Annotated in this window: 110 protein-coding genes, 1 tRNA gene and 8 pseudogenes (2 of these 119 cut by a window edge); 44 read left to right on the plus strand and 75 right to left on the minus strand. The window is 62.7% G+C overall.

Annotation, left to right across the window (positions count from 1 at the left end; genetic code table 11):
- Positions 1–424, minus strand: the 5' portion of a protein-coding gene (locus P3T23_RS17415; RefSeq protein WP_429317400.1) for a lipocalin-like domain-containing protein. Its footprint begins 23 nt before the window's first position; 424 of the gene's 447 nt are visible here — the first part of the coding sequence; it begins with the start codon at positions 422–424; its stop codon lies off the left edge, out of view.
- Between the two features lie 259 nt (positions 425–683).
- Here P3T23_RS17415 and P3T23_RS17420 point away from each other — a divergent pair, with 259 nt between their 5' ends.
- The 3 genes from P3T23_RS17420 to P3T23_RS17430 all read left to right on the plus strand — a co-directional run bounded on the left by P3T23_RS17420 (position 684) and on the right by P3T23_RS17430 (position 3,591).
- Positions 684–1,409: a PadR family transcriptional regulator gene (locus P3T23_RS17420; RefSeq protein WP_429317401.1), complete on the plus strand. Its 726-nt coding sequence runs from the start codon at positions 684–686 to the stop codon at positions 1,407–1,409.
- Between the two features lie 33 nt (positions 1,410–1,442).
- The gene (locus P3T23_RS17425) at positions 1,443–2,273 is read left to right on the plus strand and encodes a siderophore-interacting protein (protein ID WP_429317505.1); all 831 of its coding nucleotides are present in this window, start codon (positions 1,443–1,445) and stop codon (positions 2,271–2,273) included.
- A gap of 61 nt (positions 2,274–2,334) precedes the next feature.
- Positions 2,335–3,591 (plus strand): MFS transporter, encoded by a 1,257-nt coding sequence (locus tag P3T23_RS17430; protein WP_429317402.1) that lies wholly within the window; start codon positions 2,335–2,337, stop codon positions 3,589–3,591.
- A gap of 49 nt (positions 3,592–3,640) precedes the next feature.
- Here the strand turns inward: P3T23_RS17430 and P3T23_RS17435 are convergent, their stop codons facing one another.
- From P3T23_RS17435 to P3T23_RS17460, 6 genes are all read right to left on the minus strand, one after another.
- A complete protein-coding gene (locus P3T23_RS17435; protein WP_429317506.1) occupies positions 3,641–4,816 on the minus strand; it encodes an enoyl-CoA hydratase/isomerase family protein in 1,176 nt (391 codons plus the stop codon).
- 8 nt (positions 4,817–4,824) lie between these two features.
- Positions 4,825–5,628, minus strand: a complete 804-nt coding sequence (locus tag P3T23_RS17440) for an enoyl-CoA hydratase (RefSeq protein WP_429317403.1) — start codon at positions 5,626–5,628, stop codon at positions 4,825–4,827.
- The gene (gene mmsB / locus P3T23_RS17445; protein ID WP_429317404.1) at positions 5,628–6,521 is read right to left on the minus strand and encodes a 3-hydroxyisobutyrate dehydrogenase; all 894 of its coding nucleotides are present in this window, start codon (positions 6,519–6,521) and stop codon (positions 5,628–5,630) included. Before mmsB ends, P3T23_RS17440 begins: the two co-directional genes overlap by 1 nt.
- Positions 6,522–6,555: 34 nt before the next feature.
- Complete coding sequence (locus P3T23_RS17450; RefSeq protein ID WP_429317405.1) at positions 6,556–8,082, minus strand: CoA-acylating methylmalonate-semialdehyde dehydrogenase; 1,527 nt, start codon at positions 8,080–8,082, stop codon at positions 6,556–6,558.
- Positions 8,083–8,199: 117 nt separating this feature from the next.
- The gene (locus P3T23_RS17455; RefSeq protein ID WP_429317406.1) at positions 8,200–9,891 is read right to left on the minus strand and encodes an AMP-binding protein; all 1,692 of its coding nucleotides are present in this window, start codon (positions 9,889–9,891) and stop codon (positions 8,200–8,202) included.
- A 52-nt stretch (positions 9,892–9,943) separates the two neighbouring features.
- Positions 9,944–11,077 carry an acyl-CoA dehydrogenase family protein gene (locus P3T23_RS17460; protein ID WP_429317407.1) on the minus strand — a complete coding sequence of 378 codons (1,134 nt, stop codon included), beginning with the start codon at positions 11,075–11,077 and terminating at the stop codon, positions 9,944–9,946.
- A gap of 249 nt (positions 11,078–11,326) precedes the next feature.
- Here P3T23_RS17460 and P3T23_RS17465 point away from each other — a divergent pair, with 249 nt between their 5' ends.
- From P3T23_RS17465 to P3T23_RS17495, 7 genes and pseudogenes are all read left to right on the plus strand, one after another.
- Positions 11,327–12,364, plus strand: coding sequence for an AraC family transcriptional regulator (locus P3T23_RS17465; protein ID WP_429317507.1), 1,038 nt, complete (start codon positions 11,327–11,329; stop codon positions 12,362–12,364).
- 66 nt (positions 12,365–12,430) lie between these two features.
- Positions 12,431–13,957 carry an NfeD family protein gene (locus tag P3T23_RS17470; RefSeq protein ID WP_429317408.1) on the plus strand — a complete coding sequence of 509 codons (1,527 nt, stop codon included), beginning with the start codon at positions 12,431–12,433 and terminating at the stop codon, positions 13,955–13,957.
- Between the two features lie 29 nt (positions 13,958–13,986).
- On the plus strand, positions 13,987–14,760 hold the full coding sequence (locus P3T23_RS17475) for a slipin family protein (protein ID WP_429317409.1): 774 nt from the start codon (positions 13,987–13,989) through the stop codon (positions 14,758–14,760).
- Positions 14,761–14,924: 164 nt separating this feature from the next.
- A complete protein-coding gene (locus P3T23_RS17480) occupies positions 14,925–15,194 on the plus strand; it encodes a DUF4148 domain-containing protein (protein WP_429317410.1) in 270 nt (89 codons plus the stop codon).
- Between the two features lie 244 nt (positions 15,195–15,438).
- On the plus strand, positions 15,439–15,951 hold the full coding sequence (locus tag P3T23_RS17485; RefSeq protein WP_429317411.1) for a YaiI/YqxD family protein: 513 nt from the start codon (positions 15,439–15,441) through the stop codon (positions 15,949–15,951).
- Positions 15,952–16,129: 178 nt separating this feature from the next.
- Positions 16,130–17,431, plus strand: coding sequence for an NCS2 family permease (locus P3T23_RS17490; protein ID WP_429317412.1), 1,302 nt, complete (start codon positions 16,130–16,132; stop codon positions 17,429–17,431).
- A 3-nt stretch (positions 17,432–17,434) separates the two neighbouring features.
- Positions 17,435–17,524, plus strand: a pseudogene (locus P3T23_RS17495) (cytochrome b); the annotation flags it as partial.
- 153 nt (positions 17,525–17,677) lie between these two features.
- On the opposite strand, the gene P3T23_RS17500 reads toward P3T23_RS17495, so the two are convergent.
- Complete coding sequence (locus P3T23_RS17500; RefSeq protein ID WP_133666679.1) at positions 17,678–17,968, minus strand: DUF1488 domain-containing protein; 291 nt, start codon at positions 17,966–17,968, stop codon at positions 17,678–17,680.
- Here P3T23_RS17500 and P3T23_RS17505 point away from each other — a divergent pair.
- The gene (locus P3T23_RS17505; protein WP_429317413.1) at positions 17,967–18,224 is read left to right on the plus strand and encodes a hypothetical protein; all 258 of its coding nucleotides are present in this window, start codon (positions 17,967–17,969) and stop codon (positions 18,222–18,224) included. The two genes, P3T23_RS17500 and P3T23_RS17505, sit on opposite strands and share 2 nt — an antisense overlap.
- Here the strand turns inward: P3T23_RS17505 and P3T23_RS17510 are convergent.
- Positions 18,221–18,412, minus strand: coding sequence for a DUF2964 family protein (locus P3T23_RS17510; protein ID WP_429317414.1), 192 nt, complete (start codon positions 18,410–18,412; stop codon positions 18,221–18,223). The genes P3T23_RS17505 and P3T23_RS17510 overlap by 4 nt on opposite strands.
- Before the next feature lie 294 nt (positions 18,413–18,706).
- Here P3T23_RS17510 and P3T23_RS17515 point away from each other — a divergent pair, with 294 nt between their 5' ends.
- Together P3T23_RS17515 and P3T23_RS17520 are read left to right on the plus strand one after the other, a co-directional pair.
- Complete coding sequence (locus P3T23_RS17515) at positions 18,707–20,659, plus strand: sigma-54-dependent Fis family transcriptional regulator (RefSeq protein WP_429317415.1); 1,953 nt, start codon at positions 18,707–18,709, stop codon at positions 20,657–20,659.
- 100 nt (positions 20,660–20,759) lie between these two features.
- Entirely contained in the window at positions 20,760–21,077 is a 318-nt protein-coding gene (locus tag P3T23_RS17520) for a 2Fe-2S iron-sulfur cluster-binding protein (protein ID WP_429317416.1), read from the plus strand.
- Positions 21,078–21,097: 20 nt separating this feature from the next.
- On the opposite strand, the gene P3T23_RS17525 is transcribed toward P3T23_RS17520, so the two are convergent.
- The 4 genes from P3T23_RS17525 to P3T23_RS17540 all read right to left on the minus strand — a co-directional run bounded on the left by P3T23_RS17525 (position 21,098) and on the right by P3T23_RS17540 (position 23,323).
- On the minus strand, positions 21,098–21,292 hold the full coding sequence (locus P3T23_RS17525; RefSeq protein WP_429317417.1) for a YqaE/Pmp3 family membrane protein: 195 nt from the start codon (positions 21,290–21,292) through the stop codon (positions 21,098–21,100).
- Positions 21,293–21,340: 48 nt separating this feature from the next.
- Positions 21,341–21,532, minus strand: coding sequence for a DUF1653 domain-containing protein (locus P3T23_RS17530; RefSeq protein WP_429317418.1), 192 nt, complete (start codon positions 21,530–21,532; stop codon positions 21,341–21,343).
- Between the two features lie 67 nt (positions 21,533–21,599).
- Positions 21,600–22,244, minus strand: coding sequence for a helix-turn-helix transcriptional regulator (locus tag P3T23_RS17535; RefSeq protein ID WP_429317419.1), 645 nt, complete (start codon positions 22,242–22,244; stop codon positions 21,600–21,602).
- 107 nt (positions 22,245–22,351) lie between these two features.
- Complete coding sequence (locus P3T23_RS17540; RefSeq protein ID WP_429317420.1) at positions 22,352–23,323, minus strand: ornithine cyclodeaminase family protein; 972 nt, start codon at positions 23,321–23,323, stop codon at positions 22,352–22,354.
- A 222-nt stretch (positions 23,324–23,545) separates the two neighbouring features.
- On the opposite strand from P3T23_RS17540, the gene P3T23_RS17545 reads away from it, so the two are divergent.
- From P3T23_RS17545 to infA, 5 genes are all read left to right on the plus strand, one after another.
- A complete protein-coding gene (locus P3T23_RS17545) occupies positions 23,546–24,328 on the plus strand; it encodes an ABC transporter substrate-binding protein (protein ID WP_429317421.1) in 783 nt (260 codons plus the stop codon).
- Positions 24,329–24,440: 112 nt separating this feature from the next.
- Entirely contained in the window at positions 24,441–25,682 is a 1,242-nt protein-coding gene (locus P3T23_RS17550) for an NAD(P)/FAD-dependent oxidoreductase (RefSeq protein WP_429317422.1), read from the plus strand.
- Between the two features lie 135 nt (positions 25,683–25,817).
- Positions 25,818–26,036, plus strand: coding sequence for a hypothetical protein (locus P3T23_RS17555; protein ID WP_429317423.1), 219 nt, complete (start codon positions 25,818–25,820; stop codon positions 26,034–26,036).
- A gap of 528 nt (positions 26,037–26,564) precedes the next feature.
- Positions 26,565–26,846: a hypothetical protein gene (locus P3T23_RS17560; RefSeq protein ID WP_429317424.1), complete on the plus strand. Its 282-nt coding sequence runs from the start codon at positions 26,565–26,567 to the stop codon at positions 26,844–26,846.
- Positions 26,847–26,976: 130 nt separating this feature from the next.
- Positions 26,977–27,252 carry a translation initiation factor IF-1 gene (gene infA, locus P3T23_RS17565; protein WP_133666667.1) on the plus strand — a complete coding sequence of 92 codons (276 nt, stop codon included), beginning with the start codon at positions 26,977–26,979 and terminating at the stop codon, positions 27,250–27,252.
- Positions 27,253–27,584: 332 nt separating this feature from the next.
- Here the strand turns inward: infA and P3T23_RS17570 are convergent, their stop codons facing one another.
- On the minus strand, positions 27,585–28,319 hold the full coding sequence (locus P3T23_RS17570; RefSeq protein WP_429317425.1) for a GntR family transcriptional regulator: 735 nt from the start codon (positions 28,317–28,319) through the stop codon (positions 27,585–27,587).
- A gap of 340 nt (positions 28,320–28,659) precedes the next feature.
- Between P3T23_RS17570 and P3T23_RS17575 the strand changes: the two genes are divergently transcribed.
- From P3T23_RS17575 to P3T23_RS17605, 7 genes are all read left to right on the plus strand, one after another.
- A complete protein-coding gene (locus P3T23_RS17575; protein ID WP_429317508.1) occupies positions 28,660–29,865 on the plus strand; it encodes a cyanate transporter in 1,206 nt (401 codons plus the stop codon).
- Positions 29,866–30,212: 347 nt separating this feature from the next.
- Complete coding sequence (locus P3T23_RS17580; protein WP_429317426.1) at positions 30,213–30,473, plus strand: hypothetical protein; 261 nt, start codon at positions 30,213–30,215, stop codon at positions 30,471–30,473.
- Positions 30,474–30,490: 17 nt separating this feature from the next.
- Positions 30,491–32,923 (plus strand): nitrite reductase large subunit NirB, encoded by a 2,433-nt coding sequence (gene nirB / locus P3T23_RS17585; protein ID WP_429317427.1) that lies wholly within the window; start codon positions 30,491–30,493, stop codon positions 32,921–32,923.
- Between the two features lie 16 nt (positions 32,924–32,939).
- Positions 32,940–33,263 carry a nitrite reductase small subunit NirD gene (nirD, locus tag P3T23_RS17590; RefSeq protein WP_429317509.1) on the plus strand — a complete coding sequence of 108 codons (324 nt, stop codon included), beginning with the start codon at positions 32,940–32,942 and terminating at the stop codon, positions 33,261–33,263.
- Between the two features lie 19 nt (positions 33,264–33,282).
- Positions 33,283–35,964, plus strand: a complete 2,682-nt coding sequence (locus tag P3T23_RS17595; RefSeq protein WP_429317428.1) for a molybdopterin-dependent oxidoreductase — start codon at positions 33,283–33,285, stop codon at positions 35,962–35,964.
- A 30-nt stretch (positions 35,965–35,994) separates the two neighbouring features.
- Positions 35,995–36,570 carry an ANTAR domain-containing response regulator gene (locus tag P3T23_RS17600; RefSeq protein ID WP_429317429.1) on the plus strand — a complete coding sequence of 192 codons (576 nt, stop codon included), beginning with the start codon at positions 35,995–35,997 and terminating at the stop codon, positions 36,568–36,570.
- Between the two features lie 10 nt (positions 36,571–36,580).
- Positions 36,581–37,729, plus strand: a complete 1,149-nt coding sequence (locus tag P3T23_RS17605) for a CmpA/NrtA family ABC transporter substrate-binding protein (RefSeq protein ID WP_429317430.1) — start codon at positions 36,581–36,583, stop codon at positions 37,727–37,729.
- A 58-nt stretch (positions 37,730–37,787) separates the two neighbouring features.
- Here the strand turns inward: P3T23_RS17605 and P3T23_RS17610 are convergent, their stop codons facing one another.
- The 13 genes and pseudogenes from P3T23_RS17610 to rhaM form a co-directional block, all read right to left on the minus strand.
- Complete coding sequence (locus tag P3T23_RS17610) at positions 37,788–39,374, minus strand: phospholipase D family protein (protein ID WP_429317431.1); 1,587 nt, start codon at positions 39,372–39,374, stop codon at positions 37,788–37,790.
- A gap of 237 nt (positions 39,375–39,611) precedes the next feature.
- Positions 39,612–40,553 (minus strand): choline ABC transporter substrate-binding protein, encoded by a 942-nt coding sequence (locus tag P3T23_RS17615; RefSeq protein ID WP_429317432.1) that lies wholly within the window; start codon positions 40,551–40,553, stop codon positions 39,612–39,614.
- A gap of 20 nt (positions 40,554–40,573) precedes the next feature.
- A complete protein-coding gene (locus P3T23_RS17620; protein ID WP_429317433.1) occupies positions 40,574–41,608 on the minus strand; it encodes a GlxA family transcriptional regulator in 1,035 nt (344 codons plus the stop codon).
- 84 nt (positions 41,609–41,692) lie between these two features.
- Positions 41,693–42,595, minus strand: coding sequence for a choline ABC transporter permease subunit (gene choW, locus P3T23_RS17625; protein WP_133666656.1), 903 nt, complete (start codon positions 42,593–42,595; stop codon positions 41,693–41,695).
- Positions 42,588–43,973 (minus strand): annotated as a pseudogene (locus P3T23_RS17630) (quaternary amine ABC transporter ATP-binding protein); the annotation flags it as partial. The pseudogene P3T23_RS17630 and the gene choW, both read right to left, overlap by 8 nt.
- Positions 43,974–44,204: 231 nt before the next feature.
- Complete coding sequence (locus P3T23_RS17635) at positions 44,205–44,813, minus strand: hypothetical protein (protein WP_429317434.1); 609 nt, start codon at positions 44,811–44,813, stop codon at positions 44,205–44,207.
- 242 nt (positions 44,814–45,055) lie between these two features.
- The gene (locus P3T23_RS17640; protein ID WP_429317510.1) at positions 45,056–45,451 is read right to left on the minus strand and encodes an FKBP-type peptidyl-prolyl cis-trans isomerase; all 396 of its coding nucleotides are present in this window, start codon (positions 45,449–45,451) and stop codon (positions 45,056–45,058) included.
- Positions 45,452–45,661: 210 nt separating this feature from the next.
- On the minus strand, positions 45,662–46,669 hold the full coding sequence (rhaS, locus tag P3T23_RS17645; RefSeq protein ID WP_429317435.1) for a rhamnose ABC transporter substrate-binding protein: 1,008 nt from the start codon (positions 46,667–46,669) through the stop codon (positions 45,662–45,664).
- Positions 46,670–46,754: 85 nt separating this feature from the next.
- On the minus strand, positions 46,755–47,765 hold the full coding sequence (locus P3T23_RS17650) for an ABC transporter permease (protein ID WP_429317436.1): 1,011 nt from the start codon (positions 47,763–47,765) through the stop codon (positions 46,755–46,757).
- On the minus strand, positions 47,758–48,822 hold the full coding sequence (locus tag P3T23_RS17655) for an ABC transporter permease (protein ID WP_429317437.1): 1,065 nt from the start codon (positions 48,820–48,822) through the stop codon (positions 47,758–47,760). Before P3T23_RS17655 ends, P3T23_RS17650 begins: the two co-directional genes overlap by 8 nt.
- Complete coding sequence (locus tag P3T23_RS17660) at positions 48,819–50,348, minus strand: sugar ABC transporter ATP-binding protein (protein ID WP_429317438.1); 1,530 nt, start codon at positions 50,346–50,348, stop codon at positions 48,819–48,821. Before P3T23_RS17660 ends, P3T23_RS17655 begins: the two co-directional genes overlap by 4 nt.
- Positions 50,349–50,406: 58 nt before the next feature.
- Entirely contained in the window at positions 50,407–51,300 is an 894-nt protein-coding gene (locus P3T23_RS17665) for an amidohydrolase family protein (protein WP_429317439.1), read from the minus strand.
- Between the two features lie 36 nt (positions 51,301–51,336).
- The gene (rhaM, locus tag P3T23_RS17670) at positions 51,337–51,651 is read right to left on the minus strand and encodes an L-rhamnose mutarotase (protein WP_429317440.1); all 315 of its coding nucleotides are present in this window, start codon (positions 51,649–51,651) and stop codon (positions 51,337–51,339) included.
- Positions 51,652–51,782: 131 nt separating this feature from the next.
- On the opposite strand from rhaM, the gene P3T23_RS17675 reads away from it, so the two are divergent.
- Positions 51,783–52,778 carry a LysR family transcriptional regulator gene (locus tag P3T23_RS17675; RefSeq protein ID WP_429317441.1) on the plus strand — a complete coding sequence of 332 codons (996 nt, stop codon included), beginning with the start codon at positions 51,783–51,785 and terminating at the stop codon, positions 52,776–52,778.
- On the opposite strand, the gene P3T23_RS17680 is transcribed toward P3T23_RS17675, so the two are convergent.
- From P3T23_RS17680 to P3T23_RS17725, 10 genes are all read right to left on the minus strand, one after another.
- The gene (locus tag P3T23_RS17680) at positions 52,772–53,554 is read right to left on the minus strand and encodes an SDR family NAD(P)-dependent oxidoreductase (RefSeq protein WP_429317442.1); all 783 of its coding nucleotides are present in this window, start codon (positions 53,552–53,554) and stop codon (positions 52,772–52,774) included. The genes P3T23_RS17675 and P3T23_RS17680 overlap by 7 nt on opposite strands.
- Before the next feature lie 53 nt (positions 53,555–53,607).
- Positions 53,608–54,786: an L-rhamnonate dehydratase gene (gene rhmD, locus P3T23_RS17685; protein WP_429317443.1), complete on the minus strand. Its 1,179-nt coding sequence runs from the start codon at positions 54,784–54,786 to the stop codon at positions 53,608–53,610.
- A 56-nt stretch (positions 54,787–54,842) separates the two neighbouring features.
- Positions 54,843–56,171, minus strand: coding sequence for an MFS transporter (locus P3T23_RS17690; RefSeq protein ID WP_429317444.1), 1,329 nt, complete (start codon positions 56,169–56,171; stop codon positions 54,843–54,845).
- A gap of 105 nt (positions 56,172–56,276) precedes the next feature.
- Positions 56,277–57,029: an SDR family NAD(P)-dependent oxidoreductase gene (locus P3T23_RS17695; RefSeq protein ID WP_429317445.1), complete on the minus strand. Its 753-nt coding sequence runs from the start codon at positions 57,027–57,029 to the stop codon at positions 56,277–56,279.
- Positions 57,030–57,229: 200 nt separating this feature from the next.
- Entirely contained in the window at positions 57,230–57,454 is a 225-nt protein-coding gene (locus P3T23_RS17700; protein ID WP_429317446.1) for a hypothetical protein, read from the minus strand.
- Between the two features lie 308 nt (positions 57,455–57,762).
- Positions 57,763–58,602: a tetratricopeptide repeat protein gene (locus tag P3T23_RS17705; protein WP_429317447.1), complete on the minus strand. Its 840-nt coding sequence runs from the start codon at positions 58,600–58,602 to the stop codon at positions 57,763–57,765.
- Positions 58,599–59,513 carry a Ku protein gene (locus tag P3T23_RS17710; protein ID WP_429317448.1) on the minus strand — a complete coding sequence of 305 codons (915 nt, stop codon included), beginning with the start codon at positions 59,511–59,513 and terminating at the stop codon, positions 58,599–58,601. The genes P3T23_RS17705 and P3T23_RS17710 overlap by 4 nt, the downstream gene beginning before the upstream one ends.
- A 109-nt stretch (positions 59,514–59,622) precedes the next feature.
- The gene (locus P3T23_RS17715) at positions 59,623–59,835 is read right to left on the minus strand and encodes a hypothetical protein (protein ID WP_429317449.1); all 213 of its coding nucleotides are present in this window, start codon (positions 59,833–59,835) and stop codon (positions 59,623–59,625) included.
- Positions 59,832–60,437, minus strand: coding sequence for a hypothetical protein (locus P3T23_RS17720; RefSeq protein ID WP_429317450.1), 606 nt, complete (start codon positions 60,435–60,437; stop codon positions 59,832–59,834). Before P3T23_RS17720 ends, P3T23_RS17715 begins: the two co-directional genes overlap by 4 nt.
- 307 nt (positions 60,438–60,744) lie before the next feature.
- Entirely contained in the window at positions 60,745–61,062 is a 318-nt protein-coding gene (locus P3T23_RS17725; RefSeq protein WP_429317451.1) for a hypothetical protein, read from the minus strand.
- Positions 61,063–61,290: 228 nt separating this feature from the next.
- Here P3T23_RS17725 and P3T23_RS17730 point away from each other — a divergent pair, with 228 nt between their 5' ends.
- The 7 genes and pseudogenes from P3T23_RS17730 (at position 61,291) to P3T23_RS17760 (ending at position 66,792) form a co-directional block, all read left to right on the plus strand.
- Complete coding sequence (locus P3T23_RS17730) at positions 61,291–61,752, plus strand: hypothetical protein (protein ID WP_429317452.1); 462 nt, start codon at positions 61,291–61,293, stop codon at positions 61,750–61,752.
- A gap of 237 nt (positions 61,753–61,989) precedes the next feature.
- Positions 61,990–62,646, plus strand: a complete 657-nt coding sequence (locus P3T23_RS17735) for an NADPH-dependent FMN reductase (protein WP_429317453.1) — start codon at positions 61,990–61,992, stop codon at positions 62,644–62,646.
- Between the two features lie 394 nt (positions 62,647–63,040).
- On the plus strand, positions 63,041–63,256 hold the full coding sequence (locus P3T23_RS17740; protein ID WP_133667037.1) for a transcriptional regulator: 216 nt from the start codon (positions 63,041–63,043) through the stop codon (positions 63,254–63,256).
- Positions 63,257–63,364: 108 nt separating this feature from the next.
- Positions 63,365–63,616 (plus strand): annotated as a pseudogene (locus P3T23_RS17745) (ferritin-like domain-containing protein); the annotation flags it as partial.
- Between the two features lie 82 nt (positions 63,617–63,698).
- Entirely contained in the window at positions 63,699–65,153 is a 1,455-nt protein-coding gene (iaaH, locus tag P3T23_RS17750; RefSeq protein ID WP_429317454.1) for an indoleacetamide hydrolase, read from the plus strand.
- A 138-nt stretch (positions 65,154–65,291) separates the two neighbouring features.
- Complete coding sequence (locus P3T23_RS17755; protein ID WP_429317455.1) at positions 65,292–66,023, plus strand: FadR/GntR family transcriptional regulator; 732 nt, start codon at positions 65,292–65,294, stop codon at positions 66,021–66,023.
- The gene (locus tag P3T23_RS17760) at positions 66,004–66,792 is read left to right on the plus strand and encodes a CDP-diacylglycerol diphosphatase (protein ID WP_429317456.1); all 789 of its coding nucleotides are present in this window, start codon (positions 66,004–66,006) and stop codon (positions 66,790–66,792) included. The genes P3T23_RS17755 and P3T23_RS17760 overlap by 20 nt, the downstream gene beginning before the upstream one ends.
- 7 nt (positions 66,793–66,799) lie before the next feature.
- On the opposite strand, the gene P3T23_RS17765 is transcribed toward P3T23_RS17760, so the two are convergent.
- On the minus strand, positions 66,800–67,036 hold the full coding sequence (locus P3T23_RS17765) for a MarR family winged helix-turn-helix transcriptional regulator (RefSeq protein WP_429317457.1): 237 nt from the start codon (positions 67,034–67,036) through the stop codon (positions 66,800–66,802).
- A gap of 146 nt (positions 67,037–67,182) precedes the next feature.
- Between P3T23_RS17765 and P3T23_RS17770 the strand changes: the two genes are divergently transcribed.
- Genes P3T23_RS17770 through P3T23_RS17780 form a run of 3 tightly spaced genes read left to right on the plus strand, consistent with a single transcriptional unit; the run spans position 67,183 to position 68,915 of the window.
- A complete protein-coding gene (locus tag P3T23_RS17770; protein ID WP_429317511.1) occupies positions 67,183–68,271 on the plus strand; it encodes a fatty acid desaturase in 1,089 nt (362 codons plus the stop codon).
- A gap of 19 nt (positions 68,272–68,290) precedes the next feature.
- A complete protein-coding gene (locus P3T23_RS17775) occupies positions 68,291–68,572 on the plus strand; it encodes an Arm DNA-binding domain-containing protein (RefSeq protein WP_429317512.1) in 282 nt (93 codons plus the stop codon).
- Entirely contained in the window at positions 68,457–68,915 is a 459-nt protein-coding gene (locus P3T23_RS17780; RefSeq protein ID WP_429317458.1) for a tyrosine-type recombinase/integrase, read from the plus strand. Before P3T23_RS17775 ends, P3T23_RS17780 begins: the two co-directional genes overlap by 116 nt.
- A 307-nt stretch (positions 68,916–69,222) precedes the next feature.
- Here the strand turns inward: P3T23_RS17780 and ltrA are convergent, their stop codons facing one another.
- The 7 genes and pseudogenes from ltrA to P3T23_RS17815 all read right to left on the minus strand — a co-directional run bounded on the left by ltrA (position 69,223) and on the right by P3T23_RS17815 (position 73,621).
- Positions 69,223–70,470 (minus strand): group II intron reverse transcriptase/maturase, encoded by a 1,248-nt coding sequence (gene ltrA, locus P3T23_RS17785; RefSeq protein WP_429317459.1) that lies wholly within the window; start codon positions 70,468–70,470, stop codon positions 69,223–69,225.
- 185 nt (positions 70,471–70,655) lie between these two features.
- A complete protein-coding gene (locus P3T23_RS17790) occupies positions 70,656–71,441 on the minus strand; it encodes a reverse transcriptase domain-containing protein (protein ID WP_429317513.1) in 786 nt (261 codons plus the stop codon).
- A pseudogene (locus tag P3T23_RS17795) lies at positions 71,350–71,556 on the minus strand (IS3 family transposase); the annotation flags it as partial. The gene P3T23_RS17790 and the pseudogene P3T23_RS17795, both read right to left, overlap by 92 nt.
- 163 nt (positions 71,557–71,719) lie before the next feature.
- A tRNA-Arg gene (locus tag P3T23_RS17800) sits at positions 71,720–71,792 on the minus strand.
- Positions 71,793–71,837: 45 nt separating this feature from the next.
- A pseudogene (locus P3T23_RS17805) lies at positions 71,838–72,399 on the minus strand (Hsp20/alpha crystallin family protein).
- Between the two features lie 322 nt (positions 72,400–72,721).
- Positions 72,722–73,129 carry an Hsp20/alpha crystallin family protein gene (locus tag P3T23_RS17810; RefSeq protein ID WP_429317460.1) on the minus strand — a complete coding sequence of 136 codons (408 nt, stop codon included), beginning with the start codon at positions 73,127–73,129 and terminating at the stop codon, positions 72,722–72,724.
- A 24-nt stretch (positions 73,130–73,153) separates the two neighbouring features.
- Positions 73,154–73,621, minus strand: a complete 468-nt coding sequence (locus tag P3T23_RS17815) for an Hsp20/alpha crystallin family protein (RefSeq protein WP_429317461.1) — start codon at positions 73,619–73,621, stop codon at positions 73,154–73,156.
- 243 nt (positions 73,622–73,864) lie between these two features.
- Here P3T23_RS17815 and P3T23_RS17820 point away from each other — a divergent pair, with 243 nt between their 5' ends.
- Together P3T23_RS17820 and P3T23_RS17825 are read left to right on the plus strand one after the other, a co-directional pair.
- Entirely contained in the window at positions 73,865–74,248 is a 384-nt protein-coding gene (locus tag P3T23_RS17820) for a hypothetical protein (protein WP_429317462.1), read from the plus strand.
- A gap of 94 nt (positions 74,249–74,342) precedes the next feature.
- Positions 74,343–74,741 (plus strand): hypothetical protein, encoded by a 399-nt coding sequence (locus P3T23_RS17825; RefSeq protein WP_429317463.1) that lies wholly within the window; start codon positions 74,343–74,345, stop codon positions 74,739–74,741.
- A gap of 843 nt (positions 74,742–75,584) precedes the next feature.
- On the opposite strand, the pseudogene P3T23_RS17830 reads toward P3T23_RS17825, so the two are convergent.
- The 3 genes and pseudogenes from P3T23_RS17830 to P3T23_RS17840 all read right to left on the minus strand — a co-directional run.
- Positions 75,585–76,190: pseudogene (locus P3T23_RS17830) on the minus strand (TetR/AcrR family transcriptional regulator); the annotation flags it as partial.
- A gap of 151 nt (positions 76,191–76,341) precedes the next feature.
- Positions 76,342–76,779: a hypothetical protein gene (locus P3T23_RS17835; RefSeq protein WP_429317464.1), complete on the minus strand. Its 438-nt coding sequence runs from the start codon at positions 76,777–76,779 to the stop codon at positions 76,342–76,344.
- A gap of 62 nt (positions 76,780–76,841) precedes the next feature.
- Positions 76,842–77,015, minus strand: coding sequence for a hypothetical protein (locus P3T23_RS17840; protein WP_429317465.1), 174 nt, complete (start codon positions 77,013–77,015; stop codon positions 76,842–76,844).
- A gap of 779 nt (positions 77,016–77,794) precedes the next feature.
- On the opposite strand from P3T23_RS17840, the pseudogene P3T23_RS17845 reads away from it, so the two are divergent.
- Positions 77,795–78,289 (plus strand): annotated as a pseudogene (locus P3T23_RS17845) (DDE-type integrase/transposase/recombinase); the annotation flags it as partial.
- A gap of 84 nt (positions 78,290–78,373) precedes the next feature.
- On the opposite strand, the gene P3T23_RS17850 reads toward P3T23_RS17845, so the two are convergent.
- The 7 genes from P3T23_RS17850 to P3T23_RS17880 all read right to left on the minus strand — a co-directional run bounded on the left by P3T23_RS17850 (position 78,374) and on the right by P3T23_RS17880 (position 88,358).
- Positions 78,374–79,417 (minus strand): alcohol dehydrogenase catalytic domain-containing protein, encoded by a 1,044-nt coding sequence (locus P3T23_RS17850; protein ID WP_429317466.1) that lies wholly within the window; start codon positions 79,415–79,417, stop codon positions 78,374–78,376.
- A gap of 2 nt (positions 79,418–79,419) precedes the next feature.
- Positions 79,420–80,283 (minus strand): 4Fe-4S dicluster domain-containing protein, encoded by an 864-nt coding sequence (locus P3T23_RS17855; RefSeq protein WP_429317467.1) that lies wholly within the window; start codon positions 80,281–80,283, stop codon positions 79,420–79,422.
- Positions 80,284–80,293: 10 nt separating this feature from the next.
- Complete coding sequence (locus P3T23_RS17860; protein ID WP_429317468.1) at positions 80,294–83,272, minus strand: molybdopterin-dependent oxidoreductase; 2,979 nt, start codon at positions 83,270–83,272, stop codon at positions 80,294–80,296.
- Between the two features lie 127 nt (positions 83,273–83,399).
- Complete coding sequence (locus tag P3T23_RS17865) at positions 83,400–84,140, minus strand: OmpW/AlkL family protein (protein WP_429317469.1); 741 nt, start codon at positions 84,138–84,140, stop codon at positions 83,400–83,402.
- A 201-nt stretch (positions 84,141–84,341) separates the two neighbouring features.
- A complete protein-coding gene (locus tag P3T23_RS17870; protein WP_429317470.1) occupies positions 84,342–86,300 on the minus strand; it encodes an acyl-CoA synthetase in 1,959 nt (652 codons plus the stop codon).
- Entirely contained in the window at positions 86,297–87,253 is a 957-nt protein-coding gene (locus P3T23_RS17875; protein WP_429317471.1) for a fumarylacetoacetate hydrolase family protein, read from the minus strand. Before P3T23_RS17875 ends, P3T23_RS17870 begins: the two co-directional genes overlap by 4 nt.
- A 34-nt stretch (positions 87,254–87,287) precedes the next feature.
- Entirely contained in the window at positions 87,288–88,358 is a 1,071-nt protein-coding gene (locus tag P3T23_RS17880; protein WP_429317514.1) for a VOC family protein, read from the minus strand.
- A gap of 350 nt (positions 88,359–88,708) precedes the next feature.
- Here P3T23_RS17880 and P3T23_RS17885 point away from each other — a divergent pair, with 350 nt between their 5' ends.
- Positions 88,709–89,479 carry a TetR/AcrR family transcriptional regulator gene (locus P3T23_RS17885; protein ID WP_429317472.1) on the plus strand — a complete coding sequence of 257 codons (771 nt, stop codon included), beginning with the start codon at positions 88,709–88,711 and terminating at the stop codon, positions 89,477–89,479.
- A 20-nt stretch (positions 89,480–89,499) separates the two neighbouring features.
- On the opposite strand, the gene P3T23_RS17890 is transcribed toward P3T23_RS17885, so the two are convergent.
- Genes P3T23_RS17890 through P3T23_RS17915 form a run of 6 tightly spaced genes read right to left on the minus strand, consistent with a single transcriptional unit; the run spans position 89,500 to position 99,014 of the window.
- The gene (locus tag P3T23_RS17890; protein WP_429317473.1) at positions 89,500–90,204 is read right to left on the minus strand and encodes a PqiC family protein; all 705 of its coding nucleotides are present in this window, start codon (positions 90,202–90,204) and stop codon (positions 89,500–89,502) included.
- Positions 90,201–91,796, minus strand: coding sequence for an intermembrane transport protein PqiB (locus P3T23_RS17895; RefSeq protein ID WP_429317474.1), 1,596 nt, complete (start codon positions 91,794–91,796; stop codon positions 90,201–90,203). Before P3T23_RS17895 ends, P3T23_RS17890 begins: the two co-directional genes overlap by 4 nt.
- Positions 91,797–91,820: 24 nt before the next feature.
- Positions 91,821–93,200 carry a paraquat-inducible protein A gene (locus P3T23_RS17900; RefSeq protein ID WP_429317475.1) on the minus strand — a complete coding sequence of 460 codons (1,380 nt, stop codon included), beginning with the start codon at positions 93,198–93,200 and terminating at the stop codon, positions 91,821–91,823.
- Between the two features lie 11 nt (positions 93,201–93,211).
- Positions 93,212–94,675, minus strand: coding sequence for an efflux transporter outer membrane subunit (locus tag P3T23_RS17905; RefSeq protein WP_429317476.1), 1,464 nt, complete (start codon positions 94,673–94,675; stop codon positions 93,212–93,214).
- A gap of 2 nt (positions 94,676–94,677) precedes the next feature.
- On the minus strand, positions 94,678–97,848 hold the full coding sequence (locus tag P3T23_RS17910) for an efflux RND transporter permease subunit (protein ID WP_429317477.1): 3,171 nt from the start codon (positions 97,846–97,848) through the stop codon (positions 94,678–94,680).
- Positions 97,845–99,014 carry an efflux RND transporter periplasmic adaptor subunit gene (locus P3T23_RS17915; protein WP_429317478.1) on the minus strand — a complete coding sequence of 390 codons (1,170 nt, stop codon included), beginning with the start codon at positions 99,012–99,014 and terminating at the stop codon, positions 97,845–97,847. Before P3T23_RS17915 ends, P3T23_RS17910 begins: the two co-directional genes overlap by 4 nt.
- Positions 99,015–99,340: 326 nt before the next feature.
- Between P3T23_RS17915 and P3T23_RS17920 the strand changes: the two genes are divergently transcribed.
- On the plus strand, positions 99,341–100,114 hold the full coding sequence (locus tag P3T23_RS17920; protein ID WP_429317479.1) for a TetR/AcrR family transcriptional regulator: 774 nt from the start codon (positions 99,341–99,343) through the stop codon (positions 100,112–100,114).
- A gap of 10 nt (positions 100,115–100,124) precedes the next feature.
- On the opposite strand, the gene P3T23_RS17925 is transcribed toward P3T23_RS17920, so the two are convergent.
- Entirely contained in the window at positions 100,125–101,180 is a 1,056-nt protein-coding gene (locus P3T23_RS17925) for an AI-2E family transporter (protein WP_429317480.1), read from the minus strand.
- A gap of 306 nt (positions 101,181–101,486) precedes the next feature.
- On the opposite strand from P3T23_RS17925, the gene P3T23_RS17930 reads away from it, so the two are divergent.
- Complete coding sequence (locus P3T23_RS17930; protein ID WP_429317481.1) at positions 101,487–101,669, plus strand: hypothetical protein; 183 nt, start codon at positions 101,487–101,489, stop codon at positions 101,667–101,669.
- Between the two features lie 29 nt (positions 101,670–101,698).
- Entirely contained in the window at positions 101,699–102,601 is a 903-nt protein-coding gene (locus P3T23_RS17935; protein ID WP_429317482.1) for a LysR family transcriptional regulator, read from the plus strand.
- Between the two features lie 6 nt (positions 102,602–102,607).
- Here P3T23_RS17935 and P3T23_RS17940 read toward each other — a convergent pair.
- A pseudogene (locus P3T23_RS17940) lies at positions 102,608–102,793 on the minus strand (ATP-binding protein); the annotation flags it as partial.
- A gap of 241 nt (positions 102,794–103,034) precedes the next feature.
- Between P3T23_RS17940 and P3T23_RS17945 the strand changes: the two are divergent.
- Positions 103,035–103,160: a hypothetical protein gene (locus P3T23_RS17945; RefSeq protein ID WP_429317483.1), complete on the plus strand. Its 126-nt coding sequence runs from the start codon at positions 103,035–103,037 to the stop codon at positions 103,158–103,160.
- 390 nt (positions 103,161–103,550) lie between these two features.
- Here the strand turns inward: P3T23_RS17945 and P3T23_RS17950 are convergent, their stop codons facing one another.
- The 12 genes from P3T23_RS17950 to gspG form a co-directional block, all read right to left on the minus strand.
- Positions 103,551–104,399 (minus strand): hypothetical protein, encoded by an 849-nt coding sequence (locus P3T23_RS17950; RefSeq protein WP_429317484.1) that lies wholly within the window; start codon positions 104,397–104,399, stop codon positions 103,551–103,553.
- Between the two features lie 323 nt (positions 104,400–104,722).
- A complete protein-coding gene (locus P3T23_RS17955; protein ID WP_429317515.1) occupies positions 104,723–105,259 on the minus strand; it encodes a type II secretion system protein in 537 nt (178 codons plus the stop codon).
- A 95-nt stretch (positions 105,260–105,354) separates the two neighbouring features.
- A complete protein-coding gene (locus tag P3T23_RS17960; protein ID WP_429317485.1) occupies positions 105,355–105,744 on the minus strand; it encodes a type II secretion system protein in 390 nt (129 codons plus the stop codon).
- A 9-nt stretch (positions 105,745–105,753) separates the two neighbouring features.
- Positions 105,754–106,299: a type II secretion system protein gene (locus tag P3T23_RS17965; protein WP_429317486.1), complete on the minus strand. Its 546-nt coding sequence runs from the start codon at positions 106,297–106,299 to the stop codon at positions 105,754–105,756.
- A 3-nt stretch (positions 106,300–106,302) separates the two neighbouring features.
- Positions 106,303–108,573 carry a secretin N-terminal domain-containing protein gene (locus P3T23_RS17970; protein ID WP_429317487.1) on the minus strand — a complete coding sequence of 757 codons (2,271 nt, stop codon included), beginning with the start codon at positions 108,571–108,573 and terminating at the stop codon, positions 106,303–106,305.
- Positions 108,574–109,146: a hypothetical protein gene (locus P3T23_RS17975; RefSeq protein WP_429317488.1), complete on the minus strand. Its 573-nt coding sequence runs from the start codon at positions 109,144–109,146 to the stop codon at positions 108,574–108,576.
- Complete coding sequence (locus P3T23_RS17980; protein WP_429317489.1) at positions 109,143–109,709, minus strand: hypothetical protein; 567 nt, start codon at positions 109,707–109,709, stop codon at positions 109,143–109,145. The genes P3T23_RS17975 and P3T23_RS17980 overlap by 4 nt, the downstream gene beginning before the upstream one ends.
- Entirely contained in the window at positions 109,706–110,236 is a 531-nt protein-coding gene (locus tag P3T23_RS17985; protein ID WP_429317490.1) for a hypothetical protein, read from the minus strand. The genes P3T23_RS17980 and P3T23_RS17985 overlap by 4 nt, the downstream gene beginning before the upstream one ends.
- Entirely contained in the window at positions 110,233–111,114 is an 882-nt protein-coding gene (locus P3T23_RS17990; protein WP_429317491.1) for a hypothetical protein, read from the minus strand. The genes P3T23_RS17985 and P3T23_RS17990 overlap by 4 nt, the downstream gene beginning before the upstream one ends.
- On the minus strand, positions 111,095–112,699 hold the full coding sequence (locus tag P3T23_RS17995; RefSeq protein ID WP_429317516.1) for a GspE/PulE family protein: 1,605 nt from the start codon (positions 112,697–112,699) through the stop codon (positions 111,095–111,097). The genes P3T23_RS17990 and P3T23_RS17995 overlap by 20 nt, the downstream gene beginning before the upstream one ends.
- A gap of 126 nt (positions 112,700–112,825) precedes the next feature.
- Complete coding sequence (locus tag P3T23_RS18000; protein ID WP_429317492.1) at positions 112,826–114,028, minus strand: type II secretion system F family protein; 1,203 nt, start codon at positions 114,026–114,028, stop codon at positions 112,826–112,828.
- 63 nt (positions 114,029–114,091) lie between these two features.
- Positions 114,092–114,480, minus strand: partial view of a type II secretion system major pseudopilin GspG gene (gspG, locus tag P3T23_RS18005; RefSeq protein ID WP_429317517.1) — the 3' portion only. Its footprint extends 82 nt past the window's final position; the window shows 389 of its 471 coding nt (coding positions 83–471); its start codon lies beyond the right edge, outside the window — the gene reads right to left on this strand; it ends in the stop codon at positions 114,092–114,094.

Below are 114,480 nucleotides of genomic sequence, written 5' to 3' on the forward strand. Positions count from 1 at the left end.
CGTATGTGCAGAGCTTCCCGTCCATAGGGTCGACGGTCTCCGGCGTGGTATAGATGAGTCGGTCGCCTCGAAACGCCAGGAAACGCACCTGCCGCGTGCCGGTCCAAAGCTCATTCCAACTACCGTCGAGAATGTGGATAACGCGATCGGATTCGACTACATACGTTCCGACGTAGGCGAACATCGAATCGAAGAGCGCAATCTTTTCGTCATGGCTGGGTGGGTTTGAAGCGGGCCGCAGTCGCCCGCTCCTTAGCACGAAGACCATCACGCGTCCGTCCGCAGAGTAGTTGATGTAGCCGAACGGATTGGGACCGAGCGCATCGGTGACATCGCCAGTGTCGGCTGCCCGGCGCGTCCAGGTCTCCATGCGCCAGGTCCCGAGGATTCGCGCGCGCAATGAAGCGTCTAGCGATTCAGACATGGCCGTCGTTCCTCCGGGTCCACTGAATGAATAACAACCATAAAGTATGGCTGACCGGGAAGCGAGATTCTTAACTTGATTGAACGCCGCGCCTGACGGCCGCGGCGGCAACCCTTCTCCAATCGGTCCAATATCGCGCTCCCCGCCGCCGCGCGCGCCTGCGAGGTCAGCGCGCGCCTGCTCCTCGTGATTTTCCGGTTGACATGCTATCTTAAGATATATATCTTAAGACATGTTTTAAGACAATCGGAGCCTCACCATGCGTCATCACAATCATCATCAGCACGCTCATTCGCACTGGCACAATCACCGGGCCTTCGCCGAGCGCTTCTCGCTGCATTCCCTCTGGCACGCCATCGGGCGTCATCACCATCGTCGCGGGGGCGGCGCTTCCGGTGGAGGGCCCTTTGGTGGCGGCCCGTTCGGCGGCGGTCCGGGAGGGTTTGGCGGCGAAGGCGACGGGTTTCCGCGCGGCCGCAAATTCACCTCCGACGACCTCCAACTCATGCTGCTCGCCCTGCTCGCCGAGCAGCCGAGCCACGGCTACGAGTTGATCCGGGCGCTCGACGCGCGTTCCAACGGCTTTTACTCGCCCAGCCCCGGCATGGTGTATCCCGCGCTGACGTACCTCGAGGAAGTCGGCCAGGTCACCGTCGAAGTCGAGGGCAACCGCAAGCGGTACGCCTTGTCTGAAGCCGGCCGCGAACATCTCACCGCCAACCGCGAGCGCGTCGACCTGATCTTCGCGAAGCTCACCCATATTGCCCGCAAGATGGATTCGGTGCGCCGCGCCTTTGCCGGCGAAGAGCCGGCCGACGTGAGCGAAGGCGGCTGGGTGCCCGAACTGATCGACGCCCGCCGCGCGCTGAAAAGAGCGCTGCTTCTGCGCACCGATGCGCCCGCCGACGAACAGCGCCGCATCGCCGCGATCCTCGCCCGCGCGACCGCCGAGATCGAAGGCAAGACCAGCACCGCAAGCGTCTGAGCCTCGCGCCGCTACTCTGGAGAAGAACACATGATGCCCAACAGCAACAACAACGCCGGACTGACGGTCACCCGTGTCCGGCATCCGCTGAAATTCCGCCTGGTGCAGGTGTCGCGCGTCGAATCGCTGACGCCGCATCTGGCGCGCATCACCTTCACTGGCGATGATCTGCGCGACTTCACGTCCGCTTCGTTCGACGATCACATGAAGGTCTTTTTCCCCGAACCGGGCGCGGACAAGCCAATCCTGCCCGTCGCCGGCCCAGACGGCCCGGTGTTCGCCGCGGGCCAGCGCCCGGTCGCACGCGATTACACGCCGCGCCGCTTCGATCGCGAGGCGGGCGAACTGGTCATCGACTTCGTCCTGCACGATGTCGGACCGGCATCGACATGGGCTACGCAGGCAAAAGTCGGACAGTATCTCGGGATTGGCGGGCCACGCGGCTCGTTCGTGATTCCGGACGGTTTCGACTGGCATCTGCTGATCGGCGACGAAACCGCGCTGCCAGCCATCAGCCGGCGTCTCGAAGAACTGCCGGCCGGCACGCGGGTCGCGGCGGTCATGGAAGTGCGCGACCCGTCTGCGCGAATCGAGTTCGACACGCAGGCAGATCTGTACGCGGTGTGGTGCTACCGGAACGAAGAGCACGGCACGGCAAACGCCGGAGACGAACTCCTGAAGGCGGTGCGCGAGACCTTCCTGCCCGAAGGCGAAGGTTACGTCTGGGCAGCAGGTGAATCGGCGACGATCCGCGCGGTCCGTCAACACCTGACCACCGAACGCGGCATCGACAAATCACGCATCCGCGCTGCCAGCTACTGGAAACGGGGCGCCGCTGCCGTGCACGAATCGATCGACGATTGACGCCCGCAGCCGCCCCATCACACGACGGCTACGGCCGTCCACTCCTTTCAGGAAACCGCCGATGTACGCCCTGAATCCCTCTCGCGAGCGCCGCCTGTTATGGCTGCTCGCGCTGACGCAGTTCACCATCATCATGGACTTCATGGTGATGATGCCGCTCGGTCCGCAGATCATGCATGCGTTCACGATCACGCCGGCCGCGTTTGCGACTGCCGTATCGGCGTATTCGTGGTGCTCGGGGCTGTCGGGCTTGCTGGCCGCCACCTATATCGACCGTTTCGACCGGCGTCGTCTGCTGCTTGCTGTGTACGCGCTGTTTGCGCTGTCGAATCTGGCTTGCGCGCTCGCGACGAGCTTTCCGCTGCTGCTCGCGGCCCGTGCGTTCGCGGGTTTGACGGGCGGCGTGCTCGGCTCGGTGATTATGGCGATTGTCAGCGACGTGATCCCGCCCGCCCGGCGCGGCGCCGCGACCGGCACGGTCATGACAGCGTTTTCGCTTGCCGCGATCGCCGGCGTGCCGGCTGGCGTTATGCTCGGCGCGCATTTCGGCTGGGCCGCGCCGTTCGTGCTGCTGGTCGCGCTGTCCGTGCTGATCTGGCTCGGCTGCATGGGGATTGTGCCGCCGGTGGCCGGGCACCTGACCCGGCAGCAGCCGCCACTCCGGGAAGTGCTGCCCGAACTCGGCAGGCTGCTCACCTATCCGCGGCATATGAATGCGTTTGCGCTGACGTTCGTGCTGATGACATCGCACATGCTGGTGATTCCGTTCATCTCGCCGATGCTCGTCGCCAATCACGGCATCGCGCCGCAGCAGCTTTCGTGGCTATATATGGCGGGCGGCGCCGCGACGTTTTTTACGTCACGGGCAATCGGGCGGCTCTCGGACCGCTACGGCCGGCGCCGGCTGTTCCGTATTTTCGGCCTGCTGTCGGCCCTGCCGATGCTATTCGTCACGCATCTGCCGATGCTGCCGTTCCTCGCCATCGCGCTGTTTTTCCCGTTCTTCATGGTGGCGATGTCCGGCCGCATGGTGCCGATGCAGGCGTTGCTGACGACCGTGCCGGCCCCGGCTCAGCGCGGCGCGTTTCTCAGCGCCAACAGCGCCGTGCAGGCGCTCGGGACGGGTTGCGGCGCGTGGCTCGGCGGACTGACGCTGTCGATGACGCCTGCCGGGCACATCGCGGGCTATGGCGTGAACGGCTGGATTGCAGTCGTACTGATGCTGTTCGGGCTCCTCTGGATCAGCCGGGTCAGCAGCGCGGAGGAAGCGCGGAGCGCGCCGCCCCTGACGGTCAGCGAGCCGCTGACTGAAGCCTGAGAACCAGCAGGCTCGCCGACGCACGAGCGCGCTGCCGCAGACTGCCTCGTCACGCGGCGGCCCGCTCCTCGCCGAGCGCGGCGAGCGGATGCGCGTCGCACCGCCATGGCGACGACAGGAAATGCCGCACCCGCTCCGGCCGCACTTCGGCGAGCGTCGCCGGCGCCCAGCGTGGCTTGCGATCCTTGTCGACGAGATGCGCGCGCACGCCCTCGCAAAAGTCGCCCTCCTCGATCACACGCGTGACGATACCAAGCTCCATCCGGAAGCATTCGGCAAGCGTCATTTGTCGTCCGCGCAGCAGCGCTTCGCGGGTGACGTGGAGCATCGTCGGCGAATGCGTCGTGAGCGCGTCATAGGTCGATTGCAGCCATTGACGCACTTCGCGCGGCGGCTCGCGGTCGAGATCGTGATACAGCGACGCCACGATCCGGTCGACACCGGAGCGTCGATCGAAGTGCCGCAGGATCAATTGCGTGAACGGCCCGAGCGCCGCATGCGGAATGATGTTGCAAGGCGGCTCGAACACGGCGCGTAAGGCGGGCAACAGCGCGCCGTCAGTCGGCATGCGTTGCAGCCGCTCTTCGAACGTGCCGAGCCATTCCGCCGGCACGCAGAGATCCGCCAGCTGACAGCGCAATGCGTCAGCACCCGACAGCGTGACGCCCGTCAGCCCGACATACAGTTCGACCTCGACCGGCATCGCGCTGAGAAAGCGCGTCGCGCCGACGTCGGGCAGAAAGCCGATGCGCGTCTCCGGCATCGCGATTTTTGTACGCTCGGTGACGATGCGCAGTTGCGCACCCTGTCCGAGCCCCATGCCGCCGCCCATCGAAATGCCGTCGAGCAGCGCAACGACCGGCTTGGGAAACGTGTGCAGCAAGTAGTCGAGCCGGTACTCGTCGATAAAAAACTGCTGCCAGCCGTGCTCGCCCTCTTTTTGGCCGAGCTGGGCCAGACGATGCAGTGCGCGCACGTCGCCGCCAGCACAGAAGCCTTTTTCGCCCGCCCCGCGCAGCACCACAGCGACGATATCGTCATCCGTGCGGCAACGTTCGATCAGCACTGACAGCTCACGCACCATCTCATGCGACAGCGCATTCAGCGCCGATGGCCGGTTCAGCGTCATGATTGCGACGCGGTTGACGACACGATAGAGAACTACCGGTTCGGCCTCGACAGGCTGCACGGTTTCCGGGGCGCGCATTTTTTGCGCGGCGTTCATCGCTGCATTCATCGCTGCCCCTCCTGCTGAATCTGCAAACCCGGCTGCCAGCGCGGCGCCCGCTTTTCGAGGAACGCATTGACGCCCTCCCGCTGGTCGGCACCGTCGAACAGATTGACGAAGCATTCGCGCTCAACCGCAAGCGCCGCCGAACGCGACACGCCATTGCGCGCCTGATGGATCAGCGACTTGCTGAAGGTCACGGCCTGCGGACTCAGCGTCGTGACGCGCGTGGCCATTGCCAGCGCGGCTTCGCGTGCCGCGCCCGTCTCGACCACTTCTTCGACGAGACCGATGCGCAACGCCGTCTGCGCATCGACGCGCTCGCCGGTGAGGATCATCCGCTTCGCCCAGCCCTCGCCGACAAGCCAGGGCAAGGTCTGCGTGCCGCAGCCGCAGGGCAGCAATCCGACTGCGGTTTCCGGCAACGCGAGAAGCGCATGTTGCTCTGCGATGCGGATATCGCACGCCAGCGCGCATTCGAGCCCGCCGCCCATCGCGTAACCGTTGATCGCCGCAATCACGACAAAGCGCGCATTCTGCAGCGCTTCGAACGCGGCGCCGAAGCGGGCGGCCGCCACCCGGGCGACTTCGCGGTTGCCATCGGCGAACGTCTTAAGGTCCGCACCGGCGCTGAAGAATTTCGGACCGTCGCCGGTGATCACGAGCGCGCGCACGCGCGGCTCGCCGTTGAGACGCTCGACCGTCTTCTGCAACTTGAGCAACCCGTCCGGCGTGAACGCATTCGCGGGCGGACGTTTGAGCGTCAGCAGCGCGACCGCGCCATCGTGTTGATAGTCGAGATCGAACATCACGCGTCTCCGTCCGGACGGTATAGCTTGATCACCGCCGAAAAATCCAGCTTGCCCGCGCCCTTGACGCTCATCGTTTGGTACAGCTGCTGGGCGAGTGCGCCGAGAAACACCGGCTGACGCGCGGCTTTCGCCGCATCGGTGGCAAGGCCGAGGTCTTTGAGCATCAGGTCCGTGCCGAAGCCGCCGGTATAGCCGCGCGACGAAGGCGCGGTTTCGATGACACCCGGAAACGGGTTGTACGTATCCGAACTCCAGCAACGTCCGGTCGATGTGTTGATGATTCCTCCGAGCACTTTCGGATCGATGCCGAGCGCCTCGCCCAGCGACATCGCTTCCGCCACGCCCGCCATCGTGATGCCCAGCACGAGGTTGTTGCAGATCTTCGCAACCTGTCCCGTGCCGGTGTCGCCGCAACGGACAATGTTCTTCCCCATCGCCGACAGCACCGGCCTGACCTGCTCGAATGCAGCAACACTGCCGCCGACCATGAACGTCAACGTGCCCGCCGCCGCGCCGCCCGTGCCGCCCGAAACAGGTGCATCGACAAACGGGTTGCCATGCTTTGTTGCCAGCTCCGCGCACGCCTTGACGGTCGCCGGGTCGATCGTGCTCGAATCGATGATCGTCACGCCTTTCGGAATGCCGGCCAGCACGCCGTCTTCGGCGGTGAGCACGCTCTTCACGTGGGCCGCGGCCGGCAGCATCGTGATCACGCATTCGACGTCCGTCACCGCTGCTTTCGCCGAACCCGATGCTCTCGCGCCCGCATCGACCAGCGTCTGCACCGCCTGCGCGTTCAGGTCGAACACGTTGACCGTGTGGCCCGCCTTCAGCAGGTTGAGCGCCATCGGTGCGCCCATGTTGCCGAGTCCGATGAAACCGATTTTCATGATGTCGTCTCCATACATCCGCGGGTGGGAGAGGTTAGCGCAGGCTGATCGTCGTGTTGACGCCGTCGTTCACGGTCGCATCATCGAACCAGCGCGCCGTGACGGTCTTGGTCTGCGTGTAGAACTGCACGACCTGCTTGCCATACGGGCCGAGATCGCCGAGCTTCGATCCGCGCGAACCCGTGAAGCTGAAGAACGGCACCGGCACCGGAATCGGAATGTTGATGCCGACCTGGCCCACGTCGATATCGCTCTGGAACTTGCGCGCCGCCGCGCCGCTTTGCGTGAACAGTCCAACGCCGTTGCCAAACGGATTCGCGTTGACGAGTTCGATCGCGTCGTCGAGCGTCGGTACGGTCAGGACCAGCAGCACCGGGCCGAAGATCTCGGTGCGATAGATTTCCATGTAGGTCGTGACGTCGGTGAAGATCGTCGGGCCGATGAAGTTGCCGTCTTCGTAGCCGCGCACCTTGACGTCGCGGCCGTCGAGCGCGAGCGTCGCGCCTTCCTTCACGCCCGCTCCGATCAGCCCGAGAATGCGCTCTTTCGCGGCACGCGACACAACCGGGCCGATGTCCGTTCCGGGCTCGTTGCCGGCGTTGACCTTCAGCGTCTTCGCCTTCTCGACGAGATCCGGCAGCCATTGCTGCGACGCGCCCACCAGCACGACCACCGAGGTCGCCATGCAGCGCTGTCCCGCCGCGCCAAAACCGGCTCCGGCGAGCGCGTTGAGTGTCTGCTCGCGGTTCGCATCGGGCAACACGACGGCGTGATTTTTCGCGCCCATCATCGACTGCACGCGTTTGCCGTGCTCGCTGCCGAGCCTGTAGACATGCGTGCCGACCGCCGTCGAACCGACAAATGAAATCGCCTTCACAAGCTCATGCGTACACAGTGCATCGACGACTTCCTTGCCGCCATGGACCACGTTCAACACACCCGGCGGCACACCTGCTTCGATCGCCAGCTCGACGAGCTGCATCGTCGACAGAGGATCCTGCTCGGATGGCTTCAGCACGAAGGTGTTGCCGCAGACGATGGCCATCGGGAACATCCACAGCGGAATCATCGCGGGGAAATTGAACGGCGTAATACCTGCGCAGACGCCGATCGGCTGCCGCAGCGTGTACGTATCGACACTGCCCGCCACGTTTTCCGCGAATTCGCCCTGCTGCAGGGTGCCGATCGAGCATGCATGCTCGACCACTTCGAGGCCACGGAAGATATCGCCTTCGGCATCGGGCAGCGTTTTTCCCTGCTCGGCGGAGAGCGTCTTCGCGATGCGCGGCATATGCTCGCGAATCAGCGCCTGGTACTTCAGCATGATCCGCATGCGCGCGCCGATCGGCGTGGTCTTCCACGTTACGAACGCGGCATGCGCGGAACGGATGGCGGCATCAACCTCGTCGACGGTCGCGAACGGTACGCGCGCCAGCACCTCCTGGGTCGCGGGATTGACGATGTCGCGCCATTCGGTGGTTTTCGATTCGACGAACTCGCCGCCAATCAGCAGTTTGACCGTTGACACCTTGTCGGCGATGGTCGAAGGAATTGCGCTCATGCTGGGTCTCCTTTGGCATGGCCGCGGCGCGGCCGGACAGCAATGCAGATGATGGGCGGCAGCACGCCGCCCGTGGGGTCAATGCTTGATTCAGAACATGGGTCCAGCGCGGCATGCTCAGCGCAGATCCGGAAAGTCCTCTTCCCAGTACTCGTCCGGCAGACGCGCAGGTTCGGCCTCGCGCTCCAGTTCGCGCCGACGCAGTTCGACGCGGCGGATCTTGCCGGAGATCGTCTTGGGCAGTTCGCTGAACTGCAGCCTGCGAATGCGCTTGTACGGGGCGAGCTTTTCGCGCGAGAAGCTGAAGACAGCGCGCGCCAGGTCCGGTCCTGCTTCAAAGCCGTGGCGCACGGTGACGAACGCTTTCGGCACCGCCAGACGCAATGCGTCCGCGCTGGGCACGACAGCCGCCTCGGCAATCGCTTCGTGTTCGATGAGCACGCTTTCGAGTTCGAACGGGCTCAGCCGGTAGTCGGACGACTTGAACACGTCGTCGGCGCGGCCGACGTAGACGTAGTAGCCGTCGTCACGCCGCATCGCAACGTCCGACGTGTGATAGAAACCGTTGCGCATGGCCTCTGCGGTGGCCTTCTCGTTGTTCGCGTAGCCGGTCATCAGGCCGAGCGGACGCTGCGCGAGCGGCAGCGCAATTTCGCCTTCGCTGACGGGTTGATCGTCGGCATCGACGAGTTCGATCCGGTAGCCCGGCAGCGGCCGGCCCATCGACCCCGGCACGACAATCTGGCCCGGTGAGTTGCCGATCTGGCAGGTGGTTTCGGTCTGCCCGAAGCCATCGCGGATCGTCACGCCCCACGCATGACGTACGCGTTCGATGATCTCTGGATTGAGCGGCTCGCCCGCGCCGACGATCTCGCGCAGTTTCACCGCATACGACGCCAGCGGTTCCTGCACGAGCATGCGCCAGACGGTGGGCGGCGCGCATAGCGTCGTGACATTGAAGCGCACGAGCACGTCGAGCGTTTCCTTCGGCACGAAGCGCGGGAAGTTGAAGATGAAGACGCACGCCTGTGCATTCCACGGTGCGAAGAAGCAGCTCCACGCATGCTTCGCCCAGCCGGGCGAGCTGATGTTCCAGTGGACGTCTCCCGGCTGCAGGCCGATCCAGTACATCGTCGACAGATGGCCCACCGGATAGCTTTGATGGGTATGCTCGACGAGCTTCGGCTTCGATGTCGTGCCCGACGTGAAATACAGCAGCATGGGATCGGTTGCTCGCGTGGGGCCGTCGGGCGTGAACGACGACGACGCGTCGTAAGCCCGGGACAGGTCCGTCCAGCCTTCGCGTGGCGTGCCGACCGAGATGCGCTTCACACCCGCATCGATCGCATCGAACTTCGCCAGTTCACCACTGTCGACCACCACGAACTGCGCGCCGCCGATCTCCACCCGGTCACGCACGTCGTCGGGAGAAAGCTGCGTCGTGGCAGGCAGCACGATCGCGCCCAGCTTCATCGCCGCGAGCATCACGTCCCACATTTCGACGCGATTCGGCAGCATCAGCAGCAGCCGGTCTCCGCGTCCGACGCCGATGCCGCGCAGGAAGTTGGCCATGCGCGCCGAGCGCTCCGACATCTGCGCGTACGAATACTGCGTGCCCCGGCCGGAAAGGTCATCGACGATCCACAGCGCCGGCTTGTCGTTATCGCGGGCGATCGCATCGAAGTAGTCGAGCGCCCAGTTGAACTCGCCGAGCACCGGCCATGCGAACTCGCGATAGGCGCGGTCGTAGTCCGTTCGATGGCGCAACAACAGATCGCGCGCATCGAGAAAGCCCTTCGCTGCAGTCATCGTCGTCTCCTGATCGGCGCGGATGCGCTCTATGTGGCGGATTATTCTGCGCTCAAACGTGCCGCGCAATCACCATTCGTTGTACTTCGCTGGTTCCTTCGTAAATCTGCGTAATGCGGGCATCGCGATAGTGACGCTCGACGGCGTAGTCCTGCAGGTAGCCGTAGCCGCCGTGGATCTGGATCGCCTTCGAGCAGACTTCTTCCGCCAGTTCGGATGCGTACAGCTTCGCCTGCGAAGCCTCAGACAGGCAGGGTTTGCCCTCACTGCGCAGACGTGCGGCGTGGTGAACCAGGAGACGCGCGGCGTTCAGCCGGGTCGCCATGTCGGCGAGCATGTTGGCGATGGTTTGATGCTCCTTCAGCGACTTGCCGAACTGGATGCGCTCGTTCGCATAGGCCCGCGCCGCATCGAATGCCGCCCGTGCAATACCGACCGCCTGCGCCGCAATGCCAATGCGCCCGCCTTCGAGGTTCGACAGCGCGATGCGAAGGCCCTCGCCCGGCTCGCCGAGCAGGTTTGCTTCGGGCACCGCGCATTCGTCGAGCGAGATCGGGCACGTATCCGACGCGCGGATGCCCAGCTTGTGCTCCGGCCTGCCGACGTTGAACCCGGGCGTATCGGTCGGCACGATGAAGGCGGACAGGCCTCGCTTGCCGCGATCCGGGTCGGTGACGGCAAACACGATGGCGACGCTCGCGCGCGCCCCGTTCGTCACGAACTGCTTGCTGCCGTTGATGACCCACTGCCCATCGCACAGGACGGCGCGTGTGCGCAGGTTGCTCGCCTCCGAACCGGCCTGCGGCTCGGTCAGGCAGAACGCGCCAATGCGGCGCCCCGTCGCGAGATCGTGCAGATAGCGGTCTTTCTGGGCGTCAGTGCCAAAGTTCAGGATCGGGCCGCAGCCGACCGAGTTGTGCACGCTCATCAAGGTGGCGCTCGAGGCACAGCCCGCGGCGATTTCCTCAAGTGCGAGCGCATAGGACACATAGTCGGTGTACGAGCCGCCCCAGTCCGGCGGCACCATCATGCCGAGAAAGCCCAGATCGCCCATCTGCTTCACGACCTCATCCGGCAGCCGACCGTCGCGGTCCCACTCGCCGGCATGGGGAGCGAGGCAATCGACGGCGAACTCGCGCGCTGCATCGCGAATCATCCGTTGTTCGTCGGTGTAGAAGTCGTTCATCGCGTCCGCCTTGCCTGTTGCGTCTTCATGGGATGCCGGAGGACGGCCGATGGCGCGCCGCGTGTGGCCTCGTCTACACTATGTCGCCTTCCGTCACGCCGTAAGCGCGCTGGGAGGGCTCGATAGTTGAGATCCATCCGGTTGGGAAAAGTGTAGGCAGTCCGGCATGCGGGTTCGATGCTCAGCCCGATCAATCTGGGTGAGCGCATTTGCCATACCGGCTGGCCACGCGTCGGCTTCAGCAAACACATGAAAAGCGAAAAAGGCACCATCTCCGTCAGCCTCGTCGAAGAAACGCTGGCGCTCGCGCGGGCGCAAGGAATCGACGTGCGGCCGCTCCTCGAAGCGGCCGGCATTGCGCCGCAGATGCTCGCGTCGCCGAAAAGCCGGGTGACGTCGATGCAATACGGCGCGCTATGGGCGAACATCGCCCGCGCGCTCGACGATGAGTTCTTTGGCCAGGACTCGCACCCGATGCGCAGCGGCAGTTTCATCGCGATGACACAGGCTGCGCTCACGGCACGCACAGGCGCGCATGCGCTTCTCCGCGTGGTCGGCTTCATGCGGCTCGTGCTGGACGATCTCGGTATGCGGGTGGTGCCGGACAAGACCCACGTACGGCTCGAATTCACGCATCGCGAAGGCACAGCCACACCGACCATGTTCGCCTACGCGACGTATTTCATCCTGATCTACGGGTTGATGTGCTGGCTCGTCGGGCGCCGCATTCCGTTGCTCAAGGTGCGGTTTCGCTGTGCAGAGCCACCTGCTGCGCACGAATACCGGCTGATGTTCTGCGACGACATGGCGTTCGAGCAGGACGCGTCGTATGTCGACCTGTCGCCGGCCTTTCTGGATCTGCCGGTGATACAGACGACGAAGTCAGTCAGGCCGTTTCTGCGCGATGCGCCGGGCAGCTTTGTCGTGAAGTACCGCAATCCGGGTTCGTTCGCGGCGCGGGTGCGCAAGCTGCTGCGCGCGCTGCCGATCACTGCGTGGCCCGGCGCCGACGACATGGCGCTACGCCTGCACGTCGCCGAAGCGACGATGCGGCGCCGGCTGAAGCAGGAAGGCTACACGTATCAGTCGATCAAGGACGACCTGCGACGCGACATCGCGATCGGCGAACTGCAGGACACCGAGCGCACGGTCGCCGACATCGCGGCCGCGGTCGGCTTCGCGGAACCGAGCGCGTTTCACCGCGCGTTCCGCAAATGGACGGGCATGCGTCCGTCCGATTACCGGATGGCCGAGGCCGATCTCACGCAACGCGCGGAAGCGGACTAAGCTATAAATATCAGGCCAGTCCTTCAAAGGCTGGCGCCAACCGACAAGGTGCGCCAGTCGTCCGCGATGAGAACGTACCGGTTTCTCCCGTTCCGGCAGTCTGGTCCGCGCAGGCTACCCACCTGCGGCGGCGTTGCGGCCCGGTTCTTCCGGCTCCTGCGCGGCGCCCGCGCGCTCGGACTTCTGCTTGCGCTCACCAGCGCCCCCTTCCTGTTGCAATCGTCGCTCCATGCGGCGGCCGCTCGAGCGGTTGTAGTGGTTATCCCGGTGAACGGCGCCATCGACCCGGCGAGTGCCGACTTCATCGTCCGCGGGCTGACGCGCGCGGCACAAAGCCAGGCGCAACTCGCGGTCATCGAACTCGACACACCCGGCGGGCTAGATACGTCGATGCGGCAGATCATCAAGGCGATCCTGTCGTCGCCGGTGCCGGTTGCGTCGTTCATCGCGCCGGGTGGCGCGCGGGCAGCAAGCGCCGGCACCTATATCGTTTATGCCAGCCACATTGCCGCAATGGCGCCCGGCACCAACCTTGGCGCCGCGACACCCATTCAGGTCGGCATGGGCGGCGCTGCACCGCAACAACCGGAATCGCCGCTGTCGCCACCTTCGCCCCCTGGCGGCAAGCCTGGCGAGGCAGGCAAGGCGGCATCGGGCGCCGACGCGGCGTCTGCATCGCCTGCACTCGATGCGCAGTCAACCGAAATCCGCAAGCAGGTTCATGACGCCGCCGCTTACATCCGCGGACTCGCGCAACTGCACGGCCGCAATCAGGACTGGGCGGAAAAGGCGGTCCGTGAAGCCGTCAGCCTGTCCGCCTCTGAAGCGCTCAACCAGCACGTGGTCGACCTGATCGCGCGCGACGTCCCTGACCTTTTGCGCCAGGTGGACGGCCGCACGATCAACACCGCCACCGGAGACCAGCGGCTCGCGACGGCCGGCGCTTCCATCGTCACACTCGAACCGGACTGGCGCACCCATTTCCTCGCCGTCATCACCGACCCGAACGTCGCCCTGATCCTGATGATGATCGGCATGTACGGACTCTTCTTCGAGTTCGCCAATCCGGGCTTTGTGTTGCCGGGCGTGGCGGGTGCGATCAGCCTGCTCGTTGGGCTCTTCGCGCTGCAACTGCTGCCGATCAACTTCGTCGGTCTCGGACTGGTGTTTCTCGGCATCGCGTTTCTGATCGCCGAGGCCTTCCTGCCGACCTTCGGCACGCTCGGCTTCGGCGGCATCGTGGCGTTTGCGATAGGCGGGCTGATGCTGATCGATACCGATGTGCCCGGCTATGGCATCCCGTTTCCGCTCATCGCCGCGCTCACCCTGTTCAGCGCGCTCTTTATCTTCACGGTCTCGGGCGTCGCGCTGCGCGCGCGCCGGCGGCCGGTCGTGACCGGTTCGGAAGCCATGATCGGCAGCATCGGTGTCGTGCTCGACGACGGGCTGCTGCAGGACGGCGACGCGGGAATCGGTTGGGCCCGTGTGCGAGGAGAGCGCTGGCGCGTGACGAGCGCCGGGCCGCTCGCCGCGGGCCGCGAGGTACGCGTCACCGGACGGCGCGGCCTCATGCTGACCGTCGTTCCCGTCTGAGCAAACCAATCACAGCAGGGAGAACCCTCATGATCGGATTCACCTTCGGCTTCAGCAGCATCCTGCTTCTGCTCGTCATCTTCCTCATCGCTTCGTCGGTGCGCATCTTCCGCGAATACGAACGCGGCGTCGTCTTCATGCTGGGGCGTTTCTGGAAGGTCAAGGGGCCCGGCCTTGTGCTGATCATCCCGATCGTGCAGCAGGTCGTGCGGATGGATCTGCGCACCGTCGTCTTCGACGTGCCGCCGCAGGACGTCATTACGCGCGATAACGTGTCCGTGAAGGTGAACGCCGTGATCTATTTTCGCGTCGTCGATCCGGAACGCGCGGTGATTCAGGTCGCACGTTACTTCGAGGCGACCAGCCAGCTGTCGCAGACCACACTTCGCTCCGTGCTCGGCAAGCACGAACTCGACGACCTGCTCGCCGAACGCGAGAAACTCAACGCGGACATCCAGAAAGTGCTCGACGCGCAGACCGATGCATGGGGAATCAAGGTGTCGAATGTCGAGATCAAGCATGTCGACATCAATGAAACGATGATCAGGGCGATCGCGCGGCAGGCGGAAGCCGAGCGCGAACGGCGCGCGAAGGTGATTCACGCGGAAGGCGAACTGCAGGCATCGGCACACCTGCTCCAGGCCGCGCAGATGCTCGCCCGGCAGCCACAGGCCATGCAGTTGCGCTATCTGCAGACGCTCACCACCATCGCGGCCGACAAGAATTCGACGATCGTTTTCCCGCTGCCGATCGACCTGCTCAGCGCCGTGCTCGACCGGATCGGGAAGCCGTCGAACGCATGACGTCCTGTATGTCCTCCTGTTGGACGGCGACCGCAGACGACGGCGATGAACCCGCTCATCTGTATCTGGCGGCGCAACTCAGAATTGTTACTTTCAACCTTACTTATTGCCTGATCGAGACCTAGAATGTAGGTGTTACCACCGATAGATTTTCCCCTGCCGCCATGAACCTCCTATCACGCCTCGCTGCGGGCGCACTGCTCGGTGCGCTGCTTGCGCCGTCAGTCTTTGCCCAGCCAACGCAGTCCTACGATCCTTCCGCGCCGAAAACACGCGCTGAAGTCCGCGCCGATCTCGCCGCGTGGCGTGCGGCAGGCTACGATCCGACCGACTGGATCAACTATCCGTGCAACGCGCAACGTGCAGGGCGTATCGTTGCTGCGCAGCGGGCGCAGTCGATGGGTGTCGGCGCAGGTTCGGGCACGACCCAGTAGTCGTTCGATTTCACAGTATTGGTTTCGCCGCATGGTGCGCAACGGGTAAGCTTGTGCGGCGCGATCAGCATGAAGCCGACGCCCCCACGTTTTACGCGCCGCTGTATACGATCGAGCCGCGCCAGGCTCATGCGTCATTCGCGCTGCACTCATCGCAGCACGCGCGAGCGCCGCTCCTTCTGCCGGGCCGCGCTATCCTCCAGCGGGTTATCATCACGCCCCTTCGACACCTGAAGCCGACTCGATGCAAATCTGGGTAGACGCGGACGCCTGTCCCGTCGTGATCAAGGACATGCTGTTTCGCGCCGCACGTCGAGTCGGTATCGCGGTCACGCTGGTGGCGAACCAGTTCCTGCGGGTGCCGCCGTCGCCGTTGATCCGCGCGATCCAGGTGCCGGCCGGCTTCGACGCCGCCGACGACCTGATCGCCGAACGCGTCGCGGCAGGCGACCTCGTGATTACCGCCGATATCCCGCTTGCCGCCGCCGTGCTCGCGAAAAACGCCCACGCGCTCGATCCGCGCGGCAACTGGTACACCCGCGACACCATCGAAGAGCGCCTGCGCATGCGCTCGATGCTCGACCAGTTGCGCAGCAGCGGCGTCGATACCGGCGGCCCGCCGGCTTTCAGCGCACGCGACAGCCGAACCTTTGCCGCCGAACTCGACCGCTGGCTGGCCCGCCACGTCAAACGCCCCGCTGCGCAGCAGGGCAACGCGCCTGCCGTCCCCGGCCCGCACCACCCGCACGACGGCTGATGCACGTCAACCGCGTGTTGCAGTGGCTCCACGCGGCGCACGCCGATGCGGCACCTGACGGACATTCGTGTTTACAATCCGCCCGTAGCCCTGCGGCAAGGGCCGACTGCATTGCACCGGCCCCGTTCCGGCCGACCCTCACAAGAAGACAACTCAGCAATAACGAGAGGCGCGACTCATGGACTCCATCAAACGCTACTTCGGCTTCGACGAAGCGGGCACCAATCTGCGTACGGAGGTGCTCGCCGGCGTGACGACCTTTCTCACGATGGCCTACATCATCTTCGTGAATCCAGCGATTCTCGGCGATGCGGGGATGCCTAAAGATGCCGTATTCGTCGCGACCTGCCTCGTCGCCGCGCTCGGCACGCTGATCATGGGGCTGTACGCAAACTACCCGATCGCCTGCGCGCCAGGCATGGGCCTGAACGCCTATTTCGCGTACACCGTTGTCAAGGGGATGGGATTCACGTGGCAGGCGGCGCTCGGCGCGGTCTTCATCTCGGGCTGCCTGTTCATGATCGTCACGCTGTTTCGCGTACGCGAAGTAATCGTCAACGGCATCCCGCATTCGATCCGCATCGCGATCACGGCCGGCATCGGGCTTTTCCTCGCGATCATTTCGCTCAAGGCCGCCGGCGTCGTGGTCGGCAATCCGGCGACGCTCGTCACCATCGGCAATCTGCACGACCCGCACGCGATCCTCGCGATCATCGGCTTCTTCGCAATCGTCACGCTCGATTTTCTGCGCGTGCGCGGCGCGATCCTGATCGGCATCGTCGGCGTGACGATCCTCAGCTTCTTCTTTGGGGGCAACCAGTTCAACGGCGTGGTGTCGGCGCCCCCGTCGATCGTGCCCACGCTGTTTCAACTCGATATCCGCGCTGCGCTGTCGACCGGCGTGCTCAATGTCGTGCTCGTGTTCTTCCTCGTCGAACTGTTCGATGCGACCGGCACGCTGATGGGGGTCGCCAATCGCGCCGGCCTGCTGGTCGAGGGCAAGATGCATCGTCTGAACAAGGCGCTGCTCGCGGATAGCACCGCGATTCTGGCGGGTTCGATGCTGGGAACGTCGTCGACGACGGCCTATATCGAAAGCGCATCGGGCGTGCAGGCTGGCGGTCGTACAGGCGTGACGGCGATCACCGTCGCCGTGCTGTTTCTGGCATCGCTGTTCTTCGCGCCGCTCGCCGGGGTCGTGCCGGGTTACGCGACGGCGCCCGCGCTGCTGTACGTGTCGTGCCTGATGCTGCGCGAGATGGCGGATCTGCCGTGGGACGACGCCACCGAGGTCGTGCCGGCCGCGCTCACCGCGCTTTTGATGCCGTTCACGTATTCGATCGCGAACGGTGTGGCGTTCGGGTTCATTTCATACGCCGGGCTCAAGCTGCTGACCGGGCACGCGCGAAAGGTGAAGCTGGTGGTCTGGATCATCGCCGCCGTGTTCCTGTTCCGCTACTTTTATCTCGGCGCCGAGTAAGTCTTGTTCTACTTCGTAATCGGGCTGCACGCCCTCCGCGCGCTCACGCATCACTTTGTGTTCAGGGATCGCACGCTGCGGCGCATGCTTTGAGCGGCAGGGTCCGGGTCAAACCGGGCGTGCCGACGGGACGACGCCTGCAAAGATGCAACCGTCAGGATGGGAAAATCGCGGGTGCGCGTTTCGCGCGGAGGTCTACGCGCCGCCCGGTGCACGCGGCGGCGGTCTCATGATGCCCGGCTCGAGTCAGTTGCGCCAGTTCGCCTCGTAGAAGCGGACATAACCGCTGCGCAGCACCAGACACTGCGCGCGCGTTTCCGACAGCAACCGGCGTGTCGCGGCTTCGATTCGTTCGCGATGCGTATCGAAAGCGCCGATCATGTCTTCCTGACGTGGCGACGCCGCGCCAAAATGGTCTTCGAGTGCTTCTGCGGTGATCATGCATTCCACCCTTTCACCATCGACCATCGCCGGGAACGCCAGGGTCAGTTCTCGCCCCGAATACTCAGGGGTTTCGTTCAGGAAAATGATCTGCATGGGAATCGCCTTCAGGGTGATGAATGGTCCAGAGGGTCGCGCAGGCCTGCTTTTAACGCCTCCTCGATTCTCTGCATGCGCGGGCGACAGCCGCACGATTTGCAACAATCCGCGCTCGACGGCTGATTTCATCACTTTAGACGACTTCCGGCAGGCCGCAAGTTTTCCCTTCGAAGTACACCGTCGTGGTGCACAACGAAGCGGCAATCCTGCGCGCCGGCACATCAATCCCGCTGCCGGCGACGGGCGCGGCTAGGAGCTCTTCTTGCGCAACGGGTTGAGCATCACGACCATTGCGGCGATACCGAGACCAATCGCCACGACGCCCGACCACATCACCTGGTCATCGTCGTACAACAAGCCGTGGATCGACACCGCTATGCCGGCCAGCGCGACAAACGTCGCGATCGCGGCCAGTACTATCCTTGCTTCAAGTCGCACCATGACGTTCTCCCGAACGGGCGCTGATCGAGGCTGGCACCGCCTGCATGGGCCGCGGCGCGAGCGCGTCCCTGCCATGTTCCTCGTTTTGACTCTCTGATCCTCTTTAATCATTGCACCTGCGCGCCGGAATGCAAGTGAGATTGGAGCGCCGCGCATCGTGCTGTTCGCGGCGGCGGTGCATCTTGTATGATGGACACTCACCGTGCGTTCCTGTTGCAGTGCGCAACAAAAGCCATGGATGCCGGGCGAGGCACCGCACCTCGCCTGCGTAGGGAGACAAACCGGAGACATGCAGTGACCCATCGTTCCGCCACGCCCCCCGTGGCGGGCCGGCCCGACGTGATTGCGCAGGCTCATGCGCGCTCGCTCCGGGTTGGCCTGCGCAAATCTGAGACGCCCGATTTCCATCCGTTGCGCCGTCCGGTGCTGCGCGAACTCGTCGAGCGCAATCACTCGCTGTACACGCATGCGCTGCCGGTCATGGAGACGCTGCACGCGCAGATCGTCGATACGCAAAGCATGGTGCTGCTCACCGACAACCACGGCGTGATCCTGCACAGCCTCGGCGACAGCGATTTCGTCGAAAAGGCGAATCGCGTCGCGCTGTGCCCCGGCGTGTCGTGGGCGGAAGCGGATCGCGGCACGAACGCGATCGGGACGGCACTCGTCGACGGGCAACCGACCGTCGTGCACGCCGACGAGCATTTTCTGCACGCGAATCACATCCTCACCTGCTCGTGCGCCCCCATCGTCGATCCGTTTGGCCGCACGATCGGCGCGCTCGACGTCAGCGGCGACACGCGCGGCTTTCACAAGCACACGCTGGCGCTGGTGCGGATGTCCGCGCAGATGATCGAAAACCATCTGTTCGCCAACCAGTTCGCGGACGTGATCCGCATCCACTTTCATGCGCGCGCCGAATTCATCGGCACGCTGTTCGAAGGGCTCGCCGCATTCGCACCGGACGGCACGTTTCTGTCCGCGAACCGCAGTGCGCTGTTCCAGTTCGGGCAGCCGCTCGCGACGCTGCAGCGGCAGACGTTCCCCGAGCTTTTCGGCATGCCGCTCGCCGCGCTGTTGCAGCACACGGCCCGCAAACCCGGCGAATGCGTCACGCTGACCCTGCCGAGCGGCGTGCGCGTCATCGCTCGCAGCGACTATGCGGCGGCGGCCGTCCGGCAGGTGTTCCGCCCGGCCTCAGCCGACACGGAGGGCGAGATCGGCCTGCGGCCGGCGAGAGCGCGTGGTGCGCCGCACCCCGCAGCCAGCGTTACGTTCGAGACGCTCGATACCGGCGATGCGCAGATGGCCGCGGTGCTCCGGCGGGTCGAAAAGGTGCGCGGCCGCGACATTCCCATTCTGGTGCTCGGCCGCACAGGTACCGGCAAGGAGTGGCTCGCGCGCGCGATCCATCACGAATCACCGCGCCGCGATGCGCCGTTCGTCGCGGTGAACTGTGCATCGCTGCCGGATACGCTGATCGAAGCCGAACTGTTCGGCTACGAAGACGGCGCATTCACGGGGGCGAAAAAGCGCGGCAGCGTCGGCAAAATCGTCCAGGCCGACGGCGGCACCCTGTTTCTCGATGAAATCGGCGACATGCCGCTTGCGCAGCAGGTGCGCCTGATGCGCGTGCTGCAGGAACGCACCGTCGTGCCGCTCGGCGGCACGCGCGCGATTCCCGTCGATCTGCGCGTCGTCTGCGCGACCCACCGCAACCTGCGAGCGATGATCGAAGCGGGCACGTTCAGGGAAGACCTGTACTACCGGATCAACGGGCTGGTCGTGACCTTGCCCGCGCTCGTCGAGCGGTCGGATCTGTGCGTACTGGTCACGCGGATTCTCGAATTGCAGCGCGACAGCGACGCCGTGCCGTTGCGCGTCTCCGCTGCCGTCCTTGAACGGTTTACCCGTTGCCGCTGGCCGGGGAACCTGCGGCAACTCGCGAACGTGCTGCGCACGGCGGGCATCATGGCCGAAGGCGAAGACGAGATCGGCGTCGAGCATCTGCCGGAGGATTTCCTGCAGGATTGCGACGCTGCGCCTTGTGTCGATCCCGTTCGGGTCGACGCTGCGCAACCCCGGAACGCGCCGCCTGCCGCACCGTCCCGCATGCAGGACGTGCAGACGACGCTGATCGAACAGACGCTGACGCGTCACGGCGGCAACGTCTCCGCGACCGCGCGCGAACTGGGGCTTGCGCGCAATACCATCTACCGCTATCTGCGCCAGCGCCCCGCACATTGACGCACGTGGCGCGCGGCGGTTGGGCCAGGTATGCTACGTGTGCTGCTTGCGAAGCCGCGACTGAAAGCGGCCACGCGCCTCACCACGTACTTCCGGAAAGATGTCCGAAAACTCCTCTCCCGTCCCCGCCTGCCGGGTTTTTGCCGTCCGCGTCGAACCGTCGGGACGCACCTTCGAAGCGCCCGAGTCGCTCACCATTCTGGAAGCCGCCAGCTTTGAGGGTTTGCGTTTGCCGAGGTCGTGCCGCAATGGCACGTGCCGGACCTGCATGTGCCACATGAGCGCAGGCCGAGTGCGGTATACGATCGAATGGCCGGGTTTGAGCAAGGAGGAAAAGGCTGAGGGCTTTATCCTGCCCTGCGTCGCGATCGCGGAGTCGGATCTCGTCATTGATGTGCCGGACGCGACGGAAATCTGAGCGGCGCCGGCACCCTTGAATCAGGGCCGTGGCCCCAGTGCGCGCTCGATCTTGCGGTCGGTGTTGTACTGGCTGAGCGCATAGACGGACCAGATCGCAGCCGGAATCCAGCCGATGATCGTCAGTTGCAGGATCAGGCAGATGATCCCGGCAAGCGGACGCCCAATCGTGAAGAACTGAAACCACGGCACGATGAGGGCAAGCAATAGACGCATTCCTGTTTCTCCTTCGATACGGCGCGCCGGGACGCCTGGCGCGCGGGATCAATCGATCGGTTTGAAGCGCGGCACCAGTGTGCCGTCGCGCTCGACCAGCTCGAAGAACACCGAAGCTGGACGTGTCCAGATCGTACCATTGGCCGCCCGGTAGACGATCATGGTGACCGTCGGGTCCGACTCGAGCGTCGCCTCGCAGACCAGCTCGTAAATGCCGCCCTTGTAGTGCTGAAAACGCACGGGTTTTCCCTCTTCGATTGAACCGGTTAGCGGAAAAATGCCAGGAGAGTGTTGCGGCCGCGCCGCTTCAGATCCCGCTCTCTTTCATCTGCTTCAAATGCTTGTATACCGTCGCGCGCCCCATACCGAGCACTGCCGCGACGTAATTCGCCGTGCTCTTGCCACGGAATGCGCCTTCGGCATACAACGCCTCCACCAGTTCACGACGATGATCGCGGGTCAGCGAATTGAGGCCGATCTGCCGCTCGCGCAGCCAGGCATGCAGAAACGTGTTGATGCGGTCCTGCCAGTCGTCGCGGAACAGTTCGTCCGGCTGCGCGACGATGCCCGCGCCCTTGATGAAAAGATCGAGCGTCGAGCGCACGTCCTCGAACACCGCGATATTGAAGTTGATGCACATCATGCCGGCCGGTTCGCCGCGATCGTCGAACAGCACGTTGCTCACGCAGCGCATGCGCCGGCCATCCCAGTTCAGCTTCTCGTACGGGCCGATCACGCGCTCGCGCGCGGCGTGATCGATTTCCTCCAGCGCCGAGTCGTCGCCGACTTCGCGCTTCGACAGATTGTTCGCCAGATACAGCACGGTCTGGTCATGCAGATCGTGAATCACGACCTCGGCGTACGGAAAAAAGAGCGTCGCGATACCGTCCGCGATCGGCGCGTAGCGGTTCAGCAGCAGATCCTTGACGGGGGAAGTCTTTTTCTTGCGCATGGTTATCGCAACCTTCTTTAAGTGCTGTGGGCGGGTTCGGCGCGCACTACGCCAATCAAACGGCGTTCACAGGCGCGCTGGAATCCTGGACACCCCCGTCATTTCTGTCAAGCGCGCTCTCCGTGGGTCAGATGCCGCAGCAACTCGTACGCAATCGCCACGTCCTCCAGCCCGAGCCCGATCGAGCGGAAAAATGCATGCTTGCGGTACGACGGCTTCTCACACGTGCCGCACACCAGTTCCGGCAGATCGCCCACGACGCTCGCAGCCGTCCATCCGTGCCGTTCGGCGGCGAGCTTCATCTCGCCGGCGCTGCCAGGCGTGGTGCGGCGGTAGTCGCAATAGACGTCAATGTCCGGCAGCCAGGCCGGCGGAATTTCATGCGCGTTCGCGACGTTCGTGCTGATCGACGTGATCAGCGCCGGCTTCGTCAACATGCCATCGGACAGCACCGGCGTACCCGAGGACGTACACAGCATCACCACGTCGGCATCGCGCACGCATGCCTCGATGCTCTCGCTGATGGTCGCGCGCGGCTCGATTGCTGCAATCGCCGCGCGTTTCGCCGCGTCGTGGGGCAAATCCGGCGAAAACACGCTGATCGATTCCCACGCACGCAGCCGCGCGACGTGCCGCAGGTGCGCCTGCCCCACCGCGCCGGCCCCGATGATCGCCAGTCGCCGCGCGTCGGCGCGCGCGAGATGATCGACGGCAAGCGCGGTGGCGCCTGCGGTGCGCTCCGTCGTGAGCAGCCCCGCGTCGCACCAGATCAACGGCTGCCCGGTTTCCATCGACATCAGCGCCGTCCACGCAGTCACGATCGGGCTCCCGCCGGTGACGATGTACGGCGACAGCTTGGCGCCGAACACCTTCGCCTCGGCGATGGCGCCGAGATAGGTGATGAAATCGCCGGCATCGGCGGGAAAGAGCGTCAGCGTCTGCGGCGGCTGCACTGCGTTGCCGCTCCCCAGTTCGCGAAACATCTGCGTCAGCGCGCGACGCACATCCAGTGAGGGCAACGCGCTCTGCACAGCCTGTTCATCGACGATCAATGGAACGGTTTTTTCGTTGCTGCTCATGGCGGACTTCTCCAGATCGATACCGCTTGCGGAATATTGGTGAATGGACGTTATAGAGACTTTAAGTCTATTTTAGACTTATAACAACACTTATCAGGTGCATCCCTTATAGTCTATAATAGACTTTTAGTCTATATTTGATCCATGCGATGAAGCCGCCTCCCGCCACAGACGCCCAGCTCCGTCCGATTTCGCCTTTCCCAACCCATGCCAGGAACCGTCATGAACCTGAAGCCTTCCCTTTGCATCGCCCTCGCGTTCGCGAGCATCGCCGGCGTCGCCCACGCCGAATCCAGCGGCACGCTGCGTTTCGGCGTTGAAGCCGCCTATCCCCCGTTCGAAAGCAAGAGCCCATCGGGTCAACTGCAAGGCTTCGACATCGATGTCGGCAATGCCGTCTGCAAGAAGATGAATGTGAAGTGTGTCTGGGTCGAAAACGCGTTCGACGGCCTGATCCCGGCGTTGCAGGCACGCAAGTTCGACGTCATCAACTCGGCGATGAACATCACCGACAAGCGCAAGCAGAGCATCGATTTCACGCCGGCGGTCTATGTCGTGCCGATCGTGATGGTCGCGAAGCGCGATTCGAAACTGCTGCCGGACGTGAAGAACCTGCAGGGCAAGCGTGTGGGTGTGCTGCAAGGGTCGTCGCAGGAGGACTTTCTGAAGGCGCACTGGGCGAACGCAGGTGTTTCGGTGGTCTCGTATCAGGATCAGGACCAGGTTTATTCCGACCTCATCGCCGGCCGGCTCGACGCTGCGGTGCAGGAAGCGCAGACGGTGCAGGACGGCTTCCTTGGCAAGCCTGAAGCGCGTGACTACGCGATCCTCGGCGAGCCGCTGCACGATCCGGCGACGCTCGGCGAAGGCACCGGTCTCGGTCTGCGCAAGGGCGATCAGGCATTGAAGACGAAGGTCGACGCCGCGCTCGATTCGCTGAAGAAGGACGGCACGCTGAGCTCGCTGTCGCAGAAGTATTTCAAGCGCGACATCATTGCGAAGTAGCCCGACCCTGATTTAGAGTCGACAGCTTCGAGGCGCGTGCATGCGCCTCGAAGCATATTTTTTCTGGCGGCGCACCTGAGTCGCCCGACGGCTGAAACGGATAAGCGAGTCTATGGATTTCGACGTGATCGTACTGGGGGCCGGCATCGTCGGCGTATCGTCGGCGCTGCATCTGCAGGACCGCGGGCGGCGCGTCGCGCTCGTCGACCGGCGCGGCCCCGGGGAGGAAACCAGTTTCGGCAATGCCGGGTTGATCGAGCGCTCGTCGGTCGTGCCGTATGGCTTTCCGCGCCGTCTCGGTACGCTGCTGCGCTATGCGCGCAACCAGTCGACCGATCTCTACTGGGACTACAAGGCCATCCCGTCGTATGCATCGTGGCTCGCGCGCTTCTGGTGGCATTCGTCGCCGCAACGGCTCGCCGCCGCCGCGCGGGACATGCTGCCGCTGATCCGGCAAAGCGTGACTGAACACGACGCGCTGATCGCGCGCGCCGGCCTCGGCGCTCTCGTCCACGACGGCGGCTGGATCGAGGCGTTTCGTACCCAGACCGAATTCGACACCGAAGCCGCTGCCGCTGAAGTCTCCGCGCGCGAGAACGGCCTGCGGATGACGTCCCTCGATAGCGCTACGCTACGTGCGCGCGAACCTGGCATCGCCGAAGGCTTTTGCGGCGCGCTGCATTGGCAGGACCCGAAGAGCGTCGCGACCCCGGGCGAACTGACGAAAGGTTACGCGCGCCTCTTCGAGGCGGGCGGCGGCACGCTCTTCACCGGCGATGCGACTACCGTGCGCGCTGAAGGCGACGCCTGGACCGTGCAGACCTCGGCGGGCCGGATCAGCGCGAAGGAGGTTGTCGTCGCGCTCGGGCCGTGGTCGGACACGGTCTTCGCGCCCCTCGGCTACCGCATCCCGCTGCGCGCGAAACGCGGCTATCACATGCACTACCAGCCAGAGCGCCAGATTCTGTCGGTACCGGTCGTCGATACCGAGAAGGGTTATGTGATCGCGCCGATGCAAGGGCGTCTACGGCTCACTACCGGCGTCGAAATCGCGAAGCGCGGCGCGCCGCCGACGGGCATCCAGCTCGAGCGGGCGGAACGTTTCGCGAAACCGGTCTTCGGCCTGGGGGCGCGCATCGACCCGGCGCCATGGCTCGGCATGCGGCCGTGTACGCCGGACATGCGGCCGGTAATCGGCCCCGCGACGCGGCATCGCGGCCTGTGGTTCGCCTTCGGCCACAACCATCACGGCCTCACGCTTGGCCCCGTCACGGGACGCCTGCTGGCGGAAATGATGACGGGCGCCACGCCCTTCACCGATGTGCGTCCGTACCGCCCGGAACGGTTCGAGTAACGTCGCTGTCACCGGGATCCCCGGCCTAAAAGCAACCGCGCGCTGACGTGCTCGCCGGCGCGCGGGAATTTTGTCCGGTTGGCGCATCACTATTGGCGTGCGATAAGAAGCCAATCCAGTTTCCGGAGCGACACGATGGCCACGCTTGAAGCGTTTCGTGCCGTGCTCGACGACGAAGGCACGCCCGAAATCATCCGCAACCGTATCATCGATTCGCTGCAGTACGCGCTGCGCAATCACGGACAGGTTTTCACCGCGAAGGAAGTCGAATGGCTCGCGGCTTGGGACGACGCCCGGATTCCGCTTGCCGCGTCGCGTGAACTGAAAAAACGGCAGCCCGCCAGAGCCAGCTGAAGCTCGATTCGCGACGCAGTCGCCCTGGCCGGGCAGCGGGCCTGCCCCGCTCCGGCCCCGCCGCCCTGGGGCGCCCAGTAGAACGCGTTCGCCGCCATTTGGCGGCGCAGGAAACTTTTTGCTATCCAATGGGGCCTATTTAGTGCATCATATTGGTATAGCTGTATTCCGGATTTGCAGTACCGGAGCTTTCAATCGGCATCTCCGCAGTACCCCCGACAGTTCGACCGCCGCCCGTCGGCGATCCCGTCACTCTGGCAATGCGCACCGCGCATTCGCTGTCGCGAGTTGTGCAGCTTTTCATGCGCCCAGTGCCCACGCGGCATCGGCGTGTTTCTTCTCCATCGAATCCGCGAATCGCCGCGGCTAAGCGCAAGCAAGTGCAACTGAGCGCAAGCTTCGTTGAATCGGGCTGGCGCCATTCTTTTTCCGTGGCAGCGCGCCGTTGTCTGGCTGCGCCGCCGGGTCGGCCGTTCCCGCGCGTCCATGCGCAGGGTGCGGCGGCCAGTATTACAGGACATGTGTTTTATGACTCAAGCTGTCAGGACCTACAAAGGCTTTGAAATTCATCCGCTCGTCTATCCGCGCCGTCCCGCAGACGGCCAGACGAGCCGCAACCCCGACGCCGGCTATGAAGCGTCGGTGCGTATCTGCCGCGTCGGCGCGAATCCGTCGGCCGACGGCCGCGTCTTCCGGCTGCCGCATCTGTGGCCGTTCGAAGGCACGGGCAAGGCGCGTATTGCGTGCATGGCGCACGCCGAACAGCTGATCGACGGCCGTGTGGACGGCCAGTCGGTAGCCGACCTTTAAGCGGCATCGTTTCGATCCGCACGACGGGCGCACGCCACCTCGACGCGCCGCCCGCCAACGTATAACCGGCATTACACGCTTCGTCGGCATTCGAGCGAAGCGACCCCCTCTCATTGACCAGGAGCTATGCATGGCGAAAGAAGAACTGCTTGAACTGGACGGTATCGTCGACGAAGTACTTCCGGATAGCCGTTACCGCGTGACGCTCGACAATGGCGTCGTGGTAGGCGCATACGCGTCCGGCCGCATGCGCAAGAATCACATCCGTATCCTCGCGGGCGACCGCGTGACGCTCGAACTGTCGGTCTATGACCTGACGAAGGGCCGTATCAATTTCCGCCACAAGGACGAGCGCAGTGGTGGTGGCGGCGGCGCAGCCCGCAGCTCGCAATTCCGTCGGCGCTAAAGCCGACTGGCGGCGGTTTGTCCCGGCGCATGCCGGCGCTTTAATCCTGGATTCAATCCGGTTGCCGCCGCAACCCTTGGTACTTGCAACACCGTTGTCCAGCCCGTTTGACGCGCTTTGGCGAGTCCGCTCAAGCGCGATTCAGCGCGTCCTGGCGGGCTTGAGGAGCGCGAGCGCCGCATGCCAGCGGTACCGCATCGCCGCCCGGCATCTCGCTCGCTTTGATCGCGGCCTGGGGCATCGTGCGGCGAAAGGGCTCGAACTGGAGCGCATCTCGCACTGAGCGCGCAGCGCTCTAAACGACACGCGGCATGGATCCCATGCCGCGTTTTTCATTGGCTGAAGACGGCGCTGAGATCGTCGCGGGAATGCAGCCGGACCTGCTGCACGACACGTTCCTCCAGTTCGGCAAGGTGCGCACGCATGACGCCGAGCGCCGCTTCGAGGTTGCCGCCATCGAGCGCTTCGATGATCTGCGCGTGTTCATCCCCGGCACAGGTCGAGCCCTTCGAAGGGTCGTAGAGCGCCTTGTACAGTTCAGTCTTCGCGACGAGCTGCGACACGAGACCGAGCAGCTCCGTGCCGCCCGCGAGTTCGGTGAGCAGTACGTGAAACTGCCCCGCAAGACGCACCGCATCATCGACACGTCCATCGCGCTGCGCTTTCTCTTCACTGCGCACATGCGCGTTCAGACGGCGCTTTTGCTGCGCCGACAGCTCGCCGCACAGCGATGCGACGATCCCCGCCTCGACGATCTGCCGCGCGCGATACACCTGCCGGATATCCTCTTCGGAAGGCGACGGTACAAATGCGCCGCGGTTCGCTTCCAGCACGAGCTTCCCTTCGAACCCCAGCCTGACGAGCACCTTGCGCAACGCCCCGCGCGTGCAACCGAACGCAGCCGCCAGATCGCGCTCCACGAGCTGCGCGCCGGGCCGCAATCTGCCCTGCAACAACGCCGAGGTGATCGACGCGTAAATGCGCGCTTCGACAGAAGTGGACACGTCAGCGGCATCGCCTGATGGCGGCGCGGCGGTGGTTGAAGACGAGCGGGTGCGTGAGGCCATGGATGCAAATCGGGTAAGCCGGCGTGGCGATGTCAGGCGGCATTGTAGCTGCGCACTCCGGTAGCTCCACTCTGGGCACCGCACACATGCACTGACACGAATATCCGGCATTTGTCGTCTGGTTAACCATTCTAATAAAAAATGGTTGACCATGATTGAACTGGTTCGAATAGCCCTCCCGCTACGGGGCCGAATCCGTTCTCCCGTTTCCGTCATATGAATTCCGTGTCGAGGTGCCCGTAAGTCACCGCCCTCCGCGCCAAAACGAAGGTCCTCCGTGAGTCAGTCCACTTCCGCAACCCGCCAGGGCAGCAACGCTCCCGATACCGCTTCCGATGCGATGACATGGCGCGATGGCGTGTGGCTATGTGCGATCGTCATCATCGGCATCAACCTTCGCCCCCTGCTGACGTCCCTCAGCCCGCTGATGACGACGATCCGCGCCTCGACCGGTCTCAGCTTCTACGGCGCCTCGCTGTTGACCAGCCTGCCTGTGGTTGCGATGGGCCTCGGCGCATTCGGCGCGAACGCCCTTACCCGATCGGTTGGGCAGGCGCGCGGTGTCGCGCTTGGTCTGATCGCGATTGCTCTGGCATGTGGCGCACGTTGGTCCACAAACAGCGGCGCGGCATTGCTTTTGACGGCCGCGCTTGCCGGTATCGGTGTCGCGTCGATTCAGGCTCTGCTGCCGGGCGTCATCAAGCAGCGCTTCCGCACGCGCGTGCCGCTCGCGATGGGTGTGTTTTCCGCGTCGATCATGGGCGGTGGCGGACTCGGCGCGAGCGTGAGTCCGTGGATCGCAGACGCGTTGGAGTCATGGCACGCGGCGCTTGCGGTTTGGGCGATACCGGCGCTGATTGCCCTTATCTACTGGTTCCGCCTGAACCGTCGAACACCGCACGCGGCCTCTCACAACGATGAAGTAGCCAGACAGCCCGTATCCACCGTCAATCTCTGGCGCAAGCGGCGCGCGTGGGCGCTCGGCTTGCACTTCGGGCTGGTGAATGGCGGCTATACGAGCCTGGTCGCATGGCTGCCCGCGTACTACCAGCAGCACGGCGCCGACGTCGCGAGCAGCGGGTCGCAGCTCGGCGCGATGACGGTCTTTCAGGCAGCATCCGCCCTGCTGCTGCCGCTCGCCGCCGCGCCGTTTCGCGATCGACGGCCATGGCTGGTTGCAGGCCTGTCGGCGCAACTGGCGGGCATCATCGGCCTCATCGTCTGGCCTCAGGCGATGCCGTTGCTGTGGGTCGCCCTGACGGGCGCGGGGCTGGGCGGCACGTTTTCGGTGACGCTCGTCACCACCCTCGACCACTCCGACGACCATCACGACGCCGCCCGACTGATCGCGTTCGTTCAGGGCGTCGGCTTCGTTGTGGCCGCCGCGGCGCCGATGATCGCAGGATTCGTGCGCGATCTCACGGGCACCTTCACGGCAGCATGGATCATGCTCGCATGCAGCATCTCGGCGATGATCCTGCTCACTTTTGCCTTTTCGCCGCGCAGCTATGCAGGCGCATTGAGCGCGCGTGCGGCGCGCGATTGAGAACGCCTTTCGCCCTTCTTCACTTGCCCCGCCCTTGATCCAGTGGCGCTAAAGCAGTGCAGCCCGGCTCGCCCGCGCACTGCTGCGGTGCAATATCCGACCTCAGCCATTTCGGCAGAACCTAATCCCATCAGGCCTCAGCGCCGATGACGCAGCATGGCATACCTGTTGCTAAATAGGTTTCGCTCCCTGCAATGATGCAGGGGCGCAAGGCTCGGGTGCCCCACGTAACACCAGACCCGGGCCGGGCAGCGAAACGGCAACCTGCCGTTCATCAGGTCGGGCAATGACGTTCGACGTTTGTCGCAACCGGTACGATCCGGGTGCGATCCAACGACGGAACCATCATGGACCGCAGCTTCTGGCGCCACGCCCATCTCAGCACGCTGTTTGCCGCATTCCCGAATTTCGATCTGAGCCGCATGGTCCGATATCTCTCCGGCGTGCAGCAGATCCAGATCGTCCCCACCTTCCCGCTTACCACACGGCAATGCTCGTCGACGGCCGTCACGTCCACCCGCGCCGCGCTCTGCCCGCCTGTCATGAACGACGTGATGCGCCTCGCGCTCAACGCCCGGCCGGTTATGACCGTATGCGCGTGCGCATGAAACAGGAGACCTTCGTCATGAACAAACCTCGTCTGGTCGTCATTGGCAACGGCATGGCCGGAATCCGCACGATCGAAGAACTGCTGGCGATCGCGCCCGGCCACTATGACATCACCGTGTTCGGTGCAGAGCCTCATCCGAATTACAACCGCATCCTGCTGTCACCGGTGCTCGCCGGCGAGCAGGCATTCGGCGACATCATCCTCAATACCGTCGAGTGGTATCAGCAAAACGACATCACGTTGCATCTGGGCAAGACGATCGACCGGATCGATCGCGTGCGACGCGTGGTCGTAGCCGACGACGGCAGCGAAGCGCCGTATGACCGTCTGCTGATCGCAACGGGATCGACGCCCTTCATCCTGCCAGTGCCCGGCCGCGATCTGAAAGGCGTGATCACCTATCGCGACATCCGCGACACGCAGGCGATGATCGATACCGCCACGCTCAAGCGTCACGCCGTCGTGATCGGCGGCGGGCTGCTGGGCCTCGAAGCGGCCAACGGCCTGAAACTGCGCGGCATGGATGTTACCGTCGTTCATCTCGCCGATACGCTGCTCGAACGTCAACTCGACTCGACCGCCGGCAAACTGCTGCAACGCTCGCTCGAAGAACGCGGCCTGAGCTTCCTGCTCAACAAGGCGACCTCGGAGATCATCGGCAACGACGTGGGCGAAGTCAGCGCGGTCCGCTTCAAGGACGGCGACAGCATTCCCACCGATCTCGTCGTGATGGCGGCCGGCATCCGCCCGAATACCGCGCTCGCCGAAGCAGCGGGCCTGTACTGCAACCGGGGCATCGTCGTCAGCGACTCGCTGCAGACCTATGACCCGCGCGTCTATGCCGTGGGCGAATGCGTGAGCCATCGTGGCATCGCGTACGGCCTCGTCGCGCCGCTCTTCGAGCAGGCCAAGGTTTGCGCAAACCATCTGGCGCTGCTCGGCATCGGCAGCTACAAGGGCTCAGTGCTGTCGACCAAACTGAAGGTGACGGGCATCGACCTCTTCTCCGCCGGCGACTTCATGGGCAGCGACGGCACCGAGGAAATCGTGCTCTCCGATCCGTCCGGCGGCGTCTACAAGAAGCTCGTGATCAAGGACGATCAGCTCGTCGGCGCATGCCTTTACGGCGACACCGCTGATGGCGCGTGGTACTTCAAGCTGCTGCGCGAAGGCCGCAAGCTCGGCGAACTGCGCGACCACATCATGTTCGGCGAATCGCATGTGGGCGATTCGGGCGTGCAGGGCCAATGCCGCGCCGCGGCGATGGCCGATAGCGACGAAGTGTGCGGCTGCAATGGCGTCTGCAAGGGCACCATCGTCAAGGCGATCACCGAAAAAGGACTCTTCACGCTCGACGAAGTCCGCAAACACACCAAGGCCTCAAGCTCGTGCGGCTCGTGCACGGGCCTCGTCGAACAGATCCTGATGAGCACCGTCGGCTCCGACTTCCAGGAACCGCCGAAGACGAAAGCAATCTGCCACTGCACCGATCACAGCCATGGCGATATCCGCAAGGTGATTCGCGAGCAGCATCTGGTGTCGCATCGCGAGGTATACGACTTCCTCGAATGGCGCACACCGAACGGTTGCGCGACCTGCCGCCCGGCGATCAACTACTACCTGCTGTCGACGTGGCCGCGTGAAGCCGTCGACGATCCGCAAAGCCGCTTCGTCAACGAGCGTGTGCATGCGAACATCCAGAAAGACAACACGTTCTCGGTGATTCCGCAGATGAAGGGAGGCGTGACCACCGCCGCCGAACTGCGCCGCATCGCCGATGTCGCGGACAAATACAACGTGCCGATGGTCAAGGTGACGGGTGGTCAACGTATCGACCTGCTTGGTGTGAAGAAGGAAGACCTGCCCAATGTGTGGAAAGACCTCGGCATGAAGTCGGGCCACGCGTACGGCAAGTCGATCCGCACCGTCAAGACCTGCGTGGGCAGCGAATTCTGCCGCTTCGGTACGCAGAACAGCACGCAGATGGGCATCGATCTCGAAACGATGCTGGCGAACATGTGGTCGCCGCACAAGGTGAAGCTCGCCGTCTCCGGTTGCCCGCGCAACTGCGCGGAAGCAGGGATCAAGGACGTTGGCGTGATCGCGGTCGATAGCGGCTGGGAACTCTATGTCGGCGGCAACGGCGGCATCAAGACCGAAGTCGCGCAGTTTCTCGTCAAGGTCAAGACCGCGGACGAGGTCAAGGAATACACCGGCGCCTTCCTGCAACTCTATCGCGAGGAAGCGTGGTACCTCGACCGCACGGTGCACTACATCGAGCGTGTCGGTCTCGACTACATCAGGAAGAAGGTCGTCGACGACGACGCGAATCGCCGTGCCCTGTTCGAGCGCCTGCTGTATTCGCTCGACGGCTTGCCGGACCCGTGGGAAGCACGCATCGCCGGCAAGCAGAAGCACGAATACATTCCGCTCAAGGTCGTGGCCTGAGGACGACATCATGGACATGAAAGTGACTCAACAATGGACCCGTATCTGCGAAGTTGCGGATATTCCTCAACTGGGCAGCCGCGTGCTGGAACGCGCGGAAGGCAACGTGGCGATATTCCGCACCGCGCAGGACAAGGTGTTCGCACTGCTCGACCACTGCCCGCACAAGGGCGGCGCGCTGTCCTTGGGCATCGTGCACGGCGAGAGCGTCACGTGCCCCCTGCATGCATGGAACATCGATCTCGCAAGCGGTGAAGCCCGTGCTCCCGATGAGGGTTGCGCGCGCCACTTTCCGGTGCGGGTCGACGATGACGGCTCGATTTTCCTGAGCCTCGCCTGAACACACGCACGGAGACACGATGAAGACCGTCACCCGTTCCACCTGCTGCTATTGCGGCGTCGGCTGCGGCGTGCTCATCGAGGCGGAGAATGGCCGCATCACCGGTGTGCAGGGCGACCCGGACCATCCGGCGAACTTCGGCAAGCTCTGCACGAAAGGGCTGTCGCTCGCGCTGACGGCGCAAAGCGACACAGGCCGCGCGCTGGCTCCGGAAATGCGTCTGCGTCGTGACGAGCCGCGCGAGCAGGTGTCATGGCCGGCGGCGCTCGATACGGTCGCTGCGCGTTTTGCAGAAGTCGTCGAACAGCACGGCCCGGATGCGGTGGCGTTTTACGTATCGGGCCAGTTGCTCACCGAAGACTATTACGTCTTCAACAAGCTCGCGAAAGGCCTGATCGGCACCAACAACATCGATACGAACTCGCGGCTTTGCATGTCGAGTGCGGTCACCGCGTACAAGATGGCGCTCGGCGCGGACGGACCGCCCACCTGCTACGAGGACCTCGAACAGGCGAAAACCGTGCTGTTCGCCGGCAGCAACATGGCATGGGCGCATCCCGTGCTGTTTCGCCGACTGGAGGAAGCGAAGGCGGCGGATCCGTCGATCCGCTGGATCGTCGTCGACCCGCGCCGCACCGATACCGCGGCGATGGCGGACCTGCACCTGCCGATCCAGCCCGGCACCGATGTCGCGCTCTTCAACGGGATGCTGCATCACCTGATCTGGGAAGGCCTCGTCGATCGCGATTTCATCGGTCGTCATACCGCTGGTTTCGACGAGCTAAAGGCGCTCGTGCGCGACTTCACGCCACGCATGGTCGCAGGCTTGTGCGGCATCACCGAGCGAGAAATCATGGAGGCAGCCGAATGGTTCGGCGCGAGCGATGCCGCGCTGTCGCTGTACTGCATGGGTCTGAACCAGTCGAGTCACGGCACTGACAAGAACCTCGCGCTGATCAACCTGCATCTTGCGACCGCGCAGATCGGCCGCCCCGGCGCCGGGCCGTTCTCGCTGACGGGGCAACCGAACGCGATGGGTGGCCGCGAAGTGGGCGGCATGGCAACCATGCTTGCGGCGCACCGCGACATCGGCAATCCCGCCCACCGCGAAGAAGTTGCGCGCCTGTGGGGCGTCTCGCAACTTTCCGACCGGCCAGGCCTGCCGGCTGTCGACATGTTCGAAGCGGTCCATAGCGGCAAGATCAAGGCAATCTGGATCGCCTGCACGAACCCGGTTCACTCGATGCCCGATATCGCACGCGTGCGCGAAGCGCTCGAGAACGCCGAATTCGTCGTCGTACAGGACGCTTTCATGCAGACGGATACGGTGCCGTTCGCCGACGTGGTTCTCCCCGCCGCGACGTGGGGCGAGAAATCCGGCACGGTCACCAACTCCGAACGCCGTATTTCCCGCGTGCGCGCGGCTGTCGCTGCGCCGGGCGAAGCGAAGCCCGACTGGTGGATCGTCAACGAAGTCGCCCGGCGCATCGAACAGCGCAATCAGGCTGCTTCGACGCTCTTCGCGTTCGACAAACCCGAAGACGTTTTCAACGAACATCGCAAACTCACCGAAGGCCGTGACCTGGATATCGGCGGCCTCAGCTACGACACGCTCGAAGCAGCCGGTCCGCAACAATGGCCGTTTCCCGCGCAAGGCGCACGGGGTCAGGCACGTCGCTATACGGACGGTGTGTTCGCAACCGCCGACGGCCGCGCGCGCTTTCATGCGACCCGCTATCTGCCGGTCGCCGAGGCCACGAATCCGCGCTATCCCTTCCGTCTTTTGACGGGCCGCCTGCGCGATCAATGGCACGGCATGAGCCGCACGGGCCGCATCGGCAAACTGTTCTCTCACGCCCCCGAACCGGCGCTCAGCATGCAACGCGGCGACGCCGCGCGACGCGGCTTCAGCGAAGGCGATCTGGTGCGGATCGCGAGCCGCCGCGGCGAACTCGTGCTGCCGGTGCAACTGTCCGACGATGTCCAGTCGGGGACCCTCTTTGCGCCAATGCACTGGAACGCCCAGTTTCTCGCGAGCGGCGGCATCAACGAAACCACCATCGCCGCAGTCGATCCGCTGTCGTCGCAACCCGAACTGAAGCACGCCGCCGTGCGCATCGAACCGGCGGAACTGCCCTGGCGGCTCGTCGCCGCCCGCCGCGGCGACGTGCTCGCCCTGCATGCAGCCGTCCAGCCGCTGCTGAAAGACTGCGGCTACGCGTCGCTCAGCATCGAAGACGACGACCTGCTCGTGCTGCGCGCCGCACACACAGCGGCGCCCGAACACTGGCTCGCCCGTCTTTACGAAGCGATGGCACTGCGTACCGGCGAAGACACGCTCGAATACCGCGACGCGCGGCGCGGTCTTGACAAGCGGGTCGTCTGGCGCGACAACGTCATCGATGGCTTCGTATTTGCAGGCGACGCGGCGAACGCCGACGCACTGCTGGCAAAATTGCGCGAGGCCGCGCCGTGGCAAGGTCCGCGCTTCGCGGTATTCTCGACCCGGCAGCAGGCCGGCGCGGTGCGCGACCGCGTGGTCTGCAACTGCACGCAGATCACGGAGTCGCGCATTCAGGAGGCGATTGCCCACGGCGCCACGGTGCCCGAACTGAAAGCGCAGCTGGGTTGCGGCACCGTCTGCGGCTCATGCGTGCCCGAACTCAAACGAATGTGCGCCGCGCCAGCGCTTGCAACCTGAACCGAAACCGCCGATGACAACTGACAGAAGATGCTGCGCGTATTGCTCGTAACCGACACCGACAAGCCGATTGGCGATCTGCGCGATGCGCTCGCGCGGCTCGGCTACGACATGCTGGCTGGCACGGCGACGCCGGATGCGCTGCATCGCGTGGTCGCGAGCGAACGGCCGGACGTCATCATCATCGATACGGAGTCGCCATCGCGCGACACGCTCGAACAGCTTGCCGTGATGAATGCGACCGCGCCGCGCCCGGTGCTGATGTTCAGTCCCGATGCGAGCCACCAGCTGATCCGCGACGCGGTGAGCGCGGGCGTCACGGCGTATCTCGTCGAGGGCCTCGCGACGGAACGCCTCGCGCCGATTCTCGAAGTCGCGCTGGCCCGCTTCGCCCAGGAATCGCAGTTGCGCGAACGTCTCGCGCAGGCCGAGAACGAACTGGCCGAAAGAAAACTGATCGACCGCGCCAAACGCCTGCTGATGGACCGGCAGAAAATGACCGAGAATGCCGCGTATGCGACGCTGCGCAAACGCGCGATGAACCAGGGGGTGAAGCTGGCCGAAATCGCGCGCCAGATCGTCGCTTCCGCGGACGCGCCCAAATGAAGCCCTCCTCATGAACGAACCCGCCAATCACGCCCGACCGGAACCCGCGGAACGGCTCGAGAAAACGCATCTGCGGCTTGGTTTTGTCGCGCTCTCCGACGCCGCCCCGCTCGTGGCCGCCAAGCTGTTCGAATTCGGTCACGCGCACGGACTGACTCTGGAGTTGTGCCGCCAGCCTTCGTGGGCTGCCGTGCGCGACAAGCTGCTGTCCGGCGACCTCGACGCGGCGCATGCACTGTATGGTCTGGTCTACGGCGTGCAACTGGGACTGGGCGGTCCGCAAACGGATATGGCCGCGCTGATGGTGCTCAATCGCAATGGCCAGGCGATCACCGTATCGAATCGCCTCGCTGACGCGCTGGCCGAACACCAGAGCCTGCGCGAGGCGCTCGCAACCCTTGGGCGCAAACCGGTGTTCGCGCAGACCTTCCCGACCGGCACGCATGCGATGTGGCTGTATTACTGGCTGGCCGCGCAAGGCGTTCATCCGTTGCACGATATCGAGAGTGTGGTCATTCCGCCGCCGCAGATGGTCGATGCGCTCGCGTCGGAACGACTCGACGGGCTGTGCGTGGGCGAACCGTGGAATGCTGTTGCAGAAGCGCACGGCGTGGGCAAGACCGTGGCCTATACCAGCGAAGTCTGGCCGGATCATCCCGAGAAAATACTCGCGTGCCGGCGCGATTTTGTCAGCCGTCATCCGAACACGGCGCGCGCCCTCGTGCAGACGATGCTCGAAGCGTGCCGCTGGCTGGACGACTGCGAACACCGCGTCGAAATTGCGCGCTGGCTCGCGCAACCGGAATTCCTCGGCGTGCAGAAGGAGCTGATCGCGGCGCGGCTCTCCAGTGAAGCAGTCAACGCCGTGCGGCTGCCGGTGCGGTTTTTCGAAGGCGGCGCGGTCAATTATCCGCGGCCATCGGAAGGCGTCTGGTTCCTGACGCAATATCAGCGATGGGGCATGATCGACAGTGGCCGCAGCGAAGATTATGCGGCAATCGCAGCTGCGATCAACCAGAGCTCGCTGTATCGCGAGGCCGCGCTGAAAATGGGGATTCCGGTGCCGACCAGCGAAGCATCGCCGGTGCTGATCGATGGCCGTGCATGGGACGGTCGCGATCCCGATGCGTATGTGAAGGAGTTCGCGATACGCCAATGACCGGACGGCGGTTCGCTACCGGAAGCGCCCGCCGCCCCTCCCTACCGCAACGCAACGTCTACAAAAGCGACTCGATCGGCAGAATCGACAGCATCCAGACCCCCATTCGCGCATACCAGGTCGTGTTGGGGTCCGTGTCGTGGCGGACTTCTTCATTGCCGTTTCGCTCAGCCCAGTAGAGCTTGCCGTTTTCGTCGAGATGCACCACGTACGCGACCTGCGGAACAACGCTCAGGAAGATGGACTCGATGTGACTCGCCAGTTCCGGGCTATCGATGACAAAGCCAAGCTCCGTATTCAAGTGCGCCGAACGCGGATCGAAATTGAACGAACCCACGAAGACCCGCCGCGAATCCACCACGAAGGTCTTCGCATGCAGACTGGACCCCGAACTGCCGAACGGACCTGGCGACTGCTCTTTCTTGCCGCTGCCACCGGGCAGGCGCCGCAACTCGTACAGATGGACCCCGCCCTTGAGCAATGCGACGCGCCGCTTCGCATAGCCGGAGTGAACGGCGGCGACATCGGTGGCTTCGAGCGCATTGGTCAGCACGCGCACATCGATGCCTCGGCCGGCGAGATCGGTGAAGTATTGCGTTCCCGACGCGGTCGGAACGAAATATGGCGATACCAGATCGAGCTCTTCGGTCGGCTCGCCCAGCACGTCCCTCATCTGGTGCGTAATGAGCGCTTCTGGTGGCGCATCGTTCAAGCCCTTCGCGGGGTCGTCGCTGATCATCTGCGTCTTCGCCCATTCGAACGGCAACGTGCGGTCGAGCATTTTCTGCACGACGTTCGGGCCGCGCATGGCTTCCATATAGGCTGCGGCCGCCGGATCGCGCTCCACGGCCTGCGCCTTGCGTTCGAGGGCGTCGAGCTGGCCGACGCTGGCGCGCGGGAGAATCCGGTCAACGGGATAGGCCGAGGCGCTCGCCCAGTAGCGGTCGAAGTCCCGTGCGACATCGGCTGCCGGCGACCCCACGGCGAGCACGTCGAGGTCGGCGAACACAACGCCGTCGGTTGCGTCGAAGTACTCGTCGCCGATGTTGCGGCCGCCCACGATGGTCGCCGTGCTGTCGGCGGTCAGCGACTTGTTGTGCATGCGCCGGTTGGCGCGCGAGAAGTCCGTCAGAAAGCCCACGAATTTGGGCTTGCGGATCACGAACGGATTGAACAGCCGAACCTCGACGTTCGGATGCGCCTCCAGCGCCGCCAGCGTCTCGTCGAGCGACGACCCGATGCCGTGATCGTCCAGCAGCAGTCGCACGTGTACGCCGCGGTCGGCAGCCTCGTGAAGCTCTTCCAGTAGCAGCGTGCCGGTCAGGTCGTTGCGCCAGATGTAGTACTGGACGTCCAGCGTGCGCTGCGCCGCCCGTATGAGGTCCATACGGGCCGCGAACGCCATGTGCGGGTCAGAGATCGGAAAGATGCCCCCAAGGCCAGTATGCGCCGCAAGCTCAGGGGCGACCGCGAGGCCGAGTCCGGTGGCTTCAGCCTGCGCAGGCGTCAGCGAGACCGACTCTGTGCGATCCGCGAGGGAAGGCAACGCGCAACCGGACAGCATGTCCGCGCAAAGCAGCAAAATTGAGAGCCGGCCGATCCATTGACGGATCACGCTGGCCAACTCGTTTATCGGCAATCGCATACGCCAGGCAACTCCTTCGGGGCACGCCCCTCGCTGCTGCCTTTTAAGGCAATCGTCTCGTTAGCCGGCAAACATGGCAATACCGTAAAGATGACAGATCAGCGGGCCGGACGACACCCGGGTTTGCGCTGGCACCGGCCCGGCACGCCCACCAGGCCGAACCCGGCGACGCACGGTGACAACGCAGCGCCAGTCCGCCCCCGCCTCCTGCCGGTTGACCGGCTATGCCAGCGAGTCTCAGTGCGAAGCGATATACGCCTTGACCGCCGGCAGTCCATCCTTGCCGTCAATCGTCTTCACGCCCGCCAGCCACTGGTTCAGCACCTGCGGGTTCGACTTGAGCCAGTCGAGCGCAGCCTTGTTCGCGTCCGTCTTGTTCATGATCGGCGCCATCACGTGATTCTCGATCGCCGTCGTGAACTGCAGATTGGACACGAGCCTGGCCGCATTCGGGCAACGCGCGGCGTAGTCAGGCGGTGTCGCCGTGAACACCTTCGCTTCGCCGTAGTTCGGTCCGAACACATCGTCGCCGCCGCTCAGATAATCGATCTTCATCTGCACGTTCATCGGATGAGGTTCCCACCCGAGAAACACGATCCACTTCTTTTCACGAATCGCACGATTGACCTCGACGAGCATCCCCGCTTCGCTCGATTCGACCAGCTTGAACTTGCCAAGGCCGAACTGGTTGCCGTCGATCATCTTCTTGATGAGGGCATTCCCATCGTTGCCGGGCTCGATGCCGTAGACGCGGCCGTCGAGCTTGTCCGCGTACTTCTGGATATCGGCAAAGGTCTTGAGACCGCCGTTGTACACATAGTCCGGCACGGCGAGCGTGTATTTGGCGCCGGTCAGATTCGGCGTCGGCAGCACCTTGATCGTGCCCGCCTTCACGAACGGCGTGATGATCGGATCCATCGTCGGCGCCCAGTAGCCGAGGAACACGTCGATCTGCTTGCTCTTGATACCCGCGAAGGTAATCGGCACCGACGCGATGGTCTTGGTCGGGTTATAGCCGAGCCCCTGGAACACCGTCGAGGCGAGGCCCGTGGTGGCCGCGATATCGGTCCAGCCGACATCGGCAAAGCGCACGTTCCTGCACACTTCCGGATCGGCCGCATGCGCCATCGTGGTCGCAAGACCGAGTACGCACGCAGTGGCCATCAGCTTTCGTTTCATCTTTCTCTCTCCTCGGAGATTCATCGGTTCTGGTTCGTGGGGTGACGTCTTTCAATGCTCGGTGCGTGGCCGAATTGCGCGCGATACGCCTTGCTGAAATGGCATGGTGAGTGAAAACCGCAGACGGTCGTTACGCGAGCAATCGACGCGTCGGTCGTGCGCAGCAGATCGCGGGCGCGACGCAAACGCAGCGACAGGTAGTAGTGGGTCGGCGAGACGTTCAAATACACCTTGAACATCCGCTGCAGATGCCGTTGCGAAAGCTGTACGAGGCGCGCCAGTTCTTCGAGCGACAATGGCTCTTCGATGTTCGCTTCCATCAGGCGCACCACTTCGATCAACTCGGCGCGCGAGAAGCCCACGCGTGCATCGACGGGGATCGGCTGCGGATCGCTGGCGCCGCGGATGCGTTCGAGAATGAATTGCTCCGACACCTGGGCGGCAAGATTTTCCCCAAGCCGGCTGCCGACCAGGTTCAGCATCAGATCGAGCGGCGCCGTCCCGCCCGTGCAGGTCAGGCGATCGCGGTCGATCACGAACAGTTCGTCCGCGAAATGGACCCGCGGAAATTCCCTGTAGAGCGTCGACAGGTCTTCCCAATGTACGGTGCAACGATAGTCGTCGAGCAAGCCCGCCGACATCAGCGCATACGCCCCCGTGCAGATACCGCCGAGCGGTATGCCCTGACCGGCGACTTCGCCAAGCAGCGTCTTGATGTTGCTGTCCACGGCGCTGCGGATCTGCGTGCCGCCGCATACGATCAGCACATCGGGCGTGCCGGCTTCCTCCAGCGTGCGTGTCGGCTTGACCGTGATGCCGTTGCTGGCGCGTACCGGCACGCCATCGGGCGTCAGGATCGACCATCGATAGTGCTGGGCCCGGCCGACGTAGTTCGCCATGCGCAGGACTTCGACCGCGCTCGTGAACGCGATCATCGAAAAACTCGGCAGGGTGAGAAATCCGAAATGCGCAAGGCTCGACAACGGCGATCCGGCGGCCGGCGATCCGGCGGCTGGCGATCCGGCGGCCGGCGATCCCGTCCTGGCTGAGTTCACGTCGCGCCCTCCAAAATGCACAGGGTATGTTTAGCCATCGCGAAAGCCCGGAGGCTTTCGCGAGGCATGCTGTTTTCCACGTGTTCAGCTTTGGGCGACTGGCTGCTCGCGGCGTACGCGCATCACGTTGCGCAGCCCGGCAAAGCGCGGTGCATTGGCAGTTCCCGGCGAACGGCCGAAGCTTTCGGTGATGCGGTCGAGAATGATCGCCAGTAGCACGACCGAAAGACCGCTTTCGAAACCCAGCCCGATATCGAGACGCTGGATGCTGGCGAGCACATCGTTGCCGAGGCCGCCCGCGCCCACCATCGACGCGATGATCACCATCGACAGCGCCATCATGATGGTCTGGTTGACGCCCTGCATGATCGACGGCAATGCGTTCGGAAACTGCACCTTGTAGAGCAGTTGCCACGGCGTGCAGCCGAACGCCTGCCCTGCCTCGACGATTTCGCGGTTCACATGCCGGATTCCGAGGCTCGTCAGACGCACGGCGGGCGGCATGGCGAAAATCACGGTCGACAGAATCCCCGGCACGCGGCCAAGGCCGAACAGCATCGCCGCGGGAATCAGATAGACGAACGCGGGCATCGTCTGCATCAGGTCGAGAATCGGCCGCACGATCATGGCCACGTTCTTGCTCTTGGCGGTCCAGATGCCGAGCGGGATGCCGAACAGCAGACTGATCAACGTCGACGACAACGTGAGGCCCAGCGTCACGACCGTCTGGTCCCAGAAGCCGGTTGCATAGATCAGCAATAGCGACAGCGTGGCAAAGATCGCAAACCGCCAGCCGACCCGCCACAGACCGATGCCGATGAAGAACGCCATCAGCGCCCACATCGGGATCGCCTGAAGGCCGTGTTCGATCAGTGCGGCGAAACTCTCGATCGCCTTGCCGATGGAGTCGAAGGTGCTTGCGTCGTGGTCGAGAAGATAGTGGACAGACTCATCGACCCAGCGGCCGAGCGGGATGATCTCAGACATGGGAACCTCGATTACGCGTAAGAACCTTCAGGACGCCCGCCCGATCGACGGAACCGCAATAGCGGGCTTCGTCGTCGACAACCGGCAGCGCGGTCGAATTCGCGCACACGCGCGACACGACATGGTCGAGCGACGCACTGCGCGACAGCACCTCGACGTGATTGACCCGCGGCGATGCATGACCGATGGCGTCGCGCGTGACGAAACCCCGGATGCGGCGTTCGCCATCGAGCACGAAGGCATACTCGGCGCTGCCGTTCAGCGACTCTGCCACGCTCGACGCATCGAGATCGCGCAGGAGCGGCACGTCATTGGTCCGCATCAGGTCGCCCGCCGTCAGATAACGGCTCGTGTCGACGCCTTCGAAGAACGCCTGGACGTAATCGTCGGCGGGGTTGCTGATGATGTCCTGCGGCGTGCCGATCTGCACCACGCGGCCGCCTTCCATGATCGCGATACGGTTGCCGATGCGCAGCGCTTCTTCGAGATCGTGCGACACGAACATGATCGTGCGCCGCTGGTTCTTCTGCAGTTCCAGCAGCACGTTCTGCATTTCCTTGCGCTTTAACGGATCGAGCGCGGAGAACGCCTCGTCCATGATCATCAGCGACGGGTTGACCGCAAGCGCCCGTGCGAGACCGACGCGCTGCTGCATGCCGCCGGACAGCTCCGCCGGCAGCTTCTGCGCAAACTGTGCGAGACCCACCTGTTCGAGCACCTGTAGCGCCCGCTTCTCGCGCTCCTTGCGGCTGACGCCGCCAACCTCGAGCCCGAACGCCGCATTCGACAGCACGGTGCGCTGCGGCATCAGTGCGAACGACTGGAACACCATGCTCATGTCGGTGCGCCGCAGCGCGGTCAGTTCCGAGCGTCGCACGGCGGCGATATCGCGGCCGTCGACGAGCACCTTGCCCGCCGTCGGCTCGACCAGACGGTTGATCAGGCGAATCAGCGTCGATTTGCCCGAACCGGACAGGCCCATCAGCACGAAAATCTCGCCTTCCTGGACGTCGAACGACACGTTGTGAACGCCGACGATCTGGCCGGTCTTCGCAAAAATCTCGTCCTTGGTTGCGCCGCGAGCGAGCAAGTCGACCGCTGCCTTGGGATTGGCTCCGAAAACCTTACAGAGACCTTCGACCACGACTTTTGGGGAATTCATCGAATCCATCTCCTTCGTGGTGCAGGCGCCGGCCCGCACAATGTGCCTACATGGTTGCCAGAAAAAAGGTCGACCGGCCGACTAATTGCGACAGACGCTTGCGCAAATACGACACAGGCCGAAAAGCACGCTCGTCAGCCTGCCGCCTGAAGGCTTGACAGACAAGGGTTTCAGACGATTCTGAGGTGCGCCGCACCATGATGCGCGATGTCGCGGAAAGGAAGATCCGCGTCCGGAATCGGATGCAGGTTGGCAGGATTTCGCGGGGTTTTCCGGATGTCCGGGGTGAACGCGTCGGAACGGAGAACCCGCGAGCGCAAAAAACCGGGGATGCGGGCTTGCGCGAGCGCTGCCCGTGGGGCGGAGCAGCCATGCGTGAGAGGCTCCGGGCCGGTCGGCTCACGCGACCCGGTAGCGTCGCTTTCCTGGGTAAACGCGCATCGGCGCCTACTGAGGCTTTGCTCCGCCGCGCGTCACCGCCGCCGCAATAGCGGACACGAACACGGCCCGCACTGAATCGCCCACCTTCAGGTTGTCGAGCGGAATGTCCGGAGACACGTCCAGGACCTCCGTGCGTGTCGGGCCACGGAGCGTCACCTGGCGATTCTGCCTGTCGATCTTCTGCACGGTCGCCAGCACCTCCACCATGTGCCCGGTAGCGACGACACCGCCGGAAGCCGGCTGTACCGCTTCGGTATCGACGCGTGCCCGGATGCCGTTCGACGCCACCTTGTCCACGTGGACGAGAACGGCCCTCTTGTAGGCGATGGTCAGCATGTCGCCGACATGCAGTCTCTTCACGTCGGCGACGTCGGGATTCACGTCGATGACGGCGATATTGCCGCGCGGCCCCTGCAAGATGACGCTATTCGAATCGGGTTCGATACCGATGACGCGCGCCTGAACATGCAGCACAGCTTCGGCGCCCACCGCCGGCTGGCCGGCATTGGGCGCGGGCGTCTGAGCCACGGCCGACTGGAAGCCCAGCAGTGCGATGGCCGATACGGCAGCCATGACAGTGGCGCGCACGGATGGAACAACACGGGCATGGATCATCGAAGTGCTCCTCGAGGGGCGGACATTCCGCGTATGCCCCTGATGGGCAGTGCACGGAACGCCCTGGGTTTCAGATGTCCTTTCCTGCAGCAGCTATCGAATCGTTGCCCGCCGTAGAACCACCCTGCCGGGTAGCCCTGACGAACAGGGTATCGCACACCGGTGAACGAACGCCCCTACGACCGGCCGTTCGAACGGGCGACGCCCCCTGCTCGCGGTAAAGAAAACGCCTGGCGAGCGGTTTACTTCACGATATCAAGAAGTTCGACTTCGAACGTCAGGTCGCTATTCGGCGGAATCGCACCCACGCCGCGCGAACCATATGCCGTCGCCGCCGGGCACGTCAGCTTCGCCTTGCCGCCTACCTTCATCGTCGCGACGCCTTGTGTCCAGCAGGGAATGACGCGTCCGAGCGGGAAAGTCGCGGGGCCGCCGTGCTTTGCCGAACTATCGAACTCCGTGCCATCGGCAAGCGTACCTCGATAGTTCACCTTCACGACATTGTCAGCGGTCGGCTGCGCACCCGTGCCCTGCGTCAGGTGTTCGACGACGACGCCCGAAGGCAGCTTTTCGACGGTACCCGCATTGGCAGGCGTAGCGGCGAATGCCATCGAAGTCAGCGTAGCGGCAGCAAGCATAAGAAAACCAGATTTCACACAGATCTCCTGATCAACAGTTCATAGTCGGCCCCCATTCTATCGGATAGCGGCGCCCTGGCGGTCACTATTGGCCTGCTTGCGGGCCGCTACGCGAAACGTCTTTGAACTCCGGAGCCCCATATGAAACGACGCCCCGAAGGGCGTCTGTGTCAATTCTTGAGATAACGGCGGCTTGCCGTCGCCCGATCTCTAGAAATTGAAATTATCGATGTTGCTCGCATCGAAGGTCGTCGGCGGTCCAAGAATGATTTCGCCCTTGGGACCGATCGTGCGCTTGCCCAGCTTACCCGCCTCGAACGACTCGCCTTCCTTGCCCGAGATCGTCCCCGACGCGAGATTCGCCGCGGCGTAAGCCGCGAGATAACCGAGTTGACCCGGATCCCACAACTGGAACGCCGTCACGGTGCCGTTCTTGACGAACGCGCGCATCTGGTTCGGCGTGCCGAGGCCAGTCACCGCCACCTTGCCCTTGCTCGACGACGTCGAGATATAGCGCGCCGCAGCCGCAATCCCGACCGAGGTCGGCGCGACGATCGCCTTCAGGTTCGGATACGCCTGCAACAACCCTTGCGTTTCAACGAACGACTTCTGATCGTCATCGTTTCCATACGCGATCTTGACGAGCTTCATCTTCGAATACTCGGGCTTTTTCAATTCTTCCTGCATCCACTTGATCCAGGTATTCTGGTTCGTCGCGTTGGGCGTGGCGGAAAGAATCGCGAATTCGCCTTCGCCGCCCATCAGCTTCGACACCAGCTGGATCTGCCCGCGGCCAATGCTCTCCGCATTGGCCTGATTGACGAACAGTTGCCGTCCTTCAGGCGCCGTGTCGGAATCGAACGTCACGACCTTGATGCCCTGCGACATCGCCTTTTTCAAGTACGGCACGAGCGCGTTCGCATCGTTGGCGGCGATCACGATGGCGTCCTGGTGCTGCGTGGTCAGCGTGTTGATGTACTGCACCTGCGACGACGCGCCCGCATCCGACGGCCCGACCACCTTGCCGACGCCGTTGAAGTCCTTGATCGCAGCCATGCCGCCGTCGTCCGCGATCACTTCATAGGGATTGTTGATCTGCTTGGGGACAAACGCGATCTTCAAGCCGCTCTTGAGGTCCGCCGCGCCCGCGGCGCAACTGAGACCGAGCAGGGCCGCGCACAGCGCTACCGCGCCGGCGCTACGTAGTGGTCTAAACATGAAATGTCTCCTGGCTGTGTTGTCGGACGTAGGCCGCCCGGGGTTGTTAATCGTTAGGATGTGGCCTGCCACCTTGTCCCTGTCTTCAGGACGTGGATTTCGCGATGAAGCGCCGGTCGCGCATGGCGCGCCAGCGCGCCACCAGATTCGGAATCAGCACCGACGCGAGCAGCAGCACGCCTGTGACGATGGTCAGCGTTTCGCTGGAGACGTCGTCGAGCGTCAGCGCATTCTTCAGCACGCCGACGATCAGCAGCGACAGCAGCACGCCATACATCGAGCCGCGTCCGCCGAAGATGCTCACGCCGCCGAACAGCACCGCAGCGATCACCGACAGTTCGAACCCTTCACCGTTATCGCCACGCGCACTGGTGAAGCGCAGCGTGTACACGATGCCCGCCAGCGCGCTCAGCGTGCCGGACAGGATGAAGAGCCGCAGGCGGATCCAGGCGACATCGATACCCGAAAACGCGGCAGCCGTCGGATTCGCGCCGATCGCATACAGGCTGCGGCCGAACGCCGTCGCCTGCAGCAGCACCGTGAACACCACGGCGCAGACAATGACGATCACGAACGGCAAAGGAATGAACGTGGACCACAACGAATCCATGCCGAATGCGGTATAGGCCGGCGGGAAATCCGCGACGGCCTGATCGCCCAGCAGCACATACGCGAGACCGCGAAACAGTGCCAGCGTGCCGATCGTGACCGCCAGCGAAGGCAGATTCAGCTTCACGATCACCAGCCCGTTCAAGAGGCCAGCGAGCGCGCCGCCGACCAGCACCAGCACGATGACCACCGGCATCGGCAAGCCCATGTGCCACAGCACACCCATCAGCGCGCTCGACGCGCCCAGCACCGACGCCACCGACAGATCGATTTCCGCGGCCACGATGATGAGCGTCATGGGCAGCGCCATCAAGGCGATTTCGGTCAGATCGGCGAGCACGTTGCCCAGATTCGCCGAGGTCAGGAACACGGGCGACAGCACGCGACCCAGCACAAGCGCGAGCACCAGCACGACGACGAGCAGCACTTCCCATTGCAGCGGCGTCTCGCGCCGACGGGTCAACAAGGCGGAATCGGGTTTAGCCATGATCGCGTTTCCTCATCATGCGTTTAGCCACGGAGCGCGCGAGCAACGTGTCGGCAGCGATGGCCGCGACGATCAGCGCGCCCTGGATCGCCTGCTCCCAGAATGGCGAGACGTGCAGTACGACCAGCGCGATGCTGATCACGCCCAGCACCAGTGCGCCCAGCGTCGCGCCGAGTATCGTGCCGACACCACCTGTAATCGCCACGCTACCCACGACCGCCGCGGCCACGACCTGTAACTCGATGCCCTTCGCCGTACTGGCGTCGACGGTGCCGAAACGCGCGAGCCACAGCGCGCCCGCAAATCCTGCGATCGCGCCTGAGATCAGGAACCCGGCCATCACCCTGCGTTCGACGTTCACGCCAGCGAGGCGCGCCGCCTCCGGGTTCGAACCGATCGCGTAGTGCTCGCGGCCGCCGCGAAACTGCTTCAGGTAGATCGACAGACCGGCGAGCACCGCCGCTGCGATCAAGGCGAGCGAGGGGATGCCAAAAACGGTGCCCGTCGCAAGCCGTGAGAATGCCTCCGGCAGACTGGTCGCGTTGATCTGGCCACCGTGGACCCACGCGTAGTCGGCACCGCGGAAAATGTAGAGCGTCGAGAGCGTCGCGACCAGCGAGGGCACACGGCCCACGGCCACCAGCACCGCGTTGATCCCGCCCGCGACAAGACCGATCGCGAGCCCCGCCGCCAGCGCGACGACCACCGGCATGTGCGGAAACGCGACGTACAGGCTGCCGACCGCATAGGCGCTCACGCCGACCGTCGACCCCACCGACAGATCGATGTGCCGCATCAGGATCACTACTGTCATCCCGGCCGTCAGCAAACCGACGATCGACACATTCAGCAGCACGTCCCGCAGATTCTGCAGGTTGAGGAACTGAGGCTTCGCAAGCCCGGTGCCGACGATCAGCAGGATCAGCACGACGAACAGCGTCGTTTCGCGGCTCTTCGCAATGCCGGCCACGAGTCCGCCTGCGCCGGACGCGGATCGCTTCATACCGGGCTGCTCCAGCTTTGCCACGGGCGAGTGAGTGGTGGAGTGGCGCATCATGCCGCGTGCCCCAGCGTCACCGGGGACTGGCCCAGCGCCGCGCCCAGGATCCGTTCTTCGTTGGCATCGGCGCGCGCGATGTCCGCCGTGATGCGCCCTTCATGCATCACGAGCACGCGGTCGGCCATGCCGAGCACTTCAGGCAATTCGCTTGAAATCATCAACACGGCCATGCCGTCGCGCACCAGTTCCGCAAGCGCGCCATAGACTTCCGCCTTGGCGCCGACGTCGATGCCACGGGTGGGCTCGTCGATGATGAGCACCTTTGGGCTCGTGGCCAGCCATTTGCCTAACACTACCTTCTGCTGATTACCGCCCGATAACGTGCCGACCGGGGCGGACGGATCGCCTGCCTTGAGGTGAAGCTTTGCGCCCCACTGCGTCGCGAGGTTGCGCTCGCTCTTCGTGGAGATCAAACCATGCCGGACCAGTCTGCCGAGCACGGTCATCGAGGCGTTGCGCGCGATGCTCAGTTCCAGCGCGAGACCCTGCTGGCGGCGGTCCTCCGGCACCAGCGCGAGCCCGGCCTGAACGGCGGCAGCGGGACGTCCCGGGCTCAAGCGCTTGCCTGCAATCTGAATCTCGCCTGCGTCCAGAGGATCGATGCCGAAGATCGCCCGCGCCACTTCGCTGCGCCCCGCGCCGACGAGCCCCGCAAGCGCGACGATCTCCCCGGCGCGGACATCGAACGAGATGTCCTTGAACACGCCGATGCGCGTCAGTCCGCGCACCGAGAGACGCACTTCACCGGGCGTCACATCAGCCTTCGGATAGAAACTTTCCAGATCGCGTCCGACCATCTTTGCAACGATCGCCGCGGTGGAGAGGTCAGCGGTCGGTGCGTCGAAAACCTTGGCGCCATCGCGCATGATCGTCACATGCTGCGAGAGTGCGAAGACTTCGTCGAGACGGTGCGTGATGAACAGAATGGCGACGTCGCGCTCGCGCAGCCGGCGCACGATCGTGAAGAGCCGCTCGACCTCGGGCAACGAAAGCGCGGCGGTCGGCTCATCCATGATCAGCACGTTGGCGTTCAATGACAGCGCCTTGGCGATTTCGATGACCTGCTGGTCCGCAATCGACAGTCCGCGCACCAGTTGCTCCGCACGCAGATCGACGCCCAGCGACGCCAGAAGATCGCGCACTTCCCGATGCATCGCGTCGTACTGGATGCGGCCCACACGGTCGACCGGCTGGCGGCCCATGAAGATGTTCTCGGCAATCGACAGATCGAAGAACAGCGTCGGTTCCTGATAGATCACCGCGATGCCGGCGTCACGCGCCTCGGCTGGCGTGACGAACTGCCGGGCGACGCCGTCGATGTGCAGGTCGCCTGAGTCGGGGCGATGCACGCCCGCCAGAATCTTGACGAGCGTCGATTTGCCCGCGCCATTTTCGCCGAGCAGCGCGTGCACTTCGCCCGGCCACAGCACCAGCTCGCCATCGGACAGCGCACGTACGCGTCCGAACGATTTGCTCGCATGCCTGAGTTCGAGCCGCGGTACGCGGGAAGTTTGATCCTGCACAGCGTTGTCTCCTTTCCTTGCAGCGCGTTTGACGCCGCCTGAAATTCTGATGCCGGGGCTAGATACGGTAAAACCGTTCCGCGTTGTTTCTGAAAAGCGCCGTTTTCTCATCTGCGCTGGCGCCTTCGACAATCGACGCATACGCATGCCACAGATCGGTGTAAGACCCGAACAGTCGGTCAACCGGAAAGTTCGATGCAAACATCGCACGTGCCGTGCCGAACGTATCGATCGTTTCGAGCACGTACGGGCGCAGGCTCTCCACCGTCCATCGATGGTCGAACATGGCAAGCCCGCTGATCTTCACCGCGACGTTGCCGCAGGCGGAGAGGCGCCGCATGCCTTCGCGCCAGGCGCGATATCCTTCCACGCTGCTGCGGTCCACGAACATGCCCGCGTGATTGACGATGAACTGCGTATCCGGATGCGCATTCGCGAGCGCGACGGCTTCGTCCATCTGCGACGGATAAAGCTGCATGTCGAACGACAGCCCGTAACGCCGCAACAGCGAGAAGTTCTCGCGCCACAATGGATCGCGCATCAGATGCCGGCCGACGTAGTCATAAAGCCGATCCGCATGAACGTTCAGGATCTGCCGCACGCCGCGCATGTTCGCAAAGGCTGTATGCTCTTCCAGCACCTGCGCCGCATTCAGCGCACACAGGTCCACCGCTGCCACGATGGCCTGCGGCATGCCACGCGACCCAGCCGAGTCCGCAACGGACTGCAGCCAGCGCGTCTCCTCGACCGGATCCGCCGGATCGTGATTCGCCTCGACATGCACGACCTTGAGCACGTCGATATCCTGCGCGTCGGCATGCAGATCCGCCACCAGATAGTCGTGCTTCAGGTCGCGGGCATCGCCAACGAACGACACACCCGGCTTCGCCAGCCACGGATAGTGATGCGTCTTCAGGTCCCACAGATGAATGTGCGGGTCGACCACTTGCATGGGACACCCTCCGCCCGTTGAAAGTTTGAAGATCGTTCAGGGAAGATGAAAAACCGCCACGAGCGGCTGCTGCAGCGGCGCGTGATCGGGCTGTGTCTGCATGATGTCGGCCATGTAGTCCCACCATTTGCGCATCACGTCGAGCGTCGGCAGTTGATCCATCCGGTGATCGTCCGGCCGGCTCAACACCGCAAAAAGGTGGTGGGTTTCCTCGTCCAGGAAGATCCGGTAGTCGCGCACCCCCGCGTTGTGCAGCGCATCAACCAGCTCGGGCCAGATGTCCCGATGCCGGCGTTCGTATTCTTCTCGCATGCCGGGATTGAGCACCATCCGGAAAGCCACTGTCTCCATTACGGCCTGTCTCCAGTTGTGTTCCGCGCTTTCTCGGGCGAAGCGTCTGGAACGACTATAATTCGGGCGTCGATAGCATCTCAATCCGAAGTTGGGATTGGGCGATCCAGAAACCGAATCGCACAGGGTCCATGAACCACAACGCCGCCACGGTCGCCCTCGTCAACCGACTCAAGTTCAAGCATCTCGCGCTGCTCGTCGCACTCGACGACGCCCGCAATGTCCATCTGGCCGCCGACGCCATCAACGTTGCACAGCCCAGTGCAAGCCGTATGCTCGGTGACATCGAGGAAGCTTTCGGCTTCCTGCTGTTCGAGCGCAACGCCCGCGGCATGCAGCCCACACCGCTTGGCGTCGTGACCCTTGCCTACGCGCGGCGTGCGCTCGCCGAACTGACCCGGTTCGCCGAAGATCTCGAGGTGAAACGTAAAGGCGGGCACGGTCAGCTGACGGTCGGCGCGATCATGGGCGCGGCGCCCGATCTGCTCGCGATGGCCGTGGCTGCGCTCAAAACCGGGCGACCGCTTCTTAACGTGCGCATCCTCGGCGAAACCAGCGATCAGGTCGTCCAGTTGCTGCATCGCCGCGAAATCGACCTCGCGCTCGGCCGCCTGACCAATCCGCTCCAGCACAACGACTTCAGCTTCGAACCGCTTGCCCGCGAAACCTTGCTGCTGGTTGTGCGAAGCGCCCACCCGCTTGCCGGCTGCACATCCGTTACGCTGCGCGAGCTGATCGAGTGGCCGTGGGTCGCTCAACCGCTTTCCAGTCCGGCACGGGTGCTCTTCGAAGAGGAACTCGCCCGCGCGGGTCTGGCGACGCCGGTGAACCTGACCGAATGCGCGTCCATCTTCGCCACGCTCCAACTGCTCGAAAACTACGACGCCGTTGCGATGCTGCCGGAATCCGTCGTGCGCGATCATGTGCGCGGCGGACTGCTTGTCGTGCTGCCCGTTGAGATCGGCAAGAGCCTGCCGGGTTTCGGCCTGCTGACGCGCAAGGGCGAGCCGCTTGCCGAGCCGGCCGAACACTTCGTCAGCCTGCTGCGCGGTTTTTCGCATGCGCTCGTTCGCGACGACCCAGCTACGGCCGACGCACCCGCCGTCACGGCGCAGCCCGCTCACTGAAGGTTGACGAAGAGGCCGCCGTCCACGAGCAACGCCGCGCCCGTTACATAGCGCGCGCGGTCGGACGCGAGAAATACCACGCAATCCGCGACATCTTCGGGACGGCCCAGCCTGCCGAGCGGTATGCGCTTCTCGAAGTACGCTTTTTTTGCTTCATCGGCGAGATCTTCGGCATTCAGATCGGTGGCGATCGTGCCCGGCATCACCGAATTGCAGCGGATGCCGTAAGGCCCAAGCGCAATCGCGCACGACTGCATCAGTGAGTGCACGCCCGCCTTCGTCGGCGTGTAATGCGTCTGCATGCCGCCGCCGACGAGCGCACTGATCGAGCTTGTCGCGACGATCGCGCCGCCGGTGCCCTGCGCCTTCATCTGCCGCGCAGCGGCCTGCGTCACGTAAAACGCACCGTTGAGGTTCACACCCACGGTCGTCTCGAGCACTGACGCGGGCATGTCGAGAAACGCATGGAACGGACAGATGCCCGCGTTGCTAGCAAGCACGTCGACCCGGCCAAACGCATCGACCGTGCGACTCACGAGTTCTGTGGCCGTCTCAGGCTTTGCCACATTGCCCTCGACGGCGATCACACGACGGCCAAGCGCCTCGATTTCCTCGACCACCTCAGCGACCGCCGAACGACGGCCATACGAGGCATCGTTGTCGCCCCAGAAGTTGATCGCCACGTGGGCGCCTTCGGTTGCACATGCAACGGCAATGGCCCGGCCAATGCCGCGCGACCCGCCTGTGACGATGACTACCTTGTCCTCGAGCAGCACGTCTTATCCCCCAGGTTCTTCGTCATATCCCGCTGAGTGTTCAGCTTCAGCACTCAGTGACCGTAAGGCCGCGTGAGCGCGCATTCAGGATTGAGCCGCACGCCGAAGCCCGGCGTGTCGGGCACCTTCATACGGCCGTTGACCGGCACCGGTTCGTCGAGCAGCAGCGGCGTGAACATCGGCACGACCTGGTCCGCCTTCGGCGCCATCATCAGGAACTCCGCAAACGGCGAGTTGTGACGCGTGACCACGAAGTGATAGCTGTATACCGACGACCCGTGCGGCACGACCATCACATTGTGCGCGTCGGCAAGCGCGGAGATCTTGATCAGTTCGGTGATGCCGCCACACCAGCCGACGTCCGGCTGGATCAGGTCGCAGCATTCCATCTCGAGCAGCATGCGGAAACCCCAGCGCGTCGCCTCGTGTTCGCCCGTCGACACCATCATGCCGCGCGGCACGTTGCGGCGCAGTTCGGCGTAACCCCAGTAGTCGTCGGGCGGGAGGCACTCTTCGAGCCACTTCAGGCCATACGGGTGCGCCGCCTGCGCGAGACGCGTCGCATACGGCACGTCGAGGCTCATCCAGCAATCGAACATCAGCCAGAAGTCGTCGCCGACTTTCGAGCGCATGTCGGCGAGCTTCTCGATATTCTTCTTGAGCCCTTCCCCGCCTTCGGCCGGTCCATGTTGCAACGGCATCTTGCCGCCGATAAAACCCATCTGCTTCGCAAGGTCCGGCCGCGCGCCGGTCGCATAGAACACGAGTTCATCGCGCACCGGACCGCCAAGCAACTGGTACACCGGTTCCTGGCGGATCTTTGCGAGCAGATCCCACAGCGCGAGATCGACACCCGAGATCGTGTTCAGCACCACGCCCTTGCGGCCGTAATACAGCGTAGAGAAATACATCTGATCCCACATTTTCTCGATGTCCGTAACCAGTTGCCCCTCGAGAAAACGGGCAAGATGTTTTTCGACGATGAAGGCGCCGATCTCGCCACCCGTCGTCACGGCAAAGCCGACGGTTCCGTCGCTCGCTTCGATTTCGACCACGAGTGTGCCCAGCACATTGATACCGAACGACTGACGGCTCTGGCGATATTCCGGGTAGCGCGCCATGGGTGTCGCGATGTGATCGTCGATCCAGTGACCGCCTGGCTGATCGTGGTAATCGGCGCCGCCGCCGCGGACGATGAAGGCACGCACGTGCCGTATGGTGGGCATGGTCATGAGAACGGGCTCCGTTTTTCCGTTTGCGATTCGCGTCCGCTAACGTTGCTGCGCGGCTATCGGGCGCGATGCATCGGGTGATGAAAGAGAGAGGTCGAAGGGGCGTCGTTGCGGCGAAACAGCGTAGCGATCAACAGTGCCGCGAGGATGCTGGCGACTCCGAGCACGGCAAGGCCCGCGGATGTTGCGGGAAACGCGTGATCGACGCTGGTTCTGAGCGTCGGCGCGAAAAAGCCGCCGAGGCTGCCGAGCGAATTGATGAGCGCGATGCCGCCTGCAGCGGCGGCGCCCGTGAGATAGCGCGTGGGCAAGGTCCAGAACAGCGGCTGCGCGGCGATGAAGCCACTGGCTGCGAAGCAGAGCGCAACCAGAGCCAGGGCCGGGCTGTGCAACATCCCGGACAGCGCAATGCCAAGCCCCGCGACGACCAGCAGCAGGACGGCCCAGCGACGATGGCCGCCAAAGCGGTCCGCGCGGCGCGGCACCCACCAGGTCACCGCGACCGCGCACAACCACGGCAAGGCCGTCACGAGACCGACGCGCAGGCCCACTTTCGTGCCGAGCAATGCAGCGACCTGCTGCGGCAGATAGAAGATCACACCATATACGCTGATCTGGATCAGCAGATAGATCAGCGCGAGCGAAAGCACCCGGCGGTCCAACAGCGCGGCCAGCACGCTGCGCGGGCCGTGTGCCGCGGCATCGCGCGCATCCGCGTCGATCGCGGCTGCCAGCACATCGCGTTGCGCGGCATCGAGCCAGCGCGCATCGGCGGGCCGGTTGTCGAGATACCAGAAAGCCCAGACGCCCACAGCCGACGCGAGGCCGCCTTCGATCAGAAACAGCCATTGCCAGCCGGCAAGACCGAATGCGCCATGCAGTTCGAGCAGCAGACCCGACAGCGGGCTGCCGAAAATAAACGCCAGCGGCGCACCGAAGTAAAAGACGCCGAGTGCGCGTGCGCGCGCCGATTGGGGAAACCAGTAAGTCAGGTAGTAGATGATGCCCGGGAAAAAGCCCGCTTCCGCGACACCCAGCAGAAAGCGCAGCGTATAAAACGCCGACGGCGTGTGCGCTACGGCCATGGCCGCGGAGACCATGCCCCACGTCACCATGATCCGGCACATCCAGAGCCGCGCACCGACCCGATGCAGCAGCAGGTTGCTGGGCACCTCGAAGAGCGCGTAGCCGACGAAGAACACCCCTGCGCCGAAGGCGAACGCAGCGTCAGAAAGACCCGTGTCCTGTTGCAGGGCCTTTTGCGCGAATCCGATGTTCGCGCGATCGAGAAACGCCAGCACATACATCAGCAGCAGAAACGGCAGCAGGCGCCGCATGACCTTGCCGACAACGGCCTCTGTCGAGGCAGGCGAAGTCGCATCCATGGTGTCTCCTGATACGCCCGGCGTCGTGACCGGGCGGGCTATGTCTGATGCAGGCACGAACGGATCTTTCGGGTCTTGCTGGCGTCAGGCTTTCGCACGGCGAACTCAGTACGTCGCCCGGCCACCCGACAGATCGAATACGGCGCCGGTGCTGAACGCGCAGTCTTCCGAAGAGAGCCAGAGGATGAGCGATGCCGCCTCTTCAGGCAGCAGGAAGCGGTTCATCGGGATCTTCGACAGCATGTAGTCGATGTGCTCCTGAGCCATCGAGTCGAAGATTTCGGTCTTCGCTGCGGCGGGGGTCACGGCGTTGACGAGGATGTTGCTCGTGGCCAGTTCCTTGCCGAGCGATTTGGTGAGGCCGATGAGGCCGGCCTTCGACGCGCTGTAGTGCGACGCGTTGGGATTGCCTTCCTTGCCGGCCACTGAAGCAATATTGACGATCCGCCCATAGCCCTGCTTGAGCATGACCGGCACGATGGCGCGGCTGGTGAGGTACGGGCCGATCAGGTTCACGTCGATGACGCGGCGCCAGACTTCCGGCTCCAGTTCCCAGGTTTTGCCGTTGCCGCCCGTGATGCCGGCGCAGTTGATCAGTACGTGGATGCCGCCGTGCTGTTGCACCGTTCTGGCGGTGGCGTCGGCCACGGAGGATTCGCTGGTGAGTTCGACCACTACCGACGATACCTTGCCGCGTTCGCTCAATTCCCGTTCGCTGCGCGTAAGACGTTCCGCATCGACATCCCATAGCGCGACCGAAGCCCCCGACTCCAGCGCGCGCTGTGCCACCGCGTAGCCGATGCCGCGTGCGCCCCCGGTAATGACGACAACGCGGCCTTCGAGATCGATCCGGTTCATACCTGTCTCCTGTACCTGGCTTATGTGCCTGTCTGCTTGTGACGCCAATATACGGGGAGACCGATACCTCAACAATTCGAGTATTGGATGAAGCGATAACAAAAGCGGATTGGACGGCCTGGGCAGATTGTGGGGGATGGGTCCGTCACAGGGATGTTGGGCGTCGCGCCACAGGCACGAGGACGTCCGACGCAGCCAGGCTACCGGAATAGCGTTTCCGGGTCGGCACGGTCTTCCACCGGTGTTTCGCTGAGTTCGCGAAACGTCGCAATAAGGCTCTGCCACGATGCGGACCACGTGGTTTCCCTTAGGCGGGTGCCTGTGGGGTCGGTGATTCGCAAGACACCCGTGTCGGGCAGGAATGTGAGCGTGACAGCGACGCCGTCAATTACACAGGTTGCGATGCAGGGTTTCGTCGCCAGCACGTTTGCCTCCATTGAGATTGGGCAGTCAGAGAGCCGCGCCGGAAGCGGGCTGAGCCTACTACGCAATGAGTGTGCCCATGCAAGCACCGCTCGCCGCTCTGGCCTGTTACACAAGGCTCCAGTGCGCTGCTTTGGCAGGATCAGGTCAACGGAGGGTGGAAAGAACGTTGCTGTGTCGGGTTCCGGCTAACACCTGCATCAGGCTGCCAATGCGGAAAGCCAACACTTGCATTCCACTGGTGCTGGGAGGCGTGTGAACCGTCGATATCCATGGGCCCAGGCTCAAGCGCGGCCGAGCCGGTCTTCTATCAGCTGTTGAGCCGGCGCCAGGCGCTCAAATGACGCACGAGCCCCTGCTTGTCCCCGCGCCTGTCCCGAAGCAAGCCGAGGTTGTGGTGGGCGTCCGCATAGGAGGGGTTGATCTCGAGACAGCGCCCATAGCTGCGCTCCGCGTCTTCCAGGCGGCCGACACCTTCGAGGGCCACAGCCCGGTTGAAGTGCAGGACGGCGTCGTCCGGAAAAAGAGCCAGAGCCTGCTCGAAGACGCCGAGCGCGTCTTCGCACCGCCGTTCGTCCTCGCAAAGGAGCGCGCCCAAATCCACGTACGCAGCGTAAAACGGTTCCGGAGAGAGCTCGATGGCCTTTCGATACGCCTGCTCCGCCCCCCTGGCGTCCGCATCGGCCAGTTGCTCCGCCAGTGCGTACCATTCCTCGGCATGAACGACAGCGTCCTTTTGCTCTGGCGATGTCTCCAGAAATACGACGTCGCCCTTGATTTCAGCGATTTCGAAATCCAGAAGAAGCTGGCCGGTATTGGCGTCCCATTGCGAAGGCCCGGTTTTGACCGCGACCGTGTTACCCACAGCGGTGACTCGAATGCCTGAAAGAGGCAGCTCATCGGGCAGTTCAGCTTTCAGGCGGGCAAGCGCAGCAAGAATTTTGCGCGAGGATATCTTCGCGGACTGCAGTTGGAATGCGGTGCGGAGCACGACAACGTCCCGGAAAGTAAATCGCAGCTCATTTAGTGGCCCCCGCGAAGGCGTCACGAATCCGGCTCCGATCAAACCGGACAACACTCGCCGGGAGACACCCAGCAGCGACTGGAGCTTGCGCAACGAGATGTCGTGTTGATTGCGTTTGCGTGTCACTTGCGAGCCCGAACCCTGGCTGGAATGGCAGGCGCCTTTTCGGCGCGTTGCGCCGGCTTCCTCGTCCGCGGTGCAGCGCCCGCAGCGATTTCGTCAGCATCCTTGCTCTTGCGCACGCCCGTTTTCGCCTTGGCGCCCCCCTTTGCAAGGCTTGCCCGCAATGCCTCCATCAGATCGATGACCTGTCCGCCGGAAGCCGGCTCTACCGGCTCGGCCGAGATAACCTGCTTGCCTTCGATCTTCCGGTCAATCGCGGCGAGTACTCGCTTTTTCTCCTCGTCCTCGTAAGCGGTCGGGTCGTAGTTGTCTTCAGTGCCCTGTTCGATGATCCGCAGCGCGAGGCTCAGCTCTGCGTCAGATACGGGTACGTGCTCGATGTGCAGGTCTGTCAGAGACCTGACTTCGTCGGCATAGAAGAGCTGCTGAAAAATCAGCCCCTCGTCGGTCGGTCTGACGAGAACAATGTGGGTCTTTCCCTTGGAAGCCCATTTTGCCAGCGCACATCGATGGCTTTCGAGCAACGCCTGCTGCAGCAGGCTGTACGGTTTGCCGCCGCGCTTGTCCGGTGCGATGAAGTAGGCTTTGTCGTAGTAAATCGGCTCGACGGATTTTTCGGGAATGAAGGCCACTATCTCTACGACATGGCTCGCACCTTCTTCGAGAGCCTTCAGTTCGTCGGCAGTGAACACGACGAATCTGTCTTTCTCGAACTCGTAACCCTTGTTCATCGACGACCGTTCGACGACTTCGCCAGTCGACTCCGACACGTACTGCTGTTTCACGCGGGACCCGTCCGGCGCCATCAGGTTGAACCTGACGTCCGAAGCGCTTTCGGTGGCCGAATACAGCTTGACGGGGATGGAAACCAGACCGAAGGATAACGATAGCGATGCGATTGAGCGCGCAGGCATGTGCTTCTCCTCGCAAGCCAGCACCGTGCGCCGGCTCGGTATGGCTGGCTCCCCGATGCCCGCCGGATTTAGATGCGGCCCCTATTCCTGGCCGAATTATGCCAAAAGCTTACCACCGCGAAAGTTCTAATTGCCGGCCGTTGCGCGGGCGCCCCAGCGGATCGATCACCGTCTTGCGGGACCGTTCGGTCAAGCTAACGAGACTGTAATCCTGGCGACGAAAACCGGCAAGCGCGGGCACGCCAGGATCGGTCGCCAATCGTCCCTGATCTTTGTTTGTATAAGCAGTACGAATCAAATCATTGATTTCCTGAGTACTCACTCGGGCGCGGCCCCCTCCCGCGCAACCGATACCGCGACAGCACCGACAAAGACCGCGCGAACCGAATCACCGACCTTCAGGTTACCGAGCGAAATGTCCGGCGCCACATCGAAGACCTCCGTCTGGATCGGACCGCGCAGCGTGACCTGGCGATGCTTTCGGTCGACTTCCAGCACTGTCGCCGATACTTCGACGGTGCGAGTGGATGTCACCACGCCTCCCGACGCCGGCTGCACGACTTCGGTTTCGACGCGCGCCCGGATTCCGCTCGACGCCACCTTGTCCAGATGAATCAGAATGGGACTCCTGTAGGCAATGTTCACTCTGTCACCGACCTCCAGCTTCGTTATGTCGGCAACATCCGGATTGACTTCGATCACGGCCATCTCGCCGCGAGGGTCACGCAAGGTCACACTGTTATGCACGGGGTCTACCCCGGCGACACGGGCCTGAATATGCCGAAGCGCCGGCGCGCCGGTCGCCTGTCGTCCCGGACGAGGACTGGCCTTCTGGGCAACGGCCGGTTGCAGCAACAGAAAACCGGCCGAAACAGCCAGCGCAACCCAGCCCAGGCGGAATGCATCAGTCTTGTATCCACTCATCTGCGTTTCCCCCGGGAGTATGGGCCGCTACGCAAAGCCGGTCAGGACGAAACCATCGGGAACATGAACCGGAACATACCAAAAAGAACGCTCGCGCGTATGACCGCAGTTGCTCACACCCCCGCTCTGGACGCGGGGCGACCAACCCTGCACCGTGCCTCGCAGACTCCAGCTTGCAATCCGGTGCCGCCCTCATTTCCCGGCGGTGCGGCTCCGCGCGGCCATCCCAAAGCCCGGTGCGCCGCAATCCGACGAATTGCGCGGGCAATTCCCCTCGCTTCGAGCGATTGCCGACGCGCTTTTTTCCTTAAACTACTTTCCATGGGCGCAACAAGTCATTGAACCCATCGTCGCGGTTCCCCTCCGCGTTGGTTTGAACCGTACCGTTGATAGCAGTTTGTCCTTGTTGTTTGTTGAAGTACCGGGCAGTAAAAGCAGTCGGTAGTGAAACAGATGGTGTTGTCGTGCATTGCAAAAAAAATCGCCAGGCGACAAAAGTTGTTGGGTTCACAGCAAGCAGCAGGTGAAGGACCAGTCGTGATGCAACAGGTGGTTGAATCAACAATATGGTTGTTGTAATGGGACGAGATCCACAGGCCTCCACGGGCCTGATCGACTCTTCCATCCTGTCGGGCCCTGTTCCCTCGTGGAACAGGGCTTTTTTTCGTCAGCCTCCACGACCGCAGCCTTGCTCAACCGATGATTAAGCCTATCTTAATAATCGCTTGCCATGATGAATCCACGGCGAGTGCAGCAACTCTGTTCCGGTCGCTGGCGGATCGTACGGCGTATCTTCCGGCCAGCAGCGCTCTAGTGGCGGTATCGAGAATTACGGAAGGAAATTCAACCCATCATGCCAGGCAAATCGCGAACCCGCAAACCTACGCAGCCGGCCATGTCACCGCTGCTTCGTGCACTCACCTATACCCGAGCCGCACATGAGCCCGTCACCGAGGCAATGCTTTTGCAGTGCTACACCGCTCTGGATGCCTTCCGGCGAGGCCATGGCTCGCGCGACCTCTTCGTGACTCTGGGTCGACAACTGCTGGTCGCCGAGGAGTTGGGTCGTCTCGGACACGAACCGTACGCACTTCCGGATGTTGAGGCAGCGCATTCGGCAATGATGCATATCGATATCGCTGAAAAGAAAGACGGCATATGGCTCATCAGCGATGCAGACTACGCGCAGCTCTGCGTTGCGCTCGAAATCTTCGACCGGCAACTGTCCGTCGCATCGCTTGGCGACATCGCAAGGGCCGAAGCACAAATGCTTGAAGGCGTGCTTCGCTCCGCGCGCAACACCGCCATTGCCTGACGCACACCGCTTCCGGGAACCCGTAGGTCCGTGTCGTCGAATGCAGGCGTCACAGGGGCGGTTCTGGTTCGGCCAGCCGCCCGATTAACTCCTCCCGCTTATATCGTTAGAACAAAAAACACATTCGCGCCGGCCCGATCAGTCACTAAGATGGCGATTCAAGCCTGGTTCGTCCGGGTTCCCGCGCGCGCAGCCCCGCCGCGTGGGCCTGACGGCCACCGTTGAAGGAGCATTTTCTTGACCCGTTTCGATCATCATCGCCGGCCACTCGTCGTGGGAATCGGTGGCACGACGCGCGCGGCGTCGTCTACCGAGCGTGCGCTCGGTTTCGCGTTGCGCGGCGCCGAAAGCGCCGGTGCGCGCACCCATCTGTTTGGGGGCACCTTTCTGCACAGCTTGCCGCATTACGCGCCGGAAAATCCGCAACGCACCGACGAACAGCTTCAGCTGATCGAAGCGGTTCGCGACGCGGACGCGATCATCATCGCGACGCCGGGCTATCACGGCGGCGTCTCCGGCCTTGTCAAGAACGCACTCGACACGCTGGAAGAACTGCGTTCCGACGATCGTCCGTACCTGGACGGCCGCGCGGTCGGCTGCATCGTGACGGCATACGGGTGGCAGGCTGCCGGTTCGGTACTCACATCGTTGCGCTCGATCGTTCATGCATTGCGCGGCTGGCCAACGCCGTTCGGCGCGGGCATCAATACGCTCGAGACACGCTTTGAAACCGTCGATACCTGCTCCGATCCGAAGGTCGTCGAGCAACTCGCAACCGTCGGCCGTCAGGCGGCGCAATTCGCGCTCGCATTCGGGGCACAGCACACGCCATCCCAACAGGCTGGCGTATCGCCGGAAGCCCGTTCGGCAAAGGTCCTGACGCTCGCAAACTGAGCGCGGTCTCATCTGCAGATACCGGGAAGTCAGAGGCGAAATCATCGCGCCTCGTCGCCCGTCGCCCCGTCGCCGATTGCCTCGTGCGACGGGTCACCTGCCTGCAAGGCGGTCAGGGTGCGCCACCGCACACATCCCGTCTTGCGCCCCGGTCTTCCGTGTGCCAAACCACAGACGCCCCCTGACGCGCGCAGGATATTGCCTCAAGCGCATACGACACCGCCACATCCGAATCTCAGATGACCGTTACAGGCCGCCCCTGATTTGCTTGCGACGAAAGATTGGTTCACTCGGTACGCGGCGCGGCCTACGCTTGGTCCCTGCCCGCTCATTGATCGACCGTCGCTTGATGCGTGAACCCAGAACGCAAGCGGGCACGATCATCGCCACGACCATGACTCGAAATATTCGCTACAAAGGCTACGAGGTCGCGCCCATGGCGCAGCGGCTTCCGAACGGCCTGTTCGCCGCCAATCTGACCATCGAGAAGCTCACCGCCAGCCGCGGCCCTGCGTATTCGTTCGACGCACTCGACTACTTCTTCGACGAAGAGCACGCCCTCGCCTATGCGTTCCGCTGGGGACGTTTGTGGATCGATAGCCATCAGTGAGCGACAGACAGGATCCGGGCGCAGACGGTGCACCGGCGGCTTCGGCGTCCTGTTTTCATAGCTTGTGCCAGAATAGGCGAACTGTTCGCTCGCCCATTTTCGCCTGCCATGTCCGAAACCCTGACGCATGCACCCGAAGATCGCGCCCTGCGCCATTGGACGTTTCGTCATCCAGCACGCGTCAAGATCGGCTCCGACGCGCACAGGCAGATGTTCTGCCGCATGCTGCTGGAAGCGCACAATCCTTGCAAACCTGCCGTTGCAGACTGGCCGCCGCTTCTGCCTGATGCGTTCAGGCATCTGACCTCGCTGCCGATCTGGAACATTGCCGTTCAGACCGAAGGCCGCGCCTCCTCGCGCTACTTCCACTGCGCTTCATGAAGACATCGCGCGCGGCAGACGTCTTCACCGCGCACCCCTGGTACGAACAGAGAGGCACAGCATGGCATGGACGGTCGATGAACAACTGGCGCTGACGGCCACCGAGGCGGTCGCGGCCATTCAGGCGGGGCGTCTTTCGGCTACCGACTATGTCGCCACGCTGCTTGCCCGCGCTGCCGCGCTCTCCACGCTCAATGCGTTGACGGCGCTCAATATGGAAGGGGCGCTCGACGCCGCCGCGCGCATCGATGCGCTGTCCGCAAGCGAAAAAGCGCGCCTGCCGCTGGCCGGCCTGCCTGTCGTCATCAAGGACAACATCAATACGATTGGCCTCCTGACCTCGGCCGGCACGCCCGCACTCGAGAATTTCGTTCCGCAAACCAATGCGCCTTCGGTACAGCGGCTGCTCGATGCCGGCGCGATCGTGCTCGGCAAGGCCAACATGCACGAACTGGCGTTCGGCATCACGAGCACCAATCTGAGCCCGCACGCTGGCATCGTGCGCAATCCGTACGACGCGGCGCTGATTCCCGGCGGATCATCGGGCGGCACGGCGGCGGCCATCGCCGCGCGCATCGCGCCGGCCGGACTCGGCACCGACACCGGCGGCTCGACGCGCATTCCCGCCGCACTCACCGGCACAGCCGGCTTTCGTCCGTCGGTCGGCAATGGCGGGCGCGAACGGCGCTATCACGATACGAATGCGGTCGTGCCGATCAGCCGCACGCGCGACACCGTCGGGCCGATGGCGCGCACGGTCGCGGATATTGCGCTGCTCGACGGTGTCGTGACCGGCGACACCGCGTTGCCTGCCATTGCACTCGCGGGCTTGCGCATCGGCCTGCCTGCACAGTTGTGGGAGGGGCTGGAGCAGGCGCTTGAACAGGTCGTCCGGGCCGCGCTGGGCCGGCTCGCGGCTGCCGGCGTGAGCTTCGTCGACGTCGATATGCCCGAACTGCTCACGTTCAATGACAGGATCAGTTCGCCCGTGGCGCTGCATGAACCCGTCGATGACGTGCCGGCCTGGCTCCTCGCCAACCATGCTCCAGTGAAAACCCTCAACGCGCTCGCCGCGCGAATCGCCAGCCCGGACGTGCGGGGCGTCTACGATGCCGTCATCGCCGATGTCTTCGCCGGACAATACGAAGACGCCATGAAGACATGGCGTCCGCAACTTCAGAAGCTCTACGCCGATACGTTCGCGACGCACGGGATCGACGCGCTGTTGTTTCCGACCACGCTACTCGCCGCTGTGCCGATCGACGAGGTGAACGGTTCGTCGTCGGTGTCGGTCGATGGAGGGCCGACCGTCGACGAGATGGCGGCGTTCCTGCGCAATACGGATCCAGCCAGCAACGCCGGTATTCCCGGACTGTCGCTGCCGGCCGGCATGACTGGCGACGGCCGTCCGGTTGGTCTCGAACTCGATGGTCCGACCGGCAGCGACCGGCGCCTCCTCGCGATCGGCATGGCGTTCGAGACGGTGCTCGGATCGTTGCCCGCGCCGGTGCTGTGACGCCGGCGAGGGCTCGCGGCACGCCGGCGCGAGCCCCGGCTGACGGGCGCTATAATCCCTCCGTTCCGCCGGCGGCCCGCGCTTGCGCGCGTCGAGCGCCGGGACACGCCGCCGTCTATCGCCACGCCCGCTGATCTCATGCAATTTCGCCCGATCCCGACTTTCACTCGCAAGCGCCTTTCCGACGTCGTATCGGACCAGATCAAGCAGTTGATCTCGGACGGCGCGCTGCGTCCGGGCGACCGTCTGCCTGCGGAGCGCGATCTGGCGACACAGCTGGGCGTGTCGCGTCCGTCGCTGCGCGAAGCGTTGATCCGGCTCGAAGCGGACGGCTACATCGAAATGACCGGACGCGGCGGCTTCGTGGTCGTCGACATGACGGCCGCCGTGATCTCGAAGCCGCTCGCCGAACTGCTGCTGCAAAATCCGCGCACGAGCGCGGATATTCTCGAATTGCGGCAAGGGCTGGAAGCCATCGCAACCGTGTATGCCACCGAGCGCGCGACACCCGGCGATCTCGAAGCCATCCGCGCCGCATTCGAGGCGCTGAAGGCCTGCGCGCTGTCGTCCGATCGCACGCAACTGGCCGACCTCGATGCCGCCTTTCACCTCGCGATCGCCGATTCGACCCACAACATCGCGCTTGCGCATGTGATGCACGGCATCCACACGTTGATCCGCGAATCCATGCGGCAATCGCACCGGCTCATCGACTACGACGACGCGATGGAACGGCAACTGCTCGACCAGCACCAGGCGATCTTCGACGCCGTGATGGCGCGCGACTCGCAGCAGGCACGCAAGGCCGCCGAACAGCACCTGATCTACGTGCGCCATCTCTACGAACAGCATGCCGCAAATGAGACCTGAATCGCGTCACAGACGCCCCCTGCGCGTCGCGCTCTGGACAGTCGCGAGCATGGTGCTCGCCGCGGCAAGCGCCGGCTGCGCGCAACTCGCCGCGGCCGATTCGAACGCGCTGTGGAAAATCGTCGACGGACAGTGCGTGATGTCGATGAGATCGGCAGGCAATCCGGGCTTCTGCGCGCGCGTCGATCTGGCCGGGCATTATGCGATCCTGAAGGACATCAACGGCTCGTCGCAGTATCTGCTGATTCCGACCGTGCGCGTGCCCGGCATCGAAAGCCCGAGCCTTCTCGATCACGATGCGCCCCGGTACTGGTCCGCTGCGTGGGATTCGCGCACCTACGTCGAAAAGGCCGTCAAGAAGCCGCTTGGCGACAATCAGATGGGGCTTGAAATCAACTCGGCGTATCGCCGCTCGCAGTCGCAACTGCATATCCATATCGACTGCATGCGCGCCGACGTCATCGACGCGCTCGCGCGGCATCGCGAGAATACGCCCGGCAAATGGCACTGGGACACGATCGACGGCAACCGTTACCGGATCATGCGCGTGACGGCGTTGACAGAGGGCGACGACCCGTTTCGCATCGTCGCGCGCGATCGCGCTGCGTCCGATGCGATGGCTTCGCAGACCGTTCTGGTTACCGGCGCAGGGCCGTCGGCTGCGAGCGACGGCTGGCTGATCGTCAACAGTGGTCTCGATCTCGATGAAGGCAGCGGGTCGGCCGAACCCCTGCTCGATCACGCCTGCAAGATCGCGCGCCAACCGTAGCCGTGTTTCAACCGCTGCTGGTCGTGTCGCTGTCGAGTGCGAGACTGACCAGCCAGCGCCGCACGATTCGCTCTTCTTCTTCCGATAAACCAGCGAGCGCCTGCTTTTCGATCGCCTGCACGCGGCTGCGGCAGCGTTTGACGAGCGCGTGACCCTCTTCGGTCACGTCGATATGCTGGATGCGCCCGTGCACCGCATGTGGCCGGCGCGCGATCCAACCCGTCCGCTCGAGGCGCCTCTCCATGCTTAGCGCTTTTCCGCAGATGCTTTTCGCCAGAAATTGGTTCTGCCGGAACGGGACAGTCTTTACGATGAGCTTCAATGCGCGTACGGGCCGATTGTTCCGACGATACGCGGCGTCAACTCTTGCGGAAGCATTCGAACCAGCCGATGGCGATCTACCTCGACGACACACAACGCCACGGGCTTGCCCGCCTGAGCACGAGCTGGACATGGCGCACCGAATGGCCAACGTGGGTCCTGATCGCGACGATCTATGGCGTGTGGGTCGTCGTGGCCACACATGTTCGCGCGCTGGGTCTTCCGCTTTCGATTGCTTTGCTCGCGTTGCTCGGCACGTGGCACATGTCGCTGCAGCATGAATTGCTGCACGGTCACCCGACCCGCTCACGCACCATCAACGGCCTGCTCGGCTTCGCACCGCTGGCCGTCTGGTTCCCCTATGCGATCTATCGCGATCTGCATCTCCGGCATCACGACGATCCGCATTTGACGCGTCCGGAACTGGATCCGGAAAGTTATTTCGTTACGCATCGGACGTGGCAACGCTCCGGCATGTTGATGCGGATACTGCTCACCGCGCGCAATACGTTTTCTGGAAGGCTGCTGGTCGGCCCCGCATTCTCGATCGCAGCGACTTTGACCGATGCCTTTCGCAAGCTTGCCGCAGGCGACTGGCGTGATGTCCCGACGTGGGTCGCGCATCTCGTCGCACTGGCCGCGCTGACGTACTGGCTCGATCATTCTTGCGGTCTGCCCGCGTGGAGTTTTATCGTCGGCGTCGGATATGCGTCGCTGGCGCTCGCGTCCGTGCGGTCGTTTCACGAGCACCGGGCGGCTGGCTCATATGAGCATCGCTCAGTCATCAACGAGGCGGGACCGTTCTGGCGAATACTGTTCCTGAACAACAACTATCATCTGGTTCATCATGACTTGCCGCATGTGCCGTGGTTTGCGCTTCGGGAGGTCTATGAGACGTCCCGCCAACAGTATGTTGAACGCTCCGGAGGCTTTCTAGTCAAGGGTTACAGCGAATGGTTCAGGCGATATGGACTCACTGCGGTGGCGCATCCGGTGGCTGGCTTTAGTTTCGATCGCTTCCGAGGAAATCCGCCAGCTTCCGTCGGTTTTGCAGGTAAATTGCAGGTAAATTTCATGGTAGTTGTCCGTGACGGAGCTCGCCATGAAGCTCACCTATCCGCTCCTGCTGAACGCGAAACCACAAGCCAAGCCCTATAAGCTCACCGACCGCGACTCGATGTATTTATACGTATCGATCACGGGTACGAAGACGTGGAAATTCGACTACCGACTGGACGACAAGGCTTGCACGTACACTCTCGGGCGCTTCCCCGACCTGTCGCTTCATGACGCACGAGAATTGCGAGGCAATGCCGCCAAGCTGGTCGGGGCCGGCATCCGAGTTGCGAGGTGCGACGTGGAAGGAGCTCGACTTGGAATCAGCGATATGGGCCATTCCCGGCGAACGCATGACGATGGGACATCCGCATGTCGTGCCGCTGAGCACCCAAGCAATTGAGGTCTTGAAAAAAGTTCGGCAAATTGCACGAGCTAAAGGCGCTGACAACTACCTGTTCCCTAACGTCAGAGACAAATCGCGCCCTATGGCAGCTACCACAATCAATGCGGCCTTAGTCCGTGCTGGATTCAATCAGGAACGTCTGTTCAGGGCACACGGCGCTCGAGGTACGTTTAGCACATGGGCGCACGAAGAGGGATTCGCCCCACTGGCGATTGAACGGCAGTTGGCCCACGTCGAGAGAAATCGCGTGAGTCGCGCGTATAACAAGGCCGAATTTCTTCCTGAGAGACAGAGGATGATGCAGGATTGGGGCGACTATCTGCAGAGCATGGGCGGTTGATTCTGTGTAGCAAGTTGCTTGCGTCTCATCCGTCTCTGCGCCTCGCTTCTTTAGACCCATGGGAGGGCAGAAGACTCCAATACTTGCTTGCCATGCGCTGCCGAGTTTCATCTCCCTGCCCAGCCATGCTCTAGCTAATGCCCTACCCGTACAACGAAAACTGGGCAGCCGCGAGACACCAAAAATGCGCCCATGACGCACGCGACTCCCTCCTTGAGGGTTAGTGTCGAATTGTCGAGTAGCGCAAGGGAATTGCGCCCTCACGCTCTCACAGATCCGGACGTGAATCTCTCGATTCATCCGGCTCTTATCGTCCAACCGCCGCCTCCACGCTCCAGTGGGCAAACAACCCGGGCTGCCGGGATCGGATCCCCGACAGCCACGCCCAAGCTCGCGCCGGACGTCTGGAAAGAGACTTATATTTCCGCCGTGCCCACCGCACCAGCGCCGCATCAACATATCGCATCACCTGCGCGAGAACCGACCGTGAGAACCGCCCGTAGTACTGAATCCAGCCCCGCAGGATCGGACGCGTGTAATCCGCCAGGTCATCCAGCGTCAGATCGGAACGACGCCACAGCCAATTGCGACGCAACTCCTGGCGCATCGCCTTGGCTGCTTTGTTGCTCACCGCCGGAGTAAAGCCGACAGACAGTTTGCCCATCCGATTCATAACGCTCCGCGGCCGGAACGTATAGCCCAGAAAGTCGAACTGGCAGGTTGGATAGTCCACAGGCCGATTGGCCTGCTTGCAGTGCACGATTTTGGTTTTGTCTGGATGCAGAGCCAGCTTGCACTCCACGAGCCGCGCCTCCAGTTCCTGCCGGAGCAGCCGAGCCTGCGCTTCGCTCTGGCAGTGATAGACGGCATCGTCCGCGTAACGCTCGAATGGCACATCGGGGTGATGCTTTTGCATCCATCGGTCGAGAGCATAATGGAGAAACAGATTGGCCAGCGCTGGACTAACGACACCGCCTTGCGGGGTGCCCTTGTCAGGTTGCATCACGGTCCCATCCGGCATTTGCACGGGTGCCTTGAGCCAGCGCTCGACGTACAGCAGCGCCCATGCGCAATCCGTGTGGCAGCGCACCGCTCGCATCATGAGTTCCCAGTCGATGCTACCGAAGAAATTCTTGATGTCGAGGTCCAGCACCCAAGCGTAGTTCCAGCATCGCTGCCGAGCCACGTCGAGTGCCCGATGCGCAGACCGCCCTGGACGATATCCATATGAATCGTCGTGAAACACAGGCTCCACAAGCGGTTCCAGATATCGCTTGACCACCGTCTGAGCGATGCGATCAGAGATCGTGGGTATACCCAACGGCCTCGTCCCCGCACCTCCAGCTTTCGGTATGTCAACCCGCAGTACAGGTGGCGGCATGTAACTACCGGACGACATCCGATTCCAGATTCGGTACAGATTATTCTTCAGATCCGCCCCGAATTCCTGCATCGACTGTTCATCCACGCCCGCCGCCCCACGGTTGGCCTTCACCTGTTTATATGCTTCCCATACCTCACGCTTGGAAATACTAAACGGCTTTGCTTTATCCACGCAGGTCCTCCCCTTGCAGGTTGCCCGCAGCATAAAGCCAGACGATGACGCTCCTTCGGTCCAGTCCCATTACAGGACCTTCAACCCTGTCGGGTCGGAGGAGGCGCGCTTGCGCGCTAGCCTCCGTCCGCCGCTCAAACCGGACGTGTAGTTCTCCCGCATCCGGCTTTCGCAAAGACGCGCTTTCAGCGCAGATTAAGTGAAGGTATCAGAAAGACCAGCCGAACAAGACCCATCTCGTTATAAAGCCGTCGCTCGGGAAGCTGTTTCCAGCCGCGGCAACGCCATCGCTTGAATCGATGCGACCAGATGCGCCGCAGGATCCAGCGATCCAGATGGGCGAAGAGCTTGCGGATGTGAGCCTTGCAGAAATACAGCCCCCAGCCGCGAATGACCGGATTGATTTCAGCGATCAACCCCTGCGTGTCCACAGGCACCTTACGCCGAGTACGCTTGCGTATCTGATCCATAAAGTGTTGTAGGGATTTCTCGCGCGGATACGCATAGAGGTCACCCTCACGGGTGCCACTGCGGGTCTTGCTAGAGGGCAGAGCAAGACGACGACTGCCCCGCTTGATCTTGTACCCTGGAAACTCGAAACCACGTGATACATGAACTATTTGCGTCTTGCTTTCGTTCAGCATCACGCCCAACTCCGTCAGAATCTTCCCGGCCTGTGCTAACACTTCATGCGCTTCCTTCCGGGTGCGACATGTCACCACCCAGTCGTCTGCATACCGTGTTAGTCGATAGCCACGCCTTCGCATCTCCCAGTCAAACGGAGTAAGAAGAATGTTACTCAAGATCGGTGAAACGACCCCGCCTTGAGGTGTTCCCTGAGCTTGCCCGCGAATTCCGGATCCCTTAACTGAGCGGAAATTATGCCACCCGTTGGTTCTGGACGGCGTAGCAGTCCTGCTCGAATTGCATCGGGCTGACGTCGCCCAGCGTCGAGTGCCAGCGCGAATGATTGCAGAAGCTCAACCAGTCGTTTACCTCGTCCATCGCTTCGCGACGCCTTGCAAAGCGCTGACCGAGTATGCGTGCACGCTTGAGCGATCCCCACAGGCTCTCGGTGCGCGCGTTGAGGCTTCCATGTCGAGCGACGCGCATCGAATCGGCCAGATCAGCCAGGCGTCGGACGTAATAAACGTGTCCCCGCCACTTCCCAGCAACTGCGGACGAAACCCCAAGGTTTTTAACGCTCCCCAGATTTACTCGCGAAGGAGTGACAACTTTATTGCGGTCTACGGCCGTACTGGATTCAAACCAGTGACCAACGGATTAGAAGTCCGCTGCTCTACCTGCCGAGCTAACGACCCGGGCTACTCCCATTCATCTCGCAAGCGCCACGTCGCCGCCCAACGCTAGCCGATATCGATCGTGTGGCTCGCGAATCGAGGCGGCTCCTGTTTCGGCACGGTCAAACTAAGCACTCCCTTGTCAAACTTTGCGAGAGCGTGGTCGGGATCGGCGTTTTCCGGCATCGGGATCGTGCGCGTGAAGGCCCCATACGCCCGTTCAAGTCGATAGCAGCCGTCTTCCTCGCTGTGCACATCCTGCTTTTTCTCACCGCGCAACACCAGTGCCCCATCCTCAACGGTAACGTTCAGATCCTCCCTCTCCATGCCTGGCAACTCGACAGTCACGCGCAGTATCTTCCCCTCGTCAACCACGTCGATGCGCGGCTGGAAACGCGATGAACTGAAGTCGCCAAACCATCGTTCGAGCGCGCCACGCGCCGCGAACGGATCGTGAAAAGAATCCTCCATTGCGCGCCACTGATCACGAGAAAAAGCCGCGAAATGTCAGGCCACGGAACACGCGACGATTCGCTGTCGGGCGAGCTTTGCGCACTGTCCGCCTCCGGCTTGCGTCCTGAACCGCGGAGAAATTTGAAAGGGTTCCCCTTTTCGGGTCGGTGTTCATCTCATGCTCCTTGATGGTCTGGCAGGAGAACCGGAATTCCGTGCTCGCGCCCTCACTGAAACGTTTCTGCTGACGTCTATGGGCCGCGCCTCCGAGCGGCCGCCGTCGCCTGGCGTCAGGCCCGCGGATACATGGTTTGCAGTCAGCCTGACTGGGATGGCCAGGCCGCCTGCGAACCGCCGTACCGTCACGGCCCACGTGCAGATCCTGTATCCGCGCCACCAGTCATCATGACGAGCTTCATCCGCGCCTCGACCAACCGGGCGGTGGCGACCTGGCGGCCGCCCCCGGTTTGTCTCCCGTCGTCGCTGGCCTTCCGGGCTCAGTTCGTTCGCACCTCGATCCGTCGCGGCCGTGCTTCGTCGCGACGCGGAATCGTCAGCTTCAGCACGCCGTCCTGCAGGTTCGCGTCGATCTTCGATGTGTCAAAGTCCGGGCTCAGCGAGAACGCGCGCGCGAAATGCGGTTCACGGATCTCGGCATGCTGCAGCCGCAGACCGGCGGGTGTGGGCACGACCGCTTCGGCCTCGATATAGAGATTGCCGTCGTGCACCTTCACGTCGAGTTTGTCCTTTGTGACGCCTGGAAGGTCCGCCCACAGCGTAATGCCCTGGCTGTCCTCGAATACGTCGACGGCCGGTGTAAGCGTCATCCGTCGTACCGGCTGGTCGCCCTCGCGTCGTGCTACGGCTTTCTGGTCGCGTTCAGCAACCTGTGTCCTGTCGTTCATGGCCTGCTCCTCGAATAACTGGCATTACTGCACGGTGATGGCCCGCGGCTTCGACGCTTCGCGCTTGCCGACGGTGATCGACAGGCAGCCGTTGGTGTAGCGGGCCTGCACCCTGTCTGGGTCGGCATTCTGCGGAAGCTCGATAACGCGGCGGAACGCACCGGTGAAGCGCTCCTGCGCGTAGGTGCGGATATCGTCGCGCGTTGGGTCGCCGCGGGTGTCGCCACTGGCCTCCGGCCGCGCTGGCTTGCGCTCGCCGGCAATCGTCAAAAGCCCCTTGTCGATCGACACGTCGAGTTCAGCGGCATTGACGCCCGGCGCGAACGCGACTATCTCGATCGAGTCGTCGGTCGCACCGATGTTGACCTGCGGGAAGGCGCCGAGGCGCCCGGAGCGGATGCTGGACGGGAAGCCGCCGAACAGGCTGTCCATCTGCCGCTGCAGACGGTCGAATTCACTGAACAGGTCGGTTCCGGAAAAGAGATCACTCATCGTATCCTCCTTCGATGCAGCGAGGAGGCGAACGGGCCTACGCGCTCCAGTCCGCCTGCCAGGCCGCTGGCAAACAAATCGAAACACGCAGCGCACCGGATGTAACCGGCACATCTGCCTGAGCGAAATTAAAGATAGAACCTACGGTGAAAATTTCAAGGGGGCGGTGGTGAAATTCCGGTCTTGAAAATCGCCTGCCAAATCCTATTATCGCGGTGCCTTGCAACGGAACCGGAGGACACCATGGAATTCGATTCGGACTGGCTCACGCTTGGCAGACACCGCGTCCGGCTGCGCTCGACCAGAGGCTTTCCGACGGAATTGATGCGTAGCGTGGCGGAGGTCGTGCAACTCGCGATCGACAACAACATGAGCGCCCGCGCGCGGCTGGTCGAGATCGTCTTCCAGCACGAACAAACCTACGATATCGCTGTCGGCACGACACTTACCGAAGACCGCGTTTGTGCGCCGCAACTGGAAGCGGCGATCGCGGTGGTGCTCGGACTGCTGCCGGAGCAGGTGAACATCATCGTGACGACAGTCAGTCAGGGGGAAGTCGACCTGCATTTCGGCGTGTATGAACGCATGCTGGCCGAGAAACTGGGCGTGGTGCCGCCAATCCAGTGATCTTCGGGCGATTGCGCTGAACCGCAGGGGCAGCCTCCGCGAAGAGGGTTACAGGCTACACCCTGAATCATACAAGCCGGATGGGAGCTGCATCATGAAAGAACGCTCACAGGCACTGTTGGCGTCGGCCGTCCTGGCCGCCAGCTCAGCAGCTGCCGGGGTGGCCGCCGAACCGCCCCTGAAAACACTGCCGTTGCAACAGGACATCTGGATCACTGGCACGATCCAGCGGGGCAACGGACAGTACGCGCCCGGCGACTATACGTCGCTCCGGCTGGACCGCCCGTCAACCTCGCCCTGCAACGACAAGGTCGTGACCGATATCGTGCTTGGGAAGGCGGGCGTAACTGACCGTTTGCTTCTGCTACCTTATCTGGGGCAGCGGGTTGCGGTGAAGGGACGCGTCATCTGTCCGGATTCCGGTATCCAGTTGACGCCGACGCCGGACTTCGTGTTTCCGATCTACCGAGTCGCGGCACCTCCCGGACCCTAACAAGGTCCGGGACGCGACACGCGTTTTCGTCCGTGCAGCCGGCGACGACCTGACCTAATGCCGGCAGTCTTGCTTTCCTGGCGAGCGCGGTATAGATGTTCACGTAGTGCTGCGCCATGGCCCTCGAGGTGAAGCGGCGCACGAAGGCGACCCGGATTGACGTACGGGGCAGCGTGTCGAGTCGTGTTACCGCATCGATCGCCCCTGCCACATCATCCACGATTTAGCCTGTCACACTGTGGCCAATCACTTCCGGTGAAAAAATGAGCTGCCATTGTTGGCCATGACACCGCCATCAGGCGTCTCGCGGGTTCCTCTGATTTGAACCTCGCCAGCGGGTGGTTTGACACAGCGAGTGTGTGTGGCTGTAGCGCAGCCGTACCGCGTTCACTCCGACGGGGCTGTCGCAGGAAACGGACTGTGCCAGTCCATCCAGTCATATGAGTCGCCGTGGTGCGCCCATGACCAGTTCCTTGCCGGCGGGGGATTGATCACATCGACGACATCGTTCGGCGCCGAACCCACGTCGCGTCGATCACTCGTACCCCTTCGGTGATCAATATTTTGAGAATTCGTGTGATCGTAAAACATGATTATCTCCTTTGAGGGGCTTACATACAAAACTGCCCGCGCCAACCAGTGCGAGACTCGGGGCTCTGTCGGGGCGCCGAGTTCTGACGATCGAAAGGCTGAGCGGGGTACAGGGCATTGCCCAGGCAGTTGCCTTCAATTTCATCGTGCTGCACCCTGGTCACGGATATTGTCGGCGTCCCCGGTGGGCGTCCGACATCTGCGGCCGGGTACGCCCGCTCGATGATCGGCGTGCTGTATTTCTTCCGGTTGCCTCCAAAATACGCACGAAAAAAATCCGGCAAGCACTGTCTGCATCACCTCGTCGCTCGCCGTCTGCGGATCGCATAGTCTGGAGAACTGCACACCATCGCGCAGGCTCACCAAGCCGAGCGCGAGCGCGTCCGGCTGCAGGGGCAATGGCCTTGCGTAGCGCTCCGACAACGTGCGGATGTACGCGCTGATCTGGTCGAGCTTTTCGTGCCGGAACGCGTTAAAGCGCTCCTGAAACCGGGCGTCCCGATGCGCGAGTAGTTTGGCTTCGACCCAAAGCAGAAAGAAGTCTCGATCACGAAAATACCGGCTGTAGTACGCGATGGCGCGCGCCTTCATTTCCGCGGGCGTGCCGCCCTCTTCCATGATCGCCCGCAGATTGACCTGCGCGCTATCGTGGTCCCGGCGCAGCAACTCAAGCAGCAGCTCCGGCTTACCGTCGAAGTTCGAATAGAACGCGCCGCGCGTGAAGCCGGCCGCCTCAGCGATGTCCTCCACACTTGTAGCGGCCAATCCCTTTTCGACGAACGTCTTCCGCGCAGCCTCAAGCAGGCGCTCTCGCGTCTGCTCCCTGCGCTGTGCGTGTGTCAGGCGTTCCCGTTTCATGGCATAACGTACCGGTCAGATCGCCATCTGCGGCGCCATCGAATGCGCGCGCGTCAGACGGCGGATTTCGCAATCATTTTCTCGACAAGGGATTTGACAATGTCAGGTCCCAACCCCGGCGGTTCGCGCAAAATCCGGGTTGATTCTTCACTCAGAATTGCTGCGCTCGCAGCGAATCGAATTCGGCGCGGCAAACGTCGCTGAAGCGGCCGAGGATGTCGATCGAACCGTCTGCGAGCATTTCACGTAGTTGAAGGAACGTCTTTTCCGGGGCGTGATAGGTATCCACAATCTTTCGTCCAACCTGATCGGCTTCGTTCGCAACCTCTGTCGAGGATTGGACGCGCATACGGCTTATCTTTGCGAACAGACTGACGAGAGCAGCGAGGTCCGGCTCATCGTGCTGAAGCGCGTGGACATAGCAATGCGACGCCTCCTCGATGAACTCCTTATAGAGGTCCTGCCGGCGAATGCGGTCGTGCGCAAGCCACTCTGCCTTAGTCTGCGTTCGTTGCGTGACAACGGATGTCAGGCCGGCGATCGTTGCACCGAACAGTGCTGCCATTGCTGACAGGAGCGTTGTGTTCATCATGTTGCCTCGGCGAGCTCTATCAACCTGTTGAATTTGATCCAGTTCGGCTTTCTGCCAGGTTATTCGAGGGCGTAAAAATGACGTTGCTCGACGACGCAGACGAACTCACCTCGCGCGCGGCTGGAGGTTGCGTCGACCAGCGCCCCGAGGTAAGTCGAGCGAAGCCCGCACAGCGGGCGCAAGGCGAGTGTCCCAGAAACAGCGAGGCCAATGCGCGAGTTCAACGGCCTCATGCCAAATGCTCCGAGGAGTGAGTGATGCCACGAACCTCGAGCGCGTCACGTGCATGCTTTTGCGGTACGTGCCTGATGTTCCCGATAACTTCCCGACTACGCGCCCGCCGCGTGGCTCCATGCATGACAACGCCCTCTATTGCAGCATCGGCCAAACCTCATAAACGACATTAAACTCAATATTGATGTTAATGTCAATCTAGACGACGAAATCTACACTGAGGCGAAAGCAAATAGCGGAATCGTCATACCAAACAGCGGAATCACCGGGCACAGAAGCGCCCCGTCCCCTGTTACAGCCGCCGAGACGGGCGAAAGTCGAAGCCGACTTCGGCAGCCTGGTGCAGCAAACGAAGCCACTCACTGCTGCTGCACCCCGCGTGTCGACATGTAATATCAAACCGCCCCGCATGCAGGCCACCCAGGTCCTGCCTGCGCAGTCCGTGAGGAGTACGGCGCGAGTCTCGCGCCGTACTGCCCGGTCGATGTGGCTCGTCCCATTTGTCCATCTGCGGTCCAGCCAACCTCCGCTGGAGCGTAACCAGCGGCCATCTTTAGATGTGTAGACGAACTTTAGGTGCCTGATGAGCGGATGCGTACGGATGTGCAACTTCGTCACGCCGTGCATACCCGTGGCATCCAATGCGTCGGGTGTGAGTGGGGTCGACATCGGAATATAGGTCATCGAGGCGTCGATCAGATGGTTGCTGCGCGCAAGGGTGAATCCGACCGCGAGCGTCGCGTTCCACGAGGATCTGAGCGCGCAGGTTGTGGGACCGCTGTCGGCGGCGCGACGCAAACCGGGCAGCACCTGGCATCTGGACGAGATGTTCGTGACGCTGCGGGCGAGCCGTATCTGTCGTGACGTGCGATCGACGAGCATGGCGCGGAACGCGACGTGCTGGTGCAAAAGCGGCGCGACAAGGCCATGGCAAAGCGCTTATTCCGGCGGGTGCTGCGTTCAAACCCGGTGTCGCGCAGGATCGGTACCGACCAGATGCGCGGTTATCCTGCGGCGAAGGCCGATATTCCGGGGCGCGCTCAGATAAAGCACGTTTTCGTCAAAGCGGCTGCACGCGTGAACAACCACCCCGAGAGCAGATCCTAGCTAACCGACAGGCCCGAACGCCAGATGTCCGGCTTTCGCGATGCGCGTCGCATGCAGTCATTTCTCTCACGCTTCGGTCCCATCCCGTAGCACTTCGCGTTGCCAAGACATCAGATGAACGCGGGTACATCATCGCGCCATACTCAAAGAACGCTTTGCAATATGACATGGTTGGACTGTCTCTTCCGTAGTCGAGAAAGCTATCTGATAAGGATAACTACGCTTGAGCCACACAGGTAGTCCACGCTCGTCAACTTGACAGGGCCCCCGTGGGAAGCAGGATCGCGCGCCCTTTCATGTGCCGGGCTGTGTGCTCGAACGCCAGGTCTGCATTGGAAAAAGGTACCGAGACGCCCACGGGCAACGTCAGCGCGCCCCTCGTGAGGAATTGGTACAGCATGTCGAGAGCGCCTTCGTCCGGTTGAAACACGATCCAGCGGTAGCGTGCGCCCCTTGCGTCGGCCAGCATCTGCATACGCCGCCAGTCCTGGCGTGAACGCCATGCTCCCGGCAGAAGACCGCGGCGGTCGATGTTCCCCAGGAGGGGATGAACGGTCGTGGCGTATCCCAGGGCTCCTTGCCGGAGGCGGCCGAGCAGGGTTGCCTCATCCTCCCAGGCGCCGAAATTCAGGCCAGCGTCGAATTGATCGGGCAGTTCCTCCAGCCGGCAGCGGGTTCTGTCCAATACGGCCGTCGCGCCGAGATTCCGGCAGAGGTCAATATTTGCCGTGCTGCAGATGGCGGTGACGGAAGCTCCCCATGCCCCCAGGATCTGAAGCGCCAATTGGCCGAGGCCCCCTGATGCACCGTGCACAAGCACGTTCTTGCCCTTTGCATTACCTTCACTGATGCCCGCGCCGCGTAGCGCCAGCCAGAGCGTAGTAAAAGTATAGGGAAACGCCGCCAGTGCCTTCGAACCAAGGCCGCCCACCGCCGGCCTCACCAGGCGGGCGTCCACCGTCAGGTGCGTGGCATGCGCACCACCCTTCTTGCCGGTAGGCACCAACCCCATGACCCGGTCGCCTGGTTGCCACGCGCTGACACCAGCGCCAACGGAAACGACCTCTCCAGAAAAATCGTTGCCGAGGACTAAAGGAAATGTTCCTGCTCCCTTGAGGCTCAGGAGACGCCGGCCGTACCCCTTGGCGCGCTTGACGTCGATGGGATTGACCGACGTCGCCTCGACCCGGACCAGAACCTCGCCTTTTCCCGGTCGGGGCATCGCGGTCGTTCGTGTCTTCAGTTGGATAGGGTCCGCCGGTTTCCGGCAAAGCAGCTTCGTTGCGGTGCTCATGATCATGCGACTCCCACGCCGTTTGTCGACTGGATGAGCCTGATCTCGCCCAGGTAAACGCTTTCGTCCAGTTCGCAATTGCGCCAGGCGTTGCCGAGGTCATGACGGATTTCGACCCGGTAGAGGCCGCTTCCCTTGGCAAGGCCACCGAACCGGAAATCGCCGAAGCCGTCCGAGACGGTTTCGCCCACCTTCTGATTGCCGACGTACAGGGCGACGACCGCATTCGTGACGCACTCCACCAATTCTCCCATCTGCGCGCTGACACTTCCCCCGATGAAGCAGGTTTCCCAGCGCTCGAAGTCGCTGTACCACACGCGTGGCTTCGTGCCGAGGTTGGGCCGCAATACCTTGAGCCCCTCGCGCCGGGCCTTCTCGGCCATCGCTGAGTCATCCAGCTTGACCGTCTCGAAGACATCGGTGGGACAGGACTGCTGGCAACGTGGCCGGGGCCAACCCTGATCGAGCAGATGCGCATCGAAGATCCAGGTCTGTGGCAACTGAAGCTCTTCGTTCCAGACGATCGCCTTGTACGGGCACGACTTCACGATGTCTTTCCGGCCCCGCGCCTTGTCCGGGTCGATGATGACGATGCCGTCGGCGCGCTTGCGAATCGCATCGCCGCCCACCCGCATGCACGGCGCGTCGTCGCAGTGGTTGCACATGACCGGCAGATACGTGGTCTCGACCATATGGGCGTCGCCCTGGACACGGCGCAGAATGCGCACGGGGCTGTCGGCGTTGGCGGAGGCGGGCGCGGCATAACCGGGGAAGTCGTTGCCGACGTGCTCGTCCCGCGCGGCGATGACGCAGTTCTGGCAGTTCTCGCAACGCCCGACCTTGATGACCAGATTCCACTTGCTCATTCCATGTTCCTCATGCTGCGCGACCGAGCATGAACGCCTCGGCACTTCTCCATTTTTCGACCTGCACCAGGCAGGAGTTGGGACTCATGCTGCTCGTGCCGGCGGTTTGAGGCCGGTCGGGGGTCAGCATATTCATGCAGCCGCCGATTTCGACGCGCTCGCCATCGATTTCAATCAGTTTGAATTCGGCGCTCGCCTCGTACGACTTGACCACTCCCGCATTGACCAGCGGCGAGACGTCGGCCGCGCAGATCACTGCGCCGCGGTCGTTGTAAACCTTGACAAGGTCGCGATGGGTAATGCCTCGAATCGCCGCGTCCGCCCGGCTAAGCCTCAGCAGCCAGAAGCGGTGCCCGCCGATCAGCGCGCGATGGTCCTCGATGCTGTTCACCGACGAATTCTTGCCGTCGCAATGGGTGTGGAAGCTGTAACGACTGTGGGTGGCAATCAACTGCAGTGGATACCGCTCGGCGAGCTCCGAGCGCATTCCCTCCCAGGACGGGATGTAGCTATTGAGCGCCGGCCGTTCGGGATTGTCCGCCGTGTGCCGCTTCAGCAACTCGGGGACGAACTCCAGTTTGCCGCTGGGCGTCTGCAGACCCGAGCCGAATTTTTCGGCGAACTGGGACGGCAGCGGGTGCGGTTCCTGCAAGTCCTTGCGCCTGCCCTCCGCAAACCAGCGCATGTCCACCGGATGGCGCAACGCGGGCTTCTCGGGCGGTACGACGAAATAGCCCTTGCGGCAGAACTCGCGCCACGAAATATGATCTGGCAGATCCGACGAGTCGAAGACCCGCTTGACCCAGTCAAGCTCACTGCAGCCCTCGGTGAACACAGCGCCCAAGCCTAACCGGGTCAGGATCGCGGTGAAGATGTCATAGTCGGAGCGGGACTCGCCCAAAGGCTCGATGCACTTGTGCTGCAGCGTCATGATGCGATGATTGACCGTGCTGTAGCCATGATGGGCGTAGCCGCCTGAATTCGACCATTCCCCGATGTCCCAGCGCTCCAGAGAAGTGCAGGCGGGCAGGATGATGTCGGCAAACTGGGCCTCCCCCTCCATCCAGATCGACTGGTTGACCACGAACTCGATGCTCGAGTGCCGGTAGGCGTCGGCCCAGCGCCCGGAATTCGTCACCGTACTGAAGGCGGATCCGCCGTAACGGTAGATCATGTGAATCGGCGAATACCCGGGCATGGGATAGGTGAACGGCGCAAACTGGGCTTCCTGCGACATGCCGTCCCACAGGTAGCCCGTGGCATGACCGTTGATGATGGCATCGGGAAGTTGCTGCCGCGGCACCATCTGCTTGACGGGATTCATGGTCAGGATATGCGGCATGCGCTGGTAATTGTTCACCGCGTTGGCGGTCCAGGCCAGGTCGCCGGAAATGCCGCCGTCCGCATAGCCGGGAAAATAGAAATGGAGGTCGTGAGGCACACCCACTTCGAGGCAGCCGAAATTCACGCCCGGCTTGCCCCAGCCCTGCATCGCCATCATCATGATCATGCAGCGCGCCCATTGCGCGCCCGTTGCGCCTCGGCCCGCGCCACCGAATCCCGCACCGGTCATCCCCACAGCCAGGTGGACCTTCCGGTTGCCCCAGCGGCGCGCGAGCGCTCGGACGTCCCTGGCCGGCACGCCGGTCTCGCTTTCCTGCCACTCGGGCGTTTTGGCCACGCCGTCGGTCTCGCCGAGAAGGTACGCTTTCCAGTCGTCAAACCCGGTGGTGCGGGTAGCGACGTAATCCTTGTCGTAGAGGTTTTCCACGGCCCACACGTACATGATGGCGGTGGCGAGCGCCGCGTCGGTTTGCGGTCGGACCGGCATCCATCGCCCGCCGAGCAATTGCGCGGTGGGATTGCAGTGCGGGTCGATATGCACGAACTCGATGCCGAGTTCCTTGGCCCATAGGCGTCGCGGTGTCCCCTCGAATCCCGCATAAGCGCCATTGGTGCTTTCGGGGTCGCAGGACCAGAAGACAATCATGTCCGCTTCCTTCAGGCAATCCTCGACACCGCCGTAGCCGGATGGAACGCCGATCCGCATCGAATTGCCGAAATGATGCATGGCGCCCCAGTACCAGCCTTCCCAACTGTCCGGATTCGCGGCGACCCGAGTGAAGCCGATCAGGTTCGCAAAACGCGTCAGCGCGCTGAGGTAATAGCCCACATTGCCCCACTGGTGGTGGGACGAAAGCGGGAACGTAATCGAGCCGGGTCCATGAACGCGCTTCTGCCGGTTAATTTCTTTGGCGACAATGTCCAGCGCCTCCTCCCAACTGATACGTACATAGCCGGACCTGCCGCGGTTTTGCGGATTGCGCTCGCCGTCAGGATCGAAGTCGACTCGCTTCATCGGATGAAGAATGCGCTTGTCCGAATAGACGAGTGATTTGAGGGTCAACGCGTGCGGCGCGACCAATCCGCGCCGTGGCGGACTGAAGCGGCGTCCGCGCGCTTCGATTACCCAGCTCGGCGCATCGGTGCTGTCGAGATCGATGGGGGTCACCCGGACGACGCGGTCACCGTTGACGTAGACGAACAGCGGGCCGCCATTTGTGCAAGTGGTGTAGCGGCGCGTACCGTCGCGCATCCGCGTGCCCATCGGCAAACCGACGGTCTGCATCATGCTCAGGGTTTGCATCACCCAAACCAGCAGTTCGTCCTCGCCTTCGGTCACCACCTTGAAGTTCTTGGCAGCGTGGATAATCTCGCCCTGGTCCGGCTTGGGGGAAAAGAATTTCAGCGCGGTGGCGACATCCTTGAAGGCCATGCGCACGTCGGAGCGCCGATGATTGCCGGCACGCGACCGAATGTGACCATTCTTGAACTCGATGACCCGATTGATGCTTCCGTCCATGAGCCCGATCGAGACGACGAGATCGCGCTCCTTCAGGCGTTCACGATAGGCGGGAAAGCGGCGTGCCGTCAGCTCAAGGAGCTTGGGCAACGCAAAAAAAATGGTCTTGAGGACCTGTCGTTTCATTATTCGATCCAAAAAGACTTTGTTGTGCAAGCGGCGGCATGACTGTATGACCGACCGCTTGCGCGAACACGGGAGCGGCCTTGACGAACGCGGTCATGTCACGCTGGGAGTCAAAGGCCGGTACGCGCTAAAACGTATAGGCGAAGTTCACGAAGACGCTAAGGGGATCGAGCCGGAGTGTCGATCTGGAAACGATCTGCGTTCCGGTCGCTGTCTGTCCGTATAACGTCAGGTTGGTCTTAACCGGCATATAGTTGACGGTGGCTCCGACAGACCAGTGCTTCGTGATCGCGTAATTTGCCCCGATTTCGAATACCGGATTCCACGATGAACTGAGCGTGGCGTGTGCCGAACCGCCTGGACCCACGCTATCGGCGACGAACTGACTATTGGTTGTCCGAACCTGGGTGAACCACGTGTAGTTCACGCCTAGTCCGGCGAATGGACGGAATTTCGACTCGGCTGAGAAAAGGTGGTATCGAAGTTCGATGGCAGGCGGCATCGGTCTCGTCGAACCGAGGTTGCCGTACTTCTGCAGTGTGCCGTCGCCAATCAGATTTACCTTCAACGGCAGTCCGAACAACATTGCCACACCGACGCTGTCCGTGACGTAGTACTCGGTGGTTATGCCCACCGTATTGGTTGAACTGGCATGCGCCCCGCTGCCGGTCAACTGGCGATTCACCGCTACGCCGCCGATGCTATCCACGGTCAGCGGTGTCGCATCGCCCTGCGGTGCAATGTGAAGCCATCCTGTCGACAGCGTCACGCTTCCGGCGGACTGCGCATTGGCGTTGCCGATCAAGCCGGCCGAGCAGATGCATGCAGCGATACCGACCAATCTGAAGGCGCGTTTGCAATTCTCCATGTCTCTTCTCCTGTCCCTTGTCTAAAGAATTTTTATGGATTAGTGGTATTACCTTTGCAATCTTCCGATTGACGGGTTCTTCTCCTTCCCTGTCGGATACAACACTTATTTTCTTTCCCTGCTACCCATTAGGTGTTCTAACTTGCCAACACCGCGATCCCCTCGAATCGCGGCATCGCCACGCGCCCGTCCGATTGAGTTCTAATCCCGTGCCGAGACCGAGATCGAAAATGCGAACGGAAAGCGCCCGAGCACGGAAGTCGCCAATACCTCCAACGCTGCGTCTGAAAGTTCGACGTGCAGTGAAATCCCGCGTGAGGTGTCATCAATCAGGCTAACGGTTGCATCCTCGACGCCGGCTTCCGCGAGGGCCGACCGCAGCGCGTCCGTCATTTCGCGCCGTTTCAGTGCGGGCTTGAATATCTTGCCAACGCCCGTCAGAGGTATCGCATCCACGATCCGTATGCCCTTTGGCAACGCGGCACGTTCGTTTATCTCGCGGCGCAGGAACTCGGCCAGTTCGGCCTCAGTTGCGGTGGTACCAGGCTTCAACTGGACATAGGCAACCGGCAATTCACCGGCGTGCATATCCGGGCGCCCTATCGCTGCGGCGATCTGTACCGCTGGATGCCGATGCAGTGGCTCTTCGATTGCTGCCGGGTCGATGTTGTGCCCCCCGCGGATAATCAGTTCTTTCTTCCGGCCGGTGAGCCAGAAGTAGCCGTCGGGATCGCAGCGTCCGAGATCGCCAGTGTTAAGCCAACGCGCGCCGTCACCGCCTTCCATCCAGATGCCACTGTTCTGGTCCGCGCGGGTATAGCCAGCGAACACGTTTGGCCCGGAGATAACCAGTTGGCCGACCTCATCCGCAACGCAATCCCGTACATAGCGGCCGTTCTCGTCGACCATGACCGCTTTCATTGCCTGACCGGGCAGACGAAGCCCGATCGAACCGGCCCTGCGCTCGCCAAGCGGAGGGTTCACGCTGCTCACGCACGTACCTTCCGTGAGGCCGTAGCCCTCAAGGATTCTTACGCCGGTGCGATCCTGGAACGTGCGAAGCAGTTCCACCGGCATGGGGGCGGCGCCGCACAGCCCATACTCGAGCGAACTGATATCGTGCGCGCCAACGGGAACGTCCAGCAGAGACCCATAGAGTGTCGGGACCCCGCTAAAGAAGTTGATGCGGTAATGCTCGACAATTTCCCAGAAGCGATTTACAACGCCGTCGCCCCGATAGCCTTGCGGCGTACCGAGCACGACATGGGCACCACGCGAGAACGCCAGCAGACCTGTCACCAGCACAGCGTTGACGTGGAAAAGCGGTAATCCGCAAAAAATCGTTTTTCCCGGACCAATGCTTTCGCCAAGGAATTGACCCGCATTCCATGCATTGGCAACCTCGTTGCCGTGCCGCCGAATCGCAATCTTCGGCAGTCCGGTGGTGCCGCCCGTGCAGAAGAAGGACGATACATCCTCGGCGCCGATTTCAACCGCGCTGCTGAGCACGTCGCCGTTTTCACCGGCCATCGCGGTGCTGAAATCGTGAATGCCCATATGCGAAGGAACGGTACTATGAATGCCGCCAGGTCCATGCAATCTTGAAGACTCGTCGCGCTGTAGCGTCCGGGCCGCGGAACGCTTTTCGTGCGGCATCCGGTCGGCCAGATTGACGAGGACCAGATGCTTGAGGGAAGGCACTTTATGCAGCACCGCTTGCACTTTTTGCCAAAGATCAGTGCCTGGAAATGGCGCCAGTGTGACGAGCACGCTGGCACCCGAAGCGTTGAGCAGTTCGCCGATGGCCTCCCCCTCCAGCAGCGGATTGATCGCGCATACGATCCCCGCCGCCTCGCCGCCCCAGATCACAAAGTGCGTCTCCGGGAGGTTGGGCAGTACATAGGCGACAACGGAGTCGCGCTGTACTCCCAGCCGCGAAAACAGGTTCGCGGTCCGCGTGATGTCGCGCACCAGTTCCCCATAGGTCCAGCACTCGCCGTTACGGTACTCGTCGGCCGTTGCAAAGAACGAAAGCGCGGGTGCCGATGGATTGATGGCGGCGCCCCGGCAGATCATCTCGTAGGTACTCGACGGCAGGTCCGCCAACTGACCTTGCGCTTCGATGCCCTGGACATCCTCCATGTTCGCGACGCCTGTCATGCTGCATCGTCAACAACGACATTACGCTGCACGCCCAGTTCGATCGAGCGGTCATAGCTGACGATATTCGCCTCCACGATATCCCCCGCCTGCAGGTACTGCGGCCTTTCCTCCTGCATCTTCAGGAAAAGACGCCATTTTTCCGCCTCAGGCAGTTGCGCCGCGGCGCGCTGCTTTTCGGGCGACGGAATGCTTAGCGCACAGCCGGAGGGTGTCCCGGTCGCGAGCAGGTCCCCGGCGCGCAGGTCGTGTACGGCGGAAAGCTCCGTCAAGGTCTCCGCCGGGCCGTAGACGAGGCCCGCTGTGGAGTCATTCTGGCGGACAGTTCCGTTTACCGTCAGCGTCAGCACGAGCTCCTTCAGCTTTGAAATATCCTGTTTCTCCAGGAGGCAAAGGTAAGGGCCGACAGGGCCAAAAGTGCGATAGCTCTTGCCCTTGTAGAACTGCATTTGCGGAATCTGGATGTCGCGCGCGGAGTAGTCGTTGACGATCACGACGCCGGCGATATAGTCGTGCAGGTTTTCGTCGGTGACCATTTCGCGCGAGTTGATGTCGCGTTTGAGGACAAGACCGAGTTCAATCTCGTAGTCGAGGAACCGCACTTCTTTCGGTTTAACCACGGGTGAGTCGGCTGGGACAATGCAGCTTGCTGCCTTCGTGAAGATCATGTTGAATTTCTTCACATCCGGATCCAGTCCGGACTCGATCATATGCTGGCGGTAATTCGCACCCTGACAGATGAATTGCTGATTGGCTGTCACGGGCGACAACCATTGCACTTCCGATTCGGGAATCGTCGGACCGCTCAGCATGAACAGCCGTTCGACCGGATTGGCTTCGATGAACTCCGCGGTCGTCTTGAACTCACCTGGAATCGGCGTGATCGCGCCGTTGGCGACGACGCCCCATTGGGGACGGCCATGATGCCTGTACTGCAGAACGTGAAGTGCCATTGTTAGATCTCCGGTTTTTATGGAAGGGATTGATTCAGGCGAAAATCTTTGCCAGCCTGCGCAGCTTGGCGAACGTCAGGTCGGGACTGCGGCGCAGGTTTTTGACGAGCGCCACGATGCTCGCGGGCGTGAATTTTGGTTTGGTGAAGCTGCGTGGCATTGCCGGTCCCCACTGCGCCATCGCTTCGCGACTCACCGCATGCACGCCCGCCGGCGTGTCAGCTGTAAAGAGATCGCCGTCGCAATAGTGTTCGTGCTTGTCGCCCCACGGGTCCTGCCAGTAGTCGAAAATCTGGCTACCCAGGATATGCCGGCCGATCCCCCACGCGTGCGTCCAGCCCTTGTCGCGCAACACGCGCTGCCCCATGCCAATCGCGTCGGCGTCGACGACTTCGTACGCGCTATGGCTGTAGGTCGGCACGAAGCCTTGTGCGAGCGCGAGCGTATGGTGATCGGCCGGCCTGTTGCCCAGATCGAGCCGCATGAATGCAACGACGGGCGAACCATCCGGAAGTACCTGCACATCGCTTGGAATAAAGCCGAAATGCTGCGTATACCACGCGCAGGTTTCCTGATAGTCGACGAGTTCGAGCACAACATGTCCAAGCCGGATGACTTCCGGCGCACACTCGGGCGGCCGCTGCGTCCCGTTAATGCGGACGGCCGCATCCACGGAATTGAATGGTAAGGGTGGCCGATGGGATAGCGCCGAAGCTGGCGCCTGGTCCCATATCGCATCGACGCGAAAGCCGGATGGATCAGTCAGTCGTACCGTGTAGCCGCCGCCCGGCAACTGCGATCGTTCGACCGCAGATGCGCCAGGCAGCCTTGCAATCGCATCGAGCTCGGCCTTGGTGTCGATCTGCAGCCCGAGGCCAACGAACCGGGATTTCGGTGCCTTTTGGATCACGTAGCAAAAATGCGAAGCACCCGTTCCTCGCAGCAGGACAAGCTCTTCATTGCGCGACACAGTTCGGAGACCGAAATCATTGAGAAAATTTTCGGCTTTCACAAGATCCGGCCGATCGAAGATCAGGTAGGTCAATGCCGATGCTTTCGTCGTGGGATTGGGGTGACGGGCCGGCTGTACGGTAGTCAGTTTCATGGCAGGACGGAAATCAAACGGTTTGAATGACGTATCCGGCTTCGATAGCCGGCGCGCGCCGATGAGATTCGACGTGACGAGCTTCGGATCGCCATTCAGGCTGCCGAGCGAATTCACGCTGCCGAACAGGCCCAGCACGGTCGACCTCATGCGCCGACGGCTGAACCGGTTCGTGCGGACCGGACGGCCCGGTGGTGTTGATTGATCCTGTCTCCACTGTCACTCCATCTGTCTATTTGTTTATCGGGCATCAAGCATGCGCCTTTGTGACATTAAAGTCATAGCTGATAGTTTTGTCAATAGAGACATTCCAATCTATACTTGGATATGAGCAAAGACTGGAACTTGTCATGGCGAACTCTTTAAACCGGCCTGCGCATAAGCGCGCCGCCCGTGCGACCCCCGTTTCCGCAGCCTCCGATTCCCCGGCCCCCGTTCCCGAGGAGCGCGAGCCGCGCGGAGCGCGCCGCAAGCGCGAGACGCGCGCCCGCCTGCTCGACGCAGCGCTCAGGCTCATGGCGGAAAAGGGCATGGAGGGCGTGGCAATCAACGAAATCACCGAGGCTGCCGACGTGGGCTTCGGTTCGTTCTACAACCACTTCGAGTCGAAAGAGGCCATCTACGCGACGCTCGTCGACAACGTGTTCGAGGAGTTCGGCGACATGCTCGATCGCCTCACCGGCGGCCTGTCCGACCCGGCGGAAGTGATCTCCGTGTCGGTGCGCCACACTCTGATGCGGGCGCGGCGCGATCCCGTGTGGGGACGCTTCCTGATACGCGAAGGTTTTTCGGCGCACATCCTGAGCCGCGGGTTGGGCCAACGGCTATTGCGGGACATCGGCAATGGCATCGCCGCCAAGCGTTTCGTGGTCGCTGATCCCTTCATCGGCTTTCTTTCGGTGGGCGGCACCGTGCTTGCGGCAATCGCAGCCGAGCTGAATTTCGTCGCGCCCGGCGCGCCGGCGGCAGCGCTGCTCGATGAACTCGGCTTCAGCGGGGAACACTTTGCCGAGCGCACGGCAGCAACGCTTTTGCAAACACTCGGGCTCAAGCGCGCGGAGGCCGAGAAGATTTCAACGCGAGCATTGCCGCTCATCGAGGCAGAAGTCGAGGTGGAATAAGGCGGACGCGAAAAGGACCGTCAGGGACTTCGGGTCACCCCGATCCCCGCTTCAGCGTAGGCCATTAGCGGGCAGGATGCCGGACGGGTCACCGCCTGCCGGTTCCCGTGCAATGCTGACGTCCTGGCAAGCTCGCGGATGCCCCGCGCAATCTCCGTGGCGATTCGTTGCAAGGCCTGCCGGTGACCATCCGCGATTGCATCATAGCCAAGCGAGACCGGCTGGCTGGCTATGCTGTGGCAGGTCATCGTTTCCTGACCATTTGACGGCTGTATGCTCCATACAGCTTCAATCAGTACGTGCGACCCAGGCCACGTCTCAAAGCGCTGCACTTGCACCGAAATGCGGTACAGCGGAACCTCGTCCGTGCGCGCCATCCCGTGCACGTCGAGCGCGCCCGATTGCCGGGTCACCGTTGCCAGCACTGCGGTGCGGATTTCATTCGGCAGCGGAGACGCCCAGCGGTCGTCCTCCAGCACCTTGACCTGAGTGGCGTTCACCTGAACGACGAGCTGGCTTTTCGCCAGCGCGGAAGGCACGGTAACGGGCCGCATATCGATCAGAACGGCGGGGCTTACGGTGCGATCCGCCGTGACCGAACCGCCGCCGGAGGCAAGCGTATAGAACCGGCTCGGCGGAGAACCACACGCCGCCAGAGCGGCGAGACTGATTCCCGCGGCCACACGAACGAAAGCGCGCAACGAAAAAGACTGAAGGAAAGTCAAGGCCGGTCTCCTTTCTTGCCGAACAGAAGTGCCTGGGGATGGCGTTCCAGATAGTCCGCGAGCGCATTGAAAGACTGCAGCGTACGGGTCAGTTCCTGCATTGCATCCTGGACGTCCGATTGCAACGGCGCCGCCTGCTGAAGCGTCACCTCAGCGGTGCCGAAAGTCCGCTGCGCTGCCGCCAACGTGTCCCGAGCCTGTGGAACGACCTCTGTATCCAGATGACCGAACAGCTTGTTGGCGTTTTCCAGCGCGCCATTCAGGTTGGCGCCAATCTTGTCGAACGGTACCTGATTCAGTTTCCTGGCAATGTCCGCAATCTGCACCTGCAGTTCGTCGAGCGTGTTAGGCACGGTCGGCAGTTCGATCGGATTCTGATGCACATCCACGGTCGCACGCGGGGCTTTCGGGAACATGTCCAGCGCGACGTACAACTGACCGGTCAGGAGGTTGCCGGTTCGCAACTGGCCACGCAACCCTTCCATCACGAGGTGCTGAAGCAGCTCGTGCCCGCCTGGCGTGTTGGGGGCCGGTAGCGCCTCGCTGCTGCGCCGGCTGAGCCGGTCGGGATAAAGTGCCATCGAGACCTTCATGCTGAAACTCTTGTCCATTTCGCTGTATTCAATACCGATCTCCGTTACCTGCCCCAACGCGATTCCGCGCAGGTCCACAGGTGCGCCAACGGACAATCCGCGCAGCGACTGGTTGAATCGCATCACCACATTGAGGGGCTGGCCGTCCGGCTCGCGCATCGCGTCCGACTCGTCCGCTGCGAGTCGAAACACCGCCTTGTCAGCGGCCTGTTGCCCGGCGTCCTGACCCGGCGGGGACTGAAACGCGAGACCTCCCACAACCACTGTCGCCAGCGATTGCGTGTTGATCTTGAGCCCGCTAGAGTCGAGCCGAAGATCGACGCCGCTCGCATGCCACCACCGTGTATTCGTCCCGACGTACTGATCGAACGGGGCATTGACAAAGACATTGACGATCACGCCCGAGCCGTGCGGGTCAAGCGAAAAGCCGACCACCTGGCCCACCTGCACACGACGGTAAAAGACAGGTGCGCCGATATCGACCGACCCCAACGAATCCCCTCGCAGCGTGTACTGATGCCCTGGTTGGCCGCTAGTGACGATGGGAGGATTCTCGAGTCCGACAAACTCCGTCCGTTTTTCTGGCGACTGCCCGATGTCGACGCCGATGTACGCGCCGGAAAGCAAGGTACCGAGGCCCGAAATGCCGTTGGCCCCCACGCGCGGGCGAACCACCCAGAAACGCGTGCCTTGCGTCGCAAATTTTTCTGCCTCCCTGGTGAGTTGAATTTTCACCATGACGTGCTGGAGATTTTTCGTCAGCGTAATGGTCTGCACGGAGCCGATTTCCACATCCTTGTACTTGACCTTCGTTTTGCCAGCCTCCATTCCGTCTGCGTTATTGAACGAAACCGTGACCATCGGCCCTTTTTCGGAAATGGATCGGGCCACCAGCGCGATGCCGATCAACGCCGAGATCAGAGGGATCAACCAGATTAAAGAGGGAAGCCAGCGTTTTCGCGGTTTGATATCGGGAAGGGGTAGATCAGGAAGATGCATCGCTAGAGGATAGTGTTGCTGATTTCAGTTTATGGATGCGACAGAGCTACGAACCCGTGCAGACTCGACGTCGCCAAGCTGCCGCTGTTGACAGCGGACGTTGTCCCAGGTGAGCCGCGGGTCGAGCTGATGCGATGCCAGCATGGTGAGGATCACTACCGCCCCGAAAGCGAGTGCGCCCGGACCCGCGGTAATGAAGGCAAAAGAGCCGAAGTGCACCAGGGCAACCGTCAGTGCGACAACGAAGACATCGAGCATCGACCACCGGCCTACGCGCTCGACGATACGAAACAGCCTCGCGCGTTCGAGCGGCCGCCAGTCCGAACCCCGGCGAGCGGTCAAGGTCAGCAGCGCGAGGACAGTGAGTTTGAGCATTGGCACCATGACGCTCGCCACGAAGATAACGACCGCGAGCGGCCAGTCTCCCGAGCTCCAGAAGTAGCCGACACCGCCGAGAATCGTGTCGTCTTCCGAGCGGCCGAGCGACGCGGCATGCATGATCGGCAAAAGATTCGCCGGAATATAGACGAGCGCGGCGGCGATAAGCAGACTCAACGAGCGCGTCACGCTGTCCGGACGGCGCTCGTGCAACAGCGAGTCACATCGCGAACAGCGCTGGTGCGGCTGATGCGCGATCGCCGTCTGAATCAGGCCGCAGGTGTGACACGCGAGAAGTCCTGCATGTCTTGCCGTGACATAACCAGTGGCCCCCATTTCCGGCAAGCCGAAGGCGTCACCCGGCCCAACGCGGCTGTCGCTCACGCTCGACTGGCATACGTCTGCGGGCCGACGAATCTTCATTTCGTCGCAAACCTCCCACAACACGGTTGGGTCGAACGCGGCAACGATGGCCAACATCACGGTCAGCGCGCCGAATGCAAACAGGCCCGGCCCAGGAATCACCTGGGCGATGCTTACCATTTTCACGATCGTGATGAGCACCCCGAGCATGAATACCTCGATCATTCCCCACGGTCGAACAAATTGAATGAGGCGAACCATCTGGTTGAAGCCAGATGGCCGTCTGCCCATCCGGACAGGAACCAGCACGTAAAGAAAGGCGAGCAACTCCGTCAGCGGAAACAGCATCGACGAACAGAACACCATGCATGCGACAACGCGCATGTGTTCGCCCCACAGCGATTGCACTGCACCAAACAGCGTGGTCTGCGAGCCGATCCCGTTTGTCTCCAGCCGTAATACCGGGAACGCCTGGGCAATAACGAAAGTAATCAACGCCGCGACGGTCAAAGCGCAGATCGCCTCGAGCGACAAACCGCTGCGATGCAGGCCTTTGAAACCCGCACCGCACCGCTGACACCGTGCAACCAGCCCACCCAGGCGCGGCGGCTTGCGGAAAAGCAGGTCACACTCGTGGCAGGCAATCAGGTTCCGATGTTCCATAGTGGGACACGTCACTCTTTTGACGTCACGTGCTGTTGAGCGGACGGCAATTCGCCCATCGCCTGGAACAGTGCGACGGTATCCGTCATGCGCTGGCTTCCGCCGCGCACGGCGCCCAGCTGCGCATTGAGAAATCGCTGCTCGCTGGCATGCTGCGCCGTCGACGGCAAGGAACCCAGGCGGGCGCGCGACGCGGTTTCGTCGAATGCGGCACGGGCTGCCTGCGCCGCTCGTTCGGTAGACGCCAGCGACTGCGCGTCGTTATCCAGCGCGGCAAGCGAATCCGCGACATCCTGAAATGCCGACAGAACCGTCGACTTGTAGTGGAGAACCGCGGCATCGTATGTATCGATCGAGGCCCTGCGTTGCGCGAACATCGCCCCACCGTGGAAGATCGGTTGCGACAGGCCCGCCCCGATCGCCCACAGTCCGCCAGCGCCCGAGAGCAGCGTCGGCCAGTTAAAGCCGCCGCGGCCCATCGCGGCCGTGAGCGACAGGCTCGGAAAGAGTTGCGCGGTCGCGGTGCCAACGTCGGCCGCGGCCGCCTTCACCGCGGCGTCGGCCGCCAGAATGTCAGGGCGCGAACGCAAAAGATCCGATGGCACGGCGACCGGCACGTGGTCGGGCAAAGACAGGCTGTCGAGATCGGGAACCACCGGTGCGTCGTCCGGCGTACGGCCCATCAGCACCGCCAGCGCGTGGATGGCTGTGGCGCGCTGCTGCCGCAAGGGTGGCAGACTGGCCGCAATCGACTCCGCGTCGTCCTTCGAGTTCAGCGCCTGCACGTGCGAGAGCGATCCGAGCGTGTACCGTTGCTGGTCCTCATTCGCCGTTTCGCTCGCCACGGCAACGAGCCGTTCGGTGAGAGCGATCTGACGATCAAGCGCCGCCACATTGATCGCCGTGCCGACGATGTTCGCGGCGAGCGCACGCCGGGCCGCTTCGAGTTCATAGCCCTGCACGTTCACACGGGCGGCAGCCGCCGCGTTGGCGTAGCGCGTCGCACCGAAAAGGTCGAAGGTGTAGTGCGCCTGAATCTGCCCGGCGAAAAAGTTGTACCGCACCTCGGTGGGACCAATGCCGGGCACGACCGGCGAACGCGCCCGCTCGACCTGGGCGGCGGCGTCGATCGACGGGAGCGTGGACGAACCGACCTGCGCGCGCAATTCCTCCTGCGCGGCCGAAAGCGTGCGCTGCGTCGCCGCAAGCGTCGGGCTGTTGCGCAGACCTTCGTCGACCAGCGCATCGAGCGCGTCGGACCGGTACAGCCGCCACCATTGCGGTACCGCCGTCGAGCCGATATCGAACTGCTGGGCGACGCCATTTGCCGCCACCGTCCGGGACGGCTGCGCCTGCGCGCCGTAATGCGCGGGCGAAGGCATCGCCGGGGGTTCGCCGCCGGGGCCGAACGAGCAGGCCGTTAGCGCGAGCGCCATGGCGACGGCGACAACGGATGTCTTATGGGCAAACTTCATCTTCAAATCTCCGTGTGCTCGACGACGACCGGCTGCATCCCGCGCTCGTCACGCCGGACCCTGAAGCACGTCGCATAGAGAGCCGGCAGGAAGAACACCGTCAGTAAAGTAGCGATCGTGATCCCGCCCATCAACGCGGTCGCCATGGGCCCGAAGAACGCCGAGCGCAGAAGCGGAATCAGGGCGAGCACGGCGGCGGCGGCCGTCAGCATGATCGGGCGGAAGCGCCGCACGGTCGCACCGATAATCGCGTCGAAGCGCCCATGCCCCGCCGCGATGTCCTGGTCGATCTGGTCGACCAGGATCACGGAGTTGCGCATGATGATGCCGAACATGGCGATCACGCCGAGCAACGCGACAAAGCCGAAGGGCTTGCCGAACAGCAGCAGTGCAGCCACGACGCCGATCAGTCCGAGCGGTGCGGTCAACACGACGATAAAGGTCCGCGAGAAGCTCTTTAGCTGGATCATGAGCAAGGTCAGAACGGCGATGATCATGAGCGGCATCTCGGCGTTGATCGAGGTCTGGCCTTTCACGCTTTCTTCAACCGCGCCGCCCACTTCGATGCGATAACCCACCGGCAATCTGGCTTGCTCGCCGGCAAGTGCGTGCTCGATATCGTGGGTTACGTCGATACCCTGCGCGTCGCCCCGAATGTCGGCCTGTACCGTGATCGTCGGCTGCCGGTCGCGCTGCCAGATCACGCCGTATTCGAGCGTGTCCTTGATGTGTCCGAGGGAACCCAGCGGAACCGGGCCGTTCGGAGTCGGCACCGCGAGGCTGGTGAGCTTCGAGGGATCGACGCGCTCGCCCTTCGGCGCACGCAGATCGACGTTGATCAGCTTGTCCCGCTCGCGAAATTGCGTGACCGTGTAGCCCGAGAGCGTCATGGCCAGGAAGTTCGATACGTCCTCCGACGTCACACCGAGCTGGCGCGCCCGGTTCTGATCGACTTCGAACGAGATCGACCGTTCTGCCGGCTCGTCCCAATCGAACTGGACGTTGCGCGTGCGGAAATCGGCACGGACCTTGTCGGCTACCGTTTCGGCAATGGAGCGCACGGTCGCGATATCGCTGCCGCTCACCCGGAACTTGATCGGGAAACCCACCGGCGGACCATTCTCGAGCCGCGCCACACGCGCACGCACGCCGGAGAAATCCTTCTCGAGTTTCGCATCGAGCCAGCGCATCAACTCGTCGCGATCTTCGACGCTCTTCGCGGTGACCACGAATTGCGCGAAGTTGGGCTGCTGAAGCTGCTGATCGAGCGGCAAATAAAAGCGCGGCGCGCCGGTGCCCACGAAGTCGACGAAGTGGTCGATTTCGCGCTTGCCGTTGAGCGCCGTTTCGAGGCGCTTCGTTTCACGCAGCGTCGCCTCGAACGAAGCGCCTTCCGGCAGCCGCAGGTCGACGAGCAGTTCGGGCCGTTCCGAGTTCGGAAAGAACTGTTGCGGCACGCGCGTGAACGCTGCCATCGCGATCACAAAAAGCACCCCGGTGACGCCAAGCACGGCCCAACGACGCTCGATACACCACGATACCCAACCCGAAAGGCGCTGGTAGAAGCCGGTGTTGTAAACGTCGTGCTCGTGATGGTGGCCGCCGCCGTGACCCTTGCGCTCGGGCAGCATGTGAAAACCCAGCAACGGGACCAGCACGACAGCCGCGAACCAGGACACGATCAGCGCAATGGCCGACACCTCGAAAATCGAGCGCGTGTATTCCCCCGTGCTCGATTTCGCAAGCGCGATCGGCAGGAAACCGGAAACCGTGACGAGGGTGCCCGTCAGCATCGGAAAGGCCGTGCTCGTATACGCGAAGGCCGCGGCGCGCATGCGGCTCCAGCCCTGCTCCAGCTTCACGGCCATCGTTTCGACGGCAATGATCGCGTCGTCGACGAGCAGCCCCAGCGCGAGCACGAGCGTGCCAAGGGAGACCTGGTCCAGCCCGATATTGAACACATGCATGCACAGCGCCGTCACGGCGAGCACGATCGGAATCGAGATCACGACGACCATGCCGGTGCGCAGGCCGAGTGAAACAAGGCTCACGACCAGCACGATTGCTACCGCTTCAGCGACCGACCTGACGAACTCGTCCACTGAATGCTTGACCGCGTGAGGCATGCTCGAGACGGGAGCCAGCTTGAGTCCCGCCGGCATGGCGGCCTGCAGTTCGGCGGTTTTCGCGTCAAGCGCCTTGCCGAGGCTGACCACGTCGCCGCCCTTTTGCATCGTCACGCCAATGCCGAGCACCGCCTGCCCGCCGACACGCATCTCGGTGACGGGCGGATCGTCGTAGCCACGCGTGATCTTTGCGATGTCGCCGAGCCGGAACGTGCGTTTGTTCACGGTGAGGAGCGTGTCCGCAAGCGCCTGCACGTCCTTGAACGCACCGCTCGGGCGCACGAACACCCGGTCGTCCGCCGTGGTGATGGTGCCGACCGGCGTCACCGTGTTCTCTGCGTCGATGGCCTGCGCGAGCTGCTGCGGCGTGATGGAGAGCCGGGTCAGTTGCGCATTCGATATTTCGACGAAGATGTGCTGGTCAGGATCGCCAAAGTAGTCGACCTTGGCGACACCGGGCACACGCAGCAGCACCGTGCGCAACTGGTCCGCGTAGTCATGCAGTTGCGCGGGTGTATAGCCGTCGCCTTCGAGCGCATAGATGTTCGTGTAGACATCGCCGAACTCGTCATTGAAGAACGGTCCAACCGTTCCCTTGGGCAATGTCGCGGCGATATCGCCCACTTTCTTGCGAACCTGGTACCAGGTCTCGGGGACCTCCTTGACCGGCGCCGAATCCTTCATTGCGAAGAAAATCATCGACTCGCCTGGCCGCGAATAGCTCTTGATGTTGTCGACGTACGGCGCGGCCTGCAATTGACGGCCGATCCGGTCCGTGATCTGTTCCTGTACCTCGCGCGCAGTCCCGCCCGGCCAATAGGTTTTGACCACCATGGTGCGGAACGTGAACGGCGGGTCTTCCGACTGGGCAAGCTTCGTATAGCCGATCACGCCGAACAGCGTCGCAAGCCCGATCAGAAATATCACGAGCTGCTGATGGCGCAACGCCCACGCGGACAGATTGAAACCGCCTTCGCTGGATGCCTCGGGGTTAGGCGGAATGACGGGCGCGCTGTCGTGCGCGGCTTCGCGGTCGCGGGCGTTCATGACGAAAAGTCCTCCGGATGGAGGGGTGCCACGACCTGCACGTGCTGTTTCGCGCTCACCGCGTGAACGCCTTGCATCACGACGCGGTCGCCGTCGTGGAGTCCGCCCACGACGGAAACGGTCCGCTCGCCGTAGCGCACGATGCTGACCGTGCGCAGTTCGAGGGTGTCGCTGCCGGCGCGCACCACCCATACAGCAGGGTTCTCGCTTTTGTGGAAGAGCGCCGTTACAGGCAGCGCGAACGGCGCCGCCTGAGCCGCGTCGCCGGTGGCATCGAACGCGACATTGGCCGTCATGCCGACGCGCACCTCCGCGCCCGGCGCGGCTAGCGTGAGCTTCACGCGCCACGTGCGGCTTTGCGGGTCGGCCGCGGGCGATACCTCGCGCACGCTCGCCTCGAAGCTTTTGCCGGGCAGCGCGGACAGGCTCACGCGCGCCTTGCTGCCAACGGTCAACGCGCCAAGCGCCTGCTCCGGTGCGTCGCAGACAATGTCCACACTGCCCGTCCAGTCGATGTGATAGACCGCCTGATCCGCCTGAACGTTCTGGCCGGTATCCGCATCTTCCGACTTGACGACTCCGTCGTGATCCGCGGTCAGCGTGGCGTAACGCAGGTGATCGGTGGCGAGCGCCATTTGCGCGAGCGCCGAGTCACGCTGCGCAAGCGCCGTGGCGTACGCGTCTTCGGTCTGTTCCATCTGCGCCGGTGCAATCAGATGCGCCTGGATCTGAGCCTGATCGCGATCGAGCTGCTGCTTCGCGTACACGAGACGATGTTCGGCAGCATCCAGCTGCGCGCGGGCGTTAACGAGGTTGTTGCGCAGATCGGTAGGGTCGAGCAGCGCTACGATTTGCCCCGCCTTGACGGTGTCGCCCAGATGAACCTTTCGCTCGATAACCTTGCCGCCCACGCGGAACGACAGCGGTGTGGAGTAGCGCGCCTCCACTTGAGCCGGCAATGAGGCAGTCGGCGTGCTTGCGTCGGCATGAACGGCGAGCGCGACAACCGGTTTGGGCTCCGGCGGCGCGACTTCACCGCGGTGGCAGGCCGAGAGCAGAATCGCCCCACAAGCCGCAACGAGCAGACGCCCTCTGAATGGTGGGCGGACGATGGAAGAAAGGAAGGGACGCGCCAATGTCCGCGCGTTAAGACCGGATAGTTTCACGATGTTTACAAGGCAGGTGATGGTCCAGCAATAAAAAATAGGCGAGGCATAGGAAGACACGGTGCGTCCGGCGGCACGCTCTTGCTCGATGCGCCAAGGACAATCCTGTGCGCCCCTAACTTAGCATTCCTACTTGCCCCTTCTGATACGAACCGCTTGCAACTGTTCATACTTCTTCATCGCACGCGGGTGGATACCGTCGCTTCTCATTTCGTCTACGCAGCCGCCGATTCTCTGGCTAAGGTGACATTACACCCATAACTGATTATATTGTCAACCATGACACATAATTATAAAATATGACGATATCAAGACCTGGAGCCGAGATGCCTGATATCCCGAAACCCCGTGCAAACCGGCAGCGCACGCAGACGTTGCGCGGCCCGGCCCAAGCGGTTGAAGGGCGCCAACCGCGCGGCGCCCGCCGCAAGCGCGAAACCCGCGCCCGCCTGCTCGACGCCGCATTGAGGCTGATGGCGGAAAGAGGAATGGACTCGGTAGCCATCAATGACATTACCGAGGCCGCCGACGTCGGCTTCGGCTCGTTCTACAACCATTTCGGGTCGAAGGAAGGCATCTTCGCCGCGCTGGTCGAATGGGTGTTCGAGGAATTCGCCGATACGCTCGATCAGCTCGCCCGCGAGCTGTCCGACCCGGCCGAAATAGTCGCCGTCTCAGTGCGCCACACGCTGATGCGCGCACGCCGTGAACCGGTATGGGGACGGCTTCTGATCCGCGAGGGATTTTCGGTGCATGCGCTGGGCTGGGGGCTCGGCCAACGATTGCTGCGCGACAGCCAAAGAGGCATTTCCGCAAAGCGCTTTGTCGTGCCTGATCACCTGATGTGCGTCGTGTCGGTCACGGGCATCATCTTCGCGGCGATCGCCGCCGAATTGCACTTTGCCGTATCGGTTGCGCCAACGGTCCGGCGGCAAAAAGCGTCAGGAGTCGGCGAACAGAACTTCGCGGAACGGGTGGCAGCAGTCGTGCTGCAGGTGCTTGGACTCAAACGCGCAGAGGCACAAAGAATCGCGCACCTGCCGTTACCCACGGGCAGATTGGAAACCAGGGTTTGCAGGGCAAAATCGCGCGCCTGCTGATCAATGCCTGCTACCCCCCGTAAAACGCGCTCGCCAGATAGCGGCCACGGAGTGCGCGCAGGCCCGCAGCCAGAATCGCGCTGGCTGGAAGCGCGAGCAGGACACCAAAGAAACCGAAAAGCTGGTCGAATGCGAGCAGGGCGAAAATCACAGCGAGCGGATGCAGGCCAATGCGCTCGCCGACGAGGCGTGGCGTGAGAATGAAACTTTCGAGAATCTGGCCGATGCCGTACACGACCACCACCGCGCCAACGCCATACCAGCTGCCGAATTGCAGCAGCGCGGCAAGAAGCGCGAGCGCCAGTCCGGTCGCGAATCCGATGTACGGAATGAACACGGCGAGCCCGGTAAAGAGACCGACGGGCAGCGCGATCTCGAAGCCCGCGACCGTCAAAGCAATTGGATAAAACGTAGCGAGCGCCCCCATTACGAGCAGTTGGCCGCGCAGGTATTGCGACAGCATCTGGTCTATGTCTGTCAGGAACTTTCGCGTTTTGCCCAGCCAGGGTCGCGGCACGAAGCTTTCCAGGCGAGCAAATGCCTCATGCCTGTCATAAAGCAGATAGAACAGGACGAGCGGCACCAACACGATGTTGCCCACGACAGTAACCATCATGTTGCCGCTCGTGCGCAGTGACTGCCACGCAGCCACTGCAATGGCCTGTTCGCTCACCTTGAGGTCCGTCGTCAACATCTCGCGGACATGGCTCAAATCGAATGAATAGCTCAGGCCCAGCAAGGCCAGTCTGGGTTGTAACCACGCGTTGAGGGCCGCTGCCAGAGCAGGAATCCGCACGATCAGTTGAGGCCCCTCCTGATGGATCACGGCAAACACGAGCAAAACGAGCAGCGTGGCCATCACACCGAACAGAAGCATCATCAGGAGCGCGGCAAGACCGCGGGGCGTGCGATGGCGCACCAGGCACTCCACGCCCGGTTGAAGGACATATGCGATGAGCCCGCCGAGCAGGAACGGCGTAAGGACCGGGCGCAAGATCCAAAGCAGGACGCCAGCCGTCAAGACGACCGCGCCCCATAGCAAGGCGTGGCGATGGTGCAAAGTCATGAGTGCAACGTAGGGTGAATAAATTGAGGATGCCCGCATTGGGACGTTCGCGGTGCGGGCCGGCCGGCCCAAACCATTAATGACATTGTTATCACTTTTGCTTATTTGGTCAACACTGAACATTTCTAATGACTTACCTTGAACCTCTCGAGGCGGCTTGTCCGTCTGGCGTGTTGCGTATGCTTCACACGTCTTAGTTGACAGTTTCATCAGTTATGAGTTTAATGCCACAAATGCCTGACGCCGACCGTCGGCGACGGCCAGACCGTTCGTGGGACGCAAGTTAAATTTCTCGTAGGATCTCCTATGGCGCAACAATCCAGACCTCAAGGCGTGCAACCGAAACCCCATGCCGTGCACGACATCGTGCAGCATGCATTGCGCAGCGCCGCGACAGCCACAACAGCCAATGGCGCGATCGACGCGCTCGGCGACGCCCTGCTCGAGCTCGAGCGCCTGGTTGGAAACAGCAGCCAGCAGACGCACTGAGCCGTTACCGGCTCGCACAGGACGTTCCAATGGAATACATCGAAAGCTTGCGTCTGTTTCGCACGATCGTCGAGGTCAAAAACTTTAGGCGCGCGGGGGAAATTCTGGGCTTATCGCCGTCGGCGGTCTCGCGCGCGATAGCTTCGTTGGAGGACCGTCTAAGCTCGCGCCTGTTCCATCGCTCCACCCGCCAGTTTTCGCTGACAGAGGTTGCAGAGCGTTTTTATGACGGGTGTTGCCGCATCCTCGACGATCTCGACTGCCTGGAAGCCGACGCCGCTAACCATGGCCGAGTGCCGGCCGGTGTACTTCGGTTGGTCGCGCATACGACTGCCACGCTGACATGGCTTGCACCACTGGTTGCCTCCTTCAAACGCAAGTATCCGAACATCGCGCTGGATATCACGCTCACCGAGCGGCCAGTTGATCTGACAGCCGACGGCTACGATCTCGGTATCGTCCTGCCTTTCATGCTCGCGACGGATCTGGCCGTGACCCGGCTTCTGCAGCGCTTGCCGCTGGTTATCGTCACAACGGAGGCTTATCTGAGAACGCGATCGCGACCCCGGAATCCAATGGATCTTGTGGACCATATGTTCGTCACCGTGCCGCCTTCCATGCACAAACCGATCGTGACGTTTCGAACGGAACAGGAAACCATTGCGGTGCCGATCAACTACGAGATCACGTCGAACAATCCGGTCTTCAATCGCGGCGTTCTGCTCGAGGGATTGGGTGTCGGTGTATTGCCAGCCAGCTTTGTTGAGCAGGACATACAGGCCGGCCGGTTGGTGCGTTTGCTGGAAGAGTTTGAAATCGCGGATACTGCGGCCGAAGTCCGCCTCGCCTACAGCGGGCGAACGCTTCTACCGGCAAAAGTGAGAGCGTTTATCGACCACGCCGCGGAATTTCTCGAAGGCGGCGTAAAGTAGAGCGCGCTAGCGGAGCCTCGTTGCCGCCGCGTGCGATACTTTGGATCTCTCAGGTTTCTGCGGCACGAGCGGGAACTGGATTTTGAAACTGGTCCCGCCCTCTTCGCGTGAAGCAAAATTATTCTGCCCGTTCAACACTCGGCAAAGCTTTTTGACGATGGCGAGTCCGAGGCCCGTGCCTATGACTTCTTTCTGGTAGATGAGCGTCGTATGTCGTAGATCACGTTAGATCTGTCATCCATTGAAAGGCCAAGGTCAAGAGACAAACACCCACCTCTCAGGCGTGTTTCTGCTTGTCTGAAGCAATTTCAGCCACGTCTCACTCTGCATCGGAATCTGTCCGACATCATCCACAAGAATCCGCCTGCTCCCACCAGTCTTGCGGGTACATTGCGGGTAAATTTCAGGGTAGTTGTCCGCCGAGGAGAACTCCATGAAGCTCACGCACGCGCTACTGCTGAACGCCAAACCACAGGGCAAGCCCTATAAGCTCCGTGACCGCGACTCCAGGTATCTGCTCGCCCCGGTGGCAGGTTCGAAGTCGTGGAAGTTTGACTGACGGCTGGATGGCAAGGAATGCACATATGCCCTTGGGCGGTTCCCTGATTTGTTGATAAACGAAGCCAGCCAACGTCGCAACGATGCCGCCAGGCTGGTGGCGGCTGGCCACCGCCCCAAGGGCTTTTTTCATGCTCCATCTTGTTCGTCGATCCCAGCGCCAACCTGAAAGTGCCGTGAAGGGGGCTTAGCTAAGGATCTTCTTTCACGTCGGCCCGACCTTACGGTTCAATGGCCAATGCAGACATTGCTTGCAGACTTGCCTGTGAAAATCTACCGCCGTCATACCTGCGAAACCCAGTTCGACCTCGGTTTGCGCGGACTCGCTCTGCAGAAGCTATTCCGTCTATACGCTGCCGTTGCGTGGTTCTACGTTTTCGAGCGTGCCTGATCAGAGCCTCTCGAGAACCTCGAGAAAGAGCAATATGGCGATGAAGAAGCCGAGCCATCTTACCGTGGTCATGAGGCTAGCGAGCCTGAGACCCAGTGAGTTCACGGCATCCGCGACAGGGTTCGTCGTTGATTCGTCATCGCGGCCGCCGCTCGCCGCGGCACGCAATTGAGTCGTTGCGAGGTCAATACGAAGGTGGGTGACATAGCCAATTGCGATTTCCGGCCATTCAATTGTGCCGTCGCTTTTGTTGGGCCTGAGAAAAAGGATCGGCTCACGCTGAGGGTTAGCCATAGCACTTTCGTCCGCGTAGAGGTGCCGCAGCGCCAGCCCTAACTCGACCGCGCCAAGCTGGCCATCAGACATCGCCTTCGAAAGCGCCTGTATGCAGGCTTCGGGAATGTGGCAGGCGAGCCACCACTGATCGGGTTCTCCGGTCTCTGCGTCGGCCCGATTGACACCCAGACGAGCAGTACCGAGCGGCACGTCGGAAAACGAAATACCGAGTTCGTCCTCCAACTCGCGCAGACCTAACCGGTCAGCCTTGCTGACGTCCCGTGCATGGAAGGACACCTCAACTGTGTGCATCGCGTGTCCAGCGTCGCCAATGATCGACAGCTCCTGGCCATCGAGATGTGCCACTCCGTGCAGCGACGTGGAAAGTGTTGGCTGTTTGTCTGCGTCCAGAGGCTCCGCGAGCTGTTGCGCCACATGAAGCTGCTCCAACCTCAACCACATTGACCTGGCCGGGAAATAAGTCCGCTTCTCGCCATCGAACCCAACATGTTCGAGGGCGTGATCCTTCCGCTCAATCAATTCCGTCGCGACGTTTTTTTCCAAAATCACCATGGAGCGCCCCACTCATGATTGCGTCATGCCCGTGGACGATAAAGGACAAGGGCGTGGGTGTCGTCCGCCTGAGCGCGTGGTCAAAGCGTCGGCGGTTGCGTATTGCAATGCAGTACGCTGATGGGCGGAATTCTACTCCCCGAACGTCTGGTTGATATTAGGAAGCGCACACAAAAATGGCGATTTCTTTAGGGCTGACGCGCGAGCGCTCCAAACAGCTGCCCGGCTCCTGCACTGGGCGTCGACGAAGAGAATATGCTCGGTCGTGTGCGGGTCCGCACATTCAATGGCATTCGAAATGACCGCGCACATGCGGCGCCGCGCTATCGCAATACGGACGGGCCAAGCCCCGAAGGAAGGCGTCCGGCGCCATTCTGCGGGGTGATGGACATGACCGGACTATCGGGCGCCGCGCTAGCCGCACTGGAGGTATTGCTGCGCAGCCCCGGGGCCAGGTAGATGAATTTCCACCCGCCGTAGGTCTGCTCGTTCTCGAAGTCCGCATATCGCCCCGGAAACTCTGCGCGCTTGATCGTCAGCGCCTCCGAACTGCTATAGACACCGTAAAAGCGATCTCCCTGCCGCGCGAAAAGCCAATCGTTCTTGCCGGTGACCGGATCCGGATATGCCTGACGTAGATGATGCATGAGCCTCGGGAAGCGCGTGTCATTCAGCAGGTCGTCGACCGATGCCGGGTAAGCTCGGCCGACGCGGTAATACCGCAGAATCGCCTGCCGGTACTGATCACCGGCGAACAACAGTTGCTTCTCCTGCTCGCGCCGCAGTTGCAACGACCACACGTCGAGCGCGCCCGCCAACGCGATCGACATCAGCATCAGCGCGATCAATAGCGCCAGCAGCACGAGCCCACGCTGCGGCGCAGTGCGAGGCCGGTTTCGATGCCGCGTACCCGATTTCAGGCGCACGCTCCAACGCGATGAGCAAGCGGCATGACTCACCTGTTTGCTCCCTCTGTATCAGCGGATGTGCCCTGCGCACTACTCGCGGGCGCGACGTCGTACACGCCCGTTTTGGTTTCGTCGGGCGATGCGATCACCGCCCATTTGTCGTCGCCATTGACCGGATCGACCGGAACCGCCCGCAGGTAGTGTTTCGCCACCAGTTCATCGAGCGTGTCCGGGTACTGGCCGTTGTCGCCGTAGTATTTGTCGATCGCATCGCGCATCACCGCAACGTTCTGCAGCCGCACCTGTTCCTTGCCGCGTTCGATGCTGTGCATATAGCGCGGCAGCGCTATCGTCAGAAGCAGGCCGATGATGGCCATCACGACGACCAGTTCGATCAGCGTGAAACCGCGAGTCCTGCGCGCATGAGCGGGTTTCATGATGGACGGTCACCATTGTTTGTAAGGAATGCCGTTGATGCCGACGCGATCGGATTTCGACGACACGTCGAACACATCCTTGCCGCCCTCGGCACTCCCCGACGATCCGCTGGCGGCAGCCTCGTCCGGCGGTTCACCATAAGCCCGCACCTTCCAGGTATCCTCGGCGGCAGTGTCCGGCTCGCCTGCGAAGAACGGATCGCGCGGCACATTGCGAAGAAACATCAGCAGCCCCCCTTTCGGATCCCTCGCATTCTTCACGCCCGTCACGAGGACGGTCAGCGCCGGCGGATAGCCGGAAGCATCCGCCTCCTTATCGATCAGACCCGCATCGCTCGCGTCCTTGTACGCATCGAGTGCCGTGCGGATCTCGCGCAACGCGGCGCTCAACTGCTGTTCCTTCTGACGCTGCACCACGAGTTCGGAAAATGGCATGATCGCCAGCGCCAGGATGCCCACGAGCGCGAGCGTGATCACCATCTCGATCAGCGTGAAGCCGCGCTGACCGAGTCGACTTGCGCCGCGCTGGCGGTCCGCGTTCGTCAGGATTGCCACGGCTTAGTACCCGTTCTGAATCGATCGGAGCGGGTTGTCGCTCGGCATGTCGCCTGGCGGCATCTGCAGCATCGACGGAGCCGGCGCGGGTGCCGGTGCAGGCGCCGCCTGCGGAGGCGGAAGCGCCGGCACCGGCGACACGGTCGCACCGGGGCCCGGCTCAGCGTCGCCTCCGCTCGGTTCCGCTGCTGGCGGCGTGCCAGGACCAGGCGCCCCGCTCTGCCCCGGCTGTGCCGCGGGCGCGGCCGGCAGCGTCGAGAAGCGTCCGCCATAGGGTACGGGCGGCGGCGTTGTGCGCGGCGCCGGGGGCATTTGCCCAAATGAGCCAGTCGGCGGCACCCCCGCCGAACGGTTCATTGCGGCTTCATCGGACGGGGCACCCGCTACCCTCCCGCCGCCCACGTTTCCGGGCAACGGCTTCGCAGCAGCCGCCGCGGGTACGTCCGCGCCGGCAATGACAGGATCGAGTCGAAGCTGGTCAGCGTGTACGTTGACGTCGGTGCCGGACCAGACTTCCTGCGTGTCCGCGTCCGCCGCAAGCTGCGGCCGGACGATGTGCGGCGTGATCTGCAACACGATCTCGGTCTTCACATGGTCGCCGTTGTGGTCCGAGAACAGGCGCCCGAGCACAGGCAACTGGCCGAGGCCGGGCACCTTGTCGGCGCTCCTGCGATCTTCATCCGAGATCAGGCCGCCAAGAATCTGGCTCTCGCCATCCCTCAGGCGCAGGCTCGTCGACGCGCTGCGTGTCCCGATCTGGTAAGCGAGCGAGCTCAGGCCCGTCTGCGAGTTGCCACTCTGAATCGTTTTCGTGATGTTGCTGACTTCGAGATTCAGTTTGATACCGACGTCGCCATCCCGATAGACCTGCGGCTCCACTTCGAGCTTGATGCCGACATCGAGGTACTGAATCATTTGCGTATACGACGGACCGCTGGTGCTCGGCGTGCTGGAACTCGAGATCACCGGCACCTTGTCGCCGATCAGTATGTGTGCCTTCTCCTTGTTGCGCGTGCGGATGCGCGGACTCGCCAGCAGGTTCGCGTCGGTATCGGTAAGCTTGAAGTTCGCCGTCGCGGACAGGCCACTAACATTCAGCGCATTGATGGGCAGATGGTGCAACTCGCCCCATGTGTCCACCGTACTCGGCGTCGACATCGTGAACGAATTGGGCCATGCGATCCCGAGATCCGACAGCCGCTCGTGTGATACCTCCAGCACCTCAACTTCCAGCATCACTTCCGGTTCCGGCAAGTCCTGCGCCGCGATCATCTCCTCGGCAACCTTGATGGTGTCCGGCGTGCCGCGGATCGTCACGGTGTTCGCGTGCTCGTCGATCACGACCTCCTTGATCTTCAGCAGGCTCTTCAGCAGCGACTGGATCTGTTTGGCGTCGACGTTCGACAACTGGAACGTGCGCACCTTCAGCTCCTGATATTCAAGCTGCTTGGCAGGGGTCGCCGGGTAGATGAACAGCGTGTTCGCGTTAAGCTGTTTCTTGTCGAGCTGGTTCTGCATCAGGATCATGTCAACGGTGTCCTGCAGCGACGCGTTCGTCACGAAGATCGTCGTCTTCAGGTCGGCACGGACGTCGCGGTCAAAGATGACGTTCAGACCCGAGGTGCGCGATAACGCTTCGAAAACCATGCGCACGTTGGCATCGCGAAACTGCAACGTGACCGGCCGGCGCATGATCGACGACGTGGCAAGCGCCTCTTCCTTGTCCGCACGTTGCTGCCGGCGCTTGTCGTCGATTTCCTTGAGCAACTGCAACGCGAGAGCGTTGGTCGGATTATCCAATAGCACGCGGTGTACGCGATCGGCTGCCGGTCCGTATGAACCGCGCTGCATCATACGGTCCGCTTCCTGCAGGATCGCGAGGTCCCGGCGGTCCTGGTCGATCAAGGCGCCGATCTTGCGCCCGCGTTCGCTGGTCGGATCGATCTGGCTTGCCGCGTATAGCTTCTGGATCGCCAGATCGAACTGATAGCTGGCACGGTACTGATCGGCCTGGTCGAGCAATGCATTGACCTGGGCATTGCGATCACGCAGATAGTTCAGCTTCACCTCGGCGTTGGTCGGATCGTCGTGTACGTTCGGAACGTGCATGCACCCGCCAAAGGCGACCATGGACACGACGATCGCAAGCAGACGCTTTTTCGCGATCCACCCAGATGGCGAACGATGATCGGGGAACGTGACAAAAGGCGAGAAGTGTGTCGATGGGCCGCTATCCCTGTCGCGTCCCGCACCCCGGCTCCATGAGGTTTTCATTTACTTTCCCTCTCTTGGAATGGATACGACCTGCATCAGGTTCAGCGGCAGATAAGTCAGCACCACGTCGGATTCCGAAACCGACTCGACGCGGTACTGCTCATCGACGACGTCACCTGGCGAAACAATCAGCAGTCGATCCCCGCTGCTGAGAAACACCTGGGGTTTCGCTTTTTTCGCGTCCAGCTGCCCCATGTAAGTGAAAGGCACCGGCGGCGCCGTAGGCGGCGCCGCCCGCACTTCGGGTACGACCGGCACGACGACGGGTGGCGGCGGCGGAAGCCACGAAGAGGCAGCAAACGGATTGCGGGTCGATTCGACTGACAGTGGCGCGCGCAGGGAGACGAGTCTCGCGCGGGGCGTCGCCGGCGCTGCTGTGTGCGGATCTGCGTGCCGCGACGACTGGCGATGAACGGCGACGGTTCGCGCCCGTGCGTCGTCACGGTGCGGGCCGTTGATCGCGGCAGTCGCCGCCGGCGTCCGGGTGACCGCGACCAGCGAGCGATAGCCGCCCCCCACGGCGGCGATCCCGCACAAGGTCAGCAGCACGCGTTTGACCAGAGCGGGTTTCATGGCTGCGCTGTCCGATAGATGAGTTCGAAGCGAACCCGCGCATCGAGAATATTGCCGTCCACCGCGGGACGCTCGACGTGGATTTCCTGTAGCGCCGCATTCGGCACATGGTTGAGGACCGACGCCAGAAAACGCCGGATCGCGCTGTACTGGTCCTTGACCGGCAGCAGCACCTGGTACCGCATGAAGCGCGCGCCGGACTCGGTCGTCACCTGATATTCGGCGGACCCGAGCGTCAAATTGCTGTCGCGGGCCTGCGCGAATATCGCCGCGATGTCGTCCGCGCTTTGCGTGAAACCGGGGAACAGTTCCGGCAAGGTGTCGAGCGCCACCGCGTCCACCGCCGCGCTGCGGTCATCGACAACGTGGTGCGCCTTCGCCGCCCGCGCAAGCCGCGCAGGATCCTGAATCTCGTGCGTTTCGGACTCCACACCGGGGATCGCTGCCCCTGCCACGGCGGCAGCGCCGATCATCACCGCGCCGAGCAGCCCCGGCAAGCCTAACGAGCGCCGCATCTCGAAGCGCAGGGTCAGCAGCATGTCCCGCAGCTGGTCGGCTTTCATGACTTTCTCCAGACGGCAGTGATCTGAAAGCGCACCGGTTTGCCCGGCACATTCGTCTCGATCAGATGATCGTTGAGTACCGCTTCGCGCAGCAGCATGCTCGCCTGCAGATACTTCAGGTAAGCGATCATCGCGTCGAAGTCCTTCGCTTCCGCCGTGATCCGGATCTGGCTTTGGGCGGGGTTCTGATCGATGCCGATCAGGGCGACATCGTGGTCCGGATAGTCTTCGACGATCGAGAAGAGGTCTTGCCACGGCACGGTCAGTTCACGCAGGATTGACTGGCTTTGCTTTTCCGCGAGCTTGACGGCCGGCGTCGGCGGCGCCTTTGTCACGTGCCTGGTCGCGAGGGTCTGCTGGCGGAGCGCCTCCAGTGCCGCCTGCGCGCGATCGTTTTCCCCGTATGCATGCCAGAGCCGCGCGCCACTCGCGAGCAGCAGCACCGCGGCGGCGCACAGCAGGATCATGCCGCTCATCGCGGGGCGAGCGCGGCGCTGGCCGAAGTCGATGTCGAGGCGCGGGATCATTGCGCGTATTCCATCAGACGGTGGGCGGGCGACCTGTCCATCGCCGGCTGCGCCAGCCGGATCGCCGCGGCGAAACGCGCTTCGAACGGCGCCAGATCCGTCTCGATCCCGGACAGGTAGATCCTGCAGTCTTCGCGCCTCAGGCTCGTTCTGGTCGCCGAGCGTTCGAACAGTTGCTCGGCGAGCTCAGCAAGCCGCGATGCGTCGCCGGCATCACCGGGAAAGAGGCGCTGTGCGTCGTATGCAACCCAGCGGTCCTGTTTGATCATGACCGCCTGCAACAGCTCGTGGGCGACGAACATCAGCAGCGCCTCGCCGCCGTCGTCAGCGACGGGGCCTGCACGATTGAGCATCTCCGGAAGCCCTAACCTCAACCGGCTAATCCGGACTCGCGCGGATGCGCTTACCTCGCGGATCCCGTCATGAAGCGCACGCGACATCGCGCTGGCAAAAAGCGCCCGGCCGCCACGCTGCACGCAGAAGCGCACCAGCAGAGACTCGCCGTCGATCCCGTAGGTATCGGTGAAGTGCGCCAGCACGATCTCTTCGAGTTCGCGCGCGCGCAGCGTGCGGAAGTCGCCGCGCAATATCGCGTGATTGCCCCAGAAATCGTCCAGTACCACGGACGCGCTCCGCTGCGGCGCCTTCACCTGTTCCGCTAACGCGGCGTCGGTGGCGGGCGTTGTCACAAGCGCGGTGCGCAGCGCGTCGAGCAGGCCCGGTTCGGTGCAGCACTGCTCCTCGTGAATCGCGACGTTGGCGGGCTCGGCAGCCGCCACGGGTTTGCGCAGACGCGACAGCAGAGGCAAGCGCGCACCCACGACGATCTCGCGCGTGCCGACCCCGACTGCCACCGGGCTATTCAACCATCGTGACACGGTTAATCTCCTCGAGTGTGGTTTCGCCGCGCTTGACGAGTTCGACCGCGGCGGTGCGCAACGTCTGCATGCCATAGCGCAGCGCCGCCGCCTTGATATGCCCGAGTGGCGCGCGCTCCGACAGCAGTTGCCGCAGTTCGTCGTTCATGCGCAGCGCCTCTGCAATGGCGCATCGTCCGCGATACCCGCTGCCACGGCACGCGGCGCAGCCCGTGCCGCGACGAAAGAGGTAGCTGCCCGCGGTATCCGGATCGATGCCCGAACGGACCAGCGTGTCGGGGTCGATCGTTTCGCCTGTCATGCAGTCGGGACAGCACCGCCGCAAAAGGCGCTGCGCGACCACGCCGTTGAGCGCGGACACGAAGCTGTAAGGATCGACTTCCATGTTCGTGAAGCGGCCGATCACGTCGAACACGTTGTTCGCGTGGACGGTCGTGAAAACCTGGTGACCGGTTAGCGCAGCCTGCACGGCGATCTGCGCGGTTTCCGGATCGCGGATCTCGCCGACCATGATCTTGTCCGGGTCGTGCCGCAAAATCGACCGCAGTCCGCGCGCGAACGTCAGTCCCTTCGCTTCGTTGACTGGAATCTGCAGGATCTCGCCCAGCTGGTATTCGACCGGGTCTTCGATCGTCACGATCTTCTCGAGGCCATTGTTGATTTCCGTGAGAATCGCGTAGAGCGTCGTCGTCTTGCCGCTGCCGGTCGGCCCGGTCACGAGCAGCATCCCGTACGGCATCGATGCGACCGAGCGCATGAAGCGCGTATCGGCTTCCTGAAAGCCCAGCGCCTCGAGCGTCAGACCGCCCGCGGCCTGCGAAAGCTGATAGCGGTCCAGGATCCGCAGCACCGCATCCTCGCCGAACTGATTCGGCATGATCGACACACGAAAATCGATCTCGCGGCCTGCGAACTGTGCCTTGAAGCGCCCGTCCTGCGGCACGCGGCGCTCCGCGATATCGAGTTCGGAAATCACCTTCACGCGCGACAGCACCTGATCCGCGACGTCGCGACCTTCAACGCGGCCGACCACGGTCAGCACGCCGTCCACGCGGCACTTGATCATCAACCCGTTCGCCCGGCATTCGAGGTGTATGTCGCTTGCCATCATCTTCAACGCGTCGTAGATCGTCGAATTGAGCAGCCTCACCACCGGGCTGTCGTCGCTGCTGATTCCCTGCAGGCTCAACGCGAGTGAAGAAGGATCGACTGCTTTCTGGATCGGATCGTCGAACGCGAGTGAGTCCATCGCTCGCACGTCCTTTTCGCGCACCGCCAGATACGCGGCGATGTCTCCCACGCTCGCGAGCGCCCAGCTGTACGGCACGGTCGGCCGCAAACGCATGCGATGTTCGACGCAGCCACGGGTGCGCGCATCGAGCGGATCCGCGATGACGAACAGCAGCCCATTGCCACTGCTTCGATCGCGAAAGCACACGCATAGCCGGGTCGTCGCTTCGACGAACGAAAACACCTCGAAATCAGGTTCGAGCTGATTCAACTCGCGCATGCCGATCGGCTTCATCCGGAATTGCGCGGCCAGCTGGATACGCATCTCGTCCGCACCCAGCGCCGTCTGCGCCATCAGTTCCTCCAGCGCGCGAATGCCCGAGCCATGCCGCTCGCCAAGCGTTCGCAGTGCGTCGCGCAGTTCGACGCTGGGACTTTCCGATGTCGTGCTGACGGTATCCACGCGATTCCCCAGGACGGTCTATTGAATGCTCGATGCGATTTCGAAAATCGGCATATACATCAGCACGACGATGCCACCGATGACCACGCCGATAAAGATCATCATCGCCGGTTCGATCAACCGTGAGATCAGGTCGATCGCACGAGACACATGCGCCTCCTGAAACGCGGCGATCCTGTCAAGAACAGGCCCGAGGCCGCCGGTCTTCTCCGCCACGGTCAGCAACCGATAGGAAATCGCGTTGGCAAGCCCGGCTTGCTGAAACGCATCGGAGATCTTTGCGCCGTTGCGCACCTGCTGCAGGGCGCCGGCGAGCGCGACCTGGTCTGCGCGCCCCACCAGCCCTCGTGCAAGCTCGAACGCCCGGACCGCGGGAATGCCGCCATCGACCAGCATGGCGGTCGTGCGATAAAACTGCGACTGGCGGAAAACGCGGAAGTGTTGCCCGACGCCAGGCAACGCAAGCAGACGATCGGCCATCCAGTTCCGCACCGCCGACCTGCGCAGGGCGAAAACGGTCGCCACTGCCACCACGACGAGGCCGACGGTCAATTCCGCGCCGTGGGCGTGCACCATGCCGCCCCAGGCCATCAGCAGTTTCGAGAGCAGCGGCAGTTCGCGCCCGCTATGTTCGAGGAGGGTCGCAAAGCGAGGCACGACGAAACCCAGCAGAAACAGCACGACCGCCGCGCCGACCAGCAGCAGGACCGACGGATAGATCGCCGCCGACACCACTCGCGCGCGCAGTTCATGAAGCGTCGCACTGTTGCGCGAATAGCGGGTCAGGCTATCGGCGAGGCCGCCGGTTTGCTCGCTGGCCTTCACGCAGGCGACCAGAACCGTCGGAAAGACGTGGCTCGCGTGCTCGAGCGCCGCGGACAGCGACTGCCCCTCCTCCAGTTGCCGCAGCAGGTCGCGATACACCTGAGCTGAGGCCTCGCGGCGCTCATTGCCGCCGAGCGTGCGCAATGCGTCGACGACGCCGACGCCTGCATCGAGCAGCGCTGCAAGTTCGCGCGCGAACAGTTCGACGTTGAACCTGGTGCCAGGCATCGCCGGCAAGTTCGCCCTACGGCGCTGCCGTCCCGCGACTGCGCTAACCGACACGACACGCAGGCCGCGCGAGCGCGCGAGCGCCGCCGCAGCCGACGAGGAATCGCTGTCGATACGAACCGTCTGGACTGAGCCACTGGTATCGAAGACACGCAACACGTACTTCACGTCGACTCTCCTTGCAGACAGCGAACCACCCGTCCGGCGTCGTGGCAAACGCGCCACGCGCCGCTACCACGAAGAGACGGTTGCGTTCTCGCCGACGCCGCCGCCTCGTCCGTCCTTGCCGAGCGAAAACAGGTCGTAGTCGCCGTGTTCGCCGGGCGAACGATACTGGTACGGGCGATCCCACGGATCCACCGGCACCGCCTTCTGCAGATACGGTCCGCTCCACCGCGTCGCGTTCTGCGGTTTGGTCATCAGTGCCTGCAGACCTTCCTCGGTCGTCGGATAGACGCCGACGTCCAGCCTGTATTGGTCGAGCGCCTGGCCCAACGAGACGATCTGTGCGTGTGCGATCTTCGTGTTGGACTTGCCGACCTGTTCGAAATATCGCGGAGCGACGAGACCTGCCAGCAATCCGATGATCACCATGACCACGAGCAGCTCGAGCAAGGTGA

It is taken from the genome of Paraburkholderia sp. GAS448, from assembly GCF_050435685.1.
Taxonomy (GTDB): domain Bacteria; phylum Pseudomonadota; class Gammaproteobacteria; order Burkholderiales; family Burkholderiaceae; genus Paraburkholderia.

Coding starts and splice junctions, on each gene's coding strand:
- P3T23_RS17420 (WP_429317401.1), top strand. CDS start 684: ATGCGTCATCACAATCATCATCAGCACGCTCATTCGCACTGGCACAAT.
- P3T23_RS17425 (WP_429317505.1), top strand. CDS start 1,443: ATGCCCAACAGCAACAACAACGCCGGACTGACGGTCACCCGTGTCCGG.
- P3T23_RS17430 (WP_429317402.1), top strand. CDS start 2,335: ATGTACGCCCTGAATCCCTCTCGCGAGCGCCGCCTGTTATGGCTGCTC.
- P3T23_RS17435 (WP_429317506.1), bottom strand. CDS start 4,816: ATGAACGCCGCGCAAAAAATGCGCGCCCCGGAAACCGTGCAGCCTGTC.
- P3T23_RS17440 (WP_429317403.1), bottom strand. CDS start 5,628: ATGTTCGATCTCGACTATCAACACGATGGCGCGGTCGCGCTGCTGACG.
- mmsB (WP_429317404.1), bottom strand. CDS start 6,521: ATGAAAATCGGTTTCATCGGACTCGGCAACATGGGCGCACCGATGGCG.
- P3T23_RS17450 (WP_429317405.1), bottom strand. CDS start 8,082: ATGAGCGCAATTCCTTCGACCATCGCCGACAAGGTGTCAACGGTCAAA.
- P3T23_RS17455 (WP_429317406.1), bottom strand. CDS start 9,891: ATGACTGCAGCGAAGGGCTTTCTCGATGCGCGCGATCTGTTGTTGCGC.
- P3T23_RS17460 (WP_429317407.1), bottom strand. CDS start 11,077: ATGAACGACTTCTACACCGACGAACAACGGATGATTCGCGATGCAGCG.
- P3T23_RS17465 (WP_429317507.1), top strand. CDS start 11,327: ATGAAAAGCGAAAAAGGCACCATCTCCGTCAGCCTCGTCGAAGAAACG.
- P3T23_RS17470 (WP_429317408.1), top strand. CDS start 12,431: ATGAGAACGTACCGGTTTCTCCCGTTCCGGCAGTCTGGTCCGCGCAGG.
- P3T23_RS17475 (WP_429317409.1), top strand. CDS start 13,987: ATGATCGGATTCACCTTCGGCTTCAGCAGCATCCTGCTTCTGCTCGTC.
- P3T23_RS17480 (WP_429317410.1), top strand. CDS start 14,925: ATGAACCTCCTATCACGCCTCGCTGCGGGCGCACTGCTCGGTGCGCTG.
- P3T23_RS17485 (WP_429317411.1), top strand. CDS start 15,439: ATGCAAATCTGGGTAGACGCGGACGCCTGTCCCGTCGTGATCAAGGAC.
- P3T23_RS17490 (WP_429317412.1), top strand. CDS start 16,130: ATGGACTCCATCAAACGCTACTTCGGCTTCGACGAAGCGGGCACCAAT.
- P3T23_RS17505 (WP_429317413.1), top strand. CDS start 17,967: ATGGGAATCGCCTTCAGGGTGATGAATGGTCCAGAGGGTCGCGCAGGC.
- P3T23_RS17500 (WP_133666679.1), bottom strand. CDS start 17,968: ATGCAGATCATTTTCCTGAACGAAACCCCTGAGTATTCGGGGCGAGAA.
- P3T23_RS17510 (WP_429317414.1), bottom strand. CDS start 18,412: ATGGTGCGACTTGAAGCAAGGATAGTACTGGCCGCGATCGCGACGTTT.
- P3T23_RS17520 (WP_429317416.1), top strand. CDS start 20,760: ATGTCCGAAAACTCCTCTCCCGTCCCCGCCTGCCGGGTTTTTGCCGTC.
- P3T23_RS17525 (WP_429317417.1), bottom strand. CDS start 21,292: ATGCGTCTATTGCTTGCCCTCATCGTGCCGTGGTTTCAGTTCTTCACG.
- P3T23_RS17535 (WP_429317419.1), bottom strand. CDS start 22,244: ATGCGCAAGAAAAAGACTTCCCCCGTCAAGGATCTGCTGCTGAACCGC.
- P3T23_RS17540 (WP_429317420.1), bottom strand. CDS start 23,323: ATGAGCAGCAACGAAAAAACCGTTCCATTGATCGTCGATGAACAGGCT.
- P3T23_RS17545 (WP_429317421.1), top strand. CDS start 23,546: ATGAACCTGAAGCCTTCCCTTTGCATCGCCCTCGCGTTCGCGAGCATC.
- P3T23_RS17550 (WP_429317422.1), top strand. CDS start 24,441: ATGGATTTCGACGTGATCGTACTGGGGGCCGGCATCGTCGGCGTATCG.
- P3T23_RS17555 (WP_429317423.1), top strand. CDS start 25,818: ATGGCCACGCTTGAAGCGTTTCGTGCCGTGCTCGACGACGAAGGCACG.
- P3T23_RS17560 (WP_429317424.1), top strand. CDS start 26,565: ATGACTCAAGCTGTCAGGACCTACAAAGGCTTTGAAATTCATCCGCTC.
- infA (WP_133666667.1), top strand. CDS start 26,977: ATGGCGAAAGAAGAACTGCTTGAACTGGACGGTATCGTCGACGAAGTA.
- P3T23_RS17570 (WP_429317425.1), bottom strand. CDS start 28,319: ATGGCCTCACGCACCCGCTCGTCTTCAACCACCGCCGCGCCGCCATCA.
- P3T23_RS17575 (WP_429317508.1), top strand. CDS start 28,660: ATGACATGGCGCGATGGCGTGTGGCTATGTGCGATCGTCATCATCGGC.
- P3T23_RS17580 (WP_429317426.1), top strand. CDS start 30,213: ATGGACCGCAGCTTCTGGCGCCACGCCCATCTCAGCACGCTGTTTGCC.
- nirB (WP_429317427.1), top strand. CDS start 30,491: ATGAACAAACCTCGTCTGGTCGTCATTGGCAACGGCATGGCCGGAATC.
- nirD (WP_429317509.1), top strand. CDS start 32,940: ATGAAAGTGACTCAACAATGGACCCGTATCTGCGAAGTTGCGGATATT.
- P3T23_RS17595 (WP_429317428.1), top strand. CDS start 33,283: ATGAAGACCGTCACCCGTTCCACCTGCTGCTATTGCGGCGTCGGCTGC.
- P3T23_RS17600 (WP_429317429.1), top strand. CDS start 35,995: ATGCTGCGCGTATTGCTCGTAACCGACACCGACAAGCCGATTGGCGAT.
- P3T23_RS17605 (WP_429317430.1), top strand. CDS start 36,581: ATGAACGAACCCGCCAATCACGCCCGACCGGAACCCGCGGAACGGCTC.
- P3T23_RS17610 (WP_429317431.1), bottom strand. CDS start 39,374: ATGCGATTGCCGATAAACGAGTTGGCCAGCGTGATCCGTCAATGGATC.
- P3T23_RS17615 (WP_429317432.1), bottom strand. CDS start 40,553: ATGAAACGAAAGCTGATGGCCACTGCGTGCGTACTCGGTCTTGCGACC.
- choW (WP_133666656.1), bottom strand. CDS start 42,595: ATGTCTGAGATCATCCCGCTCGGCCGCTGGGTCGATGAGTCTGTCCAC.
- P3T23_RS17635 (WP_429317434.1), bottom strand. CDS start 44,813: ATGATCCATGCCCGTGTTGTTCCATCCGTGCGCGCCACTGTCATGGCT.
- P3T23_RS17640 (WP_429317510.1), bottom strand. CDS start 45,451: ATGCTTGCTGCCGCTACGCTGACTTCGATGGCATTCGCCGCTACGCCT.
- rhaS (WP_429317435.1), bottom strand. CDS start 46,669: ATGTTTAGACCACTACGTAGCGCCGGCGCGGTAGCGCTGTGCGCGGCC.
- P3T23_RS17650 (WP_429317436.1), bottom strand. CDS start 47,765: ATGGCTAAACCCGATTCCGCCTTGTTGACCCGTCGGCGCGAGACGCCG.
- P3T23_RS17655 (WP_429317437.1), bottom strand. CDS start 48,822: ATGATGCGCCACTCCACCACTCACTCGCCCGTGGCAAAGCTGGAGCAG.
- P3T23_RS17665 (WP_429317439.1), bottom strand. CDS start 51,300: ATGCAAGTGGTCGACCCGCACATTCATCTGTGGGACCTGAAGACGCAT.
- rhaM (WP_429317440.1), bottom strand. CDS start 51,651: ATGGAGACAGTGGCTTTCCGGATGGTGCTCAATCCCGGCATGCGAGAA.
- P3T23_RS17675 (WP_429317441.1), top strand. CDS start 51,783: ATGAACCACAACGCCGCCACGGTCGCCCTCGTCAACCGACTCAAGTTC.
- rhmD (WP_429317443.1), bottom strand. CDS start 54,786: ATGACCATGCCCACCATACGGCACGTGCGTGCCTTCATCGTCCGCGGC.
- P3T23_RS17690 (WP_429317444.1), bottom strand. CDS start 56,171: ATGGATGCGACTTCGCCTGCCTCGACAGAGGCCGTTGTCGGCAAGGTC.
- P3T23_RS17695 (WP_429317445.1), bottom strand. CDS start 57,029: ATGAACCGGATCGATCTCGAAGGCCGCGTTGTCGTCATTACCGGGGGC.
- P3T23_RS17710 (WP_429317448.1), bottom strand. CDS start 59,513: ATGCCTGCGCGCTCAATCGCATCGCTATCGTTATCCTTCGGTCTGGTT.
- P3T23_RS17720 (WP_429317450.1), bottom strand. CDS start 60,437: ATGAGTGGATACAAGACTGATGCATTCCGCCTGGGCTGGGTTGCGCTG.
- P3T23_RS17725 (WP_429317451.1), bottom strand. CDS start 61,062: ATGGAAGAGTCGATCAGGCCCGTGGAGGCCTGTGGATCTCGTCCCATT.
- P3T23_RS17730 (WP_429317452.1), top strand. CDS start 61,291: ATGCCAGGCAAATCGCGAACCCGCAAACCTACGCAGCCGGCCATGTCA.
- P3T23_RS17740 (WP_133667037.1), top strand. CDS start 63,041: ATGACTCGAAATATTCGCTACAAAGGCTACGAGGTCGCGCCCATGGCG.
- iaaH (WP_429317454.1), top strand. CDS start 63,699: ATGGCATGGACGGTCGATGAACAACTGGCGCTGACGGCCACCGAGGCG.
- P3T23_RS17755 (WP_429317455.1), top strand. CDS start 65,292: ATGCAATTTCGCCCGATCCCGACTTTCACTCGCAAGCGCCTTTCCGAC.
- P3T23_RS17760 (WP_429317456.1), top strand. CDS start 66,004: ATGCCGCAAATGAGACCTGAATCGCGTCACAGACGCCCCCTGCGCGTC.
- P3T23_RS17765 (WP_429317457.1), bottom strand. CDS start 67,036: ATGGAGAGGCGCCTCGAGCGGACGGGTTGGATCGCGCGCCGGCCACAT.
- P3T23_RS17770 (WP_429317511.1), top strand. CDS start 67,183: ATGGCGATCTACCTCGACGACACACAACGCCACGGGCTTGCCCGCCTG.
- P3T23_RS17775 (WP_429317512.1), top strand. CDS start 68,291: ATGTATTTATACGTATCGATCACGGGTACGAAGACGTGGAAATTCGAC.
- P3T23_RS17810 (WP_429317460.1), bottom strand. CDS start 73,129: ATGAACGACAGGACACAGGTTGCTGAACGCGACCAGAAAGCCGTAGCA.
- P3T23_RS17815 (WP_429317461.1), bottom strand. CDS start 73,621: ATGAGTGATCTCTTTTCCGGAACCGACCTGTTCAGTGAATTCGACCGT.
- P3T23_RS17820 (WP_429317462.1), top strand. CDS start 73,865: ATGGAATTCGATTCGGACTGGCTCACGCTTGGCAGACACCGCGTCCGG.
- P3T23_RS17825 (WP_429317463.1), top strand. CDS start 74,343: ATGAAAGAACGCTCACAGGCACTGTTGGCGTCGGCCGTCCTGGCCGCC.
- P3T23_RS17835 (WP_429317464.1), bottom strand. CDS start 76,779: ATGAACACAACGCTCCTGTCAGCAATGGCAGCACTGTTCGGTGCAACG.
- P3T23_RS17840 (WP_429317465.1), bottom strand. CDS start 77,015: ATGAGGCCGTTGAACTCGCGCATTGGCCTCGCTGTTTCTGGGACACTC.
- P3T23_RS17850 (WP_429317466.1), bottom strand. CDS start 79,417: ATGAGCACCGCAACGAAGCTGCTTTGCCGGAAACCGGCGGACCCTATC.
- P3T23_RS17855 (WP_429317467.1), bottom strand. CDS start 80,283: ATGAGCAAGTGGAATCTGGTCATCAAGGTCGGGCGTTGCGAGAACTGC.
- P3T23_RS17860 (WP_429317468.1), bottom strand. CDS start 83,272: ATGAAACGACAGGTCCTCAAGACCATTTTTTTTGCGTTGCCCAAGCTC.
- P3T23_RS17865 (WP_429317469.1), bottom strand. CDS start 84,140: ATGGAGAATTGCAAACGCGCCTTCAGATTGGTCGGTATCGCTGCATGC.
- P3T23_RS17870 (WP_429317470.1), bottom strand. CDS start 86,300: ATGACAGGCGTCGCGAACATGGAGGATGTCCAGGGCATCGAAGCGCAA.
- P3T23_RS17875 (WP_429317471.1), bottom strand. CDS start 87,253: ATGGCACTTCACGTTCTGCAGTACAGGCATCATGGCCGTCCCCAATGG.
- P3T23_RS17880 (WP_429317514.1), bottom strand. CDS start 88,358: ATGAAACTGACTACCGTACAGCCGGCCCGTCACCCCAATCCCACGACG.
- P3T23_RS17885 (WP_429317472.1), top strand. CDS start 88,709: ATGGCGAACTCTTTAAACCGGCCTGCGCATAAGCGCGCCGCCCGTGCG.
- P3T23_RS17895 (WP_429317474.1), bottom strand. CDS start 91,796: ATGCATCTTCCTGATCTACCCCTTCCCGATATCAAACCGCGAAAACGC.
- P3T23_RS17900 (WP_429317475.1), bottom strand. CDS start 93,200: ATGGAACATCGGAACCTGATTGCCTGCCACGAGTGTGACCTGCTTTTC.
- P3T23_RS17905 (WP_429317476.1), bottom strand. CDS start 94,675: ATGAAGTTTGCCCATAAGACATCCGTTGTCGCCGTCGCCATGGCGCTC.
- P3T23_RS17910 (WP_429317477.1), bottom strand. CDS start 97,848: ATGAACGCCCGCGACCGCGAAGCCGCGCACGACAGCGCGCCCGTCATT.
- P3T23_RS17920 (WP_429317479.1), top strand. CDS start 99,341: ATGCCTGATATCCCGAAACCCCGTGCAAACCGGCAGCGCACGCAGACG.
- P3T23_RS17925 (WP_429317480.1), bottom strand. CDS start 101,180: ATGACTTTGCACCATCGCCACGCCTTGCTATGGGGCGCGGTCGTCTTG.
- P3T23_RS17930 (WP_429317481.1), top strand. CDS start 101,487: ATGGCGCAACAATCCAGACCTCAAGGCGTGCAACCGAAACCCCATGCC.
- P3T23_RS17935 (WP_429317482.1), top strand. CDS start 101,699: ATGGAATACATCGAAAGCTTGCGTCTGTTTCGCACGATCGTCGAGGTC.
- P3T23_RS17945 (WP_429317483.1), top strand. CDS start 103,035: ATGAAGCTCACGCACGCGCTACTGCTGAACGCCAAACCACAGGGCAAG.
- P3T23_RS17950 (WP_429317484.1), bottom strand. CDS start 104,399: ATGGTGATTTTGGAAAAAAACGTCGCGACGGAATTGATTGAGCGGAAG.
- P3T23_RS17960 (WP_429317485.1), bottom strand. CDS start 105,744: ATGAAACCCGCTCATGCGCGCAGGACTCGCGGTTTCACGCTGATCGAA.
- P3T23_RS17970 (WP_429317487.1), bottom strand. CDS start 108,573: ATGAAAACCTCATGGAGCCGGGGTGCGGGACGCGACAGGGATAGCGGC.
- P3T23_RS17975 (WP_429317488.1), bottom strand. CDS start 109,146: ATGAAACCCGCTCTGGTCAAACGCGTGCTGCTGACCTTGTGCGGGATC.
- P3T23_RS17980 (WP_429317489.1), bottom strand. CDS start 109,709: ATGAAAGCCGACCAGCTGCGGGACATGCTGCTGACCCTGCGCTTCGAG.
- P3T23_RS17985 (WP_429317490.1), bottom strand. CDS start 110,236: ATGATCCCGCGCCTCGACATCGACTTCGGCCAGCGCCGCGCTCGCCCC.
- P3T23_RS17995 (WP_429317516.1), bottom strand. CDS start 112,699: ATGGCGCAGACGGCGCTGGGTGCGGACGAGATGCGTATCCAGCTGGCC.